This window comes from Rhodanobacteraceae bacterium (assembly GCA_016713135.1).
Taxonomy (GTDB): domain Bacteria; phylum Pseudomonadota; class Gammaproteobacteria; order Xanthomonadales; family SZUA-5; genus JADKFD01.
Map to the genome: position 1 here is coordinate 1 of JADJPR010000005.1, position 93406 is coordinate 93406.

The following is a 93406-nucleotide window of genomic DNA, read 5'->3' on the forward strand; positions in this document are numbered from 1 at the left end:
GCAGGAGCCGGGAGGTCTCCGGTCCGACCGGTGGGCGGTGACGCCTGTCGGCCCGTGTCGGGAAGGCGAGGAGCCGAAGCCGACAATGCGGACCGGAGAAGTCAGACTGCTGCGTAGTAGCGATGAAGTGGGCGAACAAGAACGCGCGCGCGAGGGCGGAGTTCATGGAGCGAAGGCGGCAGGCCGAAGGGAACGCGGGACAGCCACGCACGCGCCGGACGCAGAGCCGGGAAAGCGTGTCACTGCAGCTGCACCGTGTACGCGAACGGGCGAAAGTCCCGAGGGGCAGGAGCGCTTCACGGCGCTGTTGCACCACCTCACGCCATCGCTGTTGGCGGCCGCTTTTTCCTGGTTGAAGCGGGATGCGGCCGTCGGTGTGGATGGCGTCACGTGGCACGACTACGAGGTTGACCAGGAGCGCCGACTCGCGGGTTTGCACGAGCGTGTTCACCGTGGCACCTACCGAGCACGACCTTCGCGCCGCCAGTACATCGAGAAAGGCTGATGGACGGCAACGTCCCTTGGGCATCGCGGCACTGGAGGACAAGATCGTGCAGCAGGGCGCTGGTGGAAGTGCTGAATGCGATTTACGAGCAGGATTTTCTGGGCTTCTCGTATGGCTTCCGACCAGGGCGTGGACAGCACGATGCGCTGGACGCTCTGGCGGTGGCGATTGGACGGGAAAAGTAAATTGGATCGTGGACGCCGATTTGGCGAAGTTCTTCGACACCGTGAGTCATGGTGGTTGTGCGGTTTCTGGAGCATCGTATCGGCGATGAGCGGGGTGTTGCGGCTGATCAAGGAAGTGGCTGAAAGCGGGAGTCATCGAGGACGGGGTGCACCTGGCCACCAGGTGGGGACGCCGCAAGGCGCCGTGATCTCACCGCTGTTGGCGAATGTATCTGCACTACGTCTTTGACCTCTGGGCCCAGCAATGGCGAAAGCGCCATGCCCGGGGCTCATGATCGTGGTGCGATATGCCGATGACATCGTGCTGGGATTCCAGCACCAGGCGACGCTGAAGCATTCCTGGTTGCGATGCGCGCACGACTGGAGCGATTTGCACTGACCCTGCATCCGGAGAGACCCGGCTGCTGATGTTCAGCCGCTACGCGCAAGTGCAGCGCGACCGGGAGGGACAGGGTAAAGGCCGAGACGTTCGACTTCTTGGGGTTCACGCACATCTGCGGACGCGACCGGCGCGGCGAATTTCAACTTCGTCGCCATACTCGGCGCGTGACCGCATGCGTGCTGCCCTGGTGGCGATCAAGGACGGCCTGCGGAGTCGACTCCACCAGCCGATCCCGGTTCAGGGGAAATGGCTGGGGCAGGTGGTTGGCGGTTACATGGCCTACCACGGCGTACCGACCAACTTTCATCGGCTGGACGCGTTCCGGCACTACGCGGTCGACCACTGGCGCAAAGGCGCTCAAGCGTCGCAGCCAGCGGGGCTCCACCACGTGGGACCGAATGAGCCAGCTGGCGGAGGGCTTACATTCCCCGACCGCGCATCACCATCCCTGGCCCAGCGTGCGCTTTCGCGTCAAACCCAAGGTGGGAGCCCGGTGCGTTAATTGCGCCCCGCCGGGATCTGTGCGGGAGGTGCCCGGTGACGGGCATTCCTACCGCGATCGCCGAGCCTGGATTCCCGGAGATTGCCGGGGGCTTCGAACCGGACGCGATGCAGGTGTCATCGGGACGCAAGGCCCAGGGCGCGCGCCAGGTTCTCGCGCGCTGGGCGCTCCAGCCTGGCGCGGAAGCACTCGGTGGCGTAGATCCAGGGCCGGTCGAGGAAGGCGCGCAGGATCTGCCCCCGCTTGAAGCGGAAGAGCAAGCCCGGGACATGCGCATATTCAGCGCGGATCTGGTGCTCGTACTCCTCGAAGCGGGCGCGTTCGGCGCCGAGGATGGACAGGTCGATGTCGACCAGCAGGCGTGCGTCGGCATCCTGCGGCACACCGTCATGGCGCGTGACGAGCACCAGCGCATGCACCCGTCCGGCGGCTTCTTCGGACACGCCGGCGCCGCGCAGCACCTCGCGCGCCCAGTCGGCGCTGGCCTCCTCGTTGCGCTTGCTGCGGACGTCGTAGATCGCATCGTGGAACCACAACGCGAGTTCCAGCTGGGATGGCTGCTGCGCCTGCTCGGCGACCGCCTCGAACCCGGCGAGACATTCGTCCAGATGCTGCAGCGTGTGGTAGTGGCGATGGGCCTCCGCGTAGCACCGGAGCAAAGCGTCGCGCCAGGCCACGCCATCGCCCTTGGCACCAGCGCCGTTCCAGGCCCGCCGCCAGCTGCGCGTGAACCGGTCCATGGTCGTCATCCGTTCCTCCATGCATACCTGCGCCCAGGCGCCCAGCATGCGGGCAAGTCTTTCCGCAGGCCAACACTTGGTCGGCGTCCCGGCCGTGCCGCCCACAGCCCGCTGGTGTGCGCCAACGGCATTGAGGGCCCGGCGCACGATTTCCCTGGTCAAGGCTTGGCCGAGGATCTTCGGCCGCTATGCTCAGCAGGCCGATTCCGCCAGGAGCCCACTGATGAACATCGACATCACCAACCGTGCGCGCCGCTGGTTCACTGAAGTGTGGGCGAACAAAGACCGCGCGCTGGTTGCCGAGTGGATGGCCGAGGACACCCGCGGCGAGGCCGCCGGGCGCGTGATCGAGGGCCGCGACGCCTGGCTGCGCGAAGTCTTCGAGCCCTTCTCCGCGGCCTTCCCGGACATGCGCTTCGACGTGCTCGGCACGGTCACCGAGGCCGAGCAGGTGGTGGTCCGCTGGCGCATGCACGGCACCCCATCAGGGCGATTCGCTCGGGCTGCCCGCCTGCGGCCGGCGCGTACGCTTCGACGGCATCACCTGGCTGCGCTTCGCCAGCCGGGCAGATCGTCGAGGGACAGGACGGCTTCGACGTCGGCTCCCTGTTCCAGGCCCTTGCCCAGGGCGGCAGCAGCGGCGGCGTACAGGTCCTCTGAATTGGACGCGGGTGCCCGCCTGCGGGACCATCGCGCCGGCGAAGACTGGAACGCCCGCAGGCGGCCAGTCCGCGCTAACCTGCGCAGTACGCCACGATCAGGGATTCCCATGTCGCGCAGCCCCCCCGCACCCGCCCGTCTGGGCGCGTCGCTTCCAGCCTTCTGGCCTGCCTGCTCGCGCTCTGGACCCAGGCGCAAGCCGGCGCCCCGGATCCGCGCGCCACCGCGCTGATCCAGCAGTTCGGCCTGGCCGAGGCGAAGACCGCCTCGCGCGACTTGCCGGGCTGGAAAGGCGCCGGGACTGGTCGTGGTCGCCTACGCCGATGCGGCGCAGCTCGCTGCACTGCACGCCCTCGCCCCGGAAGCCAAGGTGGAGGCGCTGGCCGAGGGCGACGCGCGCAAGGCGCAACTTGCCGCTGCCCAGGTCGTGATCGGACCCTGCGATCCGGCCCTGCTGGCCGACGCCACGTCGGTGCACTGGTTCCAGGCGCTGTCGGTCGGCGTCGAAGCGCTGCGTGGCGGTACCGGGACTGGCGCAGCGCGGCCTGACGCTGAGCAACATGCAGCGTACCAGCGCGCAGCCGATCGCTGAGCACGCGATGGCGATGCTGCTCGCCCTGACCCGCGGCCTCAGCGTGCACGGCCGCAACCAGGCCGCCGGCGAGTGGGCGCGCGATGCCGCCCCGCGCGCCGGGATGCGCGAAGTCGGCGGTCGCACCCTGTTGCTGGTCGGTCTCGGCGGCATCGGCACCGAGGTCGCACGCCGCGCGCATGGCCGGGCATGCGCGTCATCGCCACCCGCAACAGCAGCCGCGAGGGCCCGGATTTCGTCGCGAAGGTGGGATTGCCAGGCGAACTGCTGGCCTTTGCCGCGGAAGCCGACGTGGTGGTCAACGCCGCGCCGCTGACGCCGCAGACCACTGGGATCTTCAACGCCGAATTCTTCGCGGCGATCAAGCCGGGCGGCTATTTCATCAACGTCGCGCGCGGGCGCAGCGCGGTGACCGCCGACCTCGTCGCCGCGCTCGGGCAGGCCACCTGGGCGGCGCCGGGCTCGACGTCACCGATCCCGAGCCCCTGCCCGACGGCCACCCGCTGTGGGCGATGGACAATGTGGTGATCACGCCGCACGTGGCGGCGCAATCGGACGCTCAGGACGAGCGTTACCAAGTGCTCGTCGCCGAGAACCTGCGGCGCTATGTCGCCGGCGAGCCGCTGCTGAACGTAGTCGACATCGAGCGCGGTTATTGAGGCCCCGGCGCAGGGCGCTGTATCGCGCAGCGATTCAGCGCCGGAGGGCTTGCGGCAACACCCGGTACCGCGATGCGCGCGCCTCGCCGGGCTACGCTTGGCCCTGAGCGCCGCCTGACTTCCGGGCGATGCGCACCTGCGGCAGGCATCCGCTGGTGTTGCGCCCACTGCCCTTCGGCCAGGCCTGCATGTATCGACACCTCACCGTGACAGCGCGCTGCGGCGGCCACCCGTGAGCCAGCCCGAGTCCAGCGTCTGGCGCCAGATGCTCAGCGTGCGCCGCGAGGAGCGCGCGCCGCTGGCGCTGGCGGCGCTGAGCGTGTTCCTGCTGATGACGGGTTATTTCATCCTGCGCCCGATCCGCGACCAGATGGGCGTGGCCGGTGGCGTGGACAACCTGCCGTGGCTGTTCACCGCGACCCTGCTGGCGATGTTCGCGGTCAATCCGCTTTACGCCACGCTGGTCTCGCGCTTCCCGCGGCTGACCGTGGTGGCGATCTGCTATCGCGCGTTGATGCTGTGCCTGCTGGGTTTCTGGATCGCGTTGGTGGCGCTGCCGGAAAGCTCGTCGGTGTGGACCGGGCGGGTGTTCTTCGTCTGGGTGAGCGTCTACACCCTGTTCGCCCTGAGCGTGTTCTGGGCGCTGATGGCGGACGCCTGGCGCGGCGAGTCCTCGCGCCGGCTGTACGGGATCATCGCCGCCGGCGCCACGCTGGGCGCGGTGGCAGGCGGCGCGCTGACGGCCGGGCTGGTGGACCTTGTGGGCCAGCCGGCGCTGCTGCTGGTGTCGCTGCTGATGCTTGAAGGCACGGTCTGGTGCCTGCGCGCCTTCGACCGGCGCGCACCGCGAGCCCCGGGCGCCGCGGCGATGGAAGCACCGGTCGGCGGTGGCGCGCTCGACGGTCTGCGCGCGGCGGTCAAGTCGCCCTACCTGCTCGGCATCTGCGGCTACATGCTGCTGTACACCGTGGGCTCCACCTTCCTGTACTTCCTGCAGGCGCAGGTGGTCGATGCGATGGTTGACGGGCGCGCGGCGCAGACGCGCTGGTTCGCCCAGGTGGACCTGATCGTCAACTCGCTCACCCTGGTACTGCAACTGTTCCTGACCGGCCGGTTGATGGGGCGCCTGGGCGTCGGCCTGACGCTGGCGGCGTTGCCGCTGGTCAGCCTGATCGGATTCGCCGGTCTGGGCCTTTGGCCGGTGCTCGGGGCCGTGGTGGTGTTCACGGTGGCGCGCCGGGTCAGCAACTTCGCCTTCTCGCGCCCGGCGCGCGAGGCGCTGTTCGTGCCCCTCGCGCGCGAGGAGAAGTACAAGGCGAAGAACCTGGTCGACACCGTGGTCTACCGCACCGGCGACCAGCTCGGCGCGTGGACCAGCGGCCTGGTGACCTGGGCGGGATTCGGCATGGCCGGGCTGGCCTGGGTGGCGGCGCCATTGTCGGCGCTGTGGCTGGCGCTGGCGTTGTGGCTGGGGCGGCGTTACCGGCAGCTGCAGGATCAGCCGTCGAATCCATCCACAAACAGCGGCGTCAGCGTGGAATAGCCGGACGCCGTGCCCGCGTGGATCGCGCTGCCCGCGGTTGCACGCGGCGCGGGCAGCGGCTCGGCGCCGATCCATACGATCAGGCCACCAGACAAGCTTCGGGTGGACGCGGTCCACAACGCACCGGAAACATCCACTTCATGCGCTATGGCCACCGCGAGGAAGAAAGCCTCCCGCGTCATCGGGGCGCCCAGTTCGTCGGCAAATGTCGCGCCGGTGGTGTCTACCTGCAGGCCCTGGACCTGCAGCATCGGCGGAGCGATCAGCTCCACCGGCCCACGCAGGCGCACATCGCTGGGGTCCGGATTGCCGCGTTCGCGCACTCGCGTCGCATAGGCGCGCCCAACCCGGTCGAGATAACCCCGGACTTCCACCTGGCGCGGCTGCGCGAGGCCGTTCCCGAGGATGCCGTCCTCATCGCGGACCTGCGCGGTGCGCCGGACCAGCACGCCGAATGGCCGCAGCGCCTGGCCTGGATCAACATCCGCGGGCACCATCGGCGCCTCGAAGCGCACGACCGGGCGGATGAACTCGACCACTGCAGCGGCAAAGGTGTTTGCATCGAGATAGCTGCCTTCGACACTGACCGCCACGCCCGGGTCCAGGTCATCCTGCGCACCGAAGACGAACTGCGTCTGCGCCGACACGGTCACCACCAAGGTGCCGATATCGAATCGCTGCGCACTGGGTACCGCACTGACCAGGCCCTGCAGGAAGCCGCTCGCCCCGGCGGCTCCTGGCGGCACCAGGGAAACGCAACGGGCGCTGGACACGCCACCCAGGACCGCGCCGGGCGGCAGTGTCGGTACCGCTGCGGCACGCAGCGACACGAACTCGCCCACGGCCGGCACTGCCGCGGCGCAGCCCGCAAAGGCCACGCCCTGGCTGGAAATCCGCTGCGTCCCCACGGTCACGGTCCCGGCACCTGCATCCACTGCCAGTACCGGCCCAGTGAGCAGAAAGGTATTTCCCGCCTGCGCGCGGCGTTCGACCAAGGTGGCCAACGTGCTTCCATTGGCGTCCACCAGCCCGGCCACCACCACCGGGGTTCCCAGCGGCAGGTTCACTGGCAGGCTGATGTTGGCCAGCGTGGTGTCGGCGGTCAGCGTCAGCGCCTGTCCGAGCACCGCCAGGGGTGCGGTCGCCGTCACCGGTCCGATCAGACTGTAGCTGAAGACCGGCGTCGCAACGGCGCCCTCGCCCACCCTCGCCGCGGCAGCCCATTCCAGGTGCATCCCATTGGGCAGCGCGCGCACATCGCCGAGTACCGCAGCTTGCCCATCGATCTGAACCGGGGTGGTCGCCGGCAGGCTGTGCGCCCGGCCATTGATCGTGAACTCCACGTTGGCGCCCTGCGCGCACGCATCGGCTGCAAGCAGCATCGCGCCCGCCAACATCAGCCAGTGACTCGATCGATTGCGCATGGTTGGCTTTCCCGATGCTCGCGCGGGGCGCTGGTCGCCTGGGCCTGACCCGGTCTGCGCGCCCCCATCGACGCAGACGCGCGCAGTGTCCAGCCTTTAGCTTAGGCGGAACTTAGCGCGGGGATGTTGACCGTCGTCAGGCCGGCTCGCCGACCGGATCGCCGCGGTGACGCATGGATCCGGACATCGCAGCGTGCAAGGCGACCGCCATTGCGGACCAGGTGCGCCGGCGGCGGCCCCGCCGGCCTGCTTGGCGGGTGCGCCGCATTGCCCGACAATGCTGCATGAGCATCCTCTGGTGGCTGGCTTACGCTGCGCTGGCCGGGTTCAGCGCGCTGATCTGCGGCTACACGCTGCTGGCGCTGGCGCGCGCCGACAGGCGCATCCGCTGGCGCCAGTTCAGCCCGTGGCGGCTGCTCGGCGCCTTGCCCTTCCTGGCGCTGGCGATCTGGCTGCTGGAGAGCGCCGAACGCACCACCCTGCGTTGCGAGCGGACGTCCGGGGTGATCCATTGCGAGGTGTTGCGTGACCGCCTGCGGGTCAGCGAGGTCGCGCCGCTGGCACCGGGCACACTGCAGGGCGCCGAACTCGACGAGCGCAGCGATGTGGACAGCCAGGGCGATGTGACCACTCACCGCCGGGTGGCGCTGGTGACCCGCGAAGGCCGCAAGGTGCTGACACGCTGGGACCAGGGCGACGCGCTGCGCATGCGCGACGAGATCGTCGCCTTCCTCGGCGACCCGCGCCAGCGCGCGCTCGATGCGGCCGCCGACAACCGCCCGTTCCACTACCTGACGGCGCCGATCTGGTTGGCGCTGGCGGCGCTGGTGCTGATCGGGCGCTGGGACTGACGCGACTTCCGCGCCGGACCCGACCGGCGGACTGTCGTTTCGGCCGGCCGATTGCGTACTCTGGATGCCGGCACCCCGCCGGCCTGCCGGACGCACGCCATGACGCGCCCTCGCCTCGCCACCGCCGCCTGCCTCGCCGCCTGCGCCAGCGCCGCGCATTCGCAATCGACCACCACCGAGTGGCCCAGCGGCATCGGCTTCCCGAATGTCGCGCGCACCGAGGGCGCGTTGATCGCCGGCCCCTTCGGCACCGGCGATGGCCGTGGCGCGATCATCGCCTGGCACAACGGCGTGCTGTTCACGATTCCCGAGAGTCCGTCGAGCAATCCGAATCCGAACCTGCAGGTGCGGATGTGGAACCTGATGGACCCGGCCAACCCGCGCAACATCGTCAACGCGCCGGCGAACGCGCAGGGAACGCTCGGGACCACGCGCCAGCCGGTCAATGCGCACGGCTATTTCCACCTCGGCCAGCACATGGAGACCGGCGCAACCGGACCTTTCCTGGTGATCGGCGCCGACAACGACAACGAAACCGGCGGCCTCGACTGGTCTTTCCGCGCCCAAACCGGCATCCCGGGTGTGACCCGCGCCGAGTCCGGCCCCTTCGGAGTCGGCGTGCGCGGGATCCTGCAGCAGCCGTGGTACATCGAGGACACCTGGTGGAGCTACAACGCGGTCGGTGGGCTCGCGCGGATCTACCGCAACGGACCGCCGGGCTCGCCCGGCAGCACGCTGCAAGCCACCTTCGACCACCTCGGCCAGACCGGCGTGATCGGCCATCCCTTCCTGCTCGGCAACCTGCTGATCTACGCCTCCGACCAGAGCCGCACCGGGGTGGCCACCTACGATGTCAGCAACCCGCAGCAACCCGTGCTGCTGGACGTGTTGCGCCATGGCGGCCCCGGTGGCTACTGGCCGGAGCTGTGGGGCAACGATGGCGAGCTCTACATCGTTTTCCCCTACAACGACGGCGGCGGCAACGGCATGCGCGTGGTGGATGCTACGGATCCGACCGCGCTGCGTTTTGTTGCCGACGTCCCGCTGGCGCGCCCGAACGGGTCCTCGGGCGCGATGTACGCGCAGTTCCAGGACGAGTACGCCTTCATCGGCGAGCACAAGATCGATATGCGCACGCGCAGCTCGGTGCGCCAGTTCACCACCATCAGCAACGGTGTCGACACCAGCCAGTTCGCGCTGCCGCTCGGCAACCTGTTGGTCACCGGCGGCGTGGGTGATCCGGGCCAAGGCTGGGCGATCTTCGCGCACCAGGCCGCGCCGGACACGCGCCCGCCATCGGTGGCCTTCCACATCCCGCGCGCGGGCCAGTCGGGCTACCCGACCGGCGCACCGATCAGCCTGCTGATCCACGAAACGCTGGACACCCTGTCGATCGTCAACGGCCAGTCCTTCATGGTGCGCCCGGTCACGGGCCCGGGCACCTTCGGCGCGCCGCTCGCCGGACGCTGGACCTACGCCTTCGACGATGTGTTTACCTTCCAGCCGAATGCTCCGTTGGCGGCCAACCAGAGCTACGAGGTGCGGCTGGATGGCATCCGCGACGCCGCCAGCAACGCGATGGCGCCGTATGCGTTCACCTTCTCGACCGGCCTCAGCGTCGGCGGCAACCGGCCGCCGGTAGTCGACGCCTTCAGCGCCACGCCCTACCCCGCCGCGCCGGGCGCGCTGGTCGATTTCACCACGCAGGCCAGCGATCCCGACGGCGACACGCTGCAGTACCGCTTCGACTTCGGCGACGGCTCGCCGCGCACCGCCTGGGGCGGCGCGACGCTGGCGCAGCGCAGTTACGCCCAGCCCGGGCACTACCGCGCCAGCGTGCAGGTGCGCGACGCGTCGGGCGTGATCGCCAGCCGCACGCGCGTCGTGACCGTGCTCGCCCCATTGCCGGCCGCGCGCCCGACGGCGAGCGCGCCGATCCTCTGCGATGGGCCGAACCGGCGCGTGTGGACGGTCAATCCGGACGGCGACACGATCAGCGCGCTGGATGCCGACAGCCTGCAGAAGCTGGCCGAGCACGCCACCTGCGACGACCCGCGCGCGCTCGCGCGCACGCCAGGCGGTCAGCTGTGGGTGGCTTGCCATGACGACGACCGCATCCGCATCCATAACGAAGTCACCGGCGGGATCATCGACACCATCGACACCGGCTACGGCAGCGCGCCGGCTGGGTTGGCGCTTTCGCCGGACGGCGCGAACGCCTACGTGGCGCTCGGCGGCCGCGGCGAGCTGCGCCGCTACAGCGTGGCCACGCGCGCGCAGACCGGTGCGCTGGCGCTCGGCCCCAATCCGCGCGGCGTCGCGGTGTCGGCCGATGGCGCGCGCGTGCTGGTCACGCGCCTGCTGTCGCCGCAGCACCACGGCGAGGTCTGGGACGTCAACGCCGCTGCGCTGACGCTGACCCGCGCGATCCGCATCCCGAAGATCGGCGGCGACGCCAACCGCGACACCACCGCCAGCGGCAAGGGCGTGGCCAACCAGCTCGCGGCGGTCGCAATCTCGCCGCGCAGCGCGCGCGCCTTCATCCCCGCGACCAAGCCCAACAGCGAGCGCGGCGAACTGATCCACCCCAGCCAGGACCTCGACCAGGACAACACCGTGCGCAACCTGCTGGTCGAGATCGATCCCGCGGGCGCCAGCGTCGCCGAACGCTTCCGCCGCGCAATCGACATCGACAACAGCGACTCGGCCAGCGCGGTGGCCTTCTCGCCGCTCGGCGATTACCTGCTGGTCACGCTGCAGGGCATGAACGAGTTGCTGGTGCTGGATGCGCTGGCGCTGGATGCGAACACGGGCCTCGGCGCGCTGGTGACGCGCCTGCCCACCGGCGCCGCGCCGCAGGGCGTGTGCGCGGACCCCACCACCGGGCGCACCTTCGTGCACGACTTCATGGGCCGCACGGTCACCGTGCTACAGACCCAGGCGCTGTACGCGCAGGGCTCGCTGCTGGTGGGTTCGACCAGCGTTCCGATGGTCGCGAACGAAGCGCTTGCAAGCGCGGTGCTGCAGGGGAAGCGGATCTTCTACCACGCGGGTGACCCGCGCATGAGCGCCGAAGGCTATCTGTCCTGCGCCACCTGCCACCTCGACGGCGGCGACGACGGCCGCAGCTGGGACTTCACTGGCCGCGGCGAGGGCCTGCGCAACACCACGGTGCTGAATGGCCGCGGCGGCCTCGCCCACGGCCGCGTGCACTGGAGCGCCAACTTCGACGAGATCCAGGACTTCGAGAACGACATCCGCGGCGCTTTCGGCGGCAGCGGCTTCCTGTCCGACGCCGATTTCGCCGCGACCAGCGCGCCGCTCGGCCCGGCGAAGGCCGGCCTGAGCGCCGATCTCGACGCACTTGCCGCCTATGTGGCCTCGCTCACGCACGCCTTCCTGCCGCGCAGCCCACACCGGCAGACCAACGGCCAGCCGACCGCGCTGGGCATCCAGGGCGAGACCATCTTCCAGCGCGAAGGCTGCGCCGGCTGCCATTCCCCGCCGCGGTACACCGACAGTGCCACCGGCAGCTCCGTGCTGCACGATGTCGGCACCCTGCGCGCCAGCAGCGGCGGTCGCCTCGGCGGCCCGCTGACCGGCATCGACACCCCGACCCTGCGCGGGGCGTTCGCCAGCGCTCCCTACTTCCACGACGGCTCTGCGCCCACGCTCGAAGACGTGTTCCGGGTGACCGGCGGCATCACGCTCGCCGCCGAGTCCGGCCAGCGCCTCGGTGGCGCGGCGCTCATAAACACCTTTGTCGAGCTCAACAACGACGACCTGGTGCGCGGCCGCGCCTACGTCAGCCTGGAGGCGCCCGGTCAGGTGCTGCGCTTCAGCGGCGTCGACGGCGGCCCGGGCGGCATCGGCGCGATCGAACTGCGCCACAGCAACTCGCGCGCGGGCACCCAGACCCAGGCCCTGACGGTGCGCGTCAACGGAGTCGCCCTGCCGGCGCAGGCGCTCGCCGCCAGCGACAACGACCCCAACTGGCGCAGCACGAACTGGAGCGTGCACCGCATCGAGAACGTGCCGTTGAATGCCGGCGCCGTGAACACCATCGAGCTGGAAACCAACAACTGGTACGCCGCCATCGACGAGATCCTCGTCGCGCACGCCGGCCGCCTCACACTGGCGCAGCCACACCGGCGCGTGCTGCCGTTGCCGCAGGGCGAACGCGACGCGCTACTGGCCTTTCTCCGCGAACTGGACGGCAGCGGCGCCGTGCCCACAGACGGCGTGTTCGCCGACGGCTTCGAATGAGTCAGTCAGCGAAGGATCCGACCACCGCTGCCGGGTAGGCCGGTGTAGCGCGCAGCGCTTCACCGGCAGAGCGCCGCAGAGCCGCTTTGCGGCACTACGGCCTACGCACCTCCCCGCAAGGGTTCTACCCGCCGGAATCGAAGCTCGTTCCGTCCGCTGAGGGTAGAGGACCGTGGTTGACACCGGGCAAACCGCCCGACACGGGCCATTTGCTAAGCTCCGGACGACAGGGGTGTGGAGCGGCAAGGATGAACAACGGGGGCGAGTATCTGGCCGTTGCCGAAGGGGCGCGCGGCGCGGGCAGCGCGCAGGACAATGGCCCGCGCATCGTGCTGCTCGACAACCTTGACGATGTGCGGCGCTGGCTCGAAGTGGACGAAGCCACCCCGCTGAGTCAGTTGAAGGGATTCAAGCTGATCAGCGTCGCCGACGCGATGGCCTTGCGCCAGGACGATCCGGAACTCGGCACGGTGGTCGAGCGCGCCGCCAGCCTGGGCCTGCCATTGCTCGAATGCGAGCGCGCGGAGGTAGACCCGATCGTGCGCGACATGTTGCCGGCACCGGTCTCGCGACGCCTGGCGGCCCTGCCTCTGACCACCAATGGACCCCTGCTCGCGGTGATGGTCAGCAATCCGGAGACCACCAGCGCGATCGAGTTCATGGTCGCGCGGCGGGTGGTCCCGATCCTCGCCCGCCCCAACGTGATCCGCCTGGCACTCTCCAGCCAGTTCGACAAGAGCGAAGACGAGGCGATGGTGCGCCGCCTCGGCCTGGACCCACGCCTCGGCAGTGCGGAAATGCACCAGAAGGAGGCGGAACGGCTGTCGGTCGAGCAGCCGGTGGTCAAGGTGGTCGCCGACCTGATCGACGCCGCGATCCAGCGGCGCGCATCGGACATCCACCTGCGGCCAGGCCCGGAAACCTTCGAAATGCTCTACCGCATCGACGGCGACCTGGTCCCGGTGCGCCGCTTCCTGCGCATCCTGCTGCCGGCCTTCGTCAGCCGCATCAAGGTGATCGGAGGGATGAACCTCGCCGAGCACCGCGTGCCCCAGGATGGACGCGCCAGCGCGGCCAGCGGCAACATGGAAGTGGACCTGCGCATCTCGGTGATCCCGACAATCAACGGCGAAGCGGTGGTGATCCGCATCCTGAATACCGCCTTCAGCCTGCGCAGCGTGGCCGAGATCGGTTTCGGTCCGCGCGACGAGCAACTATTCCGCGACATCCTCAGCCGCGGCCAGGGCATGCTGCTGGTCACCGGCCCCACCGGCTCGGGCAAGTCGACCACGCTCTATGCGGCGGTGCTCGAATGCCGCAAGCAGAACGTCAACATCATCACGGTCGAGGACCCCGTCGAGGCCAAGATCGAAGACGTGCTGCAGGTGCAGATCAACCGCGTCGCCGGCCTGACCTTCGCCCGGACCCTGCGCAACATCCTGCGCCACGATCCGGACGTGGTCATGGTGGGCGAAATCCGCGACCAGGAAACCGCCGAGATCGCGGTGGAAAGCGCGCTGACCGGGCATCTGGTGTTCTCCACCCTGCACACCAACAACGCAGCGACCACGATCACCCGCCTGCTTGACCTCGGCGTGCTGCCCTTCCTGCTCAAGTCCACCCTGCTCGGCGTGCTGGCGCAGCGCCTGGGTCGGCGCAACTGCAAGTATTGCAAGGTGCCCGAGCCAGTGGACCCGCACGTACGCAAGGTCCTGGGCGTCGGCGCCGACGAAGTGTTCTACATCGGCAAGGGCTGCCCCAAGTGTGAGGGCCGCGGCGTCAAGGGCCGGATCGGCATCTACGAACTCCTGGAGGTCACCCCGGAAATCAGCCGGCTGATCGTACCGGGCGCCGACGCCAATGCGATCCACGACCTCGCACAGAAGCAGGGCATGCTCTCGATCACGCGCAACGCGGTGACGCTGGCGCGCGCCGGCGTGATCTCGCTGCAAGAAGCGTTCAGCGTCAGAGTCGACTAGTGTGGTGTTCCGTGCGCTTGGAGCCCGGCCGTGCCCTCGGGGTGGGCTTCAATCCTCGCCGGCGCGGGAAGACGCGAACACTCAGGTCTGGGCGAGTTTCGGAAACCGGTGCTCTGCGCGCGGCGCAAAACCGCGCACATACAGATCGGAGTCCAGGTCCGGGGCCACCGCACGCGCCTGCGGCCACAGGCGCTCGGGCGTGAAGTCGAAGCGCAGCCGGCTGACTGGCGCATCGATCAGGGAAGGGATCAACTCACTGAGGTCGACATCGCCATCCGAAAGCACCTCTTGTACACGCAGGCATTCACTCTGTTGCGTGCAGAACACCAAAGTCCCTGGCTGCGGCTCGCGCGGCGCCGTGACGAAGCCATTGGCGAGGTACCAGAGCGCGATGTCACCGTGCCCGCGCGCGCCGAAGCGCGTGGTGCCGGGGCGACCATCGGCGGCGAGCTGGCGGATTCGCATACGCACGGCGGGATCGGCCGGGTCCAGGCTTGGCGCGGGCGGGCCGGACGGCACCGCCGCATGGGCGGCTTCGAAGATCCATTCCTCGCGCGGCGCAAAACCGAAGCGAGGATAGAATTCGCGCACGTCCGGATTGGCGAACAGCAGCACCGGATCGCCGCCGCACCCGGCCAGCGCGAGGTCCAGCAGGTGCCGGGCCAGGCCGCGCCCGCGGTACTCGGAACGGGTGCAAACCGCGCCGAGCTGCCAGCCACGGCGCTCTTCGCTGTCGAGCACCAGGCGCATGCGCGTGCGCGAGACATTCGCCACCGGCGTATCGCCATCAAACAGGGCGAAGGCCGTGTAGCCCTCATCCCAGCAGCCCCATTCGATCCAGCGATCGAAACTGGCACGTGTGAACACCGAGCGGATGAGGCCGCACCAGGCCGGGTGCAGGGCGACGTCTCCCGCGCCGAGGATCCTCAGGCGCAAGCCTGCGGTGGCATGCGATCGCGGCGTCGCGACGGCCGAATGATGGGATCCGCGCATGCACACCCGTCGTTGACTGCAGGTCCGTGAATACTACGGCAGCGCGACGAGTACCTTGTCAGCTTGTCAGCTGACCTCTCTGGATAGTCCAGTCGCTCAGTTCCCCGGGAGTATGTTCGATGGACGCCTAGCGTTCGATCAGATCCATGATGGCGGAAGTGATCCTGGTGAGTGTGCCGACCTTCGCGCGCGCCGTGAGCAACCAGGCTGGGGAGCCGTCAGCGGAACTGCGTGCCGACGCACTGTCGCGCGCGCGGCTTTAGAGGCCGAAGCTCAGCTCGCTGCCGGTCGGATCGGTGCGGACCTTGAGTCGCCAGTCTGGCGCACGGTCGTCCGCACCTGAGGCGCATCGCGACTCAAAGCGTTACACTTGCCGCACCCTCTGGAGGCAGCTGATGACCCGCCGCGCGCCCTTGGTTCTGCTGCTCCTGATCATCGGACTCGGAGCGCCGGGTCGGGCCGCGTGGACCCAAACCCGGGTGCTGAAGTGCGTGGACGCGGATGGCAGGGTGAGCTACCTGGACGCCAAGGCCTGTCCCGGCGAGGCGCAGGGCGCGGAACAGGTCCTTCCCGCCCACGTGGTGACGCTGACGCAGGAGGAGAGGTACCCCGCCGAGGGCCGGGATCATCCCCTCACCTGATTCGTACCAATCCTCATCGCGGGAGCGCCCCAAGAGCAACAGCGTTTGGACAAGGTCCAAACCCACGCACAGCAAGCTCGCGGCATCTGTGGGTTCGGACCTTGTCCGAACGCTTTTCGCATCGCCGGTCCATCGGCGATGAGGCTTCGTACGAATCAGATCCCCTCAAGCCACCCACGCCGGAGGAGGTTGCGGAGCGCATGCAGATGCTGCGACGGCTCAACGGTGACGCAGCCGCCAATACCGCGCCCGCGAATCGCAAGCCGCGCCCGCCGCCGCAGAACCAGATGCCCTTCCGCTGCTCCGCCGCAGGAGGCGTCTGGTACCGGCACTCGCCATGCCCAGAGGTCATCGGCCAGGTCGGCGTGACGTGGCGGGACAGCATGGGCCAGTATCACAGTGGCACCACCAGCGGCACCCGGGTCGAGCAGGAAGTGGTGACGCGATCCGAAGCCTGCCGGGCGATCGAAAGCCGCGCCTCGCGACCCGGCCGGCAGCTCGATGAAGTGCCCAGTTCTTACGAGAAACTGAAGGGCAAGGACCTCTGCTGAGCGGGCCGCACGTTCAATCCGCGTCCATTCCCGGCTCATGACAGGCCGCCTTGTTCCGCCCGGTGCGTTTGGCGTGATAGAGCGCCCGGTCGGCGCGCTGAATCATCGCTTCCGGCACGGTGGCGAGGTCGGCCGCGTCGCTGATGCCCAGGCTGATGGTCATGTTGATCACCTTGTCGGCGTGCTGCAGCGGCGCATTCGCGACCAGCGCGCGCAATTGTTCGGCCACTTCGAGCGCCTGCTGGGTGGGTGTCTGCGGCAGGATCAGCGCGAACTCCTCGCCACCGTAGCGACAGAACACATCGCTGTCGCGGATGCGGCCCTTGACCAAGGCCACCAGGTGGACCAGCGCGGCGTCGCCCACCAGGTGGCCATAGGTGTCGTTGAGCCGCTTGAAGTGGTCGACATCCAGCATAACCAGGCTGAGCGGCGCGCCGATGACGCGGTGGCGCCGCAGTTCTTCGTCGAGCCGGGTCAGGAAGTAGTGCTTGTTGTAGACCTGCAGCGCCTTGTCCAGTTGCGCCTGACTGTAGAGCGCTTCGTAATAGGGCTGCTCGGGGCTGTCGGCGGAGAGGAACTTGAGCCGCGTTTCGCCAATCGCGATGACGTCCTGGTCCTTGAGGGTTGCCTCGTCGACGCGCGCAGCGTTGATGTAGGTGCCGTTGGTGCTGCCGAGATCCTTGATCCGGAACGCCTGTTCGCCCACCCTTTCGACGATCGCATGGCGCCGCGAAACGCCGGCCTTGGGCAGTTGCAGATCGGCATCGTCGGCGCGTCCGATCACCAGCGTATCGCGGTTCAGCAGGATCTTGTTGCCGGTGCCCGCGCCGCGAATCACCACCAGGCAGGCGGTGTAATGGCCCTCATCGATCCACTGAGCGTTGGTCGGAAGCGTGTAGGTGGTCTGGTCGTTGCTCATGTCGATCTTGTCGGACTGGACGGGGCCATGGATGGTCGTGGCTCAGGGCGCCGGTAGCCGCGCTTCCAGTTGCGCAGCCTGCTCATCGCGCCCGGATGCGCGCAGGGCGCGAGCATAGTCGCGCAGCAGATCGGCCAGTTGCGGGTGCGGCCCGTCCTTGCCGTCCATGATGACGACAGCCTGGGCGTAGTAGGTCTCGGCGTCAACCGGGCGCCCGGCATCGCGCAGGCAGTTGGCCAGGCTCCAGCGCGCCAGCGCGGCCGAATAGCCGGGATCGGGCTCCAGCGGGAAGATCTCCAACGCGCGGCGCAGCACAGTCTCGGCCCGGGCGTAGTCGTGCAGGCCGTCGCTGAGTACCCAGCCGAGGTTGTTCAGCGCTTCACCCACCCAGGCGTGCTTCGGCCCCACGGCTGCCTCGTAGACCTTGACCAGCCGGGTGAATGCTTCTTCGGCCTCGCCCCACTGGCCTTGCAGGCCATGCAGCATGCCCAGCTCCTGCAGCCCGCGGCTGAGGCTGATGTGCGTGGAGCCCAGCGTACGTTCGATCTGCGCAATTCCTGCATCAAGCGCGGCCCGGGCCTCGGCGGGCTTGCCCTGCGCGGCATAGGCCTTGCCCAGCGAGAACTGGCTCTCGGCGATCAGTGGATGGTCCGGGGGATAGACCTTGCGCTTGACGGCCAGGCTCTCCAGGTAGAGCGGCACCGCCTCATCCCAACGGCCCATGTTGCCGTAAAGGTCGCCGAGAAAGTCCTGGCTGTCCGATACCAGGTAGTGATCGTCGCCGAGGACTGCCTTGCGGATCGCCAGCGCACGCTGCAGCGGAGGTTCTGCCTCGGCGTAGCGCTTGCGGTTGTTCAGCAGATACCCGATATGCGAGAGGCTCGAAGCAACCTCGGCGCTGTTGCTGCCAAACAAGGCCTCGCGTGTACCCAGCGCCGCCCGGTGCAATCGTTCCGCTTCAACGGCGTCTCCGAGCAGGAAACGGGTCAGCCCCAGTTGGGTCTGGGCTTCAGCGACATCTGCATCCACGTCTCCCAGTTCGCGCTGCAACAGTCCCAGCGCCTGTTGCTGCAGATCCCTGGCCTCGCTGTAGCGTCCGAGATCGCTGTAGACGGTACCGAGCGCGAGCAGGCTGCGGCCGACGTCCGGGTGCGTGGCGCCAAAGGCTTCCCGGCGCAGCGAGAGCGCTGCCTGCTCGAGCGGTTCGGCCTGCGCGTACAAGCCCAGATTCTGGTAAACCTCACCCATCGTCCGCAGCAACTGTGCCTGCACGATCGGTTGGTCCTTGAGTTCGTCGCGGATGCGCGCGGCGCCCTGATCGAGCAGTTCGCGCGCGGTCACGGTGGCACCGCGCCCGGTGCCCGGATCGGACACTTCGAACAATCGGGTAAGGAATCCAGACACCTGACGCGCGGCTTCGGCCTCGCGCGCAGCGCGCAGCATGCCGACGGTGGTACCGACGATACCCAGCACCAGCGCCAGCAGTACCAGGGAGGCCGCGATCACGCTCACCCGGTGCCGGCGCACGAACTTGCCGACGCGATAGCGCACGCTCGGCGGGCGCGCCTCCACCGCCTGGTTGTTGAGATAGCGGTTGAGGTCGGCAGCGAGGTCGGCCACCGTGGGATAGCGGTGGTTGCGGTCCTCGGCGATGGCGCGGCCGACGATCCAGTCCAGGTCGTCGCGCAACTGCTGCGCCAGTTGCGCGCGCGTCAGTCCGCGCACCTCGGCGATGTCGTTGCCCAGGTCCTCATCCAGCGCGAGCACGCGCTGGGTCATGCGCGGCGGCTCCGGGCGCTCGCCAGCGGCATTCGCACGGATCAGCGCCATGCCGGAGAGATCGTTCGGGCGCACGCCCGCCAGCAGTTCGTAGAGCACGATGCCGAGCGAATAGACATCGGTCCGGGTGTCGAGGTCGGGTTGCGCTGCGAAGGCCTCCGGGCTCATGTACGACGGCGTGCCGATCGCGGCTGCGCCGGTCAACTCGCCGCTCTCGGTCAGTGGATCGTCGAGCGCCTTGGCGATGCCGAAATCGATCACCTTGGGCACCACCTGGCCGCCGATCTCACCCACCAGCAGGTTGTTGGGCTTGAGATCGCGGTGGATCAGCCCCTTCTGGTGGGCGTGCTGCACCCCCTGGCAAACCTGCACGAACAAGGCCACCCGCTCACGAATGCCCAGGCGCTTGCGCCGGCAGTACTCGCCCAGCGTGTCGCCCGGCATGAACTCCATCGCAAAATAAGGGAACCCATCCGGCGTGGTGCCCGCCTCGTACAGCTGCGCGACGTTCGGGTGCGACAGCCGCGCCAGCGCCTGGCGCTCGGCGGCGAAACGCGCCAACGCGTTCGGGCTGCGCAGGCTTGCATGCACCACCTTGAGCGCCACCTGGCGCTGCACCGGCACTTCCTGCTCGCCGAGGTAGACCGCGCCCATGCCGCCCTCGCCGAGCATGCGCAGCACGCGGAAGGGCCCGATGCGCTCCGGATGGCGTATGGCCGGGTATTCCTCGTCCCGGCGCACGCCTTGAACTTTGGCGGTGGGATCGTCCGGACCTGCATCGAGATTGACGCTGGTCTCCATGGGCGACGGGTCGGTCGCCTGGTCTGGCGCGGCATCCGCGGTTGCGCGCGCCCTGACAGGCAGTTCGAACGGCCCTGACGGCACCGTGTCCTGACTTTTGGAAGCCGGTGGCGACTTGCCCTGCATGCGCGATGTCGGGCCGCCGGTCAGCGCGGCGGACGCGTCACGCCGCTGCCGCCGGGCGGGCAAACGACGGAAAAATCGAAGACCGAGTAGCCGTTGCCGTCGATGTCGAAATCGAAGGAGGCGCCTGCCCTCAGCGCCGGCGGCGGGGCATCCGGCCGGGTCGGCGACTGGCAGAAGTGGAGCGGCGAGTACTGCTGCCTGCGAAAGGTCAGGAAGGTGCCGATCTGACGGAACTCGTATACCACCTCGTTGGAGAGCACCCGCCAGCCCATCAACTCGGCGTCGGTCGAGGTCAGGCGGCCGTCGGCATTCATGTCGGTGACGACATCCAGTGTTTCCAGCCGCCCCAGTGCCGCGCTCCAGACCGGATCGACGACAAAAGCCCGCAGTTCCACTTCCGACAAGTCGTTCACCGCCGCCGGCGTGATGGGTCCACCATCCAGACGCTGGACCGCACCCTCGGCACAGGAGACCGGATCGCCGTTACCATCGAAAGTGACCGCGCCGACGCAGACATCGATCAGCTGCAAATGCGAGAACAGGAAGCGCGGCACCATCATCACCGCGGTGATGCTGGTGCGGTCGGAGGCATCATCGAGTTCGTAACCGACCGAGGTGACAAAACCGGCGAGGTTGCGCGCCTGGCGTGGGACCACCGGATTCCAGCCCTGGGCCAACGGTGTCATGACGATGCCGACACCGACATTCGACAGAATCACCAGACCCGGGAAATCATCGTCCGCGCCGAACTGGACACCGTCTGCAAAGACGATCTGTGGGGTGGTCGACAGTTCGCCCAGATCGAACCCGAACTGCGGCAGCGGACCGCCGAACTCAGGCCGCAATGCGAACCGCAGCGCGGGGTCATGACTGAGCGGGCCGGCGGCGACATCGTCCGCATAGCGAGTGATGTCACCGGAATCGGGATAGAAGGGCAGAACCCGCTCGTCGCGCGGCGAACCCGGTGGAGGCACTGAATACGACCACAGATTGTCCGCATCAGCGAACACAATCGCGCCGCCCTGGCCGATCTCCGGAAACTGGTAGTTCAACCGCTCGAACCACTGATTACCATCCATGCGCCCGATGCCAAGCATTTCCTCGCCCTTGACCGAGGCGCGGAAGATCAGGGGCCAGCCACCACGGAATTGCGTAGACACCCCATTGCCCGACGCCGGCGAGAGTTGCTCCAGGAGCACGAGTGGATCGCCGCTGCCGATGCCTGCCGCACAACCCGGGAGGAGTTCGTAGCCGTTGCAGAACAGCAGTCCCGGCGTTCCCGTAGCCTGCTTGACCGAAGCTCCGGTCGGTGGATTCAGCCATTGGGCATGCGCCGCTGAAGCAAGTGCAAGGCAGCCGAGTGTCGCGCCCATGCTGCGACGGCATATCGCCAGGATGATTCTGCTCATGGCTCCCCCGATGGCTGACGGCAAGACATTATCACGCGCACGCCCGTGTACAACTCGCATGGCCTGGCGTGGACGATCAGGACCCACGCCGCCGGTACGGGCGATACACCGGCTGCCACACCTGGGCCCGGATCCGCGGCAACAGTTCGGATTCTTCGCAGTGGTCGGCCACGCCGTCGATTTGCGCCTGGCGTGCAGTGGCCAGCGCGACCTGGATCGACACGGCGCGCAACTGATCGACCGGCGGCAGCATGCGCGCGTCCGGATCGGTGAGCGCCGGCGACAGCGCTGCGAGCGCCTTGCCGGCCGCCATGAACATGCTGTCGGTGACCCGGCGCGCGTTGACGGCGAGCACCGCCAGGCCGACGCCCGGGAAGATGTACGAGTTGTTGGTCTGATTGACCGGCAGCATCCGGCCCTTCCACGGCACCGGCGCAAACGGGCTGCCGGTGCCGATCAACGCGCGGCCATCGGTCCATTCCACCACATCCGTCGGCGTGGCCTCGGTGCGCGAAGTAGGATTGGACAGCGGGAAGATGATCGGGCGCTCGACGTAACTGGCCATCGCGCGCACCGCGGCCTCGGTAAAGGCGCCAGCCTGGCCCGAAACGCCGATCAGGGTGGTCGGCTTCGCGTTGTGCATCACGTCGAGCAGGGTGATCTCGGCCGGGTTCTCGAGCTTCCAGCCGGCCACCGATGCGTGCGATTGCGCGTACAGCGCGCGCTCGCCCTGCACCTCACGCAAGCCATGCGCGACCAGGCCCTTGCTGTCGAGCACGAAGAAGCGCGCGCGCGCCTGCGCATCGCTCAAGCCCGCCTCGATCATCGCCTTGACCAGCAGGCCGGCGATACCGGTGCCGGCGGCGCCCGCGCCGACGATTGCGATGCGCTGCTCGGTCAACGGCACGCCGGTGACATTGATCGCCGCCATCAGGGTGCCGAAGGCGACCGAGGCAGTACCCTGGATGTCGTCGTTGAAGGTGCACAAGCGGTCGCGGTAGCGCTCGAGCAGGCGTCCGGCGTTGCTTCCGGCAAAGTCCTCCCATTGCAGCAGGATGTTCGGCCAGCGCTCGGCCACCGCGCTGACGAATTCCTCGACGAAGGCGTCATAGTCCGGCCCGCTGATGCGCTTGTGGCGCCAGCCGACGTACAGCGGGTTGTCCAGCCGATCCTGGTTGTTGGTCCCGCAATCGAGCATGATCGGCAGTGTGGCCTCGGGATGGATACCGGCGCAGGCGGTGTACAGCGACAGCTTGCCGATCGAGATGCCCATGCCGCCGGCGCCCTGATCGCCGAGGCCCAGGATGCGCTCACCATCGCTGACCACGATCACGCGCACCTTGTCCAGGCGCGGGTCGGCCAGGATCTCGCGGATGCGGTGGCGGTTGGGATAGCTCAGGAACAGCCCGCGCGGCTTGCGCCAGATCTCGCTGAAACGCTGGCAGCCCTCGCCCACTGTGGGCGTGTACACCAGCGGCAGCAACTCCTCGATGTTGTTGACCAGCAGCGCGTAGAACAAGGTCTCGTTGGCGTCCTGCAGATCACGCAGGAAGGCGTAGCGCTCGAAGTTGGTGGCGAAGCTGCGCAGCACCTTCAGCCGCCGCGTCACCTGCTCCTCCAGGGTACCGATGTTCGGCGGCAACACCCCGTGCAGGCGGAAGGCATCGCGCTCTGCCTCGGTGAACGCGGTGCCCTTGTTCAGCAGCGGCTGGTTGATCAGGTCGATGCCGGAAAGGCTGGTTTCGATCGGATCGAGCGCTTGAGTCGAGGATTGCTGGGTCATGACGCATCTCCACCAGGTGGTTCTTGGAACCGGATGACCGTTGCTGCCGCCAGTGCCTGGCCCGAAGGCAGGCGCGCGCCGGGCGACGCGTTGGGCGTCGATCATGCCGCGAATGGCGTTGTGACGCATGCGCGATCTGCAGCTCGCACGAAATGTCGTTCCGCGCCCGATCCTGCGTAGTCGACTGGTGCGGCAATCCGCCGCGCAATCGAGACCGACCATGCGCACACACCTTTTCGGACTTCTCTTGCTGAGCCTTGCCTTGGCCGCGCCCGCTTGGGCCGACGCACCTCTGGATTCCCGCCTGGCTCTGGACGCGGACCAGGCACGCCGACTGGCGAGCATCGAAGCCAGCTATCGCCGTGACTTCGCCGCGCTGCGCCAGGAGTACAACCGCGAATCGCGTGCGCTGCGCCGCGTCCGGCTCGCCGGCGACAGCAGCGAGATCCAGCGTCTGACCGCGGTGACCGCTGACATGCGCGAGCAGCTCAAAGCCATGCGCGAAACACAGGATCGGCAGATTGCGGCGTTGTTGCGGCCTGAGCAGATGGCGCTATTCGACGCCTACGTTCAGGAACGGCGGCAGATGGCAGGAAGTTCTCGCGACGAGCGCCTGTTCGACTGACCGCAGTGCCGGCGCACTCACTCGAAGCCGTTGCGAAACAGAGTACTGGCGACTGCGGCCGGCGGCTGCCCGTTGCGCAGCGGATTGCCGCGCGAGGTGCCCCAGCGGATCGCCGTGTTGACCGAGCCCTGCAGCTCGTAGACCACTACACCTGACTGGCTGGTGCCGATTACCGCCTCCCAGTCGGCGTCGCCATCCAGCTGCGCCAGGGTGGGCGCCGCCAGTCCACCGTTCCAGTTGCCACCGCGCGGCGCGGGCAAGTCGACGGAAGTCAGCAGCGTGCCCTGGTAGCTCAGAATGATGAGCTTGCCGACGGCATTGCCGCCCTTCTGCGGCCAGGTGGTGAAGATCACTTCGGCGAGACCATCGCCGTTGAGGTCGGCAACTGCCGGCTCGGCGCCGAAGCGGAAACCGCTGCCCGGGATGGTGTACGGCCAGCTGTGTTTCTCGGTCTTGTCCAGCCACCAGGCGTGCAGCTTGGCGTCGTAGCTCTGGAACAGGATCTCGCGCTGGCCGTCGCCATCGAGGTCCGCCGGCACCGCGTTGACCACCGCGTCCTCGATGGTTGCGAACTGGCCCTGAATGGTGGCCGCGCCACTCGCGCCGGGCGGCGGGATCGTGGTCCAGTCCACGCTGGCATTGCTCCAGCGCGTGCGGTCGCGTTTGAGGATCCACGGCAGGTAGTAGAGATCGCCTGCCGGATCACCCACGGCGCAGTTGTAGACGTCGCCCGGGACGATCAGTTCGAGGCTTCCGTTGGCGTCCAGATCGGCGATGGCCGGCGCCGCATTGGCAAAGTTCGGCCGGTGCTCGCTGCCGCAGTTGGCGAAGCCGCGCAAATCGGCCGCCTGGTCCACATGCACGCCGACCTGCGCCCAGGTCTTCGGCAAGCCGCCAGACAGCCCGTACAGCGTGCTCGCGAGCAACTGGTCGCCATTCGGATGCAGGGCGGTGATGTAGTGGGTGTCGGTGGGCGCGTAGATCTCGGCCGCGCCGTCGCCATCGAGGTCGCCGATGGCCAGATTCTCGTTGTACATCCCGGCGCCAGTACCTGGCTCGCCGGTGCGTCGCGCGGGCCAGCCGGGACGCACGCTGCCGTCGTGCTCGTAGACGCTGACCTGCAGCGTGCCGCCGCTGGAGGCGCGCCCGACGATGATTTCCAGGTCGCCATTGCCGTCGATATCGTGAGCGGCCAGGCTGCGCACCTCGCCGTTGGCGAAGGGATTGCGTGTCCACAGCACGCCGCCGCTGGCGCTGTACAGCGTCAACTGGTTGCCACCGCGGCCGACCGCGCTCTCCAGGCCAGGCGATACGCTGTCGAAATCCGCCACCGCGATCGCCGGCCACACGCGCTGACCATTGCTGCCGCGCCATTTCAGGGCGCCGGCCGGCGTCAGCGCGACCACGTCGTAACTGCCCCAGACGATGTCCTGGGTACCATCGGCATCGATATCCGCCACCGCCGGACCGCTGTACCAGCCGGTCTGGCAGGCCGACGGGCTGCAGCCGCCATAAGCGAATTCGAGCACCGGCGGCGCGAACTGCGCCTGCGCCGGGCCCGCGATGATGAACGAGACAAGGACCAGCCGGCGCATCGTCGGACTCCGGTTAGACCACGCCACTATCGCACGACGCAGGATTGCGCGACGGGACGCCTCGCACGCTTCCGCTCTGCAATGGGCCCTGTTCAACGCGGAGACGCGGAGAACGCAGAGGAACGCGGAGGAAAAGCTGAGAGAAGCAGAGGAAAGCAGGGAGATCGGTAACGGGAAGGACGACGGCCCACGCGACAGCGACGCGCAAGGGATGCGGAGATTTCCGGGCGCAGCAGGCGTCCGGCTGATTTCTTGTCCGAAGAATACCGGTGTCCTTGCACCCTTCACGACGCAAGAACCCATCGCCGCCAAGGCGCGCTACCTCCCCGCGCGTCCCGCCCAGACTCCGCTGTCTCTGCCTTTCTCGCTTTTCCTCCGCGTTCCTCTGCGTTCTCTGCGTCTCCGTGTTGAATCGGGCCTTCCATGGCACGTCCGCGTCTTCGCGTTGAACCCGCCCGATCCACGGGTGGCGATGGATGGTCAGCGTTCGGGCCAGCGCCAAGCGGGGATGTCGAGCAGGTCCTGGCCGGCGAGGCGGGTCTCGCCGAGTTGCTTTTCGAGCAGCAGCGTGGCGCAGCCACTGGCGCGTTCGAGGGCGGCGATCAGGCGCTGGCTGTGGGTGATGACCCAGACCTGGGTGCGCGTGGCGGCGTCGGCGATCAGGCGGCCGAGCGCGGGCAGCAAATCGGGGTGCAGGCTGGTTTCCGGCTCGTTGAGCACCACCAACGGCGGCGGCCGCGGGGTCAGCAGTGCCGCCACCCAGAGCACGTAGCGCAGCGTGCCGTCGGACCATTCGGCCACCGACAGTGGCCGCAGCAATCCCGGCTGTGTCAGCGCCAGGCCGAAGCGCCCGTCGTGGGATTCGATCGCGAGTTCGGCGCCGGGGAAGGCATCGTCGATGGCCGCGGCCAGCGCGGCGGCGTCGCCGATCTCGCGAATGGTGGCGAGCGCCGCGGCGAGATCGCTGCCATCGTGCGCCAGCGCCGGCGTCCGCGTGCCGATGCGCGCCTGGCGCGCCGGAGCATCCATGTCGGTGCGGAAATGATCGTAGAAGCGCCAGCGGCGCACGCGCTCGCGCAGCGCCAGCAACTCCGGCGCCGCCTGCGGATCGACCGCGCGCGCGAGCATGCTCTCGTCCGCTGGCAGGTACGCATCGAGCACCCGCCATTCGCGCCCGGCGCGGCTCTTCAGCAACTGCGCACGGCGCTCGACCAGCACACCGGCAGGACGCAATACCGACCCGGCCCACAGGCATTCGAGTTTGATCTCCGGGTCCAGCCCGAACACACTACGCCCCGCGGGCGGCAGGCCTAGGTCGATGGCGTAGCCGAACTCACCGTCGGCGAAGCCCAGCATCAGCCGCGCGCGCTGCTGGCGCGGGCCACCCTGCACCAGCTCGCTGCCCTCGCGCATGCCACGGCTGAAACGTTCGGGTCCGGCCCAGAAGGCGGATGCAACACCGCCCTCGCGCGCGATCGCGCCGACCACGCCACCCTGCGCGGTCTCCGCCAGCAGTCGCAGCGCGCGATAGAGATTGGATTTGCCGCAGCCGTTGGCGCCGGCGATCACCGTCAGCGGCTGCAGCGGCAGCGTCAGGTCGCGTAGCGAACGGTAGTTGGCGATTGCGAGCGTGGTCAGCATCGAAGTGCGAAAACGTGGCAGGCATCAAGGTCACCGGCCGTCACGAAGCTAACATGGCTATCGAATGGAAGCGCGCGACTGACGGTGACTGCCGCGGCTGTGCGCGCTGTTATGCTCCGCCGCCGTCGAAGAATCGAAGGGATCCCGGCTTCCGTGTTCGATCTGACCAGCACCGCCATCAGCCTGGCCGAAATCGCGCCCTCGCTTGCCGATCATCCGGACCTGCGCGGGTTCCTCGGCAGCGCCATCAGCCGGGCGCGCAATCAGTCAAGCATGCTGGCGGTGCTCAGCCTCGACATCCAGCCCACGCGCGATGTGCAGGCCTGCAGCGAAATCGATCGCCGCCTGCGCCAGTGCGCGCGCCGCAGCGACTTCATCGCCCAGACCGATCCGCATACCTGGCTGATCGTTGCCGAATACATGGATGGACCTTACGCGGCGCACCGCCTGGCGCACCGAGTGCTCGACCTGCTCGAGCAGCCATTCGAGCTCGCTGGCGAGCGCAAGTCCTGCAGCGCGAGCATCGGCATCGCCACCGGAAGCGGGCACGAGCTGGACGCCGAGCGCCTGCTGTGGCGTGCCAGCAAGGCCATGCGGCGCGCCAGTCGCGAGGGCGGACGCAAGCTGATCGACGCGGGGATTTCGGGCTGAGGAGCGAAGAGCGGGAGCGGCGCGCCGGGGTCAGCTTGCGACAGAAGCGGGGCAAGGGTCAGGGGGCAGGGGAATGAGCCCCTGGCTCATCTGATTTCAACGTGGTGCTTGACCCGCGACTTGATTTCCGCATTCGGCAAGTCACCTCGGTGCTGGGAATAGCCCCGCGTCAGGTCCCCTGCCCCCCGACCCTTGCCCCGCTCTTCCCTGCTCCTCGCCCTCACCCGCCGCGCCCGAACTCCATCCACACCAGCACCGCGAGCGCCAACAGAGTCACCACGGCGGCACTCATGATGATCCAGTCCACCGCGGTGTTCTCCGGCTCGCTGGCCTGAGCCGCGTGTGGGGCCTGCGGCAGGACCAGCGGGCGCTGGACCTGGGTGATCACGCCGGTGTGAACCGGAACCTCGTCGCCCGGCATCTGTACCAGGTAACCCGGCGCTTCGATCAGGAAGCGGTTCTGGTCGAAGGCCAGTTGATCGCCCGGCCTGAGCACGGTGTCGCGCACCGAGGTGCCGTTGACGAAGGTGCCGTTGGCGGAGCCGAGGTCGCGCAGGAACAGTCCTTCGGGCGTGTTCTCGATCAGCGCGTGGCGGCGGCTCATCTCGGATTCGTTGAGCACGATGTCGCAGTCGCTGCCGCGGCCAATGACGGTCTTCGCGCGCAGCGGGATGACCTTGCCGAAATGGCTGCCGGAGACGCCGCGCAGGATCACGCGCGGCGGCGTGTGGCGTTGGCGGGTTTCGTTTTCGCTGGCGGGCTTGGGCGGTTTCTCGGTGCGATCCTGGTCCGGCCGGATCACCATGCGCACGCTGCCCACGCCGACCATGTCGCCGAGGCGCAGGATCGCTTTCTCACGCACCGGACGACCATTGACGTGGACCACCGCACTCGGATCGCTGACGCTCAGCGTGAGGCCGCGGCGCGGTTCCAGTTGCAGCTCCAGATGACGCGGCTGGACCTGTTTGGCGGCCGGCAGGACGATGTCGTTGTCGGCCCCGGAACCCACGCGCAGCACGCCATCCCCCGCCAGGAAGTCCTGTCTTTCGCCGCCGGGGAAGCTGATTTTCATCGTGCCGGGATGGTCACTCTGCGGTGGTTGGTGCGCGCAAGACTACCAGCGTGAACGCAGGTCGAGCAGGTAGCGATCGGTGTACTCGTCGATGCCATCGCGGCGTTCGAGGAAGGCGGTGGCCTGCAGCGTCAGATGCGGCCCGAAGCCATAGGCCACCCAGGGCATGTAGCCGCGCGCGAAGGTATGGAACCACCAGTCATCCTCGGCGAAGGCAGCGAGCACCGCGTCGCGCTGCGCGCGCTGGATCGAATAACCGAGTTCCCAGCCACCGAGATCATCGGCATCACCCCAGACCAGGCTGAATCGCGCGCCATCGCGCAGATCGTCTGCACCGAGGTTGCGCACCAGGTCGAGGCGCGCCACCAGCGGCGCCTCGAAGGCCTGGGTGCGGCCGATGAACTGCAGGTCGAGCAGCTCGTAATCGCTGACCAGCAGGCCCGCGGCACGCCGATTCGTGCGGCCCAGCCCTTCGCGCGCAAGCACTTCCAGATCGTCGAAATCGAGATAGCTGAGGAAGGTCGAGAATCCGCTCTCGGCGCCTTCCATCCAGCCGTAGCCGATCTGCAGCGCTGCGATCCGCGACTCGTCGCCGTACAGGTGGTCGCCTGCGAAATAACCGGCGGTGAAATGCCAGGCATCGAAGTCGCGCGCAGGGCGCACGAAATCTACGCTGGCACCCACCGGACGCAGGTCGCGATCCCACAACAACGGCGACAGCGCCAGCGGCATGCGCGCCTTGCCGAGCTGGAAGCGGCCGGTGTCACTGAAGTTGTAGGCGGCGTAGAGCTCGTCCACGGACGCACCGTTGGATTCCTCGTTGTCGTTGTTGCGCCGGTTGTCGTCGTTGTCGTCGCTGCCGGCGGCGAGCTTGAGCGTGCCGCCGAGCTCCCAACCACTGCCGTTGGCGTAGCTGGCGCCGGCACGCAGCGATGCGCGCCCGCGCTCGATGTCATCCGCGCGCGCCGGGATGTCCGCGGTGCGCTCGCCGCGCAGGCGCAGGTCGGCGTGCCAGTCGAGCACCCGGCCGGCCTCATCGTCATCGGTGACTTCCTGTGCCGCGATCGGGGCTCCGTACAGGGCCACCAGCAGTGCCGACATCCGCCATGTTGCTACCGCGTTCATGGATACCTCCTTTCAGGCGCGCAAACCCGACAAGGCCACCAGCAGTTCGGCGGCCGATGCATAGCGATCGTCCGGCTTCTTCTCCAGGCACTTCAGGATCACCTGCTCCAGCGCGCGCGGGATGTCTGGCCACAGCGTGGACGGCTTGATCGGCGGCTGCTGCAGGTGCGCCACGTAGAGTTCCATCGTGTTGCCGCCAGTGAACGGCAGCTTGCCGCAGAACATCTCGCACAGCATCACGCCGGTCGAATAGATGTCCGAGCGCTGGTCCAGGTCCATGCCCGACAGCTGCTCGGGCGAGGCGTAGTTAGGCGTGCCGAGGAAAGTCCCGGGCTGGGTGTGGCCGCCATCGTTGCGGCCCGCCGGGCGCGCGATGCCGAAGTCCATCAGCTTGGCGTTGCCGCTCTGCTCGATGATCAGGTTCTCGGGCTTGATGTCGCGGTGAATCACGCCCATCTGGTGCGCCGCGTCCAGGCCCATGCACAGCTGGCGCGCGATGCGCAGCGCGGCCGAGAACGGCAGCTTGCCGGCCTGCTGCAGCAAATAGCGCAGGGTCACGCCGCGCACATATTCCATCGAGATGTACGGCACCCCCTGAAAGTCGCCGAAATCGTAGGTGCGCAGCACATTCGGATGGGTGATCTTGCGCGCCAGCTTGAGTTCGACCTTCAGCCGGTCGAGCTGCTCGGCGTCAACCACCATGCCCGGGCGCAGCATCTTCAGCGCGACCACGTCCGACAGGTCGGTGTCGCGCGCCTTGTAGACCATGCCCATGCCGCCGGCGCCGAGGATCGCGAGGATCTCGTAGCGCCCGGCGAAGCGCATGCCGAGCGCCAGGCGCGTCGAGGCGTGTTCGCCCGATGTGCGCGCGGCTGCTTCCGGCGTCTGGGTGGCGCCGGAATCCACCAGCACGGTCGATTGCGCCATGCCGGGCGCGGCATGCGCAACCGTCACCAAGCCGGGCTTGTCGACGGCGAGGAAGCGCTTGCCGCTGCTCTGACCGGTGGCCACCTTGAGCACACCGCCCTGGCCCAGCTGCTTCAGCCTCTCGCCGAGTACCGGCGACAGCAGCAACTGGCCGACTGGCGTCTCCGCGAGCAGGCGCTCCACCTGCAGCACCGGCAGGCCGATGGTGGCATTGGCTTCCGGCCGCGCTGGGAGCGACCCGTGCACGATCTCGCCGACGGTCATCGCCGCTGCGGCACCGTTGTCCGGCGCGCCCACCCGGCCATCCCACCAGGCATTCACGGTGGCCAGCGCACGCAGCTCGGCGGCCTCACCGCCGAAGCCAAACAGCAGCCGCGGGCCCTCCTGTTCGAGCAGTTCGCCGCCGGCTGCCTGCGCGCGCGCCTGCGCCTCCTCGATCAGTTGGCCCAATGCGGTGAGCGTGATCGCCTCCTCGCCCTTCGGCGGCGCCCGCAGGAACCGCCGCAGTTCCAGGCCAAGCAATGCGCATTCGCGGCGCGTGGCGGGCTTGGGCGTGGGGCGCGAGACAGTGGTCGGCGCCTCGGACCCCGGGTCCGGCAGAAAGCGCGTCAGATGGCCGACGTAACCTTCGATGTCCTTCTGCTCGCGCAGATCGCTGAGCAGCGAGTCGAAGGCGCGGCCGAGCCGGCCGACCTCGTCGTTGCCCTCGATGCTGAGCTGCTGGTGGTAGTTGCCGCCCGCAGCCTGCTCGGCGGCCTCGGTCAGTTCCGCCACCGGACGCAGCACGCGCCGCGCCAGCCACCAGGACACCGCCAGCGCCAGCACCAGAGCGACCAGGCCGCCGAGCAGCACCGAATTCTGGATCGACTTGAACGGGGCCATCGCGGCGTCGACCGAGGTCATCGTCAGCACGCCGCCGACGGCATCTCCAGGCTGCCCGAACAACGGCGCCAGCGCAGCCGCGAGCTGGCGTCCGCCGAGTGCGAGGTCGACCCGCTTGAGATCCTCGCCCTTCGCCAGCTGCTCCTTGACCTTGTCCTCGATCTTGCCGATGGATTCCTTGAGCAGGCTGGAGGAATCCTCGTCCACCGAGGTCGCGACCAGGCGCAGTTCCTTGCCGTCCAACATCCAGTAAGCGACGTCGCCACCGCTGACCTTGCGCACCTGCTTGACGATTTCCGCGTTCACCGGCGTACCGACCACGAGAAATCCGGCCAGCAGGTCGCCCTGCAGAACCATCGGCCGCGCCGACACCTGGTACAAGGTCACTCCGTCACGCCAGTAACCCGTGACCCCGGAGCCCGATTCGATCACCGGACCGAACATCGGATCGCCGGCGAAATCTTCTTCGAAGGCCTCGCGCTCGTCGGTGCGTGCGACCACCCGGCCTTCGGCATCGAGCACCATGCCGAACTCGATACCATAGGTCTCACACTGCTGCGCGATCAGGTCCTTGACCGACGCGGTGTCGGCCTGTGGCAGCTCAGGGGCCGCCGGGGCCGCGGCTGCGGGGTCCACCGCCGCATCCGACGCCGCGGGAGACCCATCCGGCAGCGGCGCGGCGCCCTCGCCCAGGCCTTCGCCGCCATTGGTCGCCTGCTCGACGTAGCGCACGAAATCGGCATCGTTGGTGATCGTCTGCGCGATGATGTCGAGTTTTTCGAAGGACAGGGCCTCCAGGCGCGCCTGCGCGGCATTCGCCGCCGCCAAGCTCTGCTCGACGGCGTCTGCGCCTGCCTTGCGGCCCTGTTTGAGGGAGAAGAAGGCCGCCAACGCGACCGCCACGGCGACCAGCACGGCAGTGGCGAGGAAAATGCGGACACCAAGCGGAAGTCGGAATGCCATGCGGTCAGTACTCATCTGGGCGCGTCCTGCGGTACGGTTGTCCGGCCTTGTTCAGATGCGGCGGCACCCGCCGGCGGCTGAGTTCGAGCGCCACTTTGACCTCGGCATCGGCATCCAACGTCAGCGCCTCGCGCCATAGCTGCGCGCGTTCGTGCCAGACGAACAGCTCGCCTGGGCCTGATGGCACGTTGGCCAGCCGGAAACGCCCCTGGGCATCCGGCTTGGTATAGAACGGAGTGTCCATGACCAGCACGTGCGCGACCATCGCGTGGTGCACATTGCAGTAGACGCGGATCACACCGGGCTGCTCGAAGCGGTAACTTTCGCCGTCGCTGCGGCCATACAGACCGAGGTCGAAGGGGGCTTCTTTCGCCGTCGAGAACACGTTGTGCAGGATCGGATCCTTGTTCGGGAAGCGCACGCTGGCGCCCACCGGCACTGGCAACACGCGCGGCACGAAGGTCTTGCGTTCGGTGGCGATCACCAGCGGCTGCGGCGGCACCACCACCGGTACCGGCGTGGCCGGGCGGAAATACACGACGGCGTCAACCGCCTCGTCGCTGCGCAGGGGGCGGCCGCCGCTGGTCAGGCTGAGCTGACCGCGGATGACTTTGTTGACGGGCACGCCCGCCGTGCTCGGGGCGGGCGCCTGGGCGCAGACCGCACCCATCCAGACGAGCAGGCACAGGACCAGGCAATTGCGCACGGACGGCTCCCCTCGTTACCAGGCTTTGATCATAATCAACAGTGACGTCCACCGGGGAAGGAAGCGCTCGTCTTGGCCACCATTCGCATGCATCGCAAGCACGCCCTCGGCGTTGCCAAGGCCAAGAAGGCCGTCGACAAGGTGGCCAAGCACATCCGCGAGCGCTTCGAGATCGAGGCGGAGTGGAACCGCAACACGCTGGAATTCTCGCGCTCGGGCGTCGAGGGCGAGATCGCCGTGACCGTCGACTCGGTTTCCGTGCATGCAGACATCAGCTGGTTGCTGCTGCCGATCAAGAGCGCGATCGAGCAGGAAATCAGCCGCTACCTGGACCAGGAATTCGGTTCCTGAAGCCGAAGTTCCGAGGCGCCGTCCAGCACCCGCGCCAGCGCCCGCATGAAGGCCAGCTCGCGCGCGAGGATGGTGCCGAGGAAAATGCCGGCCCCGCCGAGCTTGCCGAAGGCATCGAAGCCACGCTCGAGAAAGCTCTGCAGCGCTCCGAGGCCCGCGAGTCTCGCCGGCCAGCGGCACATGTGCAGCAGCTCCGACAGCATCGGCTTGCGCACCAGTCGGTCGAGTTCGCGCCCGAGGACGAGCAACAGCGCGAGCTGGCGTCGGCGTGCCTGGCGATCGGCCGACAATGCGTAAGCCGCAGCGTAGTCGACGTCGCTGATCGCGTCGGCGCGGGTGCAATGCGCCGGCAAGGCCGCTGCCATCGCATAGTCCAGCTGCTGGCTCAAGGCATTCAGCTCGATGGTGCGCGCCAGGCTGGCGAGCACGCCCTCAGGCAGCAGCCGCATCATGATCGGCACCACGCGTTCGACGGCGCGGTCGCGATCGGCGAAGTCACCCTCGCCGTAGAGATCGGTCAGGAAGAACTCGCAGGCCGCGGCAAACGGTTCCACCTCGTGGATGTCGGCGTAGGTCGATGCGAGCCGGCGCGCCTGCCAGGCGCGCAGCGCGGCCAGCCGCGCGGCCACCTCGGCATCGGCCTGCTGCTTGCGGTGCTGCTGCTGCAGCCGCCCCAGCAAGGCACGCAGGCGATCGCCGACTGCACTCATTCGGCGGTGGCCTTGCGCGGCGCACCGAGCTTGCGGATCGCCTCGACGAGTTCCTCGTGCTTGCGCCGGAACAGCGCCACGGATTCGACATGGGCGTAGCGGATCACGCCATCCTCGTCGACCAGGAACACCGCACGTTTCATGCCCAGCATCCCGGCGGCGCCATAGCGCTTGGCGGCGCTGAGGTCCGGATCGCTGAGCAGCTTGAACGGCAGCATGCGGCGCTGCTTGAACTGGCGGTGGCTGTCGCCGTCGTCGCGGCTGATGCCGACCACATCCACCCCGAGCTCGCGGTAGTCGTCGAAGCCGTCGCGGTACTCGCACAGCTGCGCGGTGCACACCGGCGTGTTGTCGCCCGGATAGAACACCAGCAGCACGCGCCGCCCGCGCTGGTCGGAAAGCTTGAAGCGGCTGCCGTTGTCGGCCTCCAGCTCGAAATCGGGCGCCTTGTCTCCCACTGCACTCATGCTGCCTGCTCCATTCGCTTCAGAAGTTCGACGATCGCCGCGGAGAGCCCTGCGCGGGCCTGCAGTGCGGCGATCAATGCCATGTGCCCGTAGCCATCGGTGCGTCGCTCGGCAACACCCCGCAGGGCGGAACTGGCCGCCGGTACCACGATGTTGTCGTCGCCACTCCACAGATTCAAGGCCGGCACCGGCAGTCGTTCATCGCTGCGCTGGTTGAAATCCTGCAGCCAGCTGGCGCGCGGCGACGGCGGGCCACCCTCGATGCCGTGGATCAGGTCGCCGAGCGCGGTGCCGTGATGCGGTGCGGCCACCATGATCGCGCCGGCCACGAACTCCGGGTTGCGACCGGCGTAGGCGCGCACCAGCAGGCCGCCCATGCTGTGCCCGACCAGCAGCACCCGACCCTGCCCGGTCCGGTCGCGCAGCCATGCAACGGCGGTGCCGAGGTCGTCGAGCTGTTGCCGGAAACTGCGGTAACTGGGTTGCAGGCTCACCGCTGCGTAGCGCATGCCGGCGCGATCCAGTTCGCGCGCCAGCGGATGCCACACGGCGCCATTGCAGAGGAAGCCATGGACCAGCAGCACCGGTGGGCGCTGGTCGCCGACGGCGAGGCAGATCGGGGGCGCACGCCAGGGCATGTCCCACAGGAACAGCCGCAGCATCCACGCGCTTTCCGCGATCAACGTGGCCAGTGCGCGCCGCGGTGTGCCGCGCGCGGGGGCCGGCCAGTCGCCATGCAGCCACTTGACCGCGAATCCGCCGGCCGCACACAGCCAAAGCACCGTCGCCCAGCTGCCGAGGACCCAGGCGGCAGCGGCACCCGGCGCCACGCCACGACGATGCAGCAGCAGGGTAGCGGCACCCAGCCCGAGCACCTGCAGCAAGAGGAGGAACCGCAGCCAGCGGCGCAGTTGCGGGCGGGCTGAGGGCGCTGGCAGGGAATCAGGCATGGGGTCGGCTTGGAGGTACACGCTGGGGCCACAGTCTGGGTGAGCCCGGCTGAGGTTTCACCCCAGAATCCATCCCGCGCGCGAGCGCCAGGCGGCCGAAGGTAAACAAGCGCGCCAGCCGAGCCGCGCCTCAAACTGCTGCCGACTATATTCGGGCGGTTTTCCACCCGAGGAAACCGCCGGATGCTGCATCTGCAGGAAGCACGTCGAATCCGCTCGCTGCGGCAGCCGCATCGCATCGGCCTGGCCGTTGCCGGCGGTGGGCCGGTGGGCGGCATCTACGAGATGGGCGCCTTGCGCGCGCTCGACGAGGCCATCGACGGGCTCGACCTGACGCGCCTGGACGTGTACGTCGGCGTCAGTTCCGGCGCCTTCCTCGCGGCGGGCCTGGCCAACCGCGTGGACAGCGCCGAGATGTGCCGCATGTTCATCACCGAGGAGTCGCCGGAGCACCAGTTCCGCCCCGAGCTGTTCCTCAAACCGGCCTTCTTCGAGTACATCCGGCGTCTGGGATCGGTGCCGAAGATCCTCGGCGAGTGGCTGGTCGACCTGCTGACGAGCCCCGGCTCGGTGGGTTGGAGCGAGACGCTCGGGCGCCTCGGCGCCGCGATCCCCACCGGCCTGTTCGACAACGAGGGTATCGAGCGCTATCTGCGCGGCATCTTCACCGCGCCTGGCCGCAGCAACGATTTCCGCGCGCTCGATCGGCCGCTGTATGTCATTGCCGTGGACCTGGACACTGGCCATGCGGTGCGCTTCGGCTCGGCCGACGCCAGCAATGTGCCGATTTCCAAGGCAGTACAGGCATCCTCCGCGCTGCCAGGCTTCTACCCGCCGGTGGAAATCGACGGGCGCTTTTACGTCGACGGTGCACTGCAGCGCACGCTGCATGCCTCGGTGGCGTTGGACGAGGACCTGGACCTCTTGCTGGCGCTGAATCCGCTGGTGCCTTTTGATGCCTCGCGGCTGCGCGACCGTGGCGACGAACCGCCGGGCAGCCTGGTCGATGGCGGCCTGCCGCGCGTGATGAGCCAGACCATCCGGGCGATGCTCTATTCGCGCATGCGGGTCGGCTTCGGCAAATACGACAAGAGCTACGACCATTCCGACCTGGTGCTGTTCCAGCCGGATGCGGACGATGCCCTGATGTTCTTCACCAATGTGTTCAGCTTCGCCAGCCGGCGCCATTTGTGCGAACACGCCTACCAGACCACCCTGGCGGATCTGCGCAACCGCCGCGAAATGCTCGGGCCGGTGCTGCAGCGGCATGGCTTGAAACTGCGCGACGACATTCTCGACGACGTACACCGCACCGTCTGGGATGGCCTGGAAGGGACCCGTCCACCCAATTCGACGGTTCTGTCGCGGCTGCACCGGGCGCTCCACGAACTGGAGCGGGTGATTGCCGCGCAGCAGCGCAGCCGGCCCCGCAGCCGCCGCATGCGCGACGACCTGGCCGGCGCGCGGCAGGGCGTGGACTGACCCAAGGGCGGGGGATACCCCCGCCCGGATGCAGCCGCAGCGCGTCTCCGGAAGGGTCGCCGGCAGCCCTCTCGCGTGCGCCAGGAAAACCGAGCAAACAGCCCAAAAACCGCGTCAGGACGCGGCCTCCGCGCCTGTTGCATAGTGTGAATATTCTAGCTGCGGCCCGCAGCATCCGCCCCACACATCCTGCGCTTCGCAACCCGCGAAGTGGGGCGAGGCTGGCTACACGCAGAGGACATCATGAAGACGTCGAAGGGTTCCAAGCTGAAGTCCAAGATCAAGGACAGCAGCAGTGACAACTCGTTGAAGAACACCGCCAAGGCGATCATGGAGCAGGCCGAGCAGATCTGGCTGGCCGGCCTCGGCGCGTTCGCCAAGGCGCAGGCGCAGAGCGGCAAGCTCTACGAGACCCTGGTCAAGGAAGGTTCGGCGCTGGAGAAGGCGACGCGCAAGCTCACCGGCAACAAGGTCGAGGAAGTTCGTGGCATGGTCGAGAACACCGTTTCGCAGGTCAAGGAACGCGCCAACGACACGTGGGACCGCCTGGAGCAGGTGTTCGAGAACCGCGTTTCCAAGGCGCTCGGCACGCTCGGAATCCCGGGCCGCGAGGAGCTGGAGCAGCTGGCCAAGCGCGTCGACGAACTCGCCCGCGCCGTGCGCGCGCTGGACGCCGGCAACCGTGCCGCGGCCAAGAAGCCGGCGGTGAAGGCTGCAGCCGCTGCACCTGCCGCTGCTCCGAAGGCTGCCGCAAAGAAGCCCGCCAAGGCCAAGCCCGCGCCGCAGGCCGAGGCCGAGGCCGTCGCGCCGGCGCCGGCCGCCAAGCCTGCCGCCAAGCCGCGCAAGGCGCCGGCCAAGAAGGCCCCAGCTGCCGCCGCTGCTACCGAAGCGCAGCCGGCCGAGTAATCGCCGCAGTGGATCCACGGATCGGCGCCCCGCGCCGATCCGGGCGCAAGGATTGCGCCAACCTGTTCAATGCCCGCCAGCCAAAGTTTTGCCGATCGCCCTCCCCGACCGGCCGGCTGGCGGGCGCCTTTTTGTGAAGAGCAGTGAGTGGTGAGTAGTGAGTGGTGAGTGGCAAGAGCGGCTTTGGCCGCGGGTTGCGCCCGTTCGCTTCGCCCCACCGTCTTCAAACGGGTGATGAGCCCGCGCCAACAGCAATGAGTGGTGGCAGCAGGGCCCCCGGGGCTCCTGCCACTCACCACTCACCACTGAGCGCGGCGACCGCCGCGCGGACCACTCACTACTTCACCAGTGCACGCCGCGCATCAGCGAGGCGAAGGCGACCTGTTCGCTGGAGGGTGGCGCGTCCTGGCCGCCCTTGACGCCCTTGGCGGCGGCCGAGTCCGGGAACAGCTGGAAGGCGGTGTTGAGCACCACCTGGTAGACCTTCGGCGCCATCAGGTGGAGCATCTCGGCAAAGATGCCGAGGCGCGTGGCCACCCGGTGCGGGCGCTCGATGATCGCCTTGACCACCATGTCACCCGCCTCGTCCGGCGTCAGCGTCGGCACGTTGTCGTAGATCTTGGTCGGTCCGATCATCGGGGTCTTCACCAGCGGCATGTTGATGATGGTGAAGTGGATGTTCTTGTCCGAGAACTCGCTCGCAGCGCAGCGTGAGAAGGCATCCAATGCGGCCTTGCTGGCCACGTAGGCGGAGAAGCGCGGCGCATTGGTCAACACGCCGATCGAGCTGATGTTGATCACGTGACCACGGCGGCGCTCGGTCATGCTCGGCAGCAGGCCCATCACGAGGCGCAGCGAACCGAAATAGTTCAGCTGCATGGTGCGCTCGAAGTCATGGAAGCGGTCGTAACTGAGCTCGATCGAGCGGCGGATCGAACGACCGGCGTTGTTGATCAGCACGTCGACCGAACCGTGGTCCGCGAGCACGCGTTTGACCAGGTCGTCGGCCGAGGCCAGGTCAGCCAGGTCCGCCTGGTAGACAAAGACTTGCGCGCCCTTGGTTTCGCCCTCGATCTCGGCCTTGGCTTTCTCCAGGTCTTCCAGCCCACGCGCGCAGATCAGGGTCTTCGCACCCGCCGCGGCAACCTTCTTGGCCGTCGCAAGGCCGATGCCAGAAGAGCCGCCGGTGATCAGCACCACCTTGTCCTTGACCCGGCTGGACAGCGAGCGGTCGATGAACAGGTCCGGGTCCAGGTGGCGTTCCCAGTAGTCCCACAGGCGCCAGGCGTAGGTGTCGAGATCCGGCACCTTGATGCCGGTGCCCTTGAGCACGCGCTCGGTCTCGCGGCTGTCGAAGCGAGTCGGATAATTGAAGAACTTCAGCACATCGGCCGGGATGTTGAGGCTCTTCAGCGTGTGATTGAGGATGCGCCGCACCGGCGGCAACATGCCGATGGCGCCGCGGATCGAGCCCGGGATGAACTGGAAGATGCGCGCATCGATGCGCATCGACATTTTCGGCGCATGGCCGGCGTTAGCGAAGGTGTTCAGCACCTCACCGACGCGCCGCGGCGCGGGGTCGGTCAGGTGGAAGCAGCCGCCGTCGAGGCCCTTCTCGTGCGCGATGTGGTCCATCGCGTCGACCACGAAGTCTACCGGCACGAGGTTGATCCGCCCGCCCTCGAACCCGAGCGTGGGCACCCACGGCGGCAGGCTCTGGCGCAGGCGCTTGAGCAGGGTGAAGAAGTAGTAGGGCCCGTCGATCTTGTCGATCTCGCCGGTCTTCGAATGACCCACCACCATGCCCGGGCGGTAGATCCGGAACGGACGCTTGCACTCCTTGCGCACGATGCCTTCGGAATCGTGCTTGGTACGGAAATACGGGTGGTCGAGGTTCTCCGCCTCGTCGAACATGTCCTCGCGGAACACGCCCGCGTAGAGGCCGGCAGCGGCGATCGAGCTGACGTGGTGGAAACATCCGGCGCGGATTTCTCCAGCCAGTTCGACCGCATTGCGGGTGCCGTCGATATTGGCCGCCTGCTGCGACTCGGCGCTCGCGGAGAGGTCGTAGATCGCCGCCAGGTGGAAGAAGTGCTTGACCTTGCCGCGCAACTGCGCCAAAGACTCGGCGGACAGGCCGAGCTTCGGCTTGGTGAGGTCACCCGTCACTGCCTGCAGCCGGTCGCCGGCTTCCGGATAGCGTTCTTTCAAGGCCTCGAACTTGTCCTTCGATCCGCGCCGCACCAGCACATGGATGGTGCCCTTGCGCTTGAGCAGGTTGCCGATCAGGAAACGGCCGAGAAAACCGGTGGCGCCGGTGACGAAGTAAGTCATGAGTTGTGCCTCCCCCGAGGTCGTCGAGTCTGTGCCGCCGGGATGCCGGCGGATGGCCCCTAAGATAACCACGCGGGCGGCAGGCCGCCAGCCAAGTTGGCGCCTTCCTTCACGACGGACCCCTTGCGATTCGCCGTGCCCGGAACGATAGTGGCAGCCTTGACTTCGACGCCATCCGTGGAGAAAACGATGTCCGACATCGACAGCCAGTTCCAAGCCGCCACCGAAGCCGCAAAGCAGCTGCCGGAGCGCCCGGACAACGACACCATGCTGAAGCTGTACAGCCACTTCAAGCAGGCCACCGAAGGCGATGTGTCGGGTCCGAAGCCGGGTTTCTTCGATTTCGTCGGCACCGCCAAGTACGAAGCCTGGGAAAAACTGAAGGGACTCAGCCATGACGACGCGAAGAAGAAGTACATCGACCTCGTCAAGCGCCTCGGCGGCAAGTTCTGAGGGTGCCGTGAGCCAGGAAACCGGGCCAGTCAAGACGCGCGACCGCATCCTGGCGAAGAGCCTGGAGATGTTCAACGCGCAGGGCGAGCCGAACGTCACGACCAACCACATCGCCGACGAACTCGAGATCAGCCCGGGAAACCTCTACTACCACTTCCGCAACAAGGACGACATCATCGAGCAGCTCTTCGCACGTTTCGAAGAGCGCATCGGCGACGCCTTGCTGGTCCCCGAGGGGCGCACGCCCAACCTCGAGGACATGTGGCTGCAGATGCACCTCGTGTTCGAGTGCATCTGGGACTACCGCTTCGTCTATCGCGATCTGGTCGATCTGCTGACGCGCAGCCGCAAGCTGAAAATGCATTTCTCGCGCATCCTCAAACGTGCCCACGAGAGCATTTCCAAGGTCTGCACCGAGATGGTCAAGGCCGGCACGATGCTCGCAAGCCAGCGCGAGATCGAGGCCATCGCGCAGAACACGGTGGTGCTGACCACCTTCTGGCTGAACTTCCAGCAGATCAAGCCCGCCACCAGCGCCAAGACCGACGTCGACCTCGGCCGCGGGATCTACCAGGTCATGGTGCTGATCGCCCCGTACTTGAAGAGCGCCGAGCGGGCGCACCTGACGCGGCTGGCGGATCAGTATCTGGGTGGGAATTGAAGGAATGTTGTGGGTTGTGGGTTGTGAGTTGTGGCCGCACGAGCGAAGCGCGCTCTGGCTGCCCACAACCCAGAACCCACAACCCACAACTGACGATGCCCGGCCGGCACCGCCGGCCGGGCATGCAGCAGCCGTCAGGCCGCCTTGGCCTGCAGCGCCTTCACCTGGCGCGAGAGGTCGGCGACGCGGCGCGAGAGCACCTGCACGTCGGACTTGCTCGGCACGCCGAGGCGCGAGAGCACGCGGGTCACCTGGCCGCCGACCACGCCTTCGACCTGGGACAGGTTGGCGGCGGCCTTCTGCTGCACCTTGCCGATCACGCCGGTGACCTGCTCGCGCACGCCGGCGAAAGTGCCTTCAGCGAACTTCACGGTGCGCTCGCGCAGGTCCTGGCCCTGCTCGATGATGCGGTTGATCACGCGCACGCCTTCCTTGCGCGACAGCGCGACGGCGCCGAGCGACGCCAGCACCACCTTGCGGGCGGGATCGTTCTGGGCCGCGACATTGCGCTTGGCAACACGCGCGGGCTTCTTCGCGATGAGCTTCTTGGTAGCCATGTTTTTCTCCTTGTGGTCTCGCAAAAGGGGCGCGCGGGGTGTCGCGCTGAGGTCCAAGGTAAGAGCCGGCCGATAGAACAATCACACTAAGCAACGATTGCCTTCTCTACCGCATGCATGTCCTCCAGCAGCGGCGAAGCGCACCGCTTGCCAGCTCCAGCGCCATTGACGATGCTCTGCGGCTACCCAGTGCGCCCCGGAGGGCATGATGGCTGCGAAGAAGTGGGTCAAGTTTCCGCACACCAGTGCGGCCTACGACTATGCCGGCGCCAAGCTCGCGAAGGGCTGGGAGCGCCTGCATGCGGGCGATCAGGAACCTTTTCCGGACAAGAAGCATGTCGCGGCGCTGCAGAAGCGCTACCCGAAGATGAAGGAAGCTGGCGACGCCGAGGCGATCTCCATTGCGCTGCAGGACGCCTGGCGCGACTTTCACCGTGGCGAGTTCCAGAAGGCAGCAGAAGCCGGCGAGGGCCTCGGCGTGATCGGCGCCACCGTCGCCAACAAGGCCGAAGGCATCTACGCCACCTACCTTGCCAAGGAAGCCGATCGCGGCGCGCATTTCGAGCGCTGCGCGAAACGGGCGGAAGCGGCGATGGCAGCGATGCCCGACGAGGCCAATGCGCACTACTTCCACGCCTTCGCGCTCGGCCGCTACAGCCAGACGATCTCGATCACCAAGGCGCTGGCCCAGGGCCTGGGGGGCAAAATCAAGGAGAGCCTGGAGCGCACGCTGAAGCTCGCGCCCAAACATGCCGAGGCGCATACCGCGATGGGCCTGTACCACGCCGAAATCATCGACAAGATCGGCGCGCTGGTGGGCGGACTCACTTATGGCGCCAAGGCGGACACCGGCATGAAGCACTTCCAGGAAGCGCTGAAGCTCACGCCGCAATCGCCTATCGCGCACATCGAATACGGCAACGGACTGTTGATGATCTACGGCAAGAAGCGCGCGCCGGATGTAGTCAAAGCCTATGAGGCAGCGGTCGTTCTCAAGCCGGCGGATGCCATGGAGGCCCTGGATATCGACCAAGCCAAGGGCGAACTGGACGATTGAGGACCGCTGCTGGCCGACCTGCCTCGCCGCCCTTCAACCGGCGGCGCGGCTCATTCGAAACCGGACGCGAAAACCATCGGGGAGACGAAGGGAGCGGGTGACAGCGCCAACTGCTGCTCGTTCGGTATCGTTGAAAGGCACCATTCGAGCAGTTCGCCTGACTTGCCATCCGCTTCGGTGTCTTCGATCGTGAGGCGCCAGTTGCCGGCGCCCTGCACCGTCGCGAACGAAGCCAGCGCCTGCACCGGTGCCTTGCGACCCGAGATCGCCGGCTCCCAGGGATTGCAACCGGACGCGAGCTGAGTTCCATCGTCAGCAAACGCAACCTGCATGCGGGTTCCATTGACACATCCCGTTGCGGTCGGACGATCCATCAACAACAAAGGGCCAGCTGCATCAGGCGCGGTCTTGGTCAGGAGATACGCAGGTCGCTGACGTCGGCATGGTCTGCATGCACGGTCACGCGCAGATCCGGCACCGTCGAACCCGGATTCCCGGAGAGAGTTGCCGCGTCGAAATGCACGACGCCCCCGTCCGGAATCGCCCCGTTCGAAATCAGGAAACACGCCTGGGCAGTGCGAAAAAACCGGCGCGCAGGCGTCGACAGGAGTTCGTTGGAAATGCCGCAGGTGTTGCGTCCGAGAACGCGGTACTGATACGGCGTCGACGGATCGAGCGCCGTCAGCGTGCGGTGCTCGCTTTCGGTTCCGATCCAGCAGTAGTTGGGATCGTCGGGATCGCAGTCTTCGTAGGTGACGATCGGATAGGACGTTGATCCGCACTCCTCCGGCTCGACCGCACTGGCTTCGGTGCACTTGCCGGCATCCAACCGGTGACTGTCGATCTGTTGCGAAGACACCCAGCCGAACCAGGGCCGGGTCGGCATGTCGTTGACCCCGTCCGCCAGTTCGCGATAGGTCATCGGCGACGGTTCGAACTGCGTTTCGATCTGGATATTCGCCGTGGCGTATTGCACCGGCTGCCCGAAGAACCCCGAGGTCCTGCCGCGGAAGGACACCTGACGCACGCCCACCGTATTCACCGAACCGGTGAACAGGCCTACCAGGGTAGTGCCGCTGACCGTGTTTCCTCCCTGCGAGGCGCGCAGATACAGCGGGTTCGGCGAAACGCCCTGCATGAAATACCAGGGAAACAACTGCTGCCCCGGTTCCGTGTAGACGTACTCTTCCCAGGGATTACGCCACGAATAGCGGAACACCAGGCCCATCTGATTGTTGTGGCAGATCGTGTAGGGCGGCGCGTTATCGATGAAGCCGCCGGGGAAGAACGGCGTGTAGGTACGCGCATAGTCGAGGCGCATGCTGAAGTTCTGCGCAGCTGCGACCGTGTGCAGGCCAAGGCTGCCGATCAGGCAACTCGACAGCAGTGCAAGACGGCGAACATCGATCGAAGCCATGAATCTCTCCCACACTAGCCTGAGGCACTTAGGATAGAGCATTTAGAATCAAGCACAAAGCGCGCTCTTCTCAAGCTGTGTCGCAAGTCGCACCTGAGGAACACGCAAGCATCGGCGCGGGATTCACCGCGCAACCTCATGGGCGACTATTGTGCGCCTTCCGCTTGCGACCGGCACGTTCGGACTTTGGCGTGGCTTGCGCGGCACGGATGGCCAGCAGGCGCTCCGCAAGTTCAGGTGTGATTGGCCCGTCGCCGTCGTGCATCAAAGCGATCAGCAGCAGCTTTTCCAGCTCCGGACCGAAGCGCTCGATGATGCGGCCGGGGTCCGGGATCCGCCGGCTGTCGCCGATCAGCCCGAAATACACCGAACCGGCATAGCTCAAGATGCTGATCCCCATGCCGATCGAACCTGATTGCGGCACCCAGAACATCATCTCGCGCACCGGCGTACCGCAGAGATACAGCGGTTCCTGCGGGCCCGGGACATTGGTCGCCACCGTGGTGGCCTTGCGGCTCAGCATTTCCAGCGCCGGGCGCTGCAGGGCTGCGGGCCCCACGCCGAGGGCGCTGAGCAGGCCGAAGGACATCACCGCCTGGCGCGAGTGCTTCAGCTGCTGCATGTTGTCGCGCACTGCCTGCAGCCGCGCCACCGGGTTTTCCAGCCCGATCGGCAGGTCGAGGAACACCAGGCCGAAGTGGTTGCCGAGATCCTTCGCGTGCTCCAGCGGGCGAAGGTTGACCGGGATGGTCGCGCGGATCGTCAGCCCGTCGACATCATCGCCTCGCTCGATCAGGTAGGCGCGCAAGGCACCCGCGGCGCAGGCCATCAGGACATCGTTGACCGTGGCATCCAGCGCCTTGCCGACCGCCTTCACTTCCGCCAGCGGCAAGGGATGGCACCAGGCCACGCGCTTGAGCACGCCGAGCGGACCCTTGAAGCGAGTCGGCGGATCGTCTGCGAGCATCAGCGCGTGCACCAGTTCGCGCAGGATCTCGCTGGTCTCGTGCGCACCGGTCCTGGCCAGCGCCATCAGCGAGGTCGCCGCGGCCTGTGGATCGCGAACCAGCTCGAAGGCCTTGTGCATGCCCGCTTCGACCAGTTCGGCGGCGTGCTCCACCTGGTGCCGCGCCGGCGCCAGCAGGCGTTCGAACACGGTGCCGCCGGCCTGTTTCAGCTTCGACTTCGGATGCGGCTTGTGGTGCTTCGCGTGCGGCGTGGTGTCATGCAGCGAGAGCATCACCTGCACCAGCGCGATGCCATCGGCATAGCAATGGTGGATGCGCACAACCAGCGCCGCGCCGCCGTTGTAGTTCTCGATCAGGTGGTATTGCCACAGCGGCTTGCTCGGGTCCAGCGGCGAGCTGGCGAGGTTGCTGACGTACTCTTGCAACTCGTCCTTGCCGCCGGGCGCCGGCAGCGCCGCGCGGCGCACATGCCATTTGATGTCGAAGGTGTCGTCCAGCTCCCAGAACCACTGCCCCGAGAGTTCGACGGCGCGCTGGCGGAAACGCCGGAACGCAAGGAAACGCGCCTCCACGGTGCGCCTGAGCACCTCGATGTCCAGCGCGTGCTCGAGCACGATCACGCCGGTGATCATCATCAGGTTGGTCGGTCGCTCCATCCGCAGCCAGGCGGTGTCGACCTTGGACATCGGTTCGTGCTGGTTCATGGCGATACTCGCAGTTTGCGGCATCCTGCCACGTCTACCGGGCAAACACGATGATCCCGCTCAGACCGCCAGAAACGCCCGCACCACCCGCACCACCCGCTGCATCGCCTCGGCGAGCACCTGCTCGATCTCGTGCATGCCGATGATCTGTTGCGTGCCGCAGCCCGCTGCCGGATTGGCGACCACCGCCAGGCTGGCGTAGTCCAGGCCCGCCTCGCGCGCCAGCACGGCTTCGGGCATCGAGGTCATGCCGACCAGGTCGCAGCCGTCGCGGCGCAAGCGCGCGATCTCGGCGCGGGTTTCCAGCCGCGGGCCCTCGGTGACCGCGACGCAGCCGCCGTCATGCACCGCCACGCCGGCAGCACCGGCCGCCGTCAGCAGCCGCTGGCGCAAGGGCTCGCCGAAGGGGTCGGTGAAGTCCACATGCTCGACCGCCAGGTCCTCGAAGTCGCTGAAACTGCTGAGGCGCCCGTGGGTGTAGTCGATCAGTTGGGTCGGCGCGGCAATCGCGCCGGCGGACGCCCAGTCGGCGATGCCGCCGACCGCGTTGATCGCAACGATCTCGCGTACCCCGGCATCCTTCAGCGCGACGATGTTGGCGCGGTAGTTCACCCGGTGCGGCGCGATCCGGTGCGGCGTGCCGTGGCGCGCGAGGAAGGCGACCGCCCGGCCAGCGATGGTGCCCTGCACCACCGGGCCGGAGGGCATGCCGTAGGTCGTGCGCGCCTCGATGCGGCCGCTCTCGACGATGTCCGCGATGCGGCCGAAGCCGGTGCCGCCGATGATGCCGATGGGCGCCGCGCTCATGCGGCGTAGATGCCGAACAGGCTGCGGCCGTGTTCTTCGTAGTCCATGCCGAAGCCGAACACATAGCGGTCAGGCACGGTCAGGCCGACGAAATCGGCCTGGATTCCGGGCACGCAACGGTCGTGGTCCTTGCGCACCAGCACCGCCACGTAGACTGCCTTGGCGCCCTGCTCGACCGCGTACTTCTTCAGCGCTTCGAGCGTGTGGCCTTCGTCGAGGATGTCGTCGACGAACAGGATCACGCGGTCCTTGAAATCGTAGCGCGGGCGCGCCTTCCAGTAGAGCTCGCCGCCGCTGGTGCCGCCGTGGTAGCGGGTCACGTGCACATAGTCGAAATCGAGGTCGACGCTGGCGCCGATGCGTGGCGCAAGCATGCCCGCCGTGATCAGCCCGCCGGTCAGGACCGTGACGTAGATCGGCTGCTCGCCATCGAGCTTGTCGACGATGGCGGCGGCCATGCGATCGATCGCCGCTTCCAGTTCGGCGCGGTCGAACAGCAGGTCGGAGCGCGCCAGCACCGCCTTGAAATCGAGTTCCGTCATGATTACGTGAGCTCCAGCAAAGCCTCCAGCCTAGCGGCGCGACGCGCCCAAGTCGAGCTTTCGCGCGCGCGCCGCTGGGGTGCACGCAGGCGTCCGCGCAGGCGCTGCGCAAGGCGGGCATTGGCCTTCAGGCGCAGTTCGCGTGCGGCCGCCAGCGCGGTCGGCACCAGCTGCGGATCGCACACCAGGATCAGGTCACAGCCAGCGTCCCGATGCGCGGCGAGGCGCGCACCAACATCGCCCAGCGCGGCGCCAGCGACCATGCCGATGTCGTCGGAGATCACCACCCCCTCGAAACCCAGCGCCGAGCGCAGCACATCCTGGATCCAGTAGCGCGCATAGCCGGCGGCCTCCTTGCACACCGCCGGATACTCGACATGCGCCATCATCACCGCGCGCGCACCGGCGAGCACGCCGACCGCGAACGGCAGCAGGTCCTGGTCGCAGATCTCAAAGCCCGGCCGGGCGTCGATGGCACGGTCGTGATGGGTGTCGGCGAGCACGCTGCCGTGGCCGGGGAAGTGCTTCAGCGTGGCCGGCATGCCCACCCGCTGCAGGGTGTCGGCGTAGATCGTCGCCAGTTCCGCACAGGCCTCGGGCGCGGCGTCGAATGCACGGTCGCCGATCGCCAGGTTGCCACGCGCCAGATCCGCGACCGGCGCGAAGCTGAGGTCGAGGCCGGCGGCGAGCACTTCGGTGGCCATGATCTCGGCGTGCAGTCGCGCGGCCCGGCGCGCCGCGGCGGGCTGCTGGCGGTACAGGGCGCCGATGCGCGCCAGCGGCGGCAGCGCCGTGAACCCGGCGCGGAAGCGCTGCACCCGCCCGCCTTCCTGGTCGACCGCAATCACCGCGTCCGGATCGCAGGCACGGATGGCGGCGCAAAGATCGGCCAGTTGCGTCGGATCCGCGTAGTTGCGGGTGAACAATATCGCCCCGGCGACCGCCGGATCCGCCAGTTGGGCGGCCTCTTCCGGCATCAGCCGGGTGCCAGACACCCCAATCATCAGTGACGTCATCGAGCCTCCCATTGGCTGTAGGGGTGACGCACCAGGTTGCTGTTCATGTAGCGCGCGTCATGGGTGACTTCGCTCCCGAGCCATTCCGGCTGCGGATAGGCCTCGTCCGCCGCGGCGAGTTCCACTTCGGCCACGATCAGCCCCGCATTCGCGCCGTCGAACTCATCGATCTCGAACACGTGGTTGTCGATCTCGACGAAATGCCGCGTCTTCGACACCACCGGGCCATCGGCCAATTCCGCCAGCATCACCTGCGCGTCGGCGACCGGAATCGCGTACTCGAACTCCAGCCGCGTGGTGCCCAGGCGCGCGCTCTTGATGTTCAGCCACGCCCGCCCGCCGCCGATGCGCACCCGCACCGACGAGCGCGTGCCACCGAGGTAGCCCTGCGCCAGGTACTCGCTGCGACTCACCTGCGCGCGCCAGGCGTCGCTGGCGAGCAGGAACTTGCGTTCAATTTCGATCGCCATCAGTAATGACCTCCGTGCAGCATGGGGATGCGTGAGCAGCATTCTTGTCCGCAAAGGACGCAAAGGACGCAAAGGAAAGCCCTCTCGGTCGAACCTGAGGTTGTCATCCGGTTGAAGCCACAGACAACTGTTTCTGCATCTTCCCGTGCTTCCCTTTGCGTCCTTTGCGGACAAGAAACTCTCTTGATCAGCGCCGCACGAACAGCGCCATGCTCTCGACATGCGCGGTGTGGGCGAACATGTCCATCGCGCCGGCGGCGACCAGGTCGAAGCCCTTGGCGACCAGCAGCGCGGCGTCGCGCGCCAGGGTGCCGGGGTGGCAGGAGACGTAGACGATGCGCTCGACATCCTTGCCGGGCAGGTAGTCGAACACGCGCTCGGCGCCGGCGCGCGGCGGGTCCAGCAGGATCCGGGTGTAGCGTGCGCGCGCCCAGGCGGCGTCGCGCTGGTCCTGGCTGAGGTCAGCCACCGCGTAATCGATATTGTCCAGGCCCGCGCGCTGAGCGTTCTGGCGTGCGCGCGCCAGCAGCCCCGCGTCGCCCTCGACCCCGAACACGCTCGCTGCGCGACGCGCCAGCGGCAGGGTGAAGTTGCCGAGGCCGCAATAGAGGTCGAGGACTTGGTCGCTGCTGCCGACATCCAGCAGATCGATGGCCTGCGCAACCATCGCGCGGTTGATGCTGTCGTTGACCTGCACGAAGTCCAGCGGCAGGTAGGCCAGGCGCAGGCTGTCGTCGATGGCGTATTCCAGTTCCGGCGGCGGCGTGCCGTCCAGGCCCACCAGGCTGTCGAGGCCGGCCGGCTGCAGCACGATCTGGAATCCGTGCGCGGCGCCAAAGGCCGCCAGGCGTTCGCGATCGGCCGCGGTGAGCGGCACCAGGTTGCGGAACACCAGCACGACCTTTTCCGCCGCAGCGACTTCGATCTGTGCGATCGCCGCGCGCGCATCCATCTGCGAGACCAGATCGGACAAGGCGCCGATGCGGGTGCCGACGCGCGGATCAAGCACCGGGCAGTGCTCGATCTCGGCCACGTAGCGCCCGTTGGCTTCGCGAAAGCCCACCAGTGCGCGGCCCTTCTTCTCGACGAAGCGCACCGACAGGCGCGCCTTGCGCCGGTAGCCCCAGATCTCGCGCTGCAGCGCAGGCAGTACGCGCTCGGGGCGCACCTTGCCGATGCGCTCCAGGCTGTCCATCAGCTGCTTCTGCTTGAACTCGATCTGGCGCAAGGGATCGAGGTGCTGCAGGCTGCAGCCGGAGCACACCGAGACGTGCGCGCAGCGCGGCTCCACCCGGTCCGGGCTGGCCTGCAGGATCTCCTCGGCCGCGGCGTCGTCGTACTGCCGATGACGCTTGACCAGGCGCGCGCGCACCTGCTCGCCCGGCAACGCGCCGTCGACAAACACCGCCTTCTGCCCCGCGCGTGCGATGCCGCGCCCGTCGTGGGCCAGATCCTCGATCAGCAACTCCAATGCAATCCCCGCCTTCCGCCGTGGCAATCGCACAATCTAGCGGGGATACTGCCCTTTGGCCACGCAATGTGCCCAATCATGACGCAGCTCCGATGCTTGCTGGTCGATGACGACGCCATCTCGGCGGTCTTCGTGGGCGATTGGCTGGCGGCGCGCGGCTGGGAGGTGCGGCACGCGGAAACGCTTGCGGGAGCCGATGCGGCGCTGGCACAAGGCGAATTTGAGCTCTGGCTGGTCGACCGTCGGCTCCCCGATGGCGATGGCCTGGCCTGGCTGGGTCGGCGCCTTGCCGGATGCTGCCAGTCGACTCCGCGCTGCCTGCTGGCGAGCGGGGAGCGTATCGCCGCCGATGCCCTGCCGCCCGGCGTGGGCAGCCTGCGCAAGCCGCTCGACACGGAATGGCTGAGCGCATGGCTGGAGTCACAACCGGCGAACGCTGCGACCATGGATGCCGTAGAGCAGCCGTCCACGTCACTACTCGAGGACGAGCGCGCCCTCACACGCTTCGGCGGCAATCGCGCAGCACTGCACTCGCTGCGCCGGATGCTGCTGGCAGAACTTCGCGACAGCGTCAGCTGGCGCGCGAGCCTGGCGCAATCGCCAACGCCGGCAGCCGCGCTGGACGCACTGCACCGGCTACGGGCGGGATGCACGCTGACCGGTTGCGTGCGACTGGGAGCCGTGGCCGAGGAACTCGAGTCAGCGCTGCGCGCTGGCGCGCCTGCGCGTCCGGATTCCCTGCAGGCACTGGATGAGGCGCTGCGCGCCACGATGCTGGCCCTGGGTGCAGAGTGACCGCTGCTCAGCGCCCGAGCTTGGCGAGCAGCCCCCAGGATTGCAGCGGTTCTCCGCGCAACTGCTGGCCGATCAACTCCCGCAGCAACCGGCGCAACTCACGCAGCTGCTCGGGCGCGGGCAGGTCGTCGCGATCCATTCCCAGGAGCGCCGCACCGCTGTAGCCAGGCGCCGGTTCTGCCACGCGCACGAAGCCGTGGTCCGGTTCGAAGCGGTAACGCCCGTCGGGATCGAGTGCATCGCCGGCGGCGTCGCTGGCGAAATCGGCGGCATAGCCCATCGCCTGCAGCAGATCGCGTTCGAAGCGACGCAGGGTCCAGGCCAGCGAGGGCGTGTCGACCAGTTCCTGCATGGTCGCCGCATAGCGCTGGAACAGTTGCGGATGCGCGTCCCCGCGCGGCAGCAGGCGGACCAGCAACTCGTTGCAATACAGGCCACCCAAAGCATGGTCGGCACGCAACAGCAGCGCCGGGCCGGCGGGTTCGGCACGCACCAGTCGCTGCAAATCGCCGCTGCCGCCGAAGTCCAGCCGCAGTTCCTGGAATGGTTGCAACAGCGCTGGAAGCGCACTCTTCGAACCGCGCGCGCCACGGGCGATCAGGCCGATACGCCCGTGGTCCGGCGTCCACGCTTCCAGCAGCAAGCTGGATTCGGAATATTGCCGGCGGTGCAACACAAAGGCCGGCTGGTCCGCTACACGCATTGCCGCAACATCCTCGCCGAGCTAGTGCCCCAGGGGACACTAGCGCCTGTGCGCGGCGATCACCGCCACGCCGAGCAATCCCAGCAGCAGCACGAGCAGGCGCATGGCCCCAGGGCCGAGCGCCGGCACCGCCCGCGGCGGTGGCGCGCCGAACAAGCCAGCCGCGCGGGCCATCGCGCGACGGCCGACCTGCTGGCCGAGCAGGCGCCCGGGGAAATCATCGTAGGCCGGATGGATGCCGCCGTAGATGCGTGAAATCCCGGCCTCGTCGGCGGCGTCGAAATAGGTCGCGTATTGCAGGTCCATCGGCTGGCTCGGGCCAAACTCGAAACCGAGCGGGAATCCGCTGCCGTCGGTCGCGGCGCGGAAGCTGGCCAGCCCGCCGGGAAAGAAGGCGGAGCCGGTGAAATCGGCCAGCACCTCGGCCGCGCCGCGCGAAAAACCACTGTGCCCGGAGGTGTAGCCCGGAAATGGCGGAGTGACGAATGCGCGCGCCTGGTAGGGGATCCAGCGATCGCCCAGGATCCAGGCCACGCCACCGGCCTGGGACGCGGGCTGCGGCGGATGGCCCGCCCAAGCCAGGATGGCAATCCGGCCGACACTCGCCGCCAGATGCGCATGCCGCTGGCCCGGCGCGCTCGATTCGGCAGTGACCAGTTCGATCAGACCGGGCACCAGCGGCAAGCCATTCGCATGGTAGGCGGGCAGCGCCGGGTCGCTGGACTGCCCCAGGCTGGCCATTTCGCGGATCAGCGTGATCGGGCGTGAGGCATTGCCAAGGAACTTGGTTTCCCAGGTGGCGATCGCCACGTCGTGCAGCGCCGCATTCAGCGCGAGATAGAGCTTCACATCCCAGTCGAGTCGCGCAAGCACCGGCCCCGAGCCGCGGAAACGTCGCGCCAGCGCCGGGTGATCGGAGACCGCATTGGCAATCTCGTTCCAGTGGCCGGGCGGTGTCGACGAGCGCGGGCCGTCGGCCCAGAACTCGGACACCACACGCGCGTAGTCGCCCAGCAGGACGAAGTTGTCTGCATAGGGCTGCCCGGTAACCGGGTTCACGGCGTGACCGCTGCCGTCGTTGGTGCCCACCGGATGGTTGCCGCGCACCCGCGGCGAGTGGTTGAGCAACGCCGTGTTCGCTGGCGTCAACAGGCTGCTGGCGCGGATGACCTCGACGATGTCCGCGCGCAATTGCGCGTCCCCGGCACCGCCCAGGCGCGGCGGCGGCGCCAGGCTTACATACGGTTGGCCCGGCGCCGGGCGTTGGATCGCGAAAGGCTCCACCTGGCGCCAATGCGAAGTCAGGAAGGTCTGCACGCCCGGCGCCCCGGGCGGGATCAGCGGCTGCCATGCATTGATGTCGACCAGGCCGCCGGTGCCGGGCAGTTGCACCAGCATCGGCGCATTGGTGGGAAAGAAGGGCACCGGATCCACATAGCTGCCCTGCTGGTTGGATCCATCCTGCAATCCGCGCGCGATGATGGCCGCAGCGATGCGGTTGCCCACCGCGGCGGGCGATGAGCCGGATGTGGTCGTGTTGCTGGTGTCCAGTCCCAGCTCGCCCATGCACGCGTCGAAGCGCGCGAACGAGGTGCTTTGTCCGGGCGAGCCGGCGAACCGGTTCAGCAGCATGCGGTAGGCGGCGTAACTGATGGCGACGGGCTGATCGCCAGCCGGCCGCCCCGCCGCCGCGGGCGACTCGTCGGCGTAGACCGGCAGAGCCAGCGGGTCGTAGGCGGCGAAGGCATCGTAGATCGCCGCGGAGACATGGAACAGGTTGCGCGCATGCACCGTGGGGCGAGGCGCGTCGATGCGGATCGCCGCCAGCAGTTGCTCGTTCCACATACGCGCCACCGAGCGCTCGCCGCTGCAGGCCAGCGATTCGGGCAGGTCGGCGCGCGTCGACGGCGGCAGTGACACCGGTGCGGCGATCGCAGCGGCGCCCAGGAACAGGAAGATCGCGCAGGCTGCGCGAGGTTGCGGCAAATGCATGAGCTCAATTCTCGAAACCGTGCGCGAACAGCACGGCGCTGGGGTGGAAGATCGTGTGCTTGCGGTCGGCGTCCAGCGAGCCGAGGGCGGCGACACTACCATCGGGCCAGCGCAATTCCACCGTCGCCGACGTGAAGGCGCCCAGGCCGAAATGCAGCTGCGGCTCATGACTGGCGCCGCGCGACTCGCCGGACCGGAGTTCACGGATCTGGCGCGCGCCGTCGGCTGTGGTCAACGTCAGCAACGCTCCGAGCGCATCGCGATTGCGGTCCGCCGCGCCACGCAATTCGAAGGCCATCCAGTGGTTCCCGCTCGTCTGGTCGTTACGGTACAGCCGGTAGCCCTCGTTCCAGTGGCCGAGCACGAGGTCCAGGTCGCCGTCCTGGTCGTAATCCAAGCGCGCGGCGCTCTCGGTCGGACGGATCTGGGCCAACGCGCCGCTGTCCGGTGTGATGCGCAGGAAATCGCCCCCGGTGTTGCGGAACAACTGGTCCTGGTTGGGGGTGTTGGAGAAGCCGCCCGAGGCGATCGCAAGGAAGGCGTCTTCCCAGCCATCGTTGTCGAAGTCGGCGAAGATGGTGCCCCAGCCGACCGCGAAATGATTGAGCGCAGACCCGGTCTCGCGCTGGAAGGACAGCGGCGCGGTGCCCTGGCCACGCAGGAACATCTGCTCGTCCACACTCGAATAGAAGAGGTCCCAGTCACAGTCACGGTCCACATCGCCCACCGCAATGCCCATGCCGAAGGCCGGGACGTCGGCGCCGCTCGCGGCAGCCATGTCGACCAGACACAGCACGCGGCAGCCAGGACCGGCATTGCGCCAAAGGGTATTGCCCTTGAGCTTGTCGTTGACCACGTAGAGATCCGGGCGCCCATCGCGGTCGAGATCGCTGATTACCGCCGCGAGCACCGGCCGCCGCAGTTTCTGGCGCTCCTCCACGCTGAACTCGGCGGTGATGTTGGTCCACTGGCCGGGCGCCGTCTGTAACACCACGCGGTCCAGGTTGTCGGGGTTGCTGACGTCCGGAGAGGCGGAGTCCGGATAGACGCCGATGTAAATGTCGAGCAAGCCGTTGCCGTCCAGGTCACCCCAGGCCAACGCGTCCGTATGCGGTGGGTTGAACCCGGCGGGCGCGTGGTCGAGTTCGGGCACCATCGCGTTGACGAAGCGACGGCCGCCGAGGTTGCGCATCAGCAGGTTGGACTGGCCGCGACAGCCTATGTAAACGTCGGTCCAGCCGTCGTTGTCGTAGTCCGCCGCTGCCGCCACGCTGCACGCGGTGCCCGCGAACATCGCATTGACTTCGGCCAACTCCTCGAAGGTTCCGTCACCGCGATTGAAGTACAGGCGGGTAGGATTGAGGTAGCCAGTGACCAGGATGTCGCTCCAGCCATCGTGATCGTAGTCGGCAACCGCGATACCGCCAGCCGGAATGTTGGCCAGGAACGAGGGCGTGAAACCGGACGGGCCAGACACATCGGTGAATGGCTGAGCGTCCAGGCGCGCCGCCGGCAGCATCGCGCAGAGCGCAATCAAACATTGGATGACCAGCTTCACGCAGTCGCTCCGTCGCTCGGGCCAACTGATCATCAAGGCATCCGGACAGTATCGTCAATGCCGCATGCACGGCCGATCGCTCCGGCAGCGAGCGCACTTCGTGGCCTATGCCTCAGGGATCGCCGGCGCCGGCATCAAGACCGCGATGCGTGCTCTCGATACAGCCAGCGCGCGGTTCAGCCCGGTGCGAGATCCACCGCGAAGCACCCAATCGCAGAGATCGCGGACTGTGCTTTTGGACGCAAAGGACGCAAAGGACGCAAAGGAAATCAAACGCGATACAGCGCTGGGGTATCCCCGGCACTTGCTGTCTTTGCGTCCTTTGCGTCCCTTTGCGTCCTTTGCGTACTCAATCACAGGGTCGTCGTTTCGCACGGGCTGAAAATGTATGAAATTCAACACCTTGGCGCATGTTCGGTGAGAGTTCCGGTCGCCCCTGCCGGTGCGCTTATTCGCGCATCGAACTTCTTCGCGACCCGCGCCACTTTTCTTGTCCGCAAAGGACGCAAAGAACGCAAAGGGAGCGAAAGCGGTTTCCGCTCTTCTTTGCGTCCTTTGCGTCCTTTGCGGACAAACTGCTCTTCAGATCAATGAGTTATCGGATGTTCGGTGAGAGGGGCTGAAAATGTATGAAATTCAACACCTTGGCGCATGTTCGGTGAGAGTCCCGGTCGCCCCTGGCGGTGCGCTTGTTCGCGCATCGAACTTCTTCGCGACCCGCGCCACTTTTCTTGTCCGCAAAGGACGCAAAGAACGCAAAGGAAGCGAAAGCGGTTTCCGCTCTTCTTTGCGTCCTTCGCGTCCTTTGCGGACAAACTGCTCTTCAGATCAATGAGTTATCGGATGTTCGGTGAGAGGTCGCAAGGCGCACCGGAAACGGGATATCACGCGCTTCCTGCTGCTCTCTGCGTCCTCTGCGTCTCCGCGTTGAACCTGTCCGGTCGGCAGCGCGCCTGCTCAGCACAGGGCGAAGCCCACCGCCGCCCGCGCGTGCAGCGCGGTGGTGTCGAACAGCGGCACCGACGCGTCGGCTGCGGACACCAGCAGCGAGATCTCGGTGCAGCCGAGGATCACGGCCTGCGCACCCGCCGCCACCAGGTTGCTGATCACCTCCCGGTAGCGCGCTCGCGACTCCTCGCGGATCACGCCCAGGCACAGCTCCTGGTAGATGATCCGGTTGACGTCCTCGCGCTCCGCCGCGGCGGGAACCAGCACGTCCAGGTCATGACGGTCGATGAGCCTGTCGCGGTAGAACGCCTCTTCCATCGTGAACCGCGTCCCCAGCAGGCCCACGCGGGTGTGTCCCGCGGCGACGATGGCCGCCGCGGTGGCATCGGCGATGTGCAGCAGCGGGACCGCCACCGTCGCCTCGATGGCCGCTGCGACCTTGTGCATGGTGTTGGTACACAGCACGATGGCCTCGGCACCGGCGGCCTGCAGCGAGCGCGCCGCATCCGCCAGCAGTCGGCCCGCCGTGTCCCAGTCGCCGGCGCGCTGGAGCACTTCGATCTCATGGAAGTCCACGCTGTAAAGCACCAGCCTGGCCGAATGCAATCCGCCCAGCCGCGCCTTCACCGCCTGGTTGATGAGCCGGTAGTAGGACTCGGTGGATTCCCAGCTCATGCCGCCGATCAGGCCGATCAGTTTCATGCGATCAGGCGCCATGCAGCCCGACGGCCCAGTAGACCGCGATGCCCATCTGCACCGCGAAGGCGGTGAAGCGGGCGGTGACCGCCGCCGGCGAGGTGGATCCCAGGTGGATCAGCGATTGCACCATCCGCGCGCCGAGGAAGGCATAAGCCAGCGGATCGGTCACGTGGGTCTTGCCCGCGAGCACCGCGACCACCATCAGGCCGCCGAAGATCGGCAGCCCCTCCACGCAGTTCGCGTGCGCGCGCGCCAGTCGCTGCATGAACGGCGAAAGCGTGGAGTTCTGCGGATCGAAGCCGTTCGCCACCACCGCGCCAGTGAGGACCAGCTTGCTGCGAATCGCCTCCATCAGCACCAGCAGGAACAAGGACCAGCAGATGAAGCCGAGCAAGGCGAGCAAGGTGGTGGACAATGGAGGGGCTCCAGGGCGAAGGGGAAACAGCCGCGAGTGCGCCCGCGCGCAGACGGTGACCCAGTCACTCCAGGCGGGGGGCAGCCCCGCGAGTGTATGGGCGGCCTGCATGGCCCGGCAATGCGCGCCGAAGCGGTCGCCACCGGGGTGACCGGGGCTTACGCCGGGACGGAGACCGCCCGCGGCACCGTTCGTGCGCTGAGCACGCGCGCCAGCATCGCCAGCGCCGCAGCGCCGCCAAAGACCGCCACGAAAGCGGCCGCCGGCGAAGAGTCGCGCAGCGCCACGAACAGCGCGCCCACCAGCGCCAACGCGGCGGTGGTCGCCAGCGCATCGGCCAGTTGCAGCGCCGAGCTGTGGCGGCCCTGTTCGTGCTCCGGGGACAGTGTCAGCAGCAGCACCGACAGCGACGGAAAGGCCAGCCCGATACCGAGGCCCACCAGCGCCCAAGCCAGCACCGCCCAGGTGGCCTGCCCCAGCCCGGCAAGCACCGCCAACAGCGCCAACGCCGTTGTCAGCAGCGCCAGGCCCGCGGCCAGCACCCGCTGGCGCGCGCGCGTGTCGCGCACGCGCCCCTGGCAATGGCTGCCGATGCTCCAGCAGAGCGCGCCAGCGGTCAGCGCGAAGCCCGCCGCCTGGTGACTCCAGCCCTGCTGCAGGTTCAGCCACAGCGGCAGGAAAGCCTCGGCGGCGAAGAAAGCGCCCGCCACCAGTCCCCGCAGGGCGATCACACTGGGCAGGCCGCGCGCCGCCCGGAGTGTGCCGTGCGGCAGCAGCCGCGCGCTGGCCACACTCAGGACCACCAGCGCCGAGAGCACCGACCATGGCGACGCAGTACCTGACGCGCTGGCCAGTTCATGCAGGGCCAGCGCCGCCAGCGCCGCCACCACCGCAGCGGCGATCGGCGGCGACCCGCCCGAGGCTGCCCGTGCCGGCGGCCCCAGGCGCCGCGCAGCCGGCAGCACCGCAGCCGCCACGGGAGGCAGTGCCAGCAGCGCAGACAGGAAGACCCAGGGCCAACCCAGCAGGTCCACCAACATCGCCGCCACTGCCGGGCCCACCAGTGCCGGGATCACCCACGCCGCCGAAAACATGGCGAACAGCCGCGGCCGCAGGGCGGGCGGATACAGCCGGCCGACGACGACGTACAGCGTCACGCCCAACGCCCCGCTGCCCAGCCCCTGCAGCACGCGCCCGGCGATCAGCATCGGCATCGAAGTTGCGATGGCTGCCAGCAGCAATCCGCAAGCGAACAGCGCCAGACCAACCGCAGTCGCCCGGCCGGGACCGCGCCGGTCGCAGTCCGTTCCGGCCGCCACCATCCCGATCACGCTGGTTGCCAGGGTCGCGCCGAAGGCGAGCGCATAGCGATCCAGTCCCGCGAGCGCAGCGGCGATGGCCGGCATCGCCGTGGCCACGGCCATTGCCTCGAATGCCAACAGCGACACCAGCACCAGCGCTGCCAGCGACACCGCCCTGAGCCCCGGCGCGAACAGCCCCGGTTCCGTCTCCACTGCCATGCTCGTGTCCATCTTGCCTCCTGCGTCGGGAGGCAGGACCATAAAAGCTCAGGTCAACTTGAGGTCAAGCGATGGATCTGGCGATCGGCGACGTGGCCCGCCGCAGCGGCGTGGCGGTGTCCACCCTGCACTACTACGAGGCGCGCGGCCTGATCGCCGCGCAGCGCAGCGGCGGCAACCAGCGTCGTTATGCGCGCGACGTGTTGCGCCGGATCGCGTTCATCCGCGCGGCGCAACAGGTAGGCATCGGCCTCGACGAGATCGGCGCAGCGCTCGCCGAGCTGCCGCAACAGCGCACGCCAAACAAGACCGACTGGGCGCGCCTGTCGGCGGCCTGGCGCGAGCGTCTGGACCAACGCATCGCGGCCCTCATGCAGTTGCGCGATACCCTGGGCAACTGCATCGGCTGCGGCTGCCTGTCGCTACGCGCCTGCCGGCTGTACAACCCCGCCGACGAACTGGCACAGCGGGGTCCTGGCGCACGCCGCTGGCTACGCTGAGGACAGGCGACACACGATGCCGGGGCGCCGGTCCCGCCTTCGCTCACGGCACCGTCGCGTACTGCGGCAACCCGTCGCAGATCTCGTAGTAGTCGCCCTTTTCGGACACGAAGACGTGCAACTCGGTGTGGGTGCCGGTGGGGCCGTCGAAGGCGCCCATGGCGATGCCGATCCAGTCGCGCGCCGGGGGATCGAAGAACATCGAGCACCCGCAGTGCCTGCAGAATCCGCGGCGGACCTTGGCCGAGGATGCGTACCAGCTGAGCGCATCCGCGCCAGTGATGGTGAGGGCTGACTTGGGCACGTCGGTGGATACGAAATAGTGCCCGGAGGATTTGCGGCAGGCGCGACAGTGACAGGCATCGGGTGGCTTCAAGTCGCCAACGACGCTGAAGCGGACAGCGCCGCACAAGCAGGATCCGGTGTGCATCGATCTCTCCTCGCAGGGCGTTTCAGACACGCAGGCAGCCGCGGAAACCGCGCGCGGCGTAATAGGACTGCGCGCCGTTGTGGTAGGTGAACACGCTGTCGTAGCGGCGGTCGCAGAACAGCGCGCCGCCGAGCGCGCGGATCGACGCGGGAGTCGCGATCCAGCTCGACGTCTTCAGGTCGAATTCGCCGCAAGCCTGCAGCGCGCGGTACTGCGCCTCGGTCAGCAGTTCGATGCCGATCCCGGCCGCCATGCCCAACGCGCTGCCCGCCGGCTTGTTCTCCTTGCGCGCCGCCAGCGCGGCCTCGTCGAAGCACAGGCTGCGGCGGCCGGCCGGGCTCTCCGCCGAGCAATCGACGAAACACAGATGCCCGTCCTCGAAGCCACCGACCAGGTCCGGCTCGCCGCCGGTGTCCTCCATCCGCGCCAGCACCGGCAGCGCCAGTGGGCGTGCATCCAGGTGCGCCTGCACGCTCGTCCAGTCCAATCCCGGGTGGCGCTCTGGATGCTGCCGGAAGCGGCGAGTCAGGGTTTGCAGCAGGTCGTTGAATGCGGCGGTCATCGGAGCGGACGCTGGCGGCGGCAGCGCCCACCATCGCGGCGGGCGCGGCGCCGCGCAAGTGCCGCCAGCAGGTCAGGGTGCTGGCCGGAAATGCCGCTTCAGGTAGTCGTCGACGGCCGGATCAGCCGGCGCGGGTTCGGCCAACTGCAGGTGCTGGTGCAGCATCTGCTCGATCAGGAACAGATGCGCCTCGCGCGCGGTGTCGTCGCGCTGGCGGTGGCCGGCGTTGGGATCGATCAACAGTGCCAGCGACTTGCCGGCCAGCCGGGCGCGTGCGGCGTACTCAATGACGCCGGCAATGCCCACGCGCTGATCGGCGCCCCCGGCCACCACCAGCACGGGCCGGCGCAGTTGCGCCACATTGGCCAGCGGAGATTGCGCGCTCAGCCGCGCCATCTGTGCCGGGTCGGCGACATCCAGGTCGAGCATGCGCAGCCAGTCGGCCATCGGCACATAGCGCTCCAGCGCCAGGGACTCCGCATTGCGCAGCACCCAGCGCAGGGTCCAGGCGAAATCCGGCGGCGGCACGAAGGCAACCGCCATGCGGTAGAGCTCGGGCGAATGGGTGACGCCCTGAAGTGCCACGTAGCCGCCAAAGGACGCGCCAACGAGCGCCACTCGCTGCGGATCGCCGATGCCGGCGGCGAGCAGGGCGCGCACACCATCGTCGATGTCCTGCTGCACCCGGCCGTGGCCGAAGTCTCCGCGCGCAGCCCGCAGGTAGGCCTGGCCGTGCCCGGTGGATCCGCGATGGTTGGGCGCAAACACGATGGCGCCCCGGCTGGCGATGAACTGCGCCAGCGGATGGTAGCCCGGCTGCCAGTGACTCCAGGGCCCGCCATGCGCCAGCACCACCAGCGGTATCCCTCGCGGATCGCCTGCCGGGCGGAGGAGGAAACCATGCAGGCGCATGCCATCACTGGCGGTCCAGGCGTGGGCCTCAGGCCGCAAGCCCGGGCGCGCCGTCCCGGCGCGCTCCTGCAGGACCAGGCGCAGTTCCCCGGTGCGCGGATCGTAGCTGTGCCAGCGCGCGAAAGGCTGGTCCAGGGGACGCTCTTCGACCAGCCAGCGCGCCGTGCCGACCTGCGGACGCAGTGCGCTGTCCGGAAAGCTGCGCTGCAGATGCGCCACGGCCGCATGATCGCGTGGATCGATTGCCGCGATCTGTGCCCGGGTGCTGCGATATCCCGCAATCCGCGGTCGCCCGCTGGCATCGCTCTCGATGAAGTCCAGGTCCGCCTCACCCAGCGGATCGCGCGCCACGGTGCTGAATCCGCCCTTCCCCAGCTTCACGATCCGCGCCAGGCCGGCGGGGTCTCCGATGGGCGAGTCGGTGCGCAGCCAGAGCGCGCCGCCCACCTCTGCGAGCGGCGTGCAGCGCACCAGTCCCGGGCAGTGCAGCAGCGCCTCGCCAGTGCCCGCCTGGCGCAACACCAGCGCCTGGTCCTCCAGCCGTTGCAGCCAGCGCAAGCGTCCTTGCGCATCCAGTGCATGGCCCGTGATGCGGCGATCGTCCTCGTGCAGGGTGACCGGCGGCGCCCCCACGGCCAGCCGCTGGACGCGCCAGCGGGTGGCCCGCGGATCGTCCGCTGCGGTCAGGATCAGCGCTGCATCCTGGCTCGGGTCCACCCGCCACTCGCTGCGCTCGGGCAGCTTCGCCAGCAAGCCGGAGCCCGCCTGCCCCTCCAGCGCCAGCGCTTGGATCTGCCCGGGGCCGGCCAGCAGCAGCCAGCGGCCGTCGCGGGTGAATGCCAGCTCGCGCGCGCTGGTGTGCACCATCAGCCTTCGCGGCGCCGGCGCATCCAGCGCCTGCAGCCAGAGCGCGCGACGGGTGCCCTCCTCTGCCAGCCAGGCCCAACGCTCACCCGACGGCGCCAGCGTGACGGCGGATACCTCGGCGTGTTGCAGGAACTGACTGCGCGGCGGCAGCGCAGTCGCTCCCAGACAGACCAGGCCAGCCATCCATCCGATCATGCGCGCGGGCTCCGGCGCGAGGGCTCGATCAGCCACAGCGCTGCCAGCATCGGCAGTCCGCCCAGGCCAGCGGCTGCCACCCACCCGAGCCGCGGCGCCCCGTTGGCGCGGCGCCAGCGCCACCACGCCAGGGCAAGCGCCAGCAGATGCAGCAGGCCCGCCAGCCACCACACCGGGCGCGGCACCGCGCCGGGAGTGGTGGCATCCAGCGCCAGCGGCGGTCCGGGCCAGGCCTGCGCGGCTTCGCGCAGGGCGTACAGCGGGGGCGAGAACCACAGCCCCTGGTAGCGGTAGAGCCAGCCGAAATCGTGCGCCAGCGCGCGCCGCGCCACCAGCTCCACACGTCCGTCACTGCGCAGGATCTCGGCCGTCTGGAATGGCGGCGTGCCTTCCGGCAGATGCGCCCGCGCTGCGTAGGTGGCGACTACCAGGTAACCGTCCAGCAGTTCGATCATGTCCACATTCGACAGATCCCCCAGCCGCCCCTGGAAAGCCAGCCTGGCGCGCGGCTGCACCGGGTCGCGGTGGGCGAGGAAGGGGCGCGAATCGTAGATGTACAGCGCCAGATGACTGATCACCGCCAGCGACTCGCCCACCGGCGCAAGTCCGAGCACCGGCTCGCCCGGCGGCAGTTGCAGCCGCAGGCTCAGGCTGCGGGTCTCGCTCTGGTACTGGTAGGCGCTGCCGAAAGCGAGCAACAAGCGATCCCCGGCTTGCATGCCGGGCAGGCGTCCGAGCGCCAGCGGCGGCGCCGGAAAGCGCAGCGCCAGGCCCTCCGCCGGCTTGCCATCGCGAATCTGCAGTGCATGCAGGCGTGCATCGTCGTGGCTGTAGACATAGCGCAGGCCGCGCGGATCGTCGTCGAACTCCATCGGCATCACATTGGACAGCTCCTGCGGCTGGGGCAGGCGCGAGAACTGCACGCGGGGACTCACCGGCTCGGACAGGGCGACTTGCTCGGCCAACAGCGCGGCATCCGGATGCGCGCTGCTGGCCAGCGCCGCGCGCATACGCTCGCTCGCAGTGGCTTTCTCCATGGCGTGGTGGCCCGCGGGCGGTGGCTCACTGTTGTTGGGGTGCGTGCCCCATGCAATCCAGCCCACTTCCACTATCGCGAAGGCGACCAGTCCAGCCAGGTACAGGCCCATCGCCAACGGTAAGGCGATCGCGGTCAGGTGGCGCGCGGGCGGCGCCTCATCGCGGTTCGCGCGGAACCCGGCCAGCACCATCCAGCCCGCCCACAGCATGGCCACGGCCTGCAGCCCCAGCGCTTGCGCGCCGCTCGCACGCGCATTGATCAACCAGAACAGCAGGACCAGGCCGGTGGCCGCCAGCACCCGGCGCGACAGCGCAGCGTAGACCCCGCCGAAGTAGGCACAGGCGGCGATCTGCCAGCCCGCCAGCGCCAGCATCCAGTGGCGCAAGTCCACCACCCGCGCCGTCAGCTGCGATTGCCACATCGCCGTGAGCACCAGCGGCAGCGCGATCATCAGCAGCAGGCCGAGCAAGCCGGCGCCGAGCAGCGCGCGGGCGATGGCCAACGGCGCCTGCGGGCGGTGGATCAGGCTGAGCCATGTATTCGGGCGCGCATAGCCGTGGAACTGGCCGATGCCCAGCAGCGCCCCGGTCAGCGCGTACACCGCGGCAAAACTCCAGTGCGCTGCCAAGGTCAGCTGCCCGAGGTCCAGCATGCGCGAGAGGAACATCAGCGCACCCAGGTGCACCAAGGCCACCAACACGGCAGGCAGGGCCAGACGGCCCCATTCGGCGCGGAACAGCGTCATGGCACGCTCCGGTTGGGGCTGGCATGGTTGCGCGCGAGGAAGGCATTGACTGCGCGATCCAGGCTGACCGGCATGCGGCGCACGGTGCGCGCACCGGCGGCCTGCAGGAATCCAGCAAAGTCATCGCCCTGGTCCAACACGTAGTAGTGGTGCAGCCCGTCCAGCTTCTGCCGCATCAGGAAGCCTGGAATGGCCTGGGGATCCGGCCCGCGGAAGGGAATGTCGCTGATCCAGTGGCTGACCCGCGCGCAGAAATCGTCTGGCGCGCAATGGCTCATCAGCCGCCCACGCTCCATGACGATCAGGTCATCCGCAATGCGCTCGATCTCCTCCATCTGGTGCGAGCAGTAGATCACCGTGCAGTGCTCGCTGCGGTTGCTGTACATCAGCGCTTCCAGGAAAGCGCGTTTGGCAACCACATCCAGCCCCAGCGTCGGCTCGTCCAGAATCAGCAATTGGGGTGCTTGCGCCAGCGCCAGCGCCAGGTTCAGCCCGGCGCGCTCGCCGCGGGAAAGCTCGCGCACGCGCTGGGAGGGCAGCACCTGGAAGTGGCCAATGACCTCGCCGAAGGTGGCATCGTCCCAGCGTGGATATTCATGCTGGCGCAGGGACTTCAGCGCCGCCACGCGCATCCATTCCGGAAGCGTGTGTTCTTCGTTGACGTAGCCGATCAGCGCGCGGTCCTGCGGTGCGAGCGCGCTGCTGTCGCGACCCAGCACGCGCGCCGAGCCCGCACTTGGGCTCATGAAGCCGAGCAGGATGCGGAACAGGGTGGACTTGCCGGCGCCATTGGCACCCACCAGCGCATGGATGCGGCCGCCGTCCACCTGCAGGTCCAGTTGGTCCAGCGCCAGCTTGCTGCCAAAGCGCATGCTGAGCCCGGTGGTCTCGATGGCGTTCATGCGCGCCGCCGCTGCAGTTGCGCAAACTCGGCATCCACCCGGTTGTGGATTTCCTGCGCGCTGGCATTGAGCGGCAGCACATCGCAAACCAGGCGCTGCACCGCTTCGTCCAGTCGCCGCTCGCGCTCGTCCGCGCTCAGGCGCTGGCGCAGGGGCGCCACGTACAGCCCCAGGCCGGCGCGTGCTTCCAGCCAGCCCTCGGTCGTCAGATCGCCATAGGCCTTAGCCACGGTGTTGGGATTGATCCCCAGTTGCTGCGCCAGGCCGCGCACGCTGGGTAACTGATCGCCAGGCGCCAGTTCCCCGGTGCTGATCCGCAAGCGCACCGCATCTGCGATCTGGCGCGCGATGGGCCGCGCATCCCCGGTCACGATGTCGATCAACAAGGGGGTTGTGCGGGCCATCGTCAATGTCTCACTGTACTGTACTGTTTGTACTAGTACAGTGCAGACGGAGCGATGTCGTCAAGTCCTGGGCACGATTTCATGACGTTTGGCAGGGGTGCGTGCGGACGACCACGCACCAGCTGGCGAGCGCTCAGACGCCCACCCACAGCCTGATCAGGCGAAAGCGCAAACCGGCGCGGCCATGCGCGCCCGCGGTCACCGACCGGTCTTCCGCTGGGGCACCGCACCCTGCCCGCCGGCCCTGAACTCAAGCTCCAGCTTGCCGTACCACGGCACCGCATTCCACTGATCCAGCAGGCGCAGGCACTCGTCGTACACGGCCTGCGCATCCACGCCATCGAAGGGAAACGCCGGCTTGCCGCGCGCCGCGGTTGCCAGCGCGGCGGCCTCGACGAAACTGTCGCGATCGAAGGCCCCCGCCCAGAGCTGCGTCTGCAGCGCCTCGACGATCGACTCCACCTGCACCGCCTCGGTCTCGACCTGCGGGTTCTGCTTGTCGTGCACCACCTTGAGCACGAACTCCGCATCCGCGCCGGCCGCCACCAGGCCCAGGAAGCCGCTCTTGAACGGCAGCCGGCTCTCGACGACGTAATGGATCAGGTCGTGCGGCAGCGTCCCCTGGCGCGGCAACGCGCAAGCGGTGCTGCTCCCGTCCGCGCGCACGAGGCGCAGCGCATCCAGCTTGTCGCGTGCGCTTTTCTTCTCGGCGATCAGTTTCATCGCCTTGGCTCACTGTCTTCGCCCGGGCCGCCTGCGGATGCTGCCCCGTCTGCGCCCGCGTCGCCCAGGAACTCCAGAAATTCATCGGCCTGCCAGTTCGGCACCAGCCGCCACTCGCCCTCGCCCGCGCGTTCGCGGAACACCCAGGCCATTTCCCCCACGCGCGGCGATTCGCTGCCACAGGACACTGCGGCTTCAAGATCCCGGGTCCAGGCACCGCGTAACTGCTTTTGGGGCTGGATGCGGACCGTCCTCCACCAGGAGCCCGTGCGGGATTCCGCCGTCACCAGACCCCGGACCACTTCCGCGGGGACCGGCGCCCCAGGGGGGAAGACCAGCACGATGGGCGAACACGCCGACGCGCCGAGCGCCCAGCCCTGCATCATGAGGGCAGCGACGAGCATGGCACAGGCAGACAGGCCGGACCCGCGCCGGGGCTTGCCGCACAGGTCTCGTCCCACCCGTCCGCGGTCGACAGCATTCACGCACTCACTGCGCAATGTCCGGCTCCACCAGGGTGGCGAACTGTGCCAGCGATTCCTGCCAGCCGAGGTAGCACATTTCCAGCGGAATGACCTCCGGGATGCCCTCCTGCACCACCGTCAGTTCCGTGCCGCAAACGACGGACCTGAAGCTCACCGTGACCTGCATGACGCCTGGCAAGTTCGGGTCATCGAAGCGGTCCGTGTAGCGAATGAGCTGACCCGGGACCAGTTCCAGGTACTCGCCGCCGAAGGAATGCGCATCGCCGGTGGTGAAGTTGCGGAAGGACATCCGGAACCCGCCGCCAACCACGACATCCAGTTGGTGCACGGTGCAGGTGAAACCGTAGGGCGGCAGCCACTTCGCCATGGCATCGGCGTCGAGGAAGGCGCGATAAAGCTTCTCTGGCGGGGCTCGGAAGACGCGGTGCAGGCGGACGGCGCGGTCGGACATGCTCGGCTCCTGGGGCCGGGAGAACTGCGATGCACTCTGGCGTGCAGCATAGAACGACGGCGCCCCGAGCGGCTGGCTGAGACGCCCCAAAAGCGAGCAAGCGACCAGCCAGCGGTGTTCGACCCGGCGCTCAGGCCCCGGTCGGGCATGGACTTCAGCCCGGTGCCTGCAGCGGCAGTTCGACCGTGAACTGAGTGCCCTGCCCTGGCGTGCTGTCCACCCGGATGCGGCCGCCGAGCTTCTCCGTGACCAGGTTGTAGACGATGTGCAGGCCAAGCCCGGTGCAACCCTGGCCGCGACGGGTGGTGTAGAAGGGCTCGAAGATGTGCGCCAGGCGCTCGGGCGGGATGCCCGCACCGTCGTCGTCGAAGCGCAGCAGCAGCCGGTCGGTGCCGTTGATCTCGGCACGCAGCCGCATGTGCCCGCTGCCGCCGTCGCCGAAGCCGTGGATCAGCGCGTTCTGCACGAAGTTGGTGATCACCTGGCCCAGCGCCCCCGGATAGCTGTCCAGTTCGATCGCCTCGGGACAATCGACCTCTAGTTCGACCGGCAGCCGCTTCCACAGCAGGCGCAAGCTGGGCAGCAGTTCCGCGAGCAGGTCGCGCAGTCCGAATCGCCGGCGATCATCCGCCGAGCGGTCGACTGCGACCTGCTTGAAGGTGCGGATCAGCTCTGCGGAGCGTTGCAGGTTGCGCGCGATCAGCCGCGCGGCCTGGTCGGCATAGTCGAAGAACTCCTGCAACTGGCCGCGCGACAAGCGCTGCGCGAGGAAGTCCTGGCGCGCGTCGTCCAGGCGTAGTTGCAGCGCGGTGCTGGCGGTGATCGAGATCCCGAGCGGGGTGTTGACCTCATGCGCCACCCCGGCGACCAGTTGCCCCAGCGCCGCCATCTTCTCGGACTCGACCAGATCATGCTGGGTCTCGCGCAGCCGCTGCAGCGTGGCCTGGAGTTCGGCGTGGCTGGCGCGCAGCGCATCCTGCGCCTGGCGGCGCTCGAGGGCGCTGCCGATATGCACCGACACGAAGCTCAGCAGCGCCTGGTCGGCCTCGGTGTAGCTGACGCCGGGGGTGTAGCTCTGCACGACGAGCCCGCCGACCACGCGCTCGGCGGTGCGCAGCGGCACCCCCAGCCAGCACACCGAGGGCGTGCCGATCAGCTCGACCTCGCCGGACTCGCGCAGCGGCGGGATGTCGTGGGCGTGCAGCAGCAGCGGCCGGCCCTGGCGCAACAGATACTCGCTGAGGCCACGGCGCAGGCGCCGCGGCGGGTAGACATCGCCGGTCTCGTCGACCTGGTAGGGGAAGTACAGGCCGTCGCCGCTGGCGTCCACCAGCACGATGAAGAAATTGCGCGCGTTCAGCAGTTCCCCGACGATGCCATGCACCGCCTTGCAGAATGCGTCCAGCGCGATCGGGCTGGCGGCGAGATCGGCAATGCGGAACAGCGCCTGCTGCAAGCGCACCGCGTGTTCGCGCTCGGCCACCTCGGCGCGCAGCGCCTGGGTGCGTTCTTCCACCCGGCGTTCGAGTTTCTGCTGCAGCCAGCGCCGTTCCAGCAAGGCCTGCAGCAACTGCGCAACGAAGGTCAGCAGATCGCGTTCGTGCGCGCCATAACCGCCTTCGGCCGTGTAGTCCTGAACCACCAGCGCGCCATCGACGCCATCGGCGCCGAGCATCGGCACGCCCAGCCAGGCGCGTGGCCGCGGCGCGTCGCCCAGGTGGATACCCAACTCAGCCTCGATCTGCGCACTGTCCCCGTGCACCGGGCGCCCGCGCCGGAGCAGCGCCACCGTCGCCGTGTGTGGGGACTGCGCCAGCGGCAGTGCGGAATCCAGCGGCGGCGGACTCGCATCGCACTCGTCCGCGAAATAGGCAAAGCGGAAGTGCGCGCGATCCTCGTCCACCAGCACCACGTAGAAACTGCGCGCCCGCAGCAGGCCACAGAGCAAGCTGTGGATCTCGCCCAGAACCGGCGTCAGCTCGTTCCCTCCGCTGGCCAGCTCGGCGATGCGGAACAGGGCCCGATGCAGCCCGTCGAGCGGGCCCGCATCGGGCCCCGCAGGCAAAGCCGGGGCGCGCATGTCGACCATCAGCCAAGCATAACCCCGCGCTCGCCCAGCGGTGTCGGGCGGCCTGGTTCAAGGATCAAGGCACCTGATTCATACCAATCCTCATCGCCGGAGCGCCCCAAGAGCAACAGCATTTGGACAAGGCCCAAACCCACGCACAGCAAGCTCGCGGCATCTGTGGGTCCGGACCTTGTCCGAACGCTTTTCGCATCGCCGGTCCATCGGCGATGAGGATTGGTACGAATCAAGTCAGGGCATGCGCCATGACCGGTGGGCCAGGGCGCAGCCTGCCTGGGAAGCGTCGCGGCTACTGTTCGAACCCGCTCCGGAACAAAGTGTCTTCCACGGTGTAGCTGCCAACGATGCTCTGGTTGCTGAGTGCGCTGTAGGCGAGCACGATGGCGGTGTAGACGCCCGCTGCCGGGGCCGGGATGGTGCAGGTTTCGTTGGCGGTGGCGCCGGCCGATTCGCACACGGTTTCGTCTTCGAAAATCACACTGAGATCGGCGTCCTCGCCGGCCGGGCCAGTGGTACTGAACACCAGGTTGGTGGCCCCGACCGGCACCGCCAGGCTGTAGACCAGTTCGTCACCCTCGGCCGCACTCTGGCCGGTCACCGCGACGCCGTTGGTGAGCGGGATGGCCGGGGCGCGGAACCGTATGGTGCGCGAATAGTTGCCAGTCGCAGCGTCATCGTCGACCACCGTCAGGGTGATCGTGTAACTGCCGAAGGTGGCGTACACGTGGCTCGGATTGACCGCGTTCGAGGTCGGGGTGCCGTCGCCGAAATCCCAGGTACGCGAAACCACAGTGCCGTCGTTGTCAATCGAGCCGTCGGTGAAACTGGCCTGATAGCCGCTGTCCGCGACGACCGTGAAGTCCGCCGTGGGCGGCTGGTTGATCGCAGGACCGGCGAGGGCCACGCGCCAGGCGCCGCGGCTGTACGTGCCGGCCGTGAGCACGTGCGGCGACTGGTCGATCTCCAGATCGGAAACGACGATGCCCAGCGGCAGTCCGGTCGAGAAGGCGGTGAAGCTGTCGCCACCATCGGTGCTTTCGTAGACGCCGACATCGGTACCGACAAAGACGCGATTGCCATTGAGCGGATCGACCGCCACCGCATTTGCGGGAACATTCGGCAGCCCGGCACCAACCGCCGACCAGGCCGTACCGCCGGTGGTCGAGCGATACAGTTGCGCGGCGCCGAAGCCACCGAAGGTCACATACACGCGCTGCGAGTCCTGCGGATCCATGGCGATGTCACTGACCCGCCCACCCGCGTAATTGCCGGTCACGTCGGTGAACAGCGGCGACGGCGCAGCGGCATCGGCAGCGGCCCAGATGCGTCCGCCAGACGTGCCGACGTAGGTGGGCATCATCATGCCGCGCACTTCCGGCGAGATGACCGTGGCCGGGGAGCCCAAAGCGGGCGAGATCGCGGTCCAGCTGTTGCCGAGGGTGGTGGTGCGGAACAGCGTGCTCGAGGTCACGAACAGCCGGTCGCCGGCGACCGCCATCGGCGTCAGGAAGCTGAAGCTTCCCGAGAGGCCCGTCGTCGGGATCCTGTTGAAGCTGCCGAGTGAGCCGAACGCGGTCGAGCGGTAGATCGCCGGCAGTCCCCCCTGGGGGTAGCTGGTCTGCAAGACGATGCTCGGATTGGTGCCGTCGATCGCATTCATGAAGCCATCGCCGGATGCCAGGGTCAGTTCCCACTGCAACAGAGTGCGACGACCCGAAGAGCCGTTGTCCTGAGCGCCACCGAAGACGATGTTGGCATCGGCCGGGTGCACTGCGATGTCGTAGAACTGGGTGATGTTGAGATTGGCATTCATGTTCGACCACGTCGTGCTGCCATTGTCGGTGCGCCAGATGCCGCCGTCGCCGCCGACCCAGAAGCGATTGCCGTCGGTGCTGGAATAGCGCACGACATGGATGTCCTGGTGCACCTTCTGCGAGGTGCCCCAGGTGGTGGTCAGAGGGGTGAAGCTGGCGCCACCATTGACCGATCGGGCCGGGCGGATGGTGCCGATCAGCACAGTGTCGGGCTGCGTCGGGTGCACCGCCAGCGCCTGGTTGTAGGTGCACTGTCCTTCGCAGGCGTTGGTGGACATGGTCGTCCACAAGCCACCACCATCGAGGGTGCGCGCCACCCGGGTGCCCATCAGCACATACATGACCTGCGGGTTGCTCGGCGAGATGGCCAGGCGCATGCGCGTGCCAGTCACGGCCAGGCCGTTGTTGACCGGCGTCCAGGTGACGCCGCCGTCGGTGGACTTGGAAACGCCGACTCCGATCAGGCCGGCGAACACCGTTGAGGTGCCGGGCACGAAGACGATGTCCTCGACATTGTTGCTGAGCACGCGGGTCCAGGTAGCGCCGCGGTCGGCGCTACGGAACACGCCAGCGCCACTGAGCGTGCCGCTTGCGCTGCAACTGCCCGCGCCGCCGACCAGCAGCACGTTCGGATCGGTCGGATGCAAGGCGACGGCATTGACGATGGACAGCGGCATGGCGGTCGCGCCGGCGCCGTTCCTGGCCGTCCAGGTACTGCCACCGTCGCTGCTGTGATAAACGCCCAGACCGAAGTAGCCGGCGCAGCCGCCGCCATTCTTGTCGCCGGTGCCGACCCACACGTTGCCGGGCGCCGCGCTCTCGATGGCGACCGCGCCTATCGGCAGCGTGCCGACCTGATCGAACAGCGGAACCCAGGAGCTTCCGGCATTGGTGGTCTTCCACACACCGCCGGCGGCGCTGCCGATGTAGACCGTGTCTTCGTCGGTCGGGTGCGGCGTGATCGCATTGATGCGGCCCGCGACCTTGCCCATGGTCCAGCCGACCATGGTCATCGACGACGGCCCAACCTCGCTCCAGCTTTCGCCGCTTGCGGCATGCCGCGCAGCCGATCGCTGGACTTGCAGGCGCAAGTCGTCTACCGCGAACTGGCGCATCCGGTGGGCGTCGGCAACTTCGCGCAAGCCGCGCGATTCCTCGAACCAGCGCTGTCGCTGCTCGATCTGCCAGCTCTCGTCCTCCGGCCGTTCGATGCCCCCGGCACCCCATCCGAGCTGCGCCGCAGACAAAGACAACAAGGCAAGAACAGCACTGATCCGAGCAGGCTTGCGCACGGGCATGAGGGTCTCCGGGAATGTAGGAAGAAGGCTCCCAGACTCACTGCAGGGCGAGGATGGGGTGGCAAAATGGCGGCGAGTCTACGATCTTTCACACCTTCGGCGTGACCGCATGCCGCCTGCCCTCGGCCGCAGGTAGCATCGCGCGGCGAGTTCATCGGCCACTCAAAGCATCGCGCCAGCGCGCGCGAACCGCACATGCCGTAAGTCCTTGAGCCACATCCAGGTGCGCGCAGGACTCCTGCACCTATGCCCTTCGCGACCTCGCGCTTGGCCTACTCATCGGATTCATCGGACTCTTCGGACTCGTCGACTTCCTCGAATTCGTCGACTTCCTCGGATTGGTCGGCTTCCTCGGACGGGTCGGCTTCGTCGGGCGGTGCGGATTCGTCAGACTGCCCGGAGGGTTCAGCGTCTTCGGCCGGGTCTTCGGATTCCTCCTCTTCGTCCTCCGTCGCCGCATCTTGCGACGGCTCCTCTTCCGGCACTGGCGGCGCCACCGCCGGGCGTGCGGGGGGCTCCATCGGCTCACCCGACCTACCGGTACGCGGGCGGTCCGCCCGTCTCTGATTGTTGACCGAAATGATCCGTCCGCCCCATTCCTTTTTGTCCATCGCCTCGATGGCCGTCTGCGCCGCCTCTTCGTCCGCCATCTCCACCAGCGCAAAGCCTCGCGACTGTCCAGTCGCCGGGTCTTTCACGATTTCCGCCCGCGTCACCCGTCCATATTCAGAGAAGAGCGAGTTCAATTCCTCAGCGGTCGCCGCAAGGGGAATATTGCCCACGTAAATCGTCGCCGCCGGAACCCCGCACACGGGCATGAGCCCGAGAAGAATCGCGGCAATCCAATTCCGTGCCGCGTCAATCCTGGATCGGTTTCGCATGTGCAGATCCTTTACCCACTCAGGGTTCAGTTCACTTTGCAGCGCGTCAGGCTATACCTTCCGCACCAAGACTCGTTCGACAGCACCCGCGGAACCCATCAGCAGATGCATGGGGACCTCGGCAACCAATTCTCGAAACGGCAACGACTCTGCATCCAGCACGTAGGCGATCTCAAAATACCACGCCATCGACTTCCTCGCCAAAACCTCATCACGAGTGTGCTCGAACAGGACCATCCCGAGCGGAAGGACCTCCCGATTCTCGAATGGCACCCTCAACGACCCGATCGTCTTTGCCGAATATGGCTCCCAAGTCGTGACCAAACTCAGCATCCCACCGGAGAAGTGAACCAGGGAATACGCCTCTCCCGCTACAACGTGAACCAGACGAAGGCCCCGAGATTTCAAGAAACTGATCGCCAGCCCGTTTCCGCCAGCATGCAGTTTCCAACTGTCGGAATCCGGATCAGGAGAAAACGCCCGTTCCGGCCCCTCTGAGGCAAGCAGCAACAACCTGCGTTCGAGTGAAGCGACCGAATTCAACGCGGTTTCTCCGATGAGCTACACGATTTCCGCCCTCCTGATTCGTACCAATCCTCATCGCGGTAGCGCCCCTAGAGCAACAGCGTTTGGACAAGGTCCAAACCCACGCACAGCAAGCTCGCGGCATCTGTGGGTCCGGACCTTGTCCGAACGCCTTTCGCATCGCCGGTCCATCGGCGATGAGGATTGGTACGAATCAGGTCCGCCCTTGCATGGCAGTTGCTTTCCATTGACTACTCGTCACGAACCGCCGCTTCGATTTCGACAATATCGATCTTCTTCTGTTTCATCATTGCCGCGATTGCCTTGGCGGACATATTCCTGTCGGCCCTCAATGTCAGTTCTGTCAACCGCCTCGGGAAAATCTGCCACGACACTCCGTAGCGGTCCTTGAGCCAGCCGCAGTGGCTTTCCTCGCCACCACTCGCAGTCAGCGCCGCCCAAAGCCTGTCTGTCTCTGCCTGGTCGTCGGTCTCGACCGAGATCGACACAGCCTCGGTCAGGGTGAACATCGGTCCTGCATCGAGTATCTGATACGGTACCCCGCCCAGCGTGAAGTCAATCAACCAGGAAGCACCATCTCCCGAGATATCGAAGGTCGCTTCGATCCGGCTTCCGGGAATCAAGGCGCAGTAAAACTCTGCGGCCTCTCGGCCGCGACCGTCACGGAACCAGAGGCAGGTGCGTATGAGATTGGGCATCGTACTGTCATCCTGTGAGTGGGTTGATGCAACAGTCTGGAGAGACGATGACACGAAAGGGGGGGGCTGGGGGGGGGGGGGGGGGGGGGCGGGCGCGGGGCCTGGGCCGGGGGGGGGGGGGGGGGGAGGGGGGGGCGCGGGGGGGGGGGGGCCCCCAACGGCGGGGGGGGGGGGGGGGGGGGAACGGCCCACACGGGGAAATGAACGCGTGGCGAATAGCCAGAAAAAGAAAACAGCAAGCCACCCGACCACCGAAAGCGCGAAGCCAAGATGGTCACGAGATCGCTGATCTGACGCCGACGCTTTCATCGAAACTCCCGGAGAGAGACGAGGACACGCAAAAACTGGGGGACTTCCGACACGCCAAGAGAAGCGAGGACACGCATGAGTTGTTAGATTTTCGTTACGCCCGTCAGAGCATCCCGGCAGGCCACGCCGATGTCCACGCAATGCTACTCCCGATGACGCAAGCCCGCTCTCCGTTGCCCCCAACCCCCTTGGCGTCTCCTACTGCGTGTCGCGCTGCGTGCGGCGTGCATGGCTCTGGACATCTGCTCACCTGTGCCAGCAAGACGCCAATGCCGCGCTTTCCCACACACCTGATTCGTACCAATCCTCAGCGGCGATGAACCGGCGATGCGAAAAGCGTTCGGACAAGGTCCGAACCCACAGATGCCGCGAGCTTCCTGTGCGTGGGTTTGGACCTTGTCCAAACGCTGTTGCTTCTGGGGCGCTCCCGCGATGAGGATTGGTACGAATCAGGTTCCCACATGACGGGCAGTTGGCCAGCGGTGCGCGCTTGCTGCGCCACTGGCGGCCGGTTCGGTGTATTCGGTGCTGGAGACGGCCTTCACTTCACCGACAGGCTGCGAATACTCAGTAAACGGGGCGAAAGTCTGGGACAGCCGTCGCAGCGCACCTAGGCTCCAGGTGCGAGAAATCGCGCGCCGGCGCCACCAAAGTACACGACCACCCACGGAGAGCCCCATGGCCATCGTCATCCTGCACGGCTGGAGCGACACCGCAAGTTCCTTCAAGGACCTCAAGGAGATCATCGGCAACGGATTGGGCGCACCGCCGGTATCGATCCACCTGGCCGACTGGTTGTCGCTGCAGGACGATGTGACCGTCACCGATGTGGCCGAGGCAATGCAGGACGCCTGGATGCGCAAGGGCCTGTCGACCACGCCGCGGGCGCACGACCTGGTGGTGCACAGCACCGGCGCGCTGGTCGTGCGCGAGTGGATGACGCGTTACTACACGCCGGCCACGGTGCCGGTGAAGCGCTTCGTGATGCTGGCGCCGGCCAACTTCGGCTCCGGCATCGCGCACAAGGGGCTCAGTTTCATGGGCCGCGCGATCAAGGGCTGGAGCAGCGGCTTCCAGACCGGCACCCAGTTGCTGCGCTCACTGGAACTCGCCTCACCCTACACCGCCAACCTGGCCGACCGCGATCTGTTCGACCCCGCGCAGCGCTGGTACGGCGCCGACCGCGTCCTGGCCACCGTGCTGGTGGGCGATACGGGCTACGACGGCATCCGTTCGATCGCCAACGAGGCCGGCTCCGACGGCACCGTGCGTATCAGCACCGCCAACCTCAATGCGCTGAAGCTGGACCTGGCCATCGGCAGCCAGCCCGGCCAGGTGGCCAGTGTGGTTCCCACCGAGGTCAATGGCGACATCGCCTTCGGCGTGCTCGCCGGGCACACCCACGGATCGATCGTCAACGGCGGCAAGGACCCGCTGTTTCAGACCCGCGACCAGTTGCTGCTGGCCGCCCTGCGGGTGGAAGATGCCGACTATCCGTCCGCCGGCGGCGCCTTCGGCTGGCAGCAACGACTGACCGCCGCGGCCGATCCCGCGCGCGCCACGGACCAGTTGCAGAACACCGTGATCCACCTGAAGGATCACCTCGGGCACGAGGTCCCGGACTACTTCCTGGAGTTCTACAAGGACCCGAACAGCCAGGACCGCGAGAACCGGGGGTTCGAACAGAACTTCTACCGCCGCGTGGTCAACCACGTGCATGTCTACGGCCCCAACAAGTCCTGGCGCGCGCTGTACCTGGACATCAACGCACTGGCCAAGCTGTCGCCGCAGATCCAGAAGCTCTACATCAGCCTCTGCGCCTCCCCGGAGTTCGACGAAGACACCCCGAAGAAGACGCCGGTGGGCTACAAGGGCACCACCGACGACTCCACCGGCGAGCTGGTCATCCCGCAGGCCAGCCTGGCCAAGTACTTCGCCCCGCACCGCACAGTGATCATCCGCGCCACCATTCCGCGCTACCAGGCGCCGCGGGTGTTCCACCTCTAGGGCGCAGCCAGGCCAAAGCCCATGACACCTTCCCAGGGCCCGATGCATCGTGCCCTGGGCTACTGCGGCAAGGTGTACTCGAATTCGTACTGGTGCCTGCCGTCCACGATCGTGAGCTTGAAACTGCCCGCCAGCCCGGCAAGCTCACCGGTACCCGAATCCGGCACCACCGTGATCGACAACTGCTGCGACCCGCCCGCCATGGTGCCGGTGTGCTGGAACACGAAGCTCCCGCTGCGGCCCTGCAGCGTCCCGCTGACCCGCTCCACCGCCACATAGCCCGCCGAACCCTGGACCGGCGTCCGGGCGTAGAGCATCTCGCCCTTGCCGGTACCCGTGAGATCACCCTCGAAGCGCTTGGCGAGCGACATGCGGCCCAGGCTCACCCCGTCTGCGACATCGGGCTCGCCGAGCGGCTTCAGTTCGACAGTGAACTCGCCTTTTGCGACTGCGGGCATCTGGGTCATCTCCATCGACAATGCCCCGGAGCATAGGCGAAGGACCGTGCGGACCGACCGGCCGCTGTGGTCGCTGTCGAATCAGGCCAGATCGTCATCCGCCGTCCGCGCGCCGGTAGTGCATGGCAACCGCGCCGTTGCGCATCGGCTTCGCCCAGACCAGGTCCAGCCGCCGCAGACTGGGCAGCCCGCTCTGGTAAAGCGTCGGACCGTGGCCGGCGATCCAGGGATGGATCAGGAAGCGGTACTCGTCGATCAGATCCAGCCGGTCCAGCGCAGCCGCCAGCTTGCCGCTGCCCAGCAGCACGCCGGCCGGCGTCGCATCCTTGAGTTGCTGCACACACGTGCGCAAATCACCGGCAAGGCGATGGCTGTTCGTCCATGGGAAGTCCTTGCGCGTGGACGACACCACGTACTTCGGCTTGGTCTCCAGCTTCAACGCCCACTCCCGCACCGCCGCCGGCGCATCCACCTCCCCGCGCACGACCGACGGCCAATAGCCCTCCATCATCTCGTAGGTCACCCGGCCCCACAGCATCACCCCACCCTCGTCCATCAGCCGGGTGAAGAAGGCATGCGTCTCGTCGTCCGCAATCCCCGCCTCATGATCGACGCAACCGTCCAGCGTGAGGTTCAATCCGAAGGTCAGGAGTCCCATGCGGGCTTATCTCTGTTGTCGACCACGAGACAGCCGGTTGGCGCCCAGCGACAAAAAGGCAACGCCGGCGCCGAAAATTGCGATCAACAAGACCTCCCGGGAGTCGAGGTCGCTGTTGAACAAGCCGATCAGCGCGAATGCGAGGGCGCAGACGCCGACAGTCAGAAAAAGCCATGCGGGACGCTGGGTCATGTTCTCCTCCTGAACTCAGTCCAGTTTCTCAAGCACGATACCAACAACAACCGCCAGGAATGACACCACCAATACGATGATGTTCATCCTCCCGAGCCATCTCATCCTGACCGGAATGAAGCTGGCCAGCCCAAGCGAGCTGAACATCACCCCCAAGACGAAAACCTGCCAGGTATGCGGGTCATTGAAAATCGCAATGCGGTTGGGCCGCAGATCGACATATTCGATCACGTCCAGCGAAAGCAAAATTGCAAGCACACCGGTCAGGAGGAAGCCAATGCCCACGACAGCTTGGAACAACTGCGTGGTGGCTTTGCGGCGGGTTTCAGTCAGGGGATCAATTGACATGGTCTCACCGAATGAAAGCTAAGGCAACGTCAAGCCGGCGGAACGAGTGGTGCCGCGGTTGATGCGAAGAACCTGATCCGCGCTCGGCTCGAACGCATCGTTAGCCGTTCGGCTTCACTTTCCCCAGACTCGATAACAGCACAAGCACGGAAATTATCCCGGCAGCCTTGAAATAGCTGTGCGCGCTTCTATGCTCACGAAAGAATAACACAGCGAGAGAAAGAATAAATGGGGTTGATGCATATCCCAGAGATGCATAGTAGTAGCTCTTTCAGAAACCGCAGGCGCGGATTGAAGTTCCAGGCCGAAGTTGAACAATGAGGCCAACAATGCCACAAATGCCCAAACAAAGTGGCAACCCCCTTACCAACCATGGGAGTTTTCTTCGCGGCATCATTTACAGGTTCCACTTCAACCTTTGGCGCTTTGGCCAAACAACCTTTCGAGCAATACTTAAGGTCATTATCACTTACCCCGCCGAGAAGGATAAGATTTCTGCATGTCGCACACCTTGCCATACGCTTTCCTCCAAGTCTAACGCCCGAGATAAGCCGCGCCGAAGGCGTCGGCTTGTGAATAGTAAAGCCTCCGCGCCAATGACAGTTGGGCACTTAAAGGCCACGCAACGAGTTGTCGGAACTGCCACAGGGCATTTGATAGACCAAGCGGTCACATGGTCCTCGACCCAAAGGGGCTGTGCGCAATATGGACATGACCGATCATCGGAAAATTGTTCGTGTACGTGAAAGAATCGCAGGGTGTCCCGGCTTCCTCGCATCTCCCCTCGCCCCAGTTGGGTGCTTTTCGGCGGCGCAATCATCCTCCCGAGCTTCATGACTTTGAACGAATTGCTGGGTGTCCCCGCCTTTGGCTAATCGCATCGCGGTAGGGCCGCCGGTCACCCGGCGCCCCCCGCACAGATCCGGACGTGCGCGTTTAACGCATCCGGCTCCTGCATCGAGTCAGAACGCGAAGCGTTGGTTCGGGTAGGGATGGACGATGCGGGTCGATGGAATCCAGCGTTGCACCCAGCGATTGAACTGTGCCCAGGTCAGTGTGCGCTTCTGACTACGCCGTCTCAGCACTCGCAGCCATATCCGGTTCACCTCGCGACGCACGGTGTCCAGTGCCCGCCGGTTCCCGGGAATGCCATGGTACTGGAAGTACCCTCGCACCTTGCTGCGCAGCCAACTGCCTTGCCGCGCGACCGTCCACGCATAACGCTGGGTCAGCTCCGCCTTTACCGTCTGCAGGAACGCGCGCACGCGTTTGCCGATCGAGCGACGGTGCACGGCAAACCCGCCATCGCTGCGACGTGTGCCACAGCAGTGGACGAAACCAAGGAAGTTGAACACCTCCGGCTTGCCCTGCCCGCGCTCCGCACGATTCAGCCGGGCATACCGGCCAAATTCGATCAGCCGGGTCTTCTCCGGGTGCAGCGTCAACCCGTACAGGGCCAGACGCTTCTCCAGACTCGCCCGCAGCCGTTCGCCATCCTGGCGATACTGAAATCCCATCACAAAATCATCCGCATAGCGGACCATGGACACCTTCCCGCGTGCCCACTTGCCGCGCCACCCATGCACCCACCGGTCGATGGCGTCGTGCAGATACACGTTCGCCAGCAACGGCGAGATCACCGCCCCTTGGGGTACCCCGATAGCACTCGTTTGCCAGTTCCCGGCATCGATCACTCCCGCACTCAGCGTGTCCGCAATGATCCGCAGCACACGCCGGTCCGTCACCCGCCGGCCCAGGACGGCCAGAAGCTTGTCATGCGGAATGCGGTCGAAACACGCTTCGATGTCCGCATCCAGCACATGGCCGACCTTCCGCGTCGTCAGCGCCATGTACACCGCATCGAGCGCATCGTGCTGACCGCGCCCGGGACGGAATCCATAACTGAAACCCAGAAAGTCCACCTCGTAAACCGCTTCCAGCACCATGACCAGCGCTTTCTGGACCACCTTGTCCTCGACGCAGGTCACGCCCAACGGGCGCTGCCGCCCGTCCGCCTTGGGGATCCACTGCCGAAGAACCGGCTGCGGTCGATACCAGCCCGCGTGCAATGCCTCGTGCAATCGCACCAGTCGCGCACTCAGATCGACGCCATACGCCGTCCAGTCCTCCTCGTCGACACCCGCGGCAGCCTCCTTCCGCAGCAGGCGATATGCCTGTTCCAGCCGGTCCACCGTGATGTGATGCAGCAGATTGTTGAACTGCAACGAGCGGTCCCACTGCGCCGCTTCGCGCACTCGGGCAAGTCCTGATGCGCCTTCCGCGTGGCCCTGCGTCCACGCCAGCGCAGCAGCGCCCGAATTCCTCTCTGCCGAGGCCCTTCGCTCCACGGTCTCCGCCATCGATGACTTGATCTTGTTCGTCCGCTTCATCGCTACTATGACCTCGTCTGACTCCCAAGCCACTTCCCCAGCAACCGTATGGCGCACGCCTTTCGTTGCCAGCGGTCGTCCTGACCCGCGCTTGGGTATCCCAGGTTCCGCACAGAACACATCCGTGCATGCAACGGCTCTGCTGACTCCGAGGAACCGATCCAGCGCTCGCGATCTGCGCGCCGTCTCGTGTGGCCTTCCCCGTCACCCAACAAGGTCGGCATTCCTGACCATGATTTCGGAGCTCAATCACCGCGCCTACACCTCCACCTGTCAACGCTTGGCCTGGGCCGTCTCCAGCCCCCACCCATGACTCGGTGCCCCGGCGGCTCGCTACGCCTTACCGGGTAGAGGAACTGCCCCTCCAATGTCCTGCCAGATTCTCCTGGCGCTTCTGGGTGTCCCCGCTTTTGCTGGGCCACCGCCCGCGTTTCTCCGGCGCCTGGGAACGGACGCCGCCCAGTGGACCGACCGCGTACGCGCCGTCAAACCGGAGCAAGGATTCTGTCGTGTCATCGGCAGCGAGGGCGCGCTGGTCGACAAGGCTGCCGAGATCGGCCAGCGTTGGCTGCGCGGCCTGGGCGTGGCTCGTTCGCTCGCGAACTGATCGGCAACACCCAGCCACTTTCGGCGCCGCGGGCGCCTGGGCGTGTTGCTGCCGCCAGTTCCAAGTCGTTGAATCCAGTGTTTCTCGGCGGCGAAATCATGCTCCCGGGCCTCATGACTGCTTTTCACTCAGCCACTTTCGGCGCCGCGGGCGCCTGGGCGTGTTGCTGCCGCTAGTTCCAAGTCGTTGAATCCGGTGTTTCTCGGCGGCGAAATCATGCTCCCGGGCCTCATGACTGCGAACGAATCGCTGGGTGTCCCCGCTTTTCCATTACATACATAGTTGGGGATCAGCCCAACCACATCACGTACTCCTTTGGAAAATACTCGGTTCCCATTTCCAGTGCGGGCGAGCGCGCATGCAAGCATTCGATAGCAGCGTTTGGCACTGGAGGTGCGATCGGGTTCTGATGAAACGACTTCCATGGAAAATTCTCTGGGTAACCGTAATCGAATGGCCCCCTTAGTCCGTCTCCGACTGGCTCATCTCTACATGCTCGGAAGAGCTGATGCAGATGACGGACAACGACGACACCTCCGACCGATGGAAAGGTCACGGGAATACCGTCATTTCCTGTGAAGTACGAGTTATCTGTTAGGAGACCGCACTGTGGATGCTCAAGAGCGCTAATCGGTTCGTACACGAAGTCGTCCCAACAAATGACAAGGATTCCAGTAAAGCTCGTTATCGATGATGCAAACGGGCGAAACTTCTCTTCCGCGCTCTTGAGGAAGTCCTTGATCGGATTATCCCTGGGAGGTGTGTACAGTTGCGTCCCACCAACTATCCTCGGAAGTACAGCGGCGTCGACATACCTTGAAGCAATTTGAATTGGATTGGTGCGCCTTGCCTCTTGATGTGAAAACAAGCAAGGCGTCTTGACTTCGTAGGCATACGTACTGCCGTTAAGCCTCACCGCGATTTCTGGATTTTTTCGAGAGCCTTGTGCCGTAGGTTCACTCTCAAAACTAGTGCCGGCTGGCCATGGCCACCTTGCAATCTGCGCAACGACGTATAGTTCAGCGAGAATCGTGAGCAGTTGTTCCCAGTCAGGGAGATGCTTCTCGCGCCCCCCAAGCGAGGCTATGCGCCGAACAACCTCGTTTGCGTACCCGGGCATGCGAGCCTCGCATTCAAGGGCAGCATCCATGAACCCCCCGGCCAGCGGATGGCCTACACCATAGAGTTCATGAGAGAAGTGATATCGGAACCAATGCCACGACGTGAAGATCTCGGAGCCCAATATGGCCGCAGCTAGTTCGCTCCTAGTCATGCGACATTCCTCATTCTGATGCCCAACGCCGCAATAGCCCGCGCCGGCCGCAAGGCCCGGTTTGAACGAAGAACCTGTTCCGGCGTCGGGTTGATTGAATCTAAGCTCATTTTTCATCCCCTCCACGATTCCCGCACTTGCGCGCGGCCTCTGGTGTAGAAGCGATGACAAAGCGCAACGCTTGTTGCTCCATAAAGTATCCAACCACTTCAGGAAATCCTTGTGGACAACTTGCCACGTAGCTCTCAGGTTGAACACCCGCGCCATAGGTACACAAGACGTGTTTCGGACTCAGGGGAAAAATCAACTCACTTCCCCGACGAACTGGCGACTTCAAGGTGAATACAACCGGCATATCACTCGTCAAGAATACGGGCTCATCCGCACGAACTACGAACCAGGGTTTTGCCTGTAGGTGGTTCGCAATCGACTGCGTTTTCTTAATGATTGTGTGGACAAAGAAGCGGCCAGCATGTGTTGGATCTGGGAAATTCGCACGGCGACTCGCCAGAGATTCCCTTGACGGTGGTCCATATAGCTTGTCTCTCAATTCCATGGCATGATCGATCGTCCGATAAAGCCAAACGTTCCGCAGGTGAAAAATTGCGATGAATTTTGCGACGAAAGGGGCGCACCGTTTCATCCTCAAGCCCAGCGTGCCCTCCAATAACGGGTGCCACACCACTCCCGCACCTTGTTCCAGCAGTCCGAGGTATTGCTCAAGTGACCAATCCCGAGCGCCGGCATTGTCCTCTGGCGAATAGAGGTATCTCTGGCCGCAGATGTCTTTCACGCCAACAGGATTTTCCAGCAAAGAGTTCTTCTGTTTGTTCCAAACTCGAACGTTAGGGTATCTAGAACTAGATGTCTCCGGCGTCGCGAAGTAACGCAGATAAAACTGAGGAACCCAGTGCTGGTTCTTCGCACCACCCACGTTCGGACTCCTATTCAGTCGTGCGGCAAGGGGCGGCTATGACGGCTAACGACAACTATGCGCACATTGAACGACGATTTTCGGCAAAGCTACTTCCATGTGCCTGATTTTCCTCATCGAGCATGCCACAGTTCGCTGGATATCGAATATCGAGAGCATCTTGAGGCGATATGGGTTGTTTGCCGCCCCCCTGATGATGCATTCCATATCACCTCGCTTCGGGTCAGCGTCCTTGCCTAAGGGGTTTCATTTTGCGAACCACCGATGCTTAGAACCATCCCAGCCATAGTATTTGTTTTTGAATGCCTCCATCGCAGCGACATATTGTGAAATTATAAGTGTGACATCGCTCGCTTGTGGCACATCATCTTCGCTGAGCAAGTCAAGAAAATCGATCGACTGTTCAGCCGACAACACTCCGCGAATTTTTTCGAGGAGGCGATTCACTATCAAGAGCTTGCTCTTGCTTACAGCGGAATCAGGCTTCTTCTTCGATAGCTCCTTGAATTCTCCATACATAGCCGCCAAGAGCGGCGCCATTACGTCATGCATTGTAGCTTTCGCAAGTGTCGTTTCCGGCGAAGTGCTTGTCATATTAGTCCTTTAGCCGCTTGGGCTGGGAAGTTCTAACCAAAGTAAAGCCCTCTTTATCGACAGACTCGCCCTTCTTCCCCTTCACTTTCCAGAACCATGTGCCGTTGCGCTGGATCACATTGTCGCCTCGTAATTTCTCTAGACACTGTAGGTATTGAGATACAATAAAGACAACATCGCTGTTCAATGGAATGTCATCTTCCGCGAACTGGTCGAAGTCGCTGAATGGTCGATATTTAGCACCCAGCATCACATTGCATTCTGCCACGTGTTGATTGATGAATTTCAGTTTGAACTTATTTACCGCGTCGGCCGGATTTTTCTTTGAAAGCAGCGACATCTCCTCATAAATGCCGGTCAATTGACCCGCGAGCTTTTCGAAACGATCGACATCTTCTGTATTCATTCATCACCTCTATGAAGGACAACTGCGGCGAAACTCTATGTACTTCTTCTTTAGCACCTCTACTGGCGTCCTTTGCTTGCTCTCGTAGACGTCCACCATGAGTTGCAGGTCGCTGTCTGTGAGTGCGACGATGCATTTTCGCTGTCCCGACCAAAGGTCAATAGTATTTGAGTACATGGCCTTCGGCAGCTCGTTTCTAGTGATGAAAGCACCAAACTTGCCAATTCCGGTCTCTAGGTATCGATTTAGTTGGTTTATGTGGTCTCTGTCGATACGTGCTACGTTTTTCATCTCGAAAACCAACTGGCGATTTCCGTATTCGGTAAATATTTCGTCCAGGAAATCTACACTTCGATTGTTGTAGAAGATTAGATCCCGAACGAGCCTGCCAGATTCTGTTCGGCTTTGAGCCTGTGCAAAGTCCAAATGCGGATAAAGAAGCGTTGCAAGAAGATCCGTACAGAGCGCTTCGTATTGTGAATCAGCGCTATCGTCTTTCCCTGACTTGAGTCTTTGAACTTCTTTCAGCTTGCGGCGTGCCGAAATTACGGGTATCTGACTGAACAGCGGGTCATTCTTGCAGTCAGCGGCCGCCTTGTCCTTGAGGGCTATGTAACGCTCCACAGCTCCGTAGTTATCCCGGTTGTATTTGAGAACCCTGACTCTATCTATTGGCTCGTCCGGATTAAATATTTCATCACGCGGGCAGGCAGTCTTGAAATAGTCATCAAAGTTAATCCACGGCGTGAATCGCAACCAACGCTTCGGAGTGAAAATCAATGGCTCACCATCGACGGGACTAACCGGAAGCCGAACCTTCTCGGAGTGATCAAAATCGTTCTTGCGATAGTTATAGATCGCCGACATGGAAACGGTTTGGAGGGGGATCCCAAGCGTTTCACACTGCTCTATTGTGTAGTCGATGAGAAATGATTTTAGATAATTGCACGAAATGTCACTAATTCGATCCTTGGAGATTCCTGCCACGTAAAGCTGAATCACCTCAAAATGCGTGAATCCAAACTGACTATATTCGGAGATGTCTTTGAAGAGTCGCAGCACATCAGCGGCTTGCTCTGGGCTTATTCGATTTCCTCTTCGTGATTTTGACAGTCCGAGGCCGACTTCGCGGCACTCCGAGAGCCCAACGAGCATAGAGCGAGCTCTATCCTCCGCCCCCTTCTTGACGAGGTAGTTGAGATTGTTGAATGAGTTAGTTAACGATGTGTGCAGTGCTTGATCCTGTTGCGCCGGAGACTTCCAGAGCAGGAACGGATCTAGGTATAGCGGAATATCTTCATTTAAGAACTGAATCGCAAAATCCAGTTCTGCTTGACTCTTGTGAACACCGAAGTGATCCGTCAATCTGGGGCGAATGAGCATCTGGGTGGCCAACGTTTTGAAAATTCAAGAGTGTATTTTCAGCTTCGGCTCAACGGACCAGAGTCAGCGGACGAGGCAACCGTGACGCCTAACGCCGCAATAAGCCGCGCCGGCGACACTGTCCGATTTGTGCCAGGAGCCTGTTCCGGCGTCGGCTTGATTGCACAGTTAGCCATTTTTGCGACGGACGAATATATGTACGTTTGGCGAGCCATCACCCATCGGAACTGATTTTGTTTCCAAATATGGCTGAGCCCGCACGAGTTCCCCAAGCTTTTGATATCCATAATTTCGGGAGTCAAACGACGGATTAGCCTTCATGATCAATCCGCCGACTGCAGATAGCGCAGCCCATCTGTCATCTCGTGCGGCTGCGTCAATCGCCGCAGTCAATGCAGGTTGAAGCTGTTCATCTGAAGCCACGGTTGCTGGTTCAGCGCCCTTACTGATTGGACGGAGAATTTCCGTAAACACAAATTTATCACAGGCTGCGACGAATGGACGTGGCGTCTTCTTTTCTCCAAAACCGTACACAGCGCGACCTGATTCACGAATTCGCGTGGCAAGCCTCGTAAAATCACTGTCCGAGGAAACCAAACAGAACCCATCTACAGAGCCGCCATGAAGTAGGTCCATTGCATCGATTATCAAGGCAGAGTCCGTTGCGTTCTTCCCAACAGTAAAGCGAAACTGCTGAACAGGTTGTATTGCGTGATTATGCAACGACTCCTTCCATCCCACGAGATTTTGAGTCGTCCAGTCACCGTATGCACGCCTTACTGTTGCATTTCCATACTTTGATATCTCCGCCAGCAACTCGACTAAGACACTGGCCTGTGCGTTGTCTGCATCAATCAAAACCGCAAGCTTGTCTGGGGTATTCACCCAACTACTCCTCCATAAATGGCTAACGCCGTGTTAAGCCGCGCCGGCCGCGCAGCCAGGTTGTGCGAAGAGCCTGTTCCGGCGTCGGCTTGAACACATAGTTGGACGTCAGGTTTCTTGCCATTATGCCTAGCCTCCAATTTCCTTGAGCTGCACGCTGTTGGATCTTCCCCGCCTCATGCTACTTGCGCAAGTGACCACCGAACCAGGTTCCCCGCTTCGAGGACGCCACGTAAGATGCCTTTCCCGTTCTATTTCGCACCTATGGATCAAGCGCATAACAAGGATGGCGCCCCAACAACGACTACCGACCTTCTCCAGAAACAGCCACGAAAGAACCCGCTCAATTGACAAGATACTGGTGCTACTGCGCTTCTTCTCCAACCCAAGCGAGCAAGACTAAACGCTCAGTGCTTTGGCTCTTCACACCACTCCACTCATGCTCTCCCCCGACCCGCCACTGCTTCTGACGTCCAACGCCGTGTTAAGCCGCGCCGGCCGCACAGCCAGGTTGAACGAAGAGCCTGTTCCGGCGTCGGCTTGAACACATAGTTGGACGTCAGGTTCCTTGCCATTGTGCCCGAGCCTCCAATTTCCATGAGCATCATGCCGTTGATCTTCCCCGCCTCAGACCAATTGTGCAAGTGACAACCGTTCCACGTACCGCACTTCGAGGATGACAAGAATCAAGCCTTACCCGATTGATTTCACAGCGATGGATCATGGGTATGGCCAAGTTACGCCCCAACAGCAACTACCGCCCCTTCTCCAGAAACACCTGCAACAAAATCCGCTCAATTCATACGACACTGGTGCTATTGCGCTTCTCCAACCTGAGCCAACAATAGCCAACGCTCAATGCTTTGGCTCTTCACACCACCCCACTCACGCTCTCCCCCGACCCGCCGCTGCTTCTGATCGGGTAGGAGGCGGGATTACTCCCGCCGTCCTCCCACACCACCGTACATGCGGGTCCGCATACGGCGGTTCATGGTTGACACCGGAGCCGGCGCGTTGTGGCGCGCAGCGACACCAGACCCTGACGATCAAACCAGCCGGTGGGCAGCGCGGCGTTCATGTGCTTGGACCCGCTATGCCACCACGGGCCTCGGCTGTTGTACGCCGATCGGTACGCATCTGCCTCCCCTCACTCCCGAATGCATCAGTTCCCGCGCGCGCGTCGGCGCCTGCTTCCACTGCCGCCATTGCACACACCGCAGTTTGCGCCGAATCCAGCCATCCAAGTCCTGCAAGTCCCGCGTGGTCTCGCTCAGCTTGAAGTACGCCGCCCACCCGCGCAACCTGGGATTCAGCACTGCCAGCGTGCGCTCCAGCGAGCACCCCCGACCCCGCTTCACGACCTCCCGGACGGTGTCCTTCAGTCGCTCCACGCTCGCCGGCGCGATGCACAGCTTCGGCTGCCGCTGCGCCGTCACACTGTAACCCAGGAACTTCCGCTCCCACGGACCCGCCACCGCGCTCTTCGCCACATTCACCTTCAGGCGAAGCCGCTCCTCCAGAAACCGGGTAACGCTCGCCAGCACTCGCTGCCCTGCCACCTCGGTGCGGACATAGATGTTGCAATCGTCCGCGTAGCGACAGAACGCATGCCCCCTGCGTTCCAACTCCCGGTCCAGATCCGTCAGCAGGATGTTCGAAAGCAGCGGACTCAGCGGCCCGCCCTGCGGCGTGCCCTCCGTCCGGGGTGAGACCACCCCATCCGCCATCATCCCCGCCTCCAGGTAGCGACGAATCAACCGCAGGACCCGCTTGTCCGTCACCTTCCGCGCGACGCGCTCCATCAGCAGATCGTGGTTCACCCGGTCAAAGAACTTCTCAGGTCCAGATCCACCACCACCCGACGTCCCTCGTCCATACCGCTTGGCCGCGAGCACCGCCTGGTGCGCGTTCCGCTCCGGACGAAACCCGTAGCTCGACGCAGAGAACGTCGCCTCGAACACCGGCGACAGCACTTGATGCAACGCTTGCTGGATCAACCGATCCGTCAGCGTCGGGATGCCGAGTGTCCGTACGCCACCTTGCGGTTTGGCGATGTCCACTCGACGCACGGCCGCCGGGATGTAGCGCCCGGTCAGCAGCTTGGCCTTGATCGTCGGCCAGTGTTGCTGCAGGTGAGCCTTGAAGTCCGACACCTCGACCCGATCGACGCCGCCAGACCCCTTGTTCTTCATCACCCGCTTGTACGCTCGCCAAAGGTTGCCGTGTTCGCACACGGCCTCCATCAGCCCTTCCAACTCCGCTTTCGCCACCCCGTCAGTCGCCGATAACACCTCGACACGCGATACCCCTCCCTCCGGATTCCGTCCAGCGCTTGGTCGTTCACGCTCCGCCTCACCAGCGGACTTCTGTCGTTCCGATGCCATCGAGTTGCCAACCGTCTACTCGCGTTCTTCCATGTTCGGCCCTTCAGCCCATCCCGGCACCTACTACGGCCTCAGCTGACTTCCCCACCGGCCTCCCGCGACCTCTCGATAGCGGTAGCTCTCACGAGCACCGGTGGGGATCTCCCCCGGGTATTGCGCGCCCACATTCCCGCTTATGCCTGTCGGATCTACGCCACGGCGTTCCGTGCAAGTACTGGGCTTCAGCGAAACGTGCCGCCTTACCCCGCCGTGTCGCCTCATATCCGCTTCCTGTTCGTCAGGCCAGCAATTTGCCTCCGGCTTCCTCCAGATTCGCAGTCACCCACGACACCCTTGCCATTGGCTAACTCTTCCCCTTGCCGGGTGAGTAGAGGACTTGCACCTCCAAGTTGACGCACCCTGCCGGGCGCACACGTCCAACGCCGCAATAAGCCGCGCCGGCCGTATTGTCCGGTTTGAACGAAGAGCCACATCCGGCGTCGGCTTGATTGCATAGTTAGAAATCACCCGGCTACAGAGCGGAAATATACCTACCGTAAAATCCCCACCTCAAGTTCTCACCTCAAGTTCTCACCTCAAGTTCTCACCTCAAGTTCTCACCTCAAGTTCTCACCTCCACGTTCTCACCTCAAGTTCTCACCTCAAGTTCCCACCTCAAGTTCCCACCTCAAGTTCCCACCTCAAGTTCCCACCTCAAGTTCCCACCTCAAGTTCCCACCTCAAGTTCCCACCTCAAGTTCCCACCCCAGCTTCTCACCCCACATTCCAACCTCGATCGCCATTCTGCCACTTACACCAGGACCTCCCACATCAAAAACTCCTTCCCAGCCTTCTCACGTTTGACGAGCTCGGCAACGGTAAGACGAGTGATTTCTAACGCCGCAATAAGCCGCGCCGGCGGCATTGTCTGATTTGCGCGAAGAGCCTGTTCCGGCGTCGGCTTGATTGCATAGTTAGCTGTCAGCTCCGCTCTTCAAAATGATGCCAAATTCGAAGAATAGCGATGGAATTTGCGTGTACGGCATAACGCACAACGTACTTGCCAAAAGCAAAATCTCGGATGACCTCCGGATCAGGCGCCTTCCCAACACTCCAACCCATTCTGGGAAATGTCCGAATACTCTCAATCCGATTAGCTAGTTCAGCACCAATTCGTCGAGCGGCTTCGGGGTTCTTCTCCGCAATGAATGCTCTCAGCCGAGTTAAATCCGCCAGTGCGTCCTCGGTGTAGATCAGCCTCATGCGAGTGGCTTCGGAGGGGACAACTCATCTGAGCTACCCCAAGAGCGCAACCAAGCATGCACTTCTTCTCCCTCTACGACCCTCCCGGCATTGAGCGACTCCAAAGCAACAAGCGTCTCTTTCCAGCGCTCATCCGCCAGAGACTCCCGAGAGATGTACTCGCGAAGTGCTTGATTTATCAGCCAACTCTTGCTCCGTTGCATCCGACCCGACATTGCTTCAAGGCCATCCTCAACCTCGGGTTGAAGCCTCACTGACGTCACGCCCATCTACCAACTCCCAGGATCACTCGTAGCTGACTGTATTACACCGCAACACAAGTCCGCAAGGTGCCGGCCAAGTCACCAGTGACAGCTAACGCCGCAATAAGCCGTTGCGGAACGATTGTGTTCGGTTCATGCCAAGAGCCTGTTCCGCAATCGGCTTGATTGCATAGTTAGACCCCACCGCGCAGTCCCCTGTTGTCCTTACCTATCTTCCGACATTTTCAAGAACAGTCCTGCGAGGAAAGTTCCCGCTACGTTGATTCCCACTCAGCACTCCAGCAGAGAAACTTCGCATTCGACGTGCAGCCCATTGCCTTGATTACGGCGCTGTGGTCAAAGCGTGCGAAACGTGCCGACACAACTCCGAGAACCTTTTCTTCTCCCTTTGATCCCTGCGGAAGACTAAATTCAACGTCCTTGGTTTTGAAGGTCCACCACACGTCAGCACCCCAGGGCCCGCTGTCATTGGTTTCGATTGAAACTTCGATTACGTCACTCCACTTTACCTCGGAGCGTGTGCCGGACGGAAATGTAGCCCCGATCCCGTCTTCAGAAAAGTGCACAGAAACTCCGCGTTCAAACATGAGAGCGTCTCTGCGCCGCCTCCTCCAGTCCTTAAACCAGTTTGCGATAGAACTCATCATGGGGTCTAACGCCGCAATAAGCCGCGCCGGCGGCAATGTCCGGTTTGTGCGAAGAGCCTGTTCCGGCGTTGGCTTGATTGCATAGTTAGAAATCACCCAGCTACGAAGCAGAAATGAACCTACCGTAAAATCCCCACCTCAATTTCTCAACCTCAATTTCTCAACCTCAATTTCTCAACCTCAATTTCTCAACCTCAATTTCTCAACCTCAATTTCTCAACCTCAATTTCTCAACCTCAATTTCTCAACCTCAGTTTCTCAACCTCAATTTCTCAACCTCAATTTCCCTCTTCAAGCTCTCACCTCAAGCCTCCACTTCCATCCCCACCTTCCCACCTACGTCAGGAACTTCCACATCAAAAGATTCATCCCCAGCCTTCTCACGTTTGACGAGCTCAACCACGGCAATACGAGTGATTTCTAACGCCATGATAAGCCGCAGCGGCGCGGCAGGCCACGGTTAATGCGAAGAGCCTGTTCCGCTGTCGGCTTGATCATATAGTTAGGCGTCCCTGCCATGAACTTGATGCGATCAATTCTTGGAGCCATACATAAACACACCCACCGGCCAGAAGAGCGCCAGCGCGACAAATCCAAGCACTATTATCCAGAAAGAGGAATCTCGGTCTATTGCCCATAGTGGCCTCAACGCGCGATTCGGATGATTTACCTTTCCGTAGGCATACAACAGCCCGATGATCAGATAGCTGAGCACGAGGAACGTCTCCATTTTTGCGTCGCCTCTATTGCCTAGGATCAGCGTCTCTTTTCATCATGTTGCTTGCCAGCAGGTAACCAATGACGGCACCAGGAATGGTTCCTGCAATCGCGCTACCCATACCCGCCACTCCGAAGTATGATCCAATTCCAGCCCCGAGCAGCGCCCATAGGAAAGCCGATCTCATTCTTCGAAAGCGCCATTCCCCAGTGCGCGAATACATTATGTTCGCCACTATCCAACAGCAAGTAATTGCAAAAAGCGCGGCAAGTGTAAACATTAATTGCTCCCGATCTATCAATTACGATCTATTCCTGAGATGAAAAGCCAACCCCAAAGTCGGGCTGCCTGTTGCCATGAATGAGGCGGCCTCTTCGCCACCAGCCATCATTCCGGCCAAGAAGTCCTTCCGCCCTTGGAGTCCGAAACTTCGACGAAGTGCATTCGCTCCTTCTTCCTCAAACAACTTCACGTACTGCCGTCATTACCGCCATCGACGCCGCCTCTCCCCTATCTTGGCCTCTTGCTGAAGTACAGAGTCCACGTATCCGAATATGTACCCCATAGCCCATTCATCTTCCATAATCTCCTTGATTCCGCCATTGCTACCCGCGAGGGAAATTTGCCCGCTTAAGACCGAGTAGTTCAGACTCACGGCTTGCTCGACGGGATCAGGCTTTTTGCGAAATATTCCGAACATTAGTACTTCCCCTTTTTCTAGTAAGCGCGCCTCAAACCCC

General features: G+C 65.6%; 82 protein-coding genes and 2 pseudogenes. 23 read left to right on the forward strand and 61 right to left on the reverse strand.

The window, feature by feature from the left end:
- Window positions 1-122 precede the first annotated feature (122 nt).
- Window positions 123-1613, forward strand: a pseudogene (gene ltrA / locus IPK27_07430) (group II intron reverse transcriptase/maturase).
- Between the two features lie 77 nt (window positions 1614-1690).
- On the opposite strand, the gene IPK27_07435 reads toward ltrA (IPK27_07430), so the two are convergent.
- Entirely contained in the window at window positions 1691-2323 is a 633-nt protein-coding gene (locus IPK27_07435; protein MBK8067452.1) for an N-methyl-D-aspartate receptor NMDAR2C subunit, read from the reverse strand.
- Between the two features lie 214 nt (window positions 2324-2537).
- Between IPK27_07435 and IPK27_07440 the strand changes: the two genes are divergently transcribed.
- The 5 genes from IPK27_07440 (at window position 2538) to IPK27_07460 (ending at window position 5768) form a co-directional block, all read left to right on the forward strand.
- Complete coding sequence (locus IPK27_07440) at window positions 2538-3206, forward strand: nuclear transport factor 2 family protein (protein MBK8067453.1); 669 nt, start codon at window positions 2538-2540, stop codon at window positions 3204-3206.
- Between the two features lie 75 nt (window positions 3207-3281).
- Complete coding sequence (locus tag IPK27_07445; protein ID MBK8067454.1) at window positions 3282-3566, forward strand: hypothetical protein; 285 nt, start codon at window positions 3282-3284, stop codon at window positions 3564-3566.
- 189 nt (window positions 3567-3755) lie between these two features.
- Window positions 3756-4094, forward strand: coding sequence for a hypothetical protein (locus IPK27_07450; protein MBK8067455.1), 339 nt, complete (start codon window positions 3756-3758; stop codon window positions 4092-4094).
- Window positions 4079-4225, forward strand: a complete 147-nt coding sequence (locus tag IPK27_07455; protein MBK8067456.1) for a hypothetical protein — start codon at window positions 4079-4081, stop codon at window positions 4223-4225. Before IPK27_07450 ends, IPK27_07455 begins: the two co-directional genes overlap by 16 nt.
- Before the next feature lie 232 nt (window positions 4226-4457).
- Window positions 4458-5768, forward strand: coding sequence for an MFS transporter (locus IPK27_07460; protein ID MBK8067457.1), 1311 nt, complete (start codon window positions 4458-4460; stop codon window positions 5766-5768).
- Here the strand turns inward: IPK27_07460 and IPK27_07465 are convergent.
- Window positions 5723-7192 (reverse strand): hypothetical protein, encoded by a 1470-nt coding sequence (locus tag IPK27_07465; protein MBK8067458.1) that lies wholly within the window; start codon window positions 7190-7192, stop codon window positions 5723-5725. The genes IPK27_07460 and IPK27_07465 overlap by 46 nt on opposite strands.
- Window positions 7193-7476: 284 nt before the next feature.
- Here IPK27_07465 and IPK27_07470 point away from each other — a divergent pair, with 284 nt between their 5' ends.
- The 3 genes from IPK27_07470 to IPK27_07480 all read left to right on the forward strand — a co-directional run bounded on the left by IPK27_07470 (window position 7477) and on the right by IPK27_07480 (window position 14288).
- A complete protein-coding gene (locus IPK27_07470; protein MBK8067459.1) occupies window positions 7477-8043 on the forward strand; it encodes a hypothetical protein in 567 nt (188 codons plus the stop codon).
- 99 nt (window positions 8044-8142) lie between these two features.
- Window positions 8143-12309 (forward strand): Ig-like domain-containing protein, encoded by a 4167-nt coding sequence (locus tag IPK27_07475; GenBank protein MBK8067460.1) that lies wholly within the window; start codon window positions 8143-8145, stop codon window positions 12307-12309.
- Window positions 12310-12557: 248 nt separating this feature from the next.
- Window positions 12558-14288: a type II/IV secretion system protein gene (locus IPK27_07480; protein MBK8067461.1), complete on the forward strand. Its 1731-nt coding sequence runs from the start codon at window positions 12558-12560 to the stop codon at window positions 14286-14288.
- A gap of 81 nt (window positions 14289-14369) precedes the next feature.
- Here the strand turns inward: IPK27_07480 and IPK27_07485 are convergent, their stop codons facing one another.
- Entirely contained in the window at window positions 14370-15281 is a 912-nt protein-coding gene (locus IPK27_07485; GenBank protein ID MBK8067462.1) for a GNAT family N-acetyltransferase, read from the reverse strand.
- 395 nt (window positions 15282-15676) lie between these two features.
- Between IPK27_07485 and IPK27_07490 the strand changes: the two genes are divergently transcribed.
- Together IPK27_07490 and IPK27_07495 are read left to right on the forward strand one after the other, a co-directional pair.
- On the forward strand, window positions 15677-15922 hold the full coding sequence (locus IPK27_07490) for a hypothetical protein (protein MBK8067463.1): 246 nt from the start codon (window positions 15677-15679) through the stop codon (window positions 15920-15922).
- Window positions 15923-16023: 101 nt separating this feature from the next.
- Window positions 16024-16473: a hypothetical protein gene (locus IPK27_07495; GenBank protein MBK8067464.1), complete on the forward strand. Its 450-nt coding sequence runs from the start codon at window positions 16024-16026 to the stop codon at window positions 16471-16473.
- 13 nt (window positions 16474-16486) lie between these two features.
- Here the strand turns inward: IPK27_07495 and IPK27_07500 are convergent, their stop codons facing one another.
- The 4 genes from IPK27_07500 to IPK27_07515 all read right to left on the reverse strand — a co-directional run bounded on the left by IPK27_07500 (window position 16487) and on the right by IPK27_07515 (window position 23290).
- A complete protein-coding gene (locus IPK27_07500; GenBank protein MBK8067465.1) occupies window positions 16487-17392 on the reverse strand; it encodes a diguanylate cyclase in 906 nt (301 codons plus the stop codon).
- 42 nt (window positions 17393-17434) lie between these two features.
- Window positions 17435-19972, reverse strand: coding sequence for a serine/threonine protein kinase (locus tag IPK27_07505; GenBank protein ID MBK8067466.1), 2538 nt, complete (start codon window positions 19970-19972; stop codon window positions 17435-17437).
- Window positions 19973-20118: 146 nt separating this feature from the next.
- Window positions 20119-21471, reverse strand: coding sequence for a hypothetical protein (locus tag IPK27_07510; GenBank protein MBK8067467.1), 1353 nt, complete (start codon window positions 21469-21471; stop codon window positions 20119-20121).
- Between the two features lie 112 nt (window positions 21472-21583).
- Window positions 21584-23290 (reverse strand): NAD-dependent malic enzyme, encoded by a 1707-nt coding sequence (locus IPK27_07515; GenBank protein MBK8067468.1) that lies wholly within the window; start codon window positions 23288-23290, stop codon window positions 21584-21586.
- Window positions 23291-23417: 127 nt separating this feature from the next.
- Here IPK27_07515 and IPK27_07520 point away from each other — a divergent pair, with 127 nt between their 5' ends.
- Window positions 23418-23915: a Spy/CpxP family protein refolding chaperone gene (locus IPK27_07520; protein ID MBK8067469.1), complete on the forward strand. Its 498-nt coding sequence runs from the start codon at window positions 23418-23420 to the stop codon at window positions 23913-23915.
- Between the two features lie 17 nt (window positions 23916-23932).
- Here IPK27_07520 and IPK27_07525 read toward each other — a convergent pair whose 3' ends face one another.
- Both IPK27_07525 and IPK27_07530 read right to left on the reverse strand, forming a co-directional pair.
- Window positions 23933-25510 (reverse strand): VCBS repeat-containing protein, encoded by a 1578-nt coding sequence (locus IPK27_07525; GenBank protein ID MBK8067470.1) that lies wholly within the window; start codon window positions 25508-25510, stop codon window positions 23933-23935.
- Between the two features lie 480 nt (window positions 25511-25990).
- The gene (locus tag IPK27_07530) at window positions 25991-27151 is read right to left on the reverse strand and encodes an AAA family ATPase (protein MBK8067471.1); all 1161 of its coding nucleotides are present in this window, start codon (window positions 27149-27151) and stop codon (window positions 25991-25993) included.
- A 153-nt stretch (window positions 27152-27304) separates the two neighbouring features.
- Between IPK27_07530 and IPK27_07535 the strand changes: the two genes are divergently transcribed.
- Entirely contained in the window at window positions 27305-27802 is a 498-nt protein-coding gene (locus IPK27_07535) for a diguanylate cyclase (GenBank protein ID MBK8067472.1), read from the forward strand.
- 220 nt (window positions 27803-28022) lie between these two features.
- Here IPK27_07535 and IPK27_07540 read toward each other — a convergent pair whose 3' ends face one another.
- From IPK27_07540 to IPK27_07555, 4 genes are read right to left on the reverse strand one after another with little or no spacing between them, the layout of a single operon-like run.
- A complete protein-coding gene (locus IPK27_07540; GenBank protein MBK8067473.1) occupies window positions 28023-28874 on the reverse strand; it encodes an FHA domain-containing protein in 852 nt (283 codons plus the stop codon).
- Window positions 28875-28916: 42 nt separating this feature from the next.
- Window positions 28917-29999 carry a hypothetical protein gene (locus IPK27_07545; protein MBK8067474.1) on the reverse strand — a complete coding sequence of 361 codons (1083 nt, stop codon included), beginning with the start codon at window positions 29997-29999 and terminating at the stop codon, window positions 28917-28919.
- Between the two features lie 12 nt (window positions 30000-30011).
- A complete protein-coding gene (locus tag IPK27_07550) occupies window positions 30012-32786 on the reverse strand; it encodes a protein kinase (GenBank protein ID MBK8067475.1) in 2775 nt (924 codons plus the stop codon).
- A complete protein-coding gene (locus IPK27_07555) occupies window positions 32776-33477 on the reverse strand; it encodes a hypothetical protein (protein MBK8067476.1) in 702 nt (233 codons plus the stop codon). Before IPK27_07555 ends, IPK27_07550 begins: the two co-directional genes overlap by 11 nt.
- A gap of 72 nt (window positions 33478-33549) precedes the next feature.
- On the opposite strand from IPK27_07555, the gene IPK27_07560 reads away from it, so the two are divergent.
- On the forward strand, window positions 33550-33828 hold the full coding sequence (locus IPK27_07560) for a polyhydroxyalkanoic acid system family protein (protein MBK8067477.1): 279 nt from the start codon (window positions 33550-33552) through the stop codon (window positions 33826-33828).
- Here the strand turns inward: IPK27_07560 and IPK27_07565 are convergent.
- From IPK27_07565 to IPK27_07575, 3 genes are read right to left on the reverse strand one after another with little or no spacing between them, the layout of a single operon-like run.
- The gene (locus IPK27_07565; GenBank protein MBK8067478.1) at window positions 33801-34538 is read right to left on the reverse strand and encodes a hypothetical protein; all 738 of its coding nucleotides are present in this window, start codon (window positions 34536-34538) and stop codon (window positions 33801-33803) included. The genes IPK27_07560 and IPK27_07565 overlap by 28 nt on opposite strands.
- Complete coding sequence (locus tag IPK27_07570) at window positions 34535-35005, reverse strand: peroxiredoxin (protein ID MBK8067479.1); 471 nt, start codon at window positions 35003-35005, stop codon at window positions 34535-34537. The genes IPK27_07565 and IPK27_07570 overlap by 4 nt, the downstream gene beginning before the upstream one ends.
- Entirely contained in the window at window positions 35002-35955 is a 954-nt protein-coding gene (locus tag IPK27_07575; protein MBK8067480.1) for an alpha/beta fold hydrolase, read from the reverse strand. Before IPK27_07575 ends, IPK27_07570 begins: the two co-directional genes overlap by 4 nt.
- A 183-nt stretch (window positions 35956-36138) precedes the next feature.
- Here IPK27_07575 and IPK27_07580 point away from each other — a divergent pair, with 183 nt between their 5' ends.
- Window positions 36139-37437 carry a patatin-like phospholipase family protein gene (locus tag IPK27_07580; protein MBK8067481.1) on the forward strand — a complete coding sequence of 433 codons (1299 nt, stop codon included), beginning with the start codon at window positions 36139-36141 and terminating at the stop codon, window positions 37435-37437.
- Between the two features lie 243 nt (window positions 37438-37680).
- Window positions 37681-38343 (forward strand): phasin family protein, encoded by a 663-nt coding sequence (locus IPK27_07585; GenBank protein ID MBK8067482.1) that lies wholly within the window; start codon window positions 37681-37683, stop codon window positions 38341-38343.
- Between the two features lie 342 nt (window positions 38344-38685).
- Here the strand turns inward: IPK27_07585 and IPK27_07590 are convergent, their stop codons facing one another.
- A complete protein-coding gene (locus IPK27_07590; GenBank protein MBK8067483.1) occupies window positions 38686-40677 on the reverse strand; it encodes an SDR family oxidoreductase in 1992 nt (663 codons plus the stop codon).
- A 189-nt stretch (window positions 40678-40866) separates the two neighbouring features.
- Here IPK27_07590 and IPK27_07595 point away from each other — a divergent pair, with 189 nt between their 5' ends.
- Both IPK27_07595 and IPK27_07600 read left to right on the forward strand, forming a co-directional pair.
- The gene (locus IPK27_07595) at window positions 40867-41130 is read left to right on the forward strand and encodes an acyl-CoA-binding protein (protein MBK8067484.1); all 264 of its coding nucleotides are present in this window, start codon (window positions 40867-40869) and stop codon (window positions 41128-41130) included.
- Window positions 41072-41791 carry a TetR/AcrR family transcriptional regulator gene (locus IPK27_07600; protein MBK8067485.1) on the forward strand — a complete coding sequence of 240 codons (720 nt, stop codon included), beginning with the start codon at window positions 41072-41074 and terminating at the stop codon, window positions 41789-41791. Before IPK27_07595 ends, IPK27_07600 begins: the two co-directional genes overlap by 59 nt.
- Before the next feature lie 134 nt (window positions 41792-41925).
- On the opposite strand, the gene IPK27_07605 is transcribed toward IPK27_07600, so the two are convergent.
- Window positions 41926-42348: a phasin family protein gene (locus IPK27_07605; protein ID MBK8067486.1), complete on the reverse strand. Its 423-nt coding sequence runs from the start codon at window positions 42346-42348 to the stop codon at window positions 41926-41928.
- Window positions 42349-42553: 205 nt separating this feature from the next.
- Between IPK27_07605 and IPK27_07610 the strand changes: the two genes are divergently transcribed.
- Window positions 42554-43405, forward strand: a complete 852-nt coding sequence (locus tag IPK27_07610) for a hypothetical protein (GenBank protein ID MBK8067487.1) — start codon at window positions 42554-42556, stop codon at window positions 43403-43405.
- Between the two features lie 50 nt (window positions 43406-43455).
- Here the strand turns inward: IPK27_07610 and IPK27_07615 are convergent, their stop codons facing one another.
- The 8 genes from IPK27_07615 to rlmD all read right to left on the reverse strand — a co-directional run bounded on the left by IPK27_07615 (window position 43456) and on the right by rlmD (window position 50833).
- Complete coding sequence (locus IPK27_07615; GenBank protein MBK8067488.1) at window positions 43456-43779, reverse strand: hypothetical protein; 324 nt, start codon at window positions 43777-43779, stop codon at window positions 43456-43458.
- Between the two features lie 38 nt (window positions 43780-43817).
- Window positions 43818-44822 carry a fibronectin type III domain-containing protein gene (locus tag IPK27_07620; protein MBK8067489.1) on the reverse strand — a complete coding sequence of 335 codons (1005 nt, stop codon included), beginning with the start codon at window positions 44820-44822 and terminating at the stop codon, window positions 43818-43820.
- A 136-nt stretch (window positions 44823-44958) separates the two neighbouring features.
- Window positions 44959-46518, reverse strand: a complete 1560-nt coding sequence (locus IPK27_07625) for a wax ester/triacylglycerol synthase family O-acyltransferase (protein ID MBK8067490.1) — start codon at window positions 46516-46518, stop codon at window positions 44959-44961.
- Between the two features lie 36 nt (window positions 46519-46554).
- A complete protein-coding gene (locus IPK27_07630) occupies window positions 46555-47301 on the reverse strand; it encodes an S-methyl-5'-thioinosine phosphorylase (protein ID MBK8067491.1) in 747 nt (248 codons plus the stop codon).
- Complete coding sequence (locus tag IPK27_07635) at window positions 47298-47843, reverse strand: hypoxanthine-guanine phosphoribosyltransferase (GenBank protein MBK8067492.1); 546 nt, start codon at window positions 47841-47843, stop codon at window positions 47298-47300. The genes IPK27_07630 and IPK27_07635 overlap by 4 nt, the downstream gene beginning before the upstream one ends.
- Before the next feature lie 2 nt (window positions 47844-47845).
- Entirely contained in the window at window positions 47846-48859 is a 1014-nt protein-coding gene (nagZ, locus tag IPK27_07640; protein MBK8067493.1) for a beta-N-acetylhexosaminidase, read from the reverse strand.
- Entirely contained in the window at window positions 48856-49329 is a 474-nt protein-coding gene (locus IPK27_07645; protein MBK8067494.1) for a CYTH domain-containing protein, read from the reverse strand. The genes nagZ and IPK27_07645 overlap by 4 nt, the downstream gene beginning before the upstream one ends.
- A gap of 187 nt (window positions 49330-49516) precedes the next feature.
- On the reverse strand, window positions 49517-50833 hold the full coding sequence (gene rlmD, locus IPK27_07650; protein ID MBK8067495.1) for a 23S rRNA (uracil(1939)-C(5))-methyltransferase RlmD: 1317 nt from the start codon (window positions 50831-50833) through the stop codon (window positions 49517-49519).
- 45 nt (window positions 50834-50878) lie between these two features.
- Here rlmD and IPK27_07655 point away from each other — a divergent pair, with 45 nt between their 5' ends.
- Window positions 50879-51595 (forward strand): hypothetical protein, encoded by a 717-nt coding sequence (locus tag IPK27_07655; protein ID MBK8067496.1) that lies wholly within the window; start codon window positions 50879-50881, stop codon window positions 51593-51595.
- A gap of 7 nt (window positions 51596-51602) precedes the next feature.
- On the opposite strand, the gene recO is transcribed toward IPK27_07655, so the two are convergent.
- From recO to IPK27_07685, 6 genes are all read right to left on the reverse strand, one after another.
- Window positions 51603-52298 carry a DNA repair protein RecO gene (gene recO / locus IPK27_07660; protein MBK8067497.1) on the reverse strand — a complete coding sequence of 232 codons (696 nt, stop codon included), beginning with the start codon at window positions 52296-52298 and terminating at the stop codon, window positions 51603-51605.
- A 39-nt stretch (window positions 52299-52337) separates the two neighbouring features.
- Entirely contained in the window at window positions 52338-54290 is a 1953-nt protein-coding gene (locus IPK27_07665; GenBank protein ID MBK8067498.1) for a vanadium-dependent haloperoxidase, read from the reverse strand.
- Window positions 54291-54294: 4 nt separating this feature from the next.
- Window positions 54295-55848, reverse strand: coding sequence for a CRTAC1 family protein (locus tag IPK27_07670; GenBank protein ID MBK8067499.1), 1554 nt, complete (start codon window positions 55846-55848; stop codon window positions 54295-54297).
- Window positions 55849-56805: 957 nt separating this feature from the next.
- A complete protein-coding gene (locus tag IPK27_07675) occupies window positions 56806-57498 on the reverse strand; it encodes an aspartate/glutamate racemase family protein (protein MBK8067500.1) in 693 nt (230 codons plus the stop codon).
- 4 nt (window positions 57499-57502) lie between these two features.
- Window positions 57503-57910: an MAPEG family protein gene (locus IPK27_07680; GenBank protein MBK8067501.1), complete on the reverse strand. Its 408-nt coding sequence runs from the start codon at window positions 57908-57910 to the stop codon at window positions 57503-57505.
- Window positions 57911-58068: 158 nt separating this feature from the next.
- Window positions 58069-59442, reverse strand: coding sequence for an MFS transporter (locus IPK27_07685; GenBank protein MBK8067502.1), 1374 nt, complete (start codon window positions 59440-59442; stop codon window positions 58069-58071).
- 59 nt (window positions 59443-59501) lie between these two features.
- On the opposite strand from IPK27_07685, the gene soxR reads away from it, so the two are divergent.
- A complete protein-coding gene (gene soxR, locus IPK27_07690) occupies window positions 59502-59930 on the forward strand; it encodes a redox-sensitive transcriptional activator SoxR (protein ID MBK8067503.1) in 429 nt (142 codons plus the stop codon).
- 43 nt (window positions 59931-59973) lie between these two features.
- On the opposite strand, the gene IPK27_07695 is transcribed toward soxR, so the two are convergent.
- The 14 genes from IPK27_07695 to IPK27_07760 form a co-directional block, all read right to left on the reverse strand.
- A complete protein-coding gene (locus IPK27_07695) occupies window positions 59974-60360 on the reverse strand; it encodes a GFA family protein (GenBank protein ID MBK8067504.1) in 387 nt (128 codons plus the stop codon).
- A gap of 22 nt (window positions 60361-60382) precedes the next feature.
- On the reverse strand, window positions 60383-60922 hold the full coding sequence (locus tag IPK27_07700) for a DUF4256 domain-containing protein (GenBank protein ID MBK8067505.1): 540 nt from the start codon (window positions 60920-60922) through the stop codon (window positions 60383-60385).
- 72 nt (window positions 60923-60994) lie between these two features.
- Entirely contained in the window at window positions 60995-62896 is a 1902-nt protein-coding gene (locus tag IPK27_07705; protein ID MBK8067506.1) for a S9 family peptidase, read from the reverse strand.
- Window positions 62893-64680, reverse strand: a complete 1788-nt coding sequence (locus IPK27_07710; GenBank protein MBK8067507.1) for a hypothetical protein — start codon at window positions 64678-64680, stop codon at window positions 62893-62895. Before IPK27_07710 ends, IPK27_07705 begins: the two co-directional genes overlap by 4 nt.
- Entirely contained in the window at window positions 64677-65582 is a 906-nt protein-coding gene (locus tag IPK27_07715; GenBank protein ID MBK8067508.1) for an ABC transporter ATP-binding protein, read from the reverse strand. Before IPK27_07715 ends, IPK27_07710 begins: the two co-directional genes overlap by 4 nt.
- Window positions 65579-65986 carry a GntR family transcriptional regulator gene (locus IPK27_07720; GenBank protein MBK8067509.1) on the reverse strand — a complete coding sequence of 136 codons (408 nt, stop codon included), beginning with the start codon at window positions 65984-65986 and terminating at the stop codon, window positions 65579-65581. Before IPK27_07720 ends, IPK27_07715 begins: the two co-directional genes overlap by 4 nt.
- A gap of 198 nt (window positions 65987-66184) precedes the next feature.
- Window positions 66185-66709: a hypothetical protein gene (locus IPK27_07725; protein MBK8067510.1), complete on the reverse strand. Its 525-nt coding sequence runs from the start codon at window positions 66707-66709 to the stop codon at window positions 66185-66187.
- Window positions 66706-67113 carry a hypothetical protein gene (locus tag IPK27_07730; GenBank protein ID MBK8067511.1) on the reverse strand — a complete coding sequence of 136 codons (408 nt, stop codon included), beginning with the start codon at window positions 67111-67113 and terminating at the stop codon, window positions 66706-66708. The genes IPK27_07725 and IPK27_07730 overlap by 4 nt, the downstream gene beginning before the upstream one ends.
- Window positions 67114-67198: 85 nt before the next feature.
- Window positions 67199-67645 carry an SRPBCC family protein gene (locus IPK27_07735; GenBank protein MBK8067512.1) on the reverse strand — a complete coding sequence of 149 codons (447 nt, stop codon included), beginning with the start codon at window positions 67643-67645 and terminating at the stop codon, window positions 67199-67201.
- A 154-nt stretch (window positions 67646-67799) separates the two neighbouring features.
- Window positions 67800-69734 (reverse strand): GAF domain-containing protein, encoded by a 1935-nt coding sequence (locus tag IPK27_07740; GenBank protein ID MBK8067513.1) that lies wholly within the window; start codon window positions 69732-69734, stop codon window positions 67800-67802.
- A 286-nt stretch (window positions 69735-70020) separates the two neighbouring features.
- Complete coding sequence (locus tag IPK27_07745; GenBank protein ID MBK8067514.1) at window positions 70021-72843, reverse strand: PKD domain-containing protein; 2823 nt, start codon at window positions 72841-72843, stop codon at window positions 70021-70023.
- Between the two features lie 272 nt (window positions 72844-73115).
- On the reverse strand, window positions 73116-73661 hold the full coding sequence (locus IPK27_07750; protein ID MBK8067515.1) for a hypothetical protein: 546 nt from the start codon (window positions 73659-73661) through the stop codon (window positions 73116-73118).
- Window positions 73662-73775: 114 nt separating this feature from the next.
- On the reverse strand, window positions 73776-74267 hold the full coding sequence (locus tag IPK27_07755; GenBank protein ID MBK8067516.1) for a hypothetical protein: 492 nt from the start codon (window positions 74265-74267) through the stop codon (window positions 73776-73778).
- 233 nt (window positions 74268-74500) lie between these two features.
- Window positions 74501-74968 carry a VOC family protein gene (locus IPK27_07760; GenBank protein MBK8067517.1) on the reverse strand — a complete coding sequence of 156 codons (468 nt, stop codon included), beginning with the start codon at window positions 74966-74968 and terminating at the stop codon, window positions 74501-74503.
- Window positions 74969-75955: 987 nt separating this feature from the next.
- On the opposite strand from IPK27_07760, the gene IPK27_07765 reads away from it, so the two are divergent.
- A complete protein-coding gene (locus IPK27_07765) occupies window positions 75956-77284 on the forward strand; it encodes an alpha/beta hydrolase (GenBank protein ID MBK8067518.1) in 1329 nt (442 codons plus the stop codon).
- A gap of 59 nt (window positions 77285-77343) precedes the next feature.
- Here the strand turns inward: IPK27_07765 and IPK27_07770 are convergent, their stop codons facing one another.
- From IPK27_07770 to ltrA (IPK27_07790), 5 genes are all read right to left on the reverse strand, one after another.
- On the reverse strand, window positions 77344-77742 hold the full coding sequence (locus IPK27_07770) for a DUF3224 domain-containing protein (protein MBK8067519.1): 399 nt from the start codon (window positions 77740-77742) through the stop codon (window positions 77344-77346).
- A gap of 94 nt (window positions 77743-77836) precedes the next feature.
- Entirely contained in the window at window positions 77837-78400 is a 564-nt protein-coding gene (locus IPK27_07775; protein ID MBK8067520.1) for a dihydrofolate reductase family protein, read from the reverse strand.
- A gap of 6 nt (window positions 78401-78406) precedes the next feature.
- Window positions 78407-78592 (reverse strand): hypothetical protein, encoded by a 186-nt coding sequence (locus IPK27_07780; GenBank protein ID MBK8067521.1) that lies wholly within the window; start codon window positions 78590-78592, stop codon window positions 78407-78409.
- 15 nt (window positions 78593-78607) lie between these two features.
- On the reverse strand, window positions 78608-78940 hold the full coding sequence (locus tag IPK27_07785) for a hypothetical protein (protein MBK8067522.1): 333 nt from the start codon (window positions 78938-78940) through the stop codon (window positions 78608-78610).
- A 962-nt stretch (window positions 78941-79902) separates the two neighbouring features.
- Window positions 79903-81330 (reverse strand): group II intron reverse transcriptase/maturase, encoded by a 1428-nt coding sequence (ltrA, locus tag IPK27_07790; protein ID MBK8067523.1) that lies wholly within the window; start codon window positions 81328-81330, stop codon window positions 79903-79905.
- Between the two features lie 367 nt (window positions 81331-81697).
- Between ltrA (IPK27_07790) and IPK27_07795 the strand changes: the two genes are divergently transcribed.
- A complete protein-coding gene (locus IPK27_07795; GenBank protein MBK8067524.1) occupies window positions 81698-81937 on the forward strand; it encodes a hypothetical protein in 240 nt (79 codons plus the stop codon).
- A gap of 289 nt (window positions 81938-82226) precedes the next feature.
- On the opposite strand, the gene IPK27_07800 is transcribed toward IPK27_07795, so the two are convergent.
- The 10 genes and pseudogenes from IPK27_07800 to IPK27_07845 form a co-directional block, all read right to left on the reverse strand.
- Window positions 82227-83210, reverse strand: a complete 984-nt coding sequence (locus IPK27_07800) for a hypothetical protein (protein MBK8067525.1) — start codon at window positions 83208-83210, stop codon at window positions 82227-82229.
- Window positions 83211-83316: 106 nt separating this feature from the next.
- Complete coding sequence (locus IPK27_07805) at window positions 83317-84144, reverse strand: DUF4238 domain-containing protein (GenBank protein MBK8067526.1); 828 nt, start codon at window positions 84142-84144, stop codon at window positions 83317-83319.
- A 246-nt stretch (window positions 84145-84390) separates the two neighbouring features.
- A complete protein-coding gene (locus IPK27_07810) occupies window positions 84391-84738 on the reverse strand; it encodes a hypothetical protein (protein MBK8067527.1) in 348 nt (115 codons plus the stop codon).
- Window position 84739: 1 nt separating this feature from the next.
- Complete coding sequence (locus tag IPK27_07815) at window positions 84740-85144, reverse strand: hypothetical protein (GenBank protein ID MBK8067528.1); 405 nt, start codon at window positions 85142-85144, stop codon at window positions 84740-84742.
- Between the two features lie 9 nt (window positions 85145-85153).
- Window positions 85154-86527 (reverse strand): hypothetical protein, encoded by a 1374-nt coding sequence (locus tag IPK27_07820; protein ID MBK8067529.1) that lies wholly within the window; start codon window positions 86525-86527, stop codon window positions 85154-85156.
- A gap of 168 nt (window positions 86528-86695) precedes the next feature.
- Window positions 86696-87412 carry an NYN domain-containing protein gene (locus IPK27_07825; GenBank protein ID MBK8067530.1) on the reverse strand — a complete coding sequence of 239 codons (717 nt, stop codon included), beginning with the start codon at window positions 87410-87412 and terminating at the stop codon, window positions 86696-86698.
- Between the two features lie 988 nt (window positions 87413-88400).
- Window positions 88401-89655: pseudogene (gene ltrA, locus IPK27_07830) on the reverse strand (group II intron reverse transcriptase/maturase).
- Between the two features lie 1101 nt (window positions 89656-90756).
- Window positions 90757-91038 (reverse strand): type II toxin-antitoxin system RelE/ParE family toxin, encoded by a 282-nt coding sequence (locus IPK27_07835; protein ID MBK8067531.1) that lies wholly within the window; start codon window positions 91036-91038, stop codon window positions 90757-90759.
- Window positions 91035-91307: a ribbon-helix-helix protein, CopG family gene (locus IPK27_07840; protein MBK8067532.1), complete on the reverse strand. Its 273-nt coding sequence runs from the start codon at window positions 91305-91307 to the stop codon at window positions 91035-91037. Before IPK27_07840 ends, IPK27_07835 begins: the two co-directional genes overlap by 4 nt.
- A 1173-nt stretch (window positions 91308-92480) precedes the next feature.
- The gene (locus tag IPK27_07845) at window positions 92481-92663 is read right to left on the reverse strand and encodes a hypothetical protein (GenBank protein ID MBK8067533.1); all 183 of its coding nucleotides are present in this window, start codon (window positions 92661-92663) and stop codon (window positions 92481-92483) included.
- Window positions 92664-93406: the final 743 nt, after the last annotated feature.

Excerpts from the sequence above, each read along its gene's own strand:
- IPK27_07435 (MBK8067452.1), bottom strand. The coding sequence starts at position 2,323 with ATGACGACCATGGACCGGTTCACGCGCAGCTGGCGGCGGGCCTGGAAC.
- IPK27_07440 (MBK8067453.1), top strand. The coding sequence starts at position 2,538 with ATGAACATCGACATCACCAACCGTGCGCGCCGCTGGTTCACTGAAGTG.
- IPK27_07450 (MBK8067455.1), top strand. The coding sequence starts at position 3,756 with ATGCGCGTCATCGCCACCCGCAACAGCAGCCGCGAGGGCCCGGATTTC.
- IPK27_07455 (MBK8067456.1), top strand. The coding sequence starts at position 4,079 with ATGGACAATGTGGTGATCACGCCGCACGTGGCGGCGCAATCGGACGCT.
- IPK27_07465 (MBK8067458.1), bottom strand. The coding sequence starts at position 7,192 with ATGCGCAATCGATCGAGTCACTGGCTGATGTTGGCGGGCGCGATGCTG.
- IPK27_07470 (MBK8067459.1), top strand. The coding sequence starts at position 7,477 with ATGAGCATCCTCTGGTGGCTGGCTTACGCTGCGCTGGCCGGGTTCAGC.
- IPK27_07475 (MBK8067460.1), top strand. The coding sequence starts at position 8,143 with ATGACGCGCCCTCGCCTCGCCACCGCCGCCTGCCTCGCCGCCTGCGCC.
- IPK27_07480 (MBK8067461.1), top strand. The coding sequence starts at position 12,558 with ATGAACAACGGGGGCGAGTATCTGGCCGTTGCCGAAGGGGCGCGCGGC.
- IPK27_07485 (MBK8067462.1), bottom strand. The coding sequence starts at position 15,281 with ATGCGCGGATCCCATCATTCGGCCGTCGCGACGCCGCGATCGCATGCC.
- IPK27_07490 (MBK8067463.1), top strand. The coding sequence starts at position 15,677 with ATGACCCGCCGCGCGCCCTTGGTTCTGCTGCTCCTGATCATCGGACTC.
- IPK27_07500 (MBK8067465.1), bottom strand. The coding sequence starts at position 17,392 with ATGAGCAACGACCAGACCACCTACACGCTTCCGACCAACGCTCAGTGG.
- IPK27_07505 (MBK8067466.1), bottom strand. The coding sequence starts at position 19,972 with ATGGAGACCAGCGTCAATCTCGATGCAGGTCCGGACGATCCCACCGCC.
- IPK27_07510 (MBK8067467.1), bottom strand. The coding sequence starts at position 21,471 with ATGGGCGCGACACTCGGCTGCCTTGCACTTGCTTCAGCGGCGCATGCC.
- IPK27_07515 (MBK8067468.1), bottom strand. The coding sequence starts at position 23,290 with ATGACCCAGCAATCCTCGACTCAAGCGCTCGATCCGATCGAAACCAGC.
- IPK27_07520 (MBK8067469.1), top strand. The coding sequence starts at position 23,418 with ATGCGCGATCTGCAGCTCGCACGAAATGTCGTTCCGCGCCCGATCCTG.
- IPK27_07525 (MBK8067470.1), bottom strand. The coding sequence starts at position 25,510 with ATGCGCCGGCTGGTCCTTGTCTCGTTCATCATCGCGGGCCCGGCGCAG.
- IPK27_07530 (MBK8067471.1), bottom strand. The coding sequence starts at position 27,151 with ATGCTGACCACGCTCGCAATCGCCAACTACCGTTCGCTACGCGACCTG.
- IPK27_07540 (MBK8067473.1), bottom strand. The coding sequence starts at position 28,874 with ATGAAAATCAGCTTCCCCGGCGGCGAAAGACAGGACTTCCTGGCGGGG.
- IPK27_07545 (MBK8067474.1), bottom strand. The coding sequence starts at position 29,999 with ATGAACGCGGTAGCAACATGGCGGATGTCGGCACTGCTGGTGGCCCTG.
- IPK27_07550 (MBK8067475.1), bottom strand. The coding sequence starts at position 32,786 with ATGAGTACTGACCGCATGGCATTCCGACTTCCGCTTGGTGTCCGCATT.
- IPK27_07565 (MBK8067478.1), bottom strand. The coding sequence starts at position 34,538 with ATGAGTGCAGTCGGCGATCGCCTGCGTGCCTTGCTGGGGCGGCTGCAG.
- IPK27_07570 (MBK8067479.1), bottom strand. The coding sequence starts at position 35,005 with ATGAGTGCAGTGGGAGACAAGGCGCCCGATTTCGAGCTGGAGGCCGAC.
- IPK27_07575 (MBK8067480.1), bottom strand. The coding sequence starts at position 35,955 with ATGCCTGATTCCCTGCCAGCGCCCTCAGCCCGCCCGCAACTGCGCCGC.
- IPK27_07580 (MBK8067481.1), top strand. The coding sequence starts at position 36,139 with ATGCTGCATCTGCAGGAAGCACGTCGAATCCGCTCGCTGCGGCAGCCG.
- IPK27_07585 (MBK8067482.1), top strand. The coding sequence starts at position 37,681 with ATGAAGACGTCGAAGGGTTCCAAGCTGAAGTCCAAGATCAAGGACAGC.
- IPK27_07590 (MBK8067483.1), bottom strand. The coding sequence starts at position 40,677 with ATGACTTACTTCGTCACCGGCGCCACCGGTTTTCTCGGCCGTTTCCTG.
- IPK27_07595 (MBK8067484.1), top strand. The coding sequence starts at position 40,867 with ATGTCCGACATCGACAGCCAGTTCCAAGCCGCCACCGAAGCCGCAAAG.
- IPK27_07600 (MBK8067485.1), top strand. The coding sequence starts at position 41,072 with ATGACGACGCGAAGAAGAAGTACATCGACCTCGTCAAGCGCCTCGGCG.
- IPK27_07605 (MBK8067486.1), bottom strand. The coding sequence starts at position 42,348 with ATGGCTACCAAGAAGCTCATCGCGAAGAAGCCCGCGCGTGTTGCCAAG.
- IPK27_07610 (MBK8067487.1), top strand. The coding sequence starts at position 42,554 with ATGATGGCTGCGAAGAAGTGGGTCAAGTTTCCGCACACCAGTGCGGCC.
- IPK27_07615 (MBK8067488.1), bottom strand. The coding sequence starts at position 43,779 with ATGGATCGTCCGACCGCAACGGGATGTGTCAATGGAACCCGCATGCAG.
- IPK27_07620 (MBK8067489.1), bottom strand. The coding sequence starts at position 44,822 with ATGGCTTCGATCGATGTTCGCCGTCTTGCACTGCTGTCGAGTTGCCTG.
- IPK27_07625 (MBK8067490.1), bottom strand. The coding sequence starts at position 46,518 with ATGCCGCAAACTGCGAGTATCGCCATGAACCAGCACGAACCGATGTCC.
- IPK27_07630 (MBK8067491.1), bottom strand. The coding sequence starts at position 47,301 with ATGAGCGCGGCGCCCATCGGCATCATCGGCGGCACCGGCTTCGGCCGC.
- IPK27_07635 (MBK8067492.1), bottom strand. The coding sequence starts at position 47,843 with ATGACGGAACTCGATTTCAAGGCGGTGCTGGCGCGCTCCGACCTGCTG.
- nagZ (MBK8067493.1), bottom strand. The coding sequence starts at position 48,859 with ATGACGTCACTGATGATTGGGGTGTCTGGCACCCGGCTGATGCCGGAA.
- IPK27_07645 (MBK8067494.1), bottom strand. The coding sequence starts at position 49,329 with ATGGCGATCGAAATTGAACGCAAGTTCCTGCTCGCCAGCGACGCCTGG.
- IPK27_07655 (MBK8067496.1), top strand. The coding sequence starts at position 50,879 with ATGACGCAGCTCCGATGCTTGCTGGTCGATGACGACGCCATCTCGGCG.
- recO (MBK8067497.1), bottom strand. The coding sequence starts at position 52,298 with ATGCGTGTAGCGGACCAGCCGGCCTTTGTGTTGCACCGCCGGCAATAT.
- IPK27_07665 (MBK8067498.1), bottom strand. The coding sequence starts at position 54,290 with ATGCATTTGCCGCAACCTCGCGCAGCCTGCGCGATCTTCCTGTTCCTG.
- IPK27_07675 (MBK8067500.1), bottom strand. The coding sequence starts at position 57,498 with ATGAAACTGATCGGCCTGATCGGCGGCATGAGCTGGGAATCCACCGAG.
- IPK27_07685 (MBK8067502.1), bottom strand. The coding sequence starts at position 59,442 with ATGGACACGAGCATGGCAGTGGAGACGGAACCGGGGCTGTTCGCGCCG.
- soxR (MBK8067503.1), top strand. The coding sequence starts at position 59,502 with ATGGATCTGGCGATCGGCGACGTGGCCCGCCGCAGCGGCGTGGCGGTG.
- IPK27_07695 (MBK8067504.1), bottom strand. The coding sequence starts at position 60,360 with ATGCACACCGGATCCTGCTTGTGCGGCGCTGTCCGCTTCAGCGTCGTT.
- IPK27_07700 (MBK8067505.1), bottom strand. The coding sequence starts at position 60,922 with ATGACCGCCGCATTCAACGACCTGCTGCAAACCCTGACTCGCCGCTTC.
- IPK27_07705 (MBK8067506.1), bottom strand. The coding sequence starts at position 62,896 with ATGATCGGATGGATGGCTGGCCTGGTCTGTCTGGGAGCGACTGCGCTG.
- IPK27_07710 (MBK8067507.1), bottom strand. The coding sequence starts at position 64,680 with ATGACGCTGTTCCGCGCCGAATGGGGCCGTCTGGCCCTGCCTGCCGTG.
- IPK27_07715 (MBK8067508.1), bottom strand. The coding sequence starts at position 65,582 with ATGAACGCCATCGAGACCACCGGGCTCAGCATGCGCTTTGGCAGCAAG.
- IPK27_07720 (MBK8067509.1), bottom strand. The coding sequence starts at position 65,986 with ATGGCCCGCACAACCCCCTTGTTGATCGACATCGTGACCGGGGATGCG.
- IPK27_07725 (MBK8067510.1), bottom strand. The coding sequence starts at position 66,709 with ATGAAACTGATCGCCGAGAAGAAAAGCGCACGCGACAAGCTGGATGCG.
- IPK27_07730 (MBK8067511.1), bottom strand. The coding sequence starts at position 67,113 with ATGCTCGTCGCTGCCCTCATGATGCAGGGCTGGGCGCTCGGCGCGTCG.
- IPK27_07735 (MBK8067512.1), bottom strand. The coding sequence starts at position 67,645 with ATGTCCGACCGCGCCGTCCGCCTGCACCGCGTCTTCCGAGCCCCGCCA.
- IPK27_07740 (MBK8067513.1), bottom strand. The coding sequence starts at position 69,734 with ATGGTCGACATGCGCGCCCCGGCTTTGCCTGCGGGGCCCGATGCGGGC.
- IPK27_07745 (MBK8067514.1), bottom strand. The coding sequence starts at position 72,843 with ATGCCCGTGCGCAAGCCTGCTCGGATCAGTGCTGTTCTTGCCTTGTTG.
- IPK27_07750 (MBK8067515.1), bottom strand. The coding sequence starts at position 73,661 with ATGCCCGTGTGCGGGGTTCCGGCGGCGACGATTTACGTGGGCAATATT.
- IPK27_07760 (MBK8067517.1), bottom strand. The coding sequence starts at position 74,968 with ATGCCCAATCTCATACGCACCTGCCTCTGGTTCCGTGACGGTCGCGGC.
- IPK27_07765 (MBK8067518.1), top strand. The coding sequence starts at position 75,956 with ATGGCCATCGTCATCCTGCACGGCTGGAGCGACACCGCAAGTTCCTTC.
- IPK27_07770 (MBK8067519.1), bottom strand. The coding sequence starts at position 77,742 with ATGCCCGCAGTCGCAAAAGGCGAGTTCACTGTCGAACTGAAGCCGCTC.
- IPK27_07775 (MBK8067520.1), bottom strand. The coding sequence starts at position 78,400 with ATGGGACTCCTGACCTTCGGATTGAACCTCACGCTGGACGGTTGCGTC.
- IPK27_07780 (MBK8067521.1), bottom strand. The coding sequence starts at position 78,592 with ATGACCCAGCGTCCCGCATGGCTTTTTCTGACTGTCGGCGTCTGCGCC.
- IPK27_07785 (MBK8067522.1), bottom strand. The coding sequence starts at position 78,940 with ATGTCAATTGATCCCCTGACTGAAACCCGCCGCAAAGCCACCACGCAG.
- ltrA (MBK8067523.1), bottom strand. The coding sequence starts at position 81,330 with ATGAAGCGGACGAACAAGATCAAGTCATCGATGGCGGAGACCGTGGAG.
- IPK27_07795 (MBK8067524.1), top strand. The coding sequence starts at position 81,698 with ATGTCCTGCCAGATTCTCCTGGCGCTTCTGGGTGTCCCCGCTTTTGCT.
- IPK27_07800 (MBK8067525.1), bottom strand. The coding sequence starts at position 83,210 with ATGACTAGGAGCGAACTAGCTGCGGCCATATTGGGCTCCGAGATCTTC.
- IPK27_07810 (MBK8067527.1), bottom strand. The coding sequence starts at position 84,738 with ATGACAAGCACTTCGCCGGAAACGACACTTGCGAAAGCTACAATGCAT.
- IPK27_07815 (MBK8067528.1), bottom strand. The coding sequence starts at position 85,144 with ATGAATACAGAAGATGTCGATCGTTTCGAAAAGCTCGCGGGTCAATTG.
- IPK27_07820 (MBK8067529.1), bottom strand. The coding sequence starts at position 86,527 with ATGCTCATTCGCCCCAGATTGACGGATCACTTCGGTGTTCACAAGAGT.
- IPK27_07835 (MBK8067531.1), bottom strand. The coding sequence starts at position 91,038 with ATGAGGCTGATCTACACCGAGGACGCACTGGCGGATTTAACTCGGCTG.
- IPK27_07840 (MBK8067532.1), bottom strand. The coding sequence starts at position 91,307 with ATGGGCGTGACGTCAGTGAGGCTTCAACCCGAGGTTGAGGATGGCCTT.